Raw genomic sequence first — 93,875 nt, 5'->3', positions numbered from 1 at the left:
CGCGCTCGAGGGAACCGCCGGGCTTCGCCCGGCGGCCCTGGGTCCGCTGCGCTCCAGGGGCAACCTCCGCTTCGCTGCGGTTGCCTGACGGAGTGTTGGTGGGGGAGCCGGCCTTCGCTCGGCTCCCCACCAACCAGGCTGCTGCGCAGCCTGGTTGGGCAGGTCCGCTGCGCTCCCCTGCCTTGGCTTTCCGGCTTCGCCTCCAAGCCCGCCCGCTTCGCGGGCGGCTGGCTAAAGGGCGGCGTGGGAAGCGAGTTGGGCATTGTCCCCTCACGCCGAATCGGTGGGGTGGTCTCTTACTCGAGCTCGCCCGATGACGGTGATCCACCTGCCATAGTGGGTTGGAGTCCGCGCTCCGGCTCCCTGCAATCAAAACTGAACGCGGATAAAGTCTACGCTTAGCGGGTAGTGGCTCTGCTGGGTGCCCCGAGGGTGACAGGTGGTGTGCTGTGTCGAGTCGGTGGACGCTTCGTCCTCATCAGGTTGAGGCCGTTGACGCAGTGGTGCGGGCCTTGGAGCACGTTGCTGATGGAGAGGCATCAGGCGGCGCACGGGCCCAGGTTGTCGCTGCTACTGGGACGGGCAAAAGTCTGATCGCTGTGCACGCGGCGCGGCTCTGCGAGCCCGGCGGGTTCTGGTGCTGGTTCCCACGCTTGGGCTGTTGGCGCAGACGGTGTCGGTGTGGCGTGAGGCGGGGCGCCGGGGTCCGATGTTCGGTGCATGCTCGCTGTCGGGCGAGGATGCACAGGTTCTCCAATGCACCACCGATGAGGCGGAGTTGGTGGGTTGGGTTTCGGGTCTGGAGTCTGTGACGGTCTTCGCGACCTATGCCTCGTTGGGGCTGGGGGTTGTGGAGCGGAGTCATCGCGCGGGGTTGGGTGCGTGGGATCTGGTGGTGGTGGATGAGGCGCATCGGACGTCGGGGGCGTTGGGCAAGGCGTGGGCGGGGGTTCACGACGATGCGCGGGCGCTTGGCTGCTGCGTCGGTTGTATATGACGGCTACGCCGCGGTTGTGGGAGGTGGCGGATCGGGAGGGTCCGGGAGGTGGTGAGCTGGTTGCGTCGATGGATGACGAGGCTGTGTTCGGTCCGGTGGTGTACCGGCTGTCGCTGTCGGAGGCGATTGAGCGGGGGTTGATCGCTCGGTACCAGGTGGTGTGTGTCGATATCGCTGATCCTGGGGTGTCCGTGGTCGAGTTGGTGGGGGGTGCGGGCAGGACGGCGGAGGTTCGGGGGGTGCGGCTGGCGGCTTTGCAGACGGCAGTGATGAAAGCTGCTGCGGAGCGGCGGTTGAGGAGGCTGCTGACGTTCCATTACCGGACCAGTGAGGCTGAGGCGTTCTCCAGTGGTCTTGGTTCGGTGGCGAAGGAGTTGTGGGAGAGCGATCCGGGTCTGTATCCGGAGGCTGATGGGGTGTGGGCTGACTGGCTGTGTGGGGCGCACAAGCCGGCGCACCGGGGCCGTGTGCTGGAGGGGTTCGCGTCGGAGCCGGAGGTTGATCCGGGGGCGGCGTGGGTGCGGGTGCTGTCCTCGGTGCGGGTGCTGGGTGAGGGGGTGGATACCAAGGAGTGCGATGCGGTCGTCTTCGCGGATGTGCGGGGGTCGGCAGTCGACATCGTCCAGGCGGTGGGGCGGGCGCTTCGGATGCAGCCCGGGGAGGGCAAGGTCGCCTCTTTGGTAGTGCCTGTGTTCCTCGGGCCTGGTGAGCAGCCTGACGAGATGCTGGTCTCGCGCGCCTATGGGGAGCTGGTGAAGGTGCTGACGGCTCTTCGGGCTCATGACGCCCAGGCCGTGGAGCAGTTGGCCGCTCCCCAGGTGGCCGGCGGCGAAGCGGCTGGCGAGGTGGTGGAGGTGGCAGGCGGCGTGAGTAAGGCTGCTGCGGAGCTTTTGTCGTTTTCCCGGCCTCGGGATCCGGCGCAGTTGGCTGCGTTCATCAGTCTTCGGGTGTTGCAGCCGGAGACGCAGTTCTGGCTGCGGGGCCTTTCGTCCGCGCTCGCCTACCGCAGTGACCGCGGGGACCTGGCTGTGCCGTATGAGTACCGGACGCCGGACGGGTTCGCTCTGGGGGTGTGGATCGCCAGGCAGCGCAGTGCGCGCACGCGTGGGGAACTGAGCCAGGAACGGGTGGGACAGCTGAACGAGCTCGGCATGATCTGGTCGCATGCGGAGGTCGCTTTCGCCGAGGGGTTGTCGGCGGCGCGGGGGTGGGCGGCCGAGCACGGGCACCTGCTGGCGCCGGATGCCATGTGGGAGGGCTATGCGGTGGGGGTGTGGCTGAAGAACCAGAGGGCCGCTGCCCGGCAGGACAAGGCCGGGCAAGGAGCTGGGCTCAGTGTGGAGCGGCGGCGGGCGTTGGAGGCCATTGACCCGTCGTGGTGCCCGTCCTGGCCGGTGGCCTGGCAGCGGTGCTTCCATCTCGCCCGCCTGCATGTACGGGGCGGGGGAGTTCTGCCGGAGGGATCGGGGTGCCTGGTGGTCCAGGGCGAGGACCTGGGGCAGTGGGCAGCCGTACAGCGGCGTCAGTGGGACACCCTGGGAGCGGCACAACATTGGCTGCTGAGGGAAGCGCTCGGGCTCGAACCCCTGCCAGACAGTGAGAAGAGCGTCACGGTGCCGCAGCGGACGCGGGCGCAGGTGTGGGCGGCGAATGTAGCTGCCGCTCGCCAGTACCAGCAGCGGGAGGGGCACTTGGAGGTTCCTCACCGGCACGTCGAAGAGGTCGACGGTACCGGGTACGCGCTGGGGGTGTTCATCGCCAACAGCCGCTCCCGCCGTGCACGCCTCGCGCCGGAGCGGGTCGGGGAGTTGTCCGAGCTCGGGATGAGGTGGGGATGATGTCCGAGCGGTCGCAGCCCAGGATCAGTCGAAGACTGCTTGTGCGAGGACGGCTTGGAGCTTCCTATTGCCGGCAGCGGCGCCGAACTCGGCTGCGGTTGGGTCTCCACTGAGACCAGTGCACAGAAGAACGCAGCCCGAACCTTGAACCATCTCCCACATCGCATCGGTGATCCGGGAGGCTTGGGCGCAGCGGATGGCGACCGACAGTTCTCCTGCGGCTGTCGATCCGTACAGTCCTTCGAAGGCCTTGGTCTTCGTGTTGAAGACGGCTGCCCATTCCTCGCTGGTCGGGGGAATGTATGGTGCCGGCCATGTCGGCCAAGAGAAGAAGTCCTTCACCTGCTGGACGTCCGTAGGGCCGTCGATGTCAGTCACAGCGATGGCAACGAAGCGCTTCGTGGCGAAGTTGAACTCTGTCAGCGGTCCCTCCTGCTTGACGCTGTCGACTTGTGAGGTCCGCAGGCCTACGTGGCTGACGGTGAAGTTCATGGCGGGGGGGCTGGGCTGTGTCCCGGGACAGGTCCGGCTGCGCGGTCATGCTTCCAGGATGGTGAGTGTGGGAGGCCCTACGGGGGCGGGTGACAGGGGGCGGCGCCGATGATGTTCGGGTACGCGGACGAAGGGCGGGCGCTGCTGGTGCTCCCGGCGTTGCTGTGGGTGCCGTTCGGGCCGTTCGCCATGATCGCCATGGGGGTGTGGTGCGCCTGCGTACCGGGCCGCCGGCCTCGACTGTGGTCGCTGCTGGTCCCGCTGGTCCCCGTGACGGCCTCGGCCGTCGTCATGGCCTTCCCGCTGAGCAGGTGGGACCGTCCGGTTCTGGAGGACGGCACGCTGGGCACGCCGGAACACCTCCACGACTTCCTCGGGTACCTGGCCGTGTACGTGGGAGGCATCACGCTCCTGCCGTGGCTGCTCGGTTACGGCATCGCACGCGTGGCGCGCTTGGCACGGGCCCGGCGCCGGGCCCCCAGGCCGCCGCGGGGGCCGGACCCGGCCCCGACGCACCCGGACGCGTCGTAGGTGCGGGCTGGGCAGCGGCAGCGGGGCGCTGCGGCGGCGCCGGTGCGGGCTGGGGGTCCGGTACGCCGGAGGGTTGCGCTGCTGCGTGCGCTGCCTGCCCGGTGGCGTGTCGCTGTCGGACACGGTCGGCGGGCCGGGACGCGCAACGGCCCGCCCGCTGGCCGGCCGAGGGTGGCGATGAGGTGGGCATGTGTGCGGTTCCCGGTTGTGGCGAACCGTGCGGCGGAGCTGCACGGGGCGGGGGTCAGCGGGACGACTACCGGGATGCGCCCGATGACGGCGAGGGCCGAGCCCCTGCAGGCAGGTGCGACGGCACCGGCCTTCTCGTCCCGCACCACGGGCCGCGCGGCGGGGACCTGACCGAGCGGCAGGCCGGCCGAGCGTACCCGCGCGAGCACAGGCAGACCGGGAGATCGGCTCGGGGGCGCCCTCGTCCGGCCCGTACGCCGAGTGTTTTCCGGCTGCAGACCGCCGCAGGCCAGTCAGGTCGCCCGCGCGGAAGCCGGGGGTGAGCCGGGCAGCTATGGCTTTCTTCAGAAGCGACGGGCAGGCCGCGGCCCGCCCTGCTCGGCGGGGGCGGGGCGGGTCAGGTGCGGGTCGAGGCGGCCCGGTAGCGGGACGGGGAGATGCCGTACCGGGCGACGAACGCCTGGCGCAGTGTCTCGGCGGTGCCGAAGCCGCAGCGGGCCGCGACGGCGGCGAGCGGCAGCGTGCCACCGGCGAGGAGATGGGCGGCGGCCTCGGTGCGGACGCGGCGCACGTACCGGCCGGGGGTGGCGCCGAGGTGTTCACGGAACAGGCGGGTGAGGTGGCGTTCGCTGACGCCGGCGAGGGCGGCCAGGGCAGGTGCCGACAGATCGCCGCCCAGGTGCCCCGCGATGTGCGTCGCGATCCGCCGGACGACGTCGTTGCCGACAGGCGGTGCGGTGGTGAAGATACTCATCTGGGCCTGGTTGCCGGGCCGTTGCAGGTAGATCACCAGCTCCCGGGCGATCCGGCGGGCAGGTTCCGGGCCGTGGTCCTCCTCGACGATGGCGAGGGCGAGATCGAGCGCACTGGTGACGCCGGCGGCTGTGAGGACGTTCCCGTCGCGGATGTAGAGCGGGGTCGCGTCGACCTCGACGGCGGGATGCCGCTGCGCGAGCCGGTCGGCGAATCTCCAGTGCGTGGTGGCACGTCGACCGTCGAGGAGCCCGGCCGCGGCGAGGATGCCCGCCCCGGTGCACACCGAGGCGACACGGCGGCTCTCGGCCGCGAGCCGGCGGACATGGGCGACGATCCGGGCGTCGGCCGTGGCCGCCTCGAAACCGAATCCGCCGGCGACGATCAGCGTGTCCAGGGGGCCCTTGAGCCGCTCCAGGCTCTCGTGGCCCTGCATGACGAGCCCGGTCGGACAGGCGATGGGACGCCCGCCGGGCGTGGCGAGCAGGACCCGGTACGGCGGCCGCACCTGCCCGGTCACGTTCGCCATGGCCAGGCTGGTGTTCAGGGAGGCGATCTCCAGCAGCTCTGCGCCGTCGTATCCGACGACCACGATGCGGCGTTCCATGCCGCCACGGTAGGCCGAAAGGACAGGCACCCCAAGGTTTCGGACCTGCCGGACCGGCACACTTCCGCCCGCCGCAGAGCGGCCCGGAAGGTGGGGCGCATGGAGAACACACCACGACAGGAAGTCCCCGTACACGCCGTCGCCCATCTCGCGCATCGCTGGCCCACGTTCATGGCCCTCGCCTGCGTCGCCGTCGTCTTCTGGGACGGCGCGGTGAACTGGCAGCCCTTCGCCGTACTCATGATCACCCTGCCCGGCGTGTATCTCGTCGTCGGGGCACTGCGCGGCGAGCTGCGCACACGGCGGGCCTTCGGGATCCAGCTGTGCGGTCTCGTCCTGTGGTCGCTGCCCGCGCTGCTCGCCTTCGCGGTCGGCGGGCGGGCGGCGGTGTACATCGTCGCCGCCGCATGGTTCGCGCACTCTGCCTGGGACTTCGCGCACCACCGGGCGCGCGCGGTGGTGCCGCGGGCGTACGCGGAATGGTGCATGGTCGTCGACGCGCTGGTGGCGGTCGGACTCCTGGCATGGGCCTGAAACCCCTCAGCCCTCAGCCCTGGGCCGAGCGACAGCCGCGCCCCTACAGCCTACAGCCGGCATTCGGCATTCGGCAGCCCGCGTCGCGGACTGGACCGGCAACGCCGGCGACGGGGACGCGGCGCCGCGCGAGTCGGCGGCGTACGGCAACCCGCAGCCCGCAGCCACCGGCGGGGAGCGGGGGATGCGGCCGGTCGTATAGACCGCCATGGCCGGCAGCGCGCAGCACATCTTCTGACGGCGGACCGATACCCACCCCATCCTCGCCGCCCTGCCGGGCGAGCCGGGCCGTCCGGCCGTTCATCTGTCCGGGGTCAGCTTCCGACCGGTTCCGGATCGGCCGATGTCCAGAGCGAGGAGCGCGGCCAGTGGCGTGCCGCAGCTCCAGAAGCCGAACATGTCAACGTCGACGAGGACCAGGTCGTGGCGGGCGGTCCCGGGCTGCTGGGTGAACGCGTGCACGAGGCGACGACGAGTGGGAAGTCCGCTCCGTGTTCGCTGCGGGCGGTGCCGTTGACCATCTGAAGGTCCGGACTGTTCGGGCCCGGCCGTTCATGAACTGAACGGAACGCCCCGCAGGAAAGGAACCTGACAGGCCTGTCACCCGCCTGGCGGCGTGCGTACGGCGAAGTCTTCGAGGTGATCGAGACCAGCGGGGACGTTGCGAGGAAGGCGCTCGCCCGTGAGGCGATGCATCGTCCGCCAGCAAAACGAGCCAAGGACCACTCCGAGGTCCCCCGCGACTGATCACAAGTGACTCCTCGGCTCCTCGTCCCGGGCGTCGTCGTTCTGGTCAGCGCTCGTGGCATCCCCTGTCGGACGTCCGCCCGCAACCGGACGGTCCGCGCGTCGCGCTCGCGGCGGGCCGAGTCGCCGGCGCGGTCCCGTTCACTCGGACCCGTGGAGCACCTGGTCGGGCGGGCCGATCGAGTCGAGCAAGTTGAGCACGGTGGCCTCCATGGCGTGCCGCGCTTGGTCGGGGCTGAGCCCGGTGGAGCGCCAGTGGTACCAGGCGCCCCACGTGGTCACCGCGTCGAGCCCGTCGACCAGATCCGTACGCCGTCGACCCGACACACGGCCGAGCTCCTCGCCCAGCACTGCCTCCAGGCGTCGGCGGGCGTCGGCGAAGGCCTCATCGGTGACTTCACGGATGCGGTCCGAAGGGTGCTCCATGCGCATGATCGCCAGGCGTGCCGGGGTGATCCATTCGAGGATTCGGGCGCGCTGTTCGACCAAGGCCGCCACGCGTGCGGCGCGCGGACCGCTGGTGGGCAAGGGCCTTATCTGCTCGGCGAGTTGTCCCAGGCGGCGGGTGATGGCGGTGTCCACGAGTTGGGCCATGTCGTCGAAATGGTGGAACACCGATCGTCGTGAGACCCCCGCGTACTGGGCCACCCGGTCGGCGGGAAAGTCCGTCTCCCCCTCATCGAGAAGCGCGAGCAGCGCGTCGGCGATCTTCTCGCGGGTCTGCCGGCCGCGCGCGGTCCGGCCGTCCGCAGCAACGGCGGCGGTGGCAACGTCAGCCGCGCTACCGGGGGCTGCCGGGGCGCCGCGGGCTGTTCTGCTCGGGATGCCGTCCCACGGGGGCTCCTTTCTTCCCGTTGACATTATTGCACTCCGAGTGCAACGGTGAATCTGCACTCGGAGTGCAACTTCATTGCGGAGGGAAGCGCGGCACGATGTTCCTTGCCCTGGGCCGCTGGTGTGCCCGCAGACCGAGACGGATCCTCGCCCTCTGGGCTGCCGTGACCATCGCCGTGGCCTGCGCGGTGATGCTTCAGGGGCGGGTCACCAGCGAAGCGGTCGTCATCCCCGGCAGCGACAGCCAAGCCGCCCGGGATGTGGCCGACGCGTTCCCCGGCCCCGCCTCCGGCAACCAGCCCCTCGTACTCCACACGGCCCCGGACGGCCCGGCTCTGACGTCCGCCATCGCCCGGAAGGCGGTCGAGGCGGCGGCCGCGGACGTGGCCCGGGTGGACCACGTCATGAGCGTCGGCACGCCGTACGGGACACCGGGCCGGGCGGCCATGAGCGCGGACGGCCACACCGCCTACCTCTCAATCGGTCTGAACGTGACGGGCCGCGACATCACCCCGGAGATCAGCGAGGCCGTCATGTCAGCCGCCGAGCCCGCCCGGCAGGCGGGCATCACGGTCACCCCCGGCGGCGAGCTCGCGGCAGCCGCCGACAAGGAGTCCACCACCCACAGCGAGCTGATCGGGCTTGCCGCAGCGGCAATCGTCCTGTTCCTCGGGCTGCGCAGGATCCTCGCGGCCTCCCCCCTGGCAGTGGGAGTCGTGGGACTGGTGATCTCACTGTCGGCGATCGGCCTGGTCGGGCACGTCCTCGACATGCCCTCGGCGGGCGCCACGATCGCGGCGATGATCGGCCTCGGCGTCGGCATCGACTACACCCTCTTCTGCCTGACGCGCTTTCGTGAACTCCTGGCCCAGGGACACCCGGCGGTGGACGCCGCCGGACACACCACGGCGAGCGCCGGCAAGGCCGCCGCCTTCGCCGGCTGCGCGGTCGCGGCCGCACTGGCGGGTCTCGCGCTCGGCGGGCTCCCGCTCCTGCACGCCCTGGCCCTCGCGCCCGCGATCGCCGTACTCGTAGCGGTCCTCGCAGCTCTGACCCTGCTCCCGGCCCTGCTCACGCTGCTCGGCCACCGACTGAGCCACAGGCCGAGCTACGCACGCACCGCAGCAACACCCCCCGAAACTCCCTGCCCGACCCACCCTGCCGCCAAGCGCTGGCGACGGCTCGCCACACATGTCACAGACCGACCCCACCACTACCTACTCGCAAGCCTGGTCCTGGTGAGCGTGCTTGCCGCTCCGGCCGCCTCGTTGACGTTCGGCCAACTCGACGGCGGCGACAAGGCCATCGGCACGGCGAGCCGTACCGCGTACGACCGGCTGGCCAAGGCCTTCGGTCCAGGCACGAACGGCCCCCTCAACGTGACCCAGACTCTCCCCACCGCGGCCGACGGACCCTCCGACCACCGCGTCTCGGCGGTCACCGAGGCCCTCGAACAGACCGCCGGGGTGGCCGCGGTGAGCCCGGCCCGGCTCGACGCCGGCGGACACCACGTCCTGTGGCACGTCACCCCGACCACCGGCCCGGCCGATCCGGACACCGTCGCGCTGGTGAACCGGCTGCGTGACACCACTCTGCCCCAGGCCACCGCAGGCACCGGGGCCACCACCCATGTCGGCGGGCCGACGGCCGCCCAGGCCGACATGAACACGCGGCTCGCCGCCCGCATGCCGGCGATCATCACCACCGTAGTCCTCGTCGCCGGGCTGCTCCTGCTCCTGGCCTTCCGCGCACCCGTGGTCGCCGTCAAGGCGGCCGCGCTGAACCTGATCTCGGTCGCAGCCTCGTACGGCGCACTGACCGCGGTGTTCCAGTGGGGGTGGGGGGCGAGCATGCTCGGCCTGGACGGCCCGATGCCGATTCCGGGCTACGTCCCGCTGCTGATGTTCGCCGTACTGTTCGGGCTCTCCATGGACTACGAGGTGTTCCTCCTGACCGCCGTACGCGAGTCCTACCTCCGCCACCGAGACAACACCCGAGCGGTCGTCGACGGACTAACCGGCACGGCCCGGATCATCACCTCAGCAGCGATGATCATGGTCTGCGTGTTTCTCAGTTACCTGCAGTCCGACGACCCCGTGGTGAAAATGTTCGGAATCGGACTGGCCACGGCCGTGGCCCTGGACGCCACCGTCGTCCGCGGACTGCTCGTACCGACCAGCATGGTGCTGCTCGGCGAAAGCAACTGGTGGCTGCCGGCCAGGCTCGCCCGGATCCTCCCCCGAGTGGACATCGAAGGCACACCGCCGACTCCCGCCGGCGACCCGCCCCAGGCCGCCGCCTCGGCTTCGGCCTCCCTGTCCGCATCCACGGCCGCAACCGGCTCCGGCCGGCGCCCCCCTCGCTGAGGTACCCACCCATGGCTTCGAAGACCGCACAGACCCCGACGGCCCCCCACACCACTACGTCACCGAAGAAGCAGACCGGACGCGTGGCTCCGGCACGGCGGCCGGCCCGAGGCGTCATCGCCCTGACCCTGCTGGCGGGTGCCGCACTGCTCACGGTCGACACCCTTGCCCGCCACACGGCGGAGGAAAGGTTCGCGAACCGAATCACCGAGCGAATCGCCGACCGCCACGGCAGCGGGCCGGCCGCGCCGGAGGTCACCATCGAGGGCTACCCCTTCCTGCTCAACACCGCCCGGGGCGCACACCCAGAGGTGCGGCTCACGGCAGACGCCCTCACGCCCGACGGCATCCCGGTCAAGGCCGCGGTCGACCTCCGCGAGGTGTCCGAGACCGCCGACGGCTACACGGCAGAATCGGTCGATGCCGCATTCACCGCCCCGTTCGACTCGCTCGCCACCCAGGGCAGCCGGCAGATCCGGCTCTCCGACGCCGGCAACGGCCGACTGCGGATCGTGTCCTCCATCCTGGGGATGCCGCTGACCATCATCGCCGAACTCCGCCTCGACGCAGGCGCCGTCACGCTGCAGGCCGACAGCGCCGCCTTGGCCGGCCGCCTGATCGACCCGGCCGCTCCCGCCATCGACAAGGCCCTGTCAGAGCGACGCCGACAACTGCCGCCCCTCCCCCTGGGCCTGAAGGCCACCACAGTAACGGTGGGCCCCGACGGGATAACGGCACACGCCCGCGCCCGACGCGTGGACCTCACCTGACGGGCCGTCCGCGTTGGACGTGGGCGTGGACGTGTTCGACAGTGCGCCCTCCGCCCCGGCGCAGTGGGGGCGTCGGAGTCTCCGAGGCCCCTCCGCAGTCTGTTCAGGGGGTGTGCAGGGTCCTTGCACCCGTGGTACTCGCTCCATGCAGACCCCGCGCAAACGCAACCTGGGGCGGCCGGCCCGATGCGCGGCACGTACGTCTGCCCTGAACAGCAGGCTGCGACCAGCTGCCCAGCCCTGCCCATCCCACTCGAGCAGGGCACGGGCGAGGTCGTACTGGTTGGTGGCGACGGCGGCCTGGGCGCCGTCCTCACGGGGAAGGACAACCGTGCAGTAGCGACGCCGCCCTTCGTCCAGTCCTTGCCGCAGGTACCGGAGCTGTTCACCACTTCGTGTGACTGAGTGGTCTAGTCGGCCACTGAGCGTTCTACTTGGCCAGTTGAGCGCACGGAATCGGATGACGTGACTGGACGAGAGGGTGGGCAGTTGATCGAGACGACCGAGCCGACCACTAGCGTATCAACGTGCACATCCTCGATGACCCCTGCTTGTCGCCCCGCGTCGCGACCCTCCTGGCGCGGGCACGGCGCGGCCATGAAATGCCCGCTGACCGCATACGTGCACTGGCCCGCGCGGAGACGCCGGATGGGGACGAGGCAGCAGTGCCGCCTGAGGCCATCGAGGCGATGATTCGTTTCGAAGAACGCTACGGCGGCCTGTGGTACCCGCTCCTCGGCCCCAACGGCATGGAACACGGCCTGCACGGCGAGGCCACCATCTATCTCGACACCGACGGCTGGACCTTCCCAGGCATCCACGATGGTGACCAGACCTGGTCGGTCGACGTCCTCCCGGACGAGCGCACCGCCATGACGCTCGCGGGACGTCCCCGGATCATCAACAGCAGCATCCTCCAGCGCCTGGAGACACACGCTCAGTTGTCGCAGGTCCGAGACTGGCCCCATGTGACCTTCTCCGTTGCCACCGAACCCAGCCAGGACCCGACGGTCGCCGAAGCCGGCCTCCCTGCCCTCGACGCTGAGGCAACTGGGCCCGCCGACAGGTGGTGGGTCGGCAGCGAGACGGCGATTCATCTGAAGCTTCACAAGTGGTGGGGTACAGAGGACATTTGGGTCGCGCGCTGCTTTGCGAAGCGGGCCGAGAACCTGGCGACCACGGTCGATGCGCTACGGCACGCAGTGACGGGTGGCGTGTGGAGAAACGAGGACTGGTGCGGGCTGTGTACCCACGTCAGGCAGCCAGCGCAAGCCTGCCTTCCCAACGCAGGGAAGCAGAGCAGCTGACCCCGGAGAAGCAACCCTCATCGATGACCATCTGCGTACGAGACCTGGGCATGGCGCTCGGGTCTCTGCACGCCACATCGCTAGCCTGCGCCTGTCCTTTAACCTCTGCTGCTGTTACGAGCGGCTGCGGTCACGCGATGTCCGCGGGTACTGGTATCTGGCCATTTGGTGACCAGCGAAGACAGCACCCAGCTCCCCCGTTGTCCAACATCGTTCTCGGCCCGGAGAACGGTCCCTACGCATATCCCTGCTGCGGCTGCCTCACTCTGGAGGCCCGTGGCGCCACGAGATATATGCACGGTGTGCTACTGGGAGGACGCCGGCCAGGACGAGCACGATGATGATGTCGTCCGAGTAGGCCCAAACGGATCGCCCAGCCTCGTTCAAGCACCACGCAACTTCGAAGAGATGAGTGCGTGCGATCCGAGGTGGGTCAATAAGCGTCCGGGCTCCGTCTTCCGAGGAGCAGTAACACGGCTGCTCAGCCCACGACTCGTGTGGGCTCGGTGCCGACGTTGTGGTGCGCGGGCCGGGTGCAGGACCCGCCGGTGACGAGGACGCCTCCGACGCCGTAGCGGGGAGTGGGCCGCTGATTCTTCGCTCCGAGCGGACGGCCGGGCCCGGGCCGTACGGGTTTCGGTGCCCCGGCCGGCGTGCCGGTCTTCACGTGCAGGTTCCTCAACCCCCGACGGACTCGGGGCAGGGGTGAGTCTGTTCGGTTCCGCCTGTCGTTCCCACGGCCGGCGGAGATCCCGCGCGAACGGAGCCGGACCGGCGTCGAGCTGACCGGGCGCCTGCGGCGACAGTTGAGTTCGACACCGACACCGCGTGGCGCCGCTCACGGGCCCCATGGGAGAAGAGTCGCATGGCGCCGGCTGGGGATCCAGAGCCGGCCGGGCATTTCACTGCCGCACGTGGCATTTTCATGTGAAAGCCGCCAGGGCCCTCAGTTGCGGAGGAACGGACCGGTTTTGCGCCAGGCGGCTCCCATGAGGTGTTGGCGGTGGTCCGGGCGACTGTCAGTCTCTGTCGTTCTCGCAGGATGCCGCGTGGCCTCGTCGCTTAAGCACCAAGCCCACGGTGGAGTGGCTTCCGGGCGAGGATCTCCGGTCGTTCGTCAACCCACGCATGGGGCTGGACTGGCCGTGCGCCATCTGCAGCCAGGAACGCCACTCCAACCCCAGCGGCCATGTGCCGAACTGAGGTGCCGATGTGGATACCTACGGGACGGCCTGCCGCCCTGGGCGAGAGAGCCCGACTGGACCGGCTGAGCGGTCGCCTGCCGGCAGCGGCCACTGCGCTCGATCGTGGCGGCTCAGTGAAATCGTTCGGTGATCGCAGCCGCGATCTGATCGGGCGCATCCTCCTGGATGAAGTGCTTCGCCTGGCCAAGTTCGACGACGTCGAGTTCAGTGAATGAGGAGCGAATCCGTGGGATGCATACTTTCGGCCGGAACACCATGTCCCGCATGCCCCATACCGCCAGAGCCGGTTTGTCACCGAGGCAGGCAGGGACGTCTCGCGCGAGTTTCTCCAACAGCGGGCGTGCGGCGCGAATCTCCCTGGGCGCGACGATGAGGGCACGTCGGGCCTCCTTCGTGGGTTGCACCATGCGGTAGTGGTCGGCCTCGGCTGCGGTCAGGGTGGGACCGGTTCTGCCGAGCAGGAACTGTTCCACGAGAAGGTTCTGCTCAAGAATGCGCCGTTGCATGGGACGGCTGCTCATGATGACGCTGAACGCCCGATTCGCCAGCCGCTCGATCGGCCAGTACGCCGTGTTGCCCAGCACGATCCCCTTGACGCGGGATGCGCGCGTGGTCGCCGCGCCGAGCCCGATGGGGCCACCCCAGTCCTGCCCCATCACGACGAAACCGTCCAGCTGCAGATGGTCGATCAGCTCTCCGACGACGGCCGTATGCTCCGAAATCGTGTAGTCGAAGCCCGCCGGGCGCTCGGACAGGCCGAAGCCCAAGTAGTCGACAGCGATGCAACGATACCGATCGCGAAGGCTCTTCACGATGTTCCGGTAGAGGAAACTCCAGGTGGGAGAGCCATGGCAGAACACAATCGGCGGCCCGGTGCCCTCATCGATGTAATGCACCCGACCGGCGGACGAGTCGAACCAACGTGATGTGAAGGGGTACAGGCTCGGGTCGGGAACGAAGTCGATCATCGCACTCTCCTCCTGGTCTGCGTCGCGTCCAGTCGGCCTGCCCCCTGATTGCCACTACAGGTGTAGAGCCGCCGCGATGGAGACTCTACACCTGTAGCATCGGGCCGTGTCTTCATCTGTGACAAATGGCAGTGAGCGGCGGAAGGCCATCGCCGACAGCGGGATTCGCATCATCGCCCGCGACGGAGTCCGCGCTCTGACGCATCGCGCCGTCGACCGCGAGGCGGGCATTCCGCAGGGATCGACCTCCTACCACGCGAAGACGCGGCTCGCGCTCGTGGAACTCATCATCGACGCGCTCGCCGCCCGTTCACAGGCCGACGCCGAGAAACTCGCCGACTCCCTGAACACCACGTTCGAGCCCAAACGCCGGCTCGACGTCGACGCGCTCGCCGCACTGGTCGCAGGACTCGTCGAGACTCTCGCGCTCCGTCGCGACGACATGAGAGCCCGATACGCACTCCTGCTTGAACTCGACGACGCGCCACACCTTCGAGCCAAGCTGACGGCAGAGTCCGCGGTCCACACCCTCGCCCGACAGGTGACCGCGTCCGCCCTCGACGCAACAGGACTACCCAGCTCGGACGCACACGTTGACGAACTGATCGCCCTCACGGACTCACTGGTGTTCTACCGGACCGCCATCGACGAGACCGCCTCGCCGCAGTCCATCCTTGCCGCCTACCTCCACGGCATCGCCTCGACCTAGGAGACGTCCTTCCGAACGTCGGATCGAAGTCGAAGAACGCCTTCCTGCTCCGGCAATCCCCGCACAGCATCCTGGGCGAGTGCCACCGAACGGTACCTGGCGACGAACCGACACGACCCGGCCCCGAAGGTCACCGGGTGAGCGTCCTTGTACCGAAGGCCAGGGACGAGGATCGGCCTTCGCGGACGCAAGGCCGCCGGTGCCCGGACCCCCACTGCGAGCAGCACGAGTCGCCGTTGGTCCTCTGCGCTCCCGAGCCGGGAGCGCCGGGCATCGGCGGATGCGGAGGCGGCGGTGGTACCGGTGGGCCGAACTGCCCGCCGGGGAAGGGCGGTCGGCCTGCCTGCTCCGAGCCTCCCGGCCACGGAGCGGCCGGTAACGATCCGTACGCCCCTGCGCGTGGGGAGTGCTGCCCGGCTGGTCGCCCCACCGCCGCCCTGCCCGTTGACCTGCCACGGCGCCGTCATGCACTCCCCCGAAGTCGGCAGTCGCGCGGGGCGCGACGGCGCGAACCCCTGAGACCGGTACGCCGACGGCTCCGCTCTCTCGCCGCGACTTGGATAGCTCAACTATCTTGTCGCAATTCGCAAGGATCAACTCCCATTCAAGGCACGCACGTTCAGATGTCTCTCCTCGACACTCCCCGGGAGCCACCCAGTCGCAGTCAGCCGGATCCCGACAGCCGAGCGGGGAGGTCGCAGGCGCCGGCGGCACGCACGGCAGCAGGCCGGCGACCCTCACTGCGGTCCGGGGCGCTGCGCGAACGGCACCTGCTGAACAGAACGAGGAGCGACCGGGCGAGCGTCAGTGCACTGTTCGCTCGCGAAGGCCGAAGCGTCGACGCCAGGACCGACGCGATCGCCCTTCTCGGCGGAGCTGATACGTCGGGCATGCCCGGGACGGTCTGGCGGAGGCCGCTCGACAGGCTTGGCTACGTCGAGGGGGCACGCACCGTCCCGTCAGCCGGTCCCTCTGCGAGCGAGATCCAGAATCGTCTGGGCCGTTGCGCGCAGCCTGTCGTCGTCGCGGACGGCGTGCCAGGTGCAGTGGTCGACGGGGCGTTCGTCCGTGTCGACGAGGGCAAGCAGGGCGGGGATCGCCGGCGTGACGGCCTGCGGGGCCGTGGCGGCGACCTCGGCGAGGAGGGCCAGAGGGTCGAGGATCGTCGGCGAGGCCTTGCCGGGCGGGGGGCAGGTTCGGAGCAGTTCCTCCAGGAGGTCGGTGACCTGACGTGGGTCCGAGGTGAGTGTCCACAGGCCCTGGGCGAGTGCCATGGCCTCGAAGCGGTTGTTCTTGGCGAGTCGGGCCCGGGCGGTGGCGCGCAGCCGGCGCGCGGCCCGTTCCGTCGCAGGCGGGTGGGTGGCGGCGATCTCGGCGAGGAGGAGGAGCCGCTCGACGCCGCCCGGCGTCTTGTAGCCCTGCTGCGCGCTGCCTTCGGTCGACTTCATCAGGGCGGGGAGGACTTCCCCGGCATCTCCCGTGACCCGCCAGAGCGCGCGTGCGTATCGCGTGACGGCCTTCGGTACGTCGCGCCAGGGCGCCGGTTCCTCGCGCAACGCTTCCCGGAACATCTCGCGCAACCACTCCGCGGACGCGGCGGCGAGCGGACCCAGCGCGATACAGGCACGAATCCGCGCGTTCTCCCGGGCCTCGTCGCCCAGTTCAGGGAACCCGCTCTCCTCAGGGGACCGAAGCAGGGCGAGTACGGGCTCGTCGTCTCCGGTGAGGTGACGGAACGCGAAGGGGTCGATCTTTGCGGGATCCGGCCAGAACGCCGGCGGTCCGAGTACCTGCTGCAGCCGCTCACGACGGCTCGCGGCCACCCCGCGGGGACCGATCCGGTGCAGGGCATGGGCGGCGGTCACCAGGTGGACGTCGGTGCCGAGGAGTTCGAGCAGTCGTGGGACGAGGGGGGTACCGGCCTGGTGCCAGCGGCTGATGACCATGTAAAGCGTTTCCCGCTCGACGGCCGGCGTCCTCTCGATCCGGGTCAGCAGGGGGGCCAGGAGTGTCCCGGCGTGTGTGGTCAAGGGAGCGAGCACGTCGAGGAAGTCGGCGTGGTCGGCCTTTCCGTCGCGCCCGGACCAAGGGTTCGGCTGGTTCAGGAACCCGGGGGACGGGGTGGTGAGGAGCTCGGCGAGCGGTGCCACGCAGCGTGCGTCGTCCATGCGGCTCAGCGCGCGGACGGCGTGTCTCCTCACGGGCTCGTGGGGTTCGCCTTCCGCGGTGAGGTGGGCCGCGACACGGTCGGCCCACGGGTGTGCGGCGGTGCCGCACATGGCGAGGACGCGCAGGGCGTCGGTCCGGTTGTCGGGCAGCGGATCGTCGACCAACTCGGCGACCACAGGGAGGAGTTCCGGGACCGCGGAACGCCATCGGCGCATCAGGGACGCCGCGACGAGAAGGCCGCCCCGGCGCTGCTCGGCACTGTCGTGTCGGAGCAGGGCGTGCGCGAGGGCGAGACGTCCGGGCAGGTCGTCGTCGAGCCGGGCGTCGGCTTCGGTGATGACCGACACGCTCCAGGACCTCCGCACCCCCGAAGGAGAGTTCAGCAGCACGTCGGCGGTGGCGACGGCGTAGGCGGGGTCGGGGTGACCGGGCAGAACGTGACGCAGGGCCTCGACGGCGGACAGGCGCACGTCATGACAGGGCGCATCCAGCCATGCCAACCACACCTCGATATCCTCGTCGACGCCGGGCTCCTCATCCTTGTCGTCGGGGGTCAGGCGCTGCCGGAGCCAGGCGATCGCCTCCTCCCGGCGTCCTACGGCGTGAGACGCCAGCTCTCCGATGCCCAGGACGAGTCGTTCCGCCACGTGCTCGAAGGGCTCCCGCCCGTACCGCTCCTGGAAGAGGACGACGAATTCGTCCGCCCGGTGGGCGGCCTGCGCCAGCGCCGCGGGGACGGCGGCCCGGATATCGTCGTCCTCGTCGCAGAGCAGCGGCAGCAGCGACTCCACCGCCCGCTCCCAGACAGGCGGCCAGGCGGGATCGACGGCGGGGTGGGACGTGCTGTCCCGGCGCGCGGTGGCAGCCCGGCCGGCATGGGTGTTGGCCGTGACGGCGATGGCTGTGATCGTCTCCAGGAGCTCCCTGCGTACCGTCACGACCGGGTCCAGGGCCGCTTCGACGAAGAACGGCAGCACTTCGGCTGCGGCCGTCAGCAGCGTTGTCCCATCCCCTCGGGACGCGTACTGCAGATTCATCCGGGCGTCGTCGGCCGTGGCCCACTCCGACGCCCAGAGCTGTTCCAGCGCCTCAGGTCCGTACCGTCCGCCACTGTAGGGGTCGAACACCTTCGACCAGTCGACCTCTGCGGCAAACCGCGCCAACCGCTCCTCCCGGGCGTCGCCGCCCGCGCACTCCTCGCCAGAAGCCGCCGCGCCCACGCCACTCCCCCTCGCGATCAGTGCCCCGAGGCAGGACGCCCCCGGCTGTCCGGCGGTTCCGGAGAAAGGTCCGTACACCGACAGGAGCCGCCGGCTCGGTCGGTGCGGCGGGAGAGTGCTCGGGCGTCGAAGCCGCCGGTCTGCGCGGAGCCGTAGGAGCGTTCTTCGGTGTGGTCGGCGCGTTGGACGACGTCGCGGCGGATGCCGGGTGAGTCGGTTCGGCCGGCGTGCCGGCGCTGCTGAGCCGCTGGCGGAGCTGCAGGAGCCAGCGGGCAGGTCCAGAGCCAGCAGGTCGCTCGGCCGGTACTCCTTCCAACTCCCCGACCGGCCCGGTGGCCTGCGTCCCCTGCGCGACAAGAACGCCGCCGCCGACGAGGAGTAGGCCCCGGACTCCTGTCTCCGCCCCGGGGTGCAACGTAGTCCCTGCGTCTGCCGGGCCTACGCTTCCTGTCAACTGGACGTTTCGTCGGCCCAGCTCTGGTAGAGCTACGGCGAACGGACCTGTAGCACTGCGAGACGCTCGGTTTGGTCCTCCTTTTCCAGCAGGACGCGGTCGGCCGCGTGCTGCGGGCAACGAAGCAGGTGCGAGGAGAACGCCCGGTCCGGCTCACACGTCGCGGCGGTGCGCGACGGCCACGGCGACGGCCGCCGCGACGAGCGACCATGTCCCGAAGACGATCCACCCCTCGGTGACCGACACCGGGTACTTGTCCACGCTGTAGCCCCGTCCAGGGTTCTGGACGAGAGCTCGCCATGCGGTGAGCGGCATCGCGTTGCCGATCTCCTTGACCCACCGATAGGTCTCGCCCATGAACAGCGTGGGCAGCAGCAGGAGCACGCCGACGACAGCGACGACGGTGCCCGCGGCGTGGCGGATGAGTGCGCCGAGCGCCATGCCGACCAAGGCGCACAGCGGCGCGAGCAGCGCGGAGGCGGCGACGGCCCGCAGCGCGCCGGGGTCGCCGATGGACATGCCGTGGTGATCCTGCAGGATCACCTGGGTGGCGCCGAACGAGGTCCCGGCCGTGACCGTGCCGAGGACGAGCATGACAGCCGCCATGACGGTCAGCTTGGCTGTCGTCACCGCACGGCGTGCGGGTACGGCCGCGAAGGTGGTGCGGATCAGTCCGCTGGTGTACTCGCCGAAGACAGCGAGGGCGCCGACACTGCCGGCGATGACCATGAGGAGCTGCCAGGCCGGATCGACGAAGGCGGACGCCAGGGGATCGAACAGCAACTGCGGCCGCTCGGGAAGCCCTGGCGGTGGGGCAGGCGGCAGTTCGGGCTGATGCGCCAGCCGGTCGGCATTCGACAGAGCGGAGTTCACGTTGATCCCGATGACGGCCAGGGGGCCGATTCCGAGGACCCAGTAGGTGGAACGCAGCGACCACAGTTTGATCCACTCGGCGATGAGGAGGTGGTGGAACCGGTCGGGTGAGGCGAGGGCGGTCACGTACGTCCTGGGCTCGGCGACTGTCCGTGCGGTCATCGTGCATCTCCTGCGCTGTATTCGACGCTGTCGGCGGTGAGTCCCATGAACGCCTCTTCCAGGGAGGCGGAGCGAGGGGCGAGTTCGTGCAGCAGGACACGGCTGTGGAACGCGAGCTCGCCGATACGATCCGCGCCCATGCCGGTCACCGTGCACGACCCGTCGGCCTCGCCGTGGACGGCCGCCCCCTCGTCGGTGAGGACGGACGTCAGCCGGGCGACCTCGGGCGTTCGGACGGTCACGCTCAGCCGGCTGCCGCGGGCCGCGAACTCCGCCAGGCTCTCCGCGGCGATCAGCTCGCCCCGGCCGATGACGATCAGCTGCTGGGCGGTGTGCTCCATCTCGCGCATGAGATGGCTGGAGACCAGCACGGTACGGCCCTCGGCGGCCAGCCGATGGAACAGGCCGCGAACCCACAGCACGCCCTCCGGGTCCAGCCCGTTGAGCGGCTCGTCGAACAGCAGGACGGGCGGGTCACCGAGCAGCGCGGCGGCGATGCCGAGCCGTTGCTTCATCCCCAGCGAGAACCCCCCGATGCGGCGCCGGGCAGCGGTAGTCAGTCCCACCTCCTCCAGGACCTCGTCCACCCGGCGCCGAGGCAGCCCGTTGCTGTGCGCCAGTGCCGACAGATGCGCCCGTGCGCTGCGTCCCCCGTGCACGTCATGGGCGTCGAGCAGGGCCCCGACGTGCCGCAGACCTCGTGGGCGTCTCCGGAACGGCTGCCCGTCGACGGTGACGGTGCCGCTGCTGGGGTCGTTCAGGCCGAGGATCATCCGCAGCGTGGTGGACTTGCCGGCGCCGTTGGGGCCGAGGAACCCGGTGACGTGGCCGGGCCGGACGGTGAAGGTCAGGCGGTCGACGGCGGTGGTGGCGCCGTATCGCTTCGTCAGTTCGTGGGCTTCGATCACCCGGCCCACGGTGCCGTGGGCCGGGCCCGCACGGCATCGGCCCGCGGGCCACACTCCCAGGATCCGCTTGTAGCCTCGGGGCGTACGCCCCGAGGCCGATGCCCCGGCCCCGGTCCGTACCTATGATCGCGGCATGAGCGTCTCACCCCCCGCCTCCCTCTCCTGGCGCTTGCGGCCTGCTGGGGCACGGGCCCTGGCCTGGTGCGGGGGCCTCGCCTATCCGATCCTGCTGTACGTCGCGGTGCTCAACGAGCGTGAACCCACGGGTGTGCGGCTCCTCCTGCCGGCCGTACTCTCGGTTCTGGCCGTTCCTCTGCTTCTGCGTCGACCTTTTGCGGCCCTGACGCTGATGCTCGCCGGCTCGTTCGCAGCAACTCTGACAGCGGCGTCGAAGCTGGCCTCGGCGTTCCCCTTCATGGCGCCAGGGCAGGCATGGCAGATCGGCTCCCTGCAGGCTCTGCTGACCGATCTCGCCGTCGCCTGGATCGCTGCCACCCGGACGCGCCGGACCGCGCTCGCCGCTGCAGCGCTGACGCTCGCCGAGCAGACCGCCGCCGCCGGCCACTACCGGAACGGGCGAGACGCCTTCGTCTCATCCATCGTGTTCCTCGTTCTGATGCTCGCCCTTGCCTGGTTGACCGGCTATCTCGTCCAAGAGCGCCGCGCGCACGCCGAAACGGTGCGGGTCCAGGCCGCAGAGCAAGCAGTCGCCGTCGAGCGGCTGCGGATCGCCCGCGAGTTGCACGACATGGTCGCCCACAGCATCGGCATCATCGCCATCCAGGCCGGCACGGGTCGCCGGGTCATCGAGACCCAGCCGGCCGAGGCCCGCAACGCGCTGGCCGTCATCGAGACCACCAGCCGGGACACGCTGGCCGGGCTGCGGCGCATGCTGGGATCTCTCCGCAAGGCCGAGCCGGAAGAGGCGCCGTTGGCCCCCGCGCCGGGCATGACGGACGTCGACCGGCTGGTCGCGACCACACGGAACGGCGGCGTGGTGGTCGACGTGGAGTGGCGAGGAGAACGGCGCCCGCTCCCCATGGACATCGAACTGTCCGCCTTCCGCATCATCCAGGAGGGCCTTACCAACGTGGTTCGCCACGCGGACACACACGAGTGCCGGGTGGTCATCGACTATCAGGAGGACGAACTCTCCATCGAGATCACCGACGACGGTCAGGGACCCGCATCTGCGGGCATCGGTTACGGCCTCACCGGCATGCGCGAGCGGGCCTTCCTGCTGCACGGTCAATTCACGGCCGGACCTCGTCCCGAGGGCGGCTTCCGCGTGGCGGCGCGACTGCCCGTGCAGGCGGAGACGCGATGACTCCTGACCGCGTCCGCGTCGTGCTCGTCGATGACCAGCCGCTGGTGCGTGCCGGGCTGCGCGTGCTCATCGCGGACAGCCCGGATCTCGAGATCCTGGGAGAAGCCGGCACGGGCGCCGAAGCGGTCCGGCTCGTCCAGGACGTCCGGCCCGATGTGGTCGTGATGGACATCCGCATGCCCGGCATGGACGGCATCGAGGCGACCCGGCTGATCACCGCCGGCCCGAACACGGCACGGGTCCTCGTCCTCACCACCTTCGACGACGACGAGTACGTCTACGGCGCGCTGCGCGCCGGCGCGAGCGGATTCCTCGTCAAGGACATGGACCTGGACGACATCCTCACCGCGATCCGCGTGGTCGCCGTCGGCGAGGCCCTGATCGCGCCGCGCGTGACCCGCCGCCTCATCGAGGAGTTCGCCGCACGCCCCGAACCCACGGCCGCGCCCCGGCGCGGGGCGATCGAAGGCATCACCGACCGGGAACGCGAGGTACTCACCCTCGTCGGACGCGGCCTGTCCAACGACGAGATCGCCGGCCGGCTCTTCATCAGTCCGGCCACGGCCAAAGCCCACGTGGGGCGGCTGTTCACCAAGCTGGCCGCCCGTGACCGGGTCCAACTGGTCATCATCGCCTATGAACTGGGCCTGGTATCGCCATCGCGCTGAGCAAGCGCACGTGCTGCCGGCTTCGTTCACTGCAGTGCCGGGGCGGCCCGGTGATGCTGTTCGGGCGCAGGCCTCGAGGGCCTTTGACGCCGGTGTCCGGCAGATCGGTGATCCAGTCGAGGGCGGTGTCGGAAAGACGGTCGGGTATCTGAAGGTCAGTCAGAAAGGCTTCTGGAACCCGACTTGGTCGCCGGCGGCGCACGAGCCGCGCTCGCCCAGGGCGAGCGCGGCTCGTGAACCGTGCGGCCAGGTGGACCGGGCAGGCCTGCGGGACGACATCGCCGGACGCGTCACCCCCGGCGCCCTGACGGTGCTCCCGGATCCGACCGATTCGAGGTCACCCTGCCCCCCGAGGGACAGTCCCCGTCACTTCACCGAGCCGGCCATCACCCCCTGCACGAAGTGGCGCTGAAAGGCGAAGAAGACCACCACCGGGACGACCAGGGAGAGAAAGGCACCCGGCGCGAGCACGTCGATGTTGCTGCCGAACTGCCTTATCTGCGACTGCAGTTCCACCGTGAGGGGATGCGAGGAGCTGTCGGCGAAGAGCAGTGCCACCAGCATGTCGTTCCACACCCACAGGAACTGGAAGATCGCCAGGCTGGCGATCGCCGGGCGGCCCACCGGCAGTACCAGCCTCGTGAAGATCCGCCATTCGCCGCCCCCGTCCATCCGCGCCGCCTCCAGCATCTCGCGCGGGATGTCGGCGAAGTAGTTACGCAGCAGGAACACGGCGAACGGCAGTCCGTAGGCGACGTGGAAGAGCACCACACCCGGGACGGTGCCGAACAGCCCCAGCTGCCCGAACAGCTTCGCCACCGGCAGCAGACCCACCTGCACCGGCACCACGAGGAGCGCCACCACGCCCAGGAAGATCCAGTCCCGGCCCGGGAACTCCAGCCAGGCAAAAGCGTATCCGGCGAGCGCCGCGACGACCACGACCAGGACCGTCGTCGGCACCGAGATCAGTACCGTGTTCCAGAAGGCCCGGGTGATGCCCGCGTTGCCCAGCAAGGCGGTGTAGTTGTCCAGGGACAGCTGTCCGGGGGCGGTCAACGCCGTCCACCAGCCGCTCGCCGCGTTGTCGCTCGCCGAGCGCAGCGAGGACAGCAGCAGCCCGGCGACCGGGGTCACCCAGATCAGGCCGACCACGGCCAGGAACGCCTGGACCAGGCCGTTGCCCAGCCAGCGGCGCAGCCGGCCGCCCGGCATCGTCGCGGTCGCACTCATGACTGACTCCTGCGGAAGCGGCGGACGTTGAACACCATCGCGGGAATCACCAGCAACAGGAGCAGCACGCCGAGCGCACTGCCGAGCCCCTGGTCGTTGCCGCCGCCGAAGGACACCAGCCACATCTGGGTGGCCAGCACGGTGGCGTCCTCCTGCACGGGTCCCGGCGCGATGATGTAGATCAGGTCGAAGACCTTCATCACATTGATCACCAGCGTCACGAAGACGACGGTCAGCACGGGCGCGAGGAGCGGGACGGTGATCCGGCGGAACACCTGCCACTCGTTCGCCCCGTCCATCCGAGCCGCCTCGAGCGTGTCGCGCGGCAGGGAGGCCAGCCCGGCGCCGATGAGCACCATCGCGAAGCCCGTCCAGATCCACAGGTACGCGCCGATGATCGCGGGCGTGACCAGGGCGCGGCCGAGCCAGGAGACGCCCTCGTACGGGGGTGCGAAGTTCTCCGCGGGCAGCCGGAGCGTGTAGGCGCCGGCCTGGAGGCCGGTGAAGCGGAACGATCCGTCGGCCGCCGTGGTCGCGGTGGCGACCGTCTTACCGTCGCGTACCGCCTCCACCGTCATTCCGGGGAGTCCCTGCTCCGCGGCGTCGATCACGCCCGGCCGGCCCCCACCTCCGGGCGTGAAGTCCAGGTGGACGGCGCCTGACACGTCCTTCGGGCCTGCCTTCTCGGCGACGGCCGGCCGCGCGTCGGCGGGCAGTTCCTTGGGGGGTACGCCGACGAGGCCGAGGGCGACGCTCTGTCCTGGGGAGACCGCGGCGGCCGTCTCGTACGAGCCGTCCGGCCGTTTGTCGAGCCCCTGTCCCTCGCGGGCCCGGGCCGTCGGGTACGACGAGGAGTCCTGGAAGACCTCGTGCGCGCCGACCACCGCAGCGTTCAGCACGCCCTTGTCCGGGTCCTCCTCGTAGGCGAGGCGGAAGATGATGCCCGCCGCGAGGAACGAGACGGCCATCGGCATGAACAGCAGGAGCTTGAAGGCGGTGGCCCAGCGGACCTTCTCCACCAGTACCGCGAGGATCAGCCCCAGCCCGGTGAGCAGCGTCGGTGCGACGACGACCCAGACGGCGCTGTTGCGGAGGGCGGTCAGGGTGGTCGGGTCGCGGAACATCTCCGCGTAGTTGTCCGCGCCGACGAACCGGGAGCCGGAGGCGTCGAAGAAGCTGCGGCCCACGGAGAACAGCACCGGGTAGACGACCAGTGCGCCGAGCAGCACGAGCGCCGGCAGTACGAAGGCGAGGGCTGTGATCCGCCGGCGGCGACGGGCACGGTCGCGCGGGCCGCCGTCCCGCCGGCCGTTCCTCGTGACGTCGGCCCGGGGTGGCGGATGAGCGAGGGATGTGGTCATGTCGGCCGCCTCAGTTCCCGTACGCCTTGGCCGCCGCGCCCTCCAGCGCCGCGGCTGTGGCGGTCGGGTTCGACGGGTCGCGCAGGAAGTCCTGGAGGATCTTCCACTCGCCCGCGCCCTTGGTGCCGCCGAACGCCGCCGGAGCCTGGTCGGACATGTCGAAGCGCACCGAATCCCCGGCGTCGATCAGCGACTTGGCGGTTTCGCGCAGGGTGTCGTCGCCGTACGACGCGAGGTCGAGCTTCTTGTTGGGCGACAGGAAGCCGCCCGCCCCGGCCCACACGGCCGCGGCCTCAGGCGTCGCGAGGTACTCGAGGAACGCCGTCGCGGCCTTCTGGTTCCTGCCGTCCTTCAGGACGACGGCCGCGTCACCGCCGCTGACGACCGGTGCCTTGCCGCCCGTGACCGCCGGGAAGGGGAAGAAGGTGGCGTCCTCGCCGATGGTCTTGCCGAACTGGTCCTTCGCGATGCCGGCGACGAAGTCGCCCTCGTACACCATCCCGGCCTCGGGCTTCGGGCCGAAGACCTTCTCCACGGAGCCGGGGAAGTCGGTGCCCAGTGCGCCCTTCTGGCCGCCCGCGATCAGCTTCTTGTCGGAGAAGAGGGTGCCGAGGGTGGTCAACGCCTTCACCACGGTCGGGTCGGTCCACTTGATCCGGTGCTTGGCGAGCTGATCGTACTTCTCGGGGCCGGCCTGGGAGAGGTAGACGTTCTCGAACCAGTCGGTGAGCGTCCAGCCGTCCTCGCCGGCCACCGCGAAGGCCGGGAGGCCCGAGTCCGATATCGCCTGCCCGCTCTTGAGCATCTCCTCGTAGGTCTTGGGCGGCTTCACACCTGCCTGGTCCAGCGCCTCGGGGCTGTACCAGACGGTCGACTTGTGGGCGGCCTTGAAGTACAGGCCGTACAGGGTGCCGTCGACGGAGCCGTAGTTCTTCCACACCGGTGCGTAGTTGGCGTCGACGGACTTCTTCGCGGTCTCCGACAGCGGCTTGAGCCAGTTCTGCCGGGCGAACTGCTGGAGGACTCCGACCTGGGGGACCATCACCACGTCGGGGGCGTTGCCGCCCTCGATCTTGCTGCCCACGACGGTGGAGACGTTGTCGCCGGTGGACAGGAACCGGGTCTTGGCACCGGTCTTCTCGGTGAAGGCGTCCAGCACCTTCTGGAAGTTCTTCTGTTCGGCGCCCGACCAGACGCCCGCAACATCGAGGGTCTGGCCGGACAGCTCCTTGCCGCCGCCGGTGCTCACCGGGCCGCCGCCGCAGGCGGTGGCGCCGATGGCCAGGGTGAGCACGGAGCAGCAGGCCATCGTCATCCGTCGCATGGTCATCGCAGTCCCTCCAGGGTGGTGTCGTCACTGATCCACCAGGCGGCGGTGGACCCGGGCAGTACGCCGGCCGGGCACGGTCCGCTGGACAGCAGCGGGGCGCCGGAGACCGGGGCGGGCACCGGAGCGGTGCCGAAATTGACGGCGCAGACGAGTCCGTCGCCGCGCAGGAAGGCCAGCACGCCGGGCGGCGCGTCGAGCCAGCGCAAGGTGCCTTCGCCCAGCTGCGGCAGTCCGTGCCGCAGCTGCAGGCCCTCGCGGTACAGGTGCCAGAACGAGCGGGTGTCGGCCAGCGCCCGGTCGGTGGCGTGTGCGGCGAACCAGCCGGGCTGCGGCAGCCAGGGCTTGGCGCTCTCCGCCCCGGTGCTGAAGCCGAACGGGGAGGCGTGTCCCGACCACGGCAGCGGCACGCGGCAGCCGTCGCGGATCCGGGCCCGGCTGCCGGTGCGCCGGAAGATCGGGTCGGTGAGCACCTCGTCCGGCAGGTCCACGACCTCCGGCAGGCCCAGCTCCTCGCCCTGGTAGATGTACGCGGCGCCGGGCAGGGCCAGCATCAGCAGGGCGGCGGCACGTGCCCGTGCGGCCCCGAGCCCGCTGCCCTCGGTGCCGGACTCGCCGTACCGGGTCACCGTGCGCACCTGGTCGTGGTTGTTGAGTACCCAGGTCACGGAGGAGCCGGTGCCGGCGATGTCGCGCATCGCCTCGTCGATCGCCTTCCGGAAGGCGTCGGCGTCCCAGGGCGCGCCCAGCAGGTCGAAGAAGAACGCCTGGTGCAGCTCGTCCGGGCGGACGTACTCGGCGTGCTCGCGGGCGGTCGGCACCGACACCTCGCCGACCAGCAGCCGCTCCCGGCCGTCCCGGGCCGTGTACTCCTCGCACACCGACCGCCAGTGGCGCCACACGTCGTGCACCTCGGGCTGGTTCCAGGCGAGCGGGTTGACCGAGTCGCGGGTGCGGGCGTCCGCCTCCGGGTCGGGGGAGTCCGGCAGGTCGGGGTGCTTGAACAGCCCGGCCGCGACGTCGATGCGGAAGCCGTCGACGCCGCGGTCCAGCCAGAAGCGCAGGACGTGGTCGAAGTGGGTGCCGACTTCGGGGTTGCGCCAGTTCAGGTCCGGCTGGTCGGGGGTGAACATGTGCAGGTACCACTGGCCGGGGGTGCCGCTGCGCTGCGCTTCGCCCGCGGGCTCCCCGTCCTCGGACGGTGAGCCCGGGTCGGTGACCCGGCTCCAGGCCGGGCCGCCGAACATGGCGTGCCAGTTGTTGGGCGGCAGGTCGCCGTGGGGGCCGCGGCCCTCGGCGAAGTGGAAGCGGGCGCGGGCCGCGCTGCCGGGGCCGGCCGCCAGGGCTTCGCGGAACCAGGCGTGCTCGCTGGAGCAGTGGTTGGGGACGATGTCCAGCAGCACCTTGATGCCCAGCCGGTGGGCGTCGGCGACCAGTAGGCCGAACTCGGCGAGGTCGCCGTAGACGGGGTCCACGTCGCAGTAGTCGGCGACGTCGTAGCCGTGGTCGTGCTGCGGTGACGGGTAGAAGGGGCTCAGCCAGATGCCGTCGATCCCGAGCTTTTTGAGGTAGGGCAGGCCGGCCCGGACACCGGCGAGGTCGCCGATCCCGTCGCCGGTGCTGTCCAGGAAGCTGCGGACGTACACCTGGTAGATCACCGCGTTGCGCCACCAGAGGCGGCGGCTTGGGGCTGTGGGCGTCACCCGTTGACCTGTTTTCTGCGTGAAGGGGTGCGTGCCACCCAGAGCGGGTAGCCGTTATGCATGCATGTTAGGTAGGAGTGTCGAGATGATGTCAACGAAGCTGCCGAAAATCGGAGCGACTTAGGGGCTAATGTCCCGTTTTGTGCAGCTCAAAGACTGCACGGCTTCGCCTGGATGGATACCTAACAGGTAAGTAGGATGCTCGTGAAGGAGCGGAGACGAAGCAGTCAGCGGCGACGGGCGATGGCCGCGAGTTCCGCCGCGAGGCGGCGCACCGCCGCCTCGGGCGTCTGGTGCTGCGCCATCGCGTCGTGCGCCACGGCCTGCACGGCGAGGCTCACCTGCTCGTAGTGGGGGCTCTTGGGGCGCGGCGCGGCCGCGAGCACGCTGGTCCGCAGCGCGGGCAGATACGGGAAACGCGCCACCAGCGCCGGATCTTCGTACAGCGCGGCGCGCACCGGCGGAAGGGCGCCCTCGCTCAGGACGCGGCGCTGCACCCCCTCGCTCGTGAGGTACGCGATCAGGTCGCGCGCCGACTCGGGGTGCCGGGCGTGGCTGCTCACGGCCAGGTTGGAACCGCCCAGCACACTGGCCCCCGGCCCGTCGGGGCCCGGCAGCGGCACCGCGCCGAACTTCCCCGCGACCTTTGACCGGGCCCCGGACGCCCCGGCGTACGCGTACGGCCAGTTGCGCAGGAAGAGCAGCCGACCGTCCTGGAACGCCCGCCGGGACTCCTCCTCCTTGTACGTGAGCGCTTCCTCCGGTATCCAGCCGTCCCGCACACCGCGGGCGAGGAAGGCCAGCCCCTCGCGGGCCGCCGTCGAGTCGACCGTGACCCGCTGGCCCTCGTCGCCGAGGATCGTCCCGCCGGCCGAGTACACCGCCTCGGCGGCGTTGACGGTCAGCCCCTCGTACGGCAGGAACTGGCCTGCGTACCCGTCCAGGCCGTACCGCGGGGCGACGGTGCGGGACTGCCGCTCCAGCTCCGCCCAGGTCCGCGGCGGGCGCAGCCCCTCGCGGTCGAGCACGTCCCTGCGGTAGAAGAGCATCCCGGCGTTCGTCACGTACGGGACGGCGTACAGCCGTCCGTCGTACGTCGCGGTGTTCACCACCGGCTGCAGGAAGCTCTCCAACGGGAACCGGCCGCGCTCCAGCGGCGCGATCCACCCCGCCGCAGCGAACTCCGACGTCCACGCCACATCGATGTTGAGCAGATCGAATCTGCCCCCGCCCGACCTCAGATCCGTGATCATCTGGGCCCGGGTCTCGTCGGCCGAATCCGGCAGCTCGACGAGGGTGACCTGCTCCGCCGGGTGCGCGCGGTTCCAGCCGTCCAGGACCGGGCCGAGATAGCCGGTGAGATCACCGGCCGTGGCCAGCGTCATGGGGCCGCGCCCGCCCGCGCCCTCCACACCCGGTGACGGGACGCCCGAGGCCATGTAACCCGTCAGTACGACGGCAACGGCCAGGAGACCCCTACCCGCGGCCCGCATCCACCGCATAGGTTCCTCCCGGAGCACCGCGCCGTACACCTTCGTCCGACGACAGGGCATGTATACCCGTTAGGCATGGGCGATACTAGAGCCCACATCACACCGGGAGCATGCCGAGGGAGGACAGCAAGGGTGCGCCTTCCTCTTCTCGCTCTCCTGGCCAGAGGCCCCGCCCACGGGTACGAGCTCAAGCAGGACCTTGAGCAACTGCTGGGGGCCGCGTACCCTCCCACCAACGTCGGCCAGATCTACGTCACGCTCGGCCGGCTGGAGAAGTCCGGGCTGATCGAGGGTGAGGAGATCGCCCAGGAGAGCCGCCCCAACAAGAAGATCTACCGCCTCACCGACGCCGGGCAGGAAGCACTGCGCGCCTGGTTCGACGAGACGGCGGACGAACCGAGGGTCCGGGACGAGTTCTTCATGAAGCTCGCTCTCGCCCCGCGCACCGGTCTCGCCGACCAGATCGCCCTCATCAACAAGCAGCGACGCGAGTACCTCACCACCATGCGCAACCTGTCCAAGCTGGCCGCCACCGAGAACCGGGACAATCGCATCGCCCACCTGCTGATCGAGGGCGCCATGCTGCACCTCCAGGCCGACCTCGACTGGTTGGAGCGCTGCCAGGAGGAGCTGGAGGAGCTGCAATGACGGACTCCGCCATACCCGTGCCGCTGCTGCACGCCGAGGGCATCGTCAAGACCCACCACGGCGAGGGCGCACCGGCCCACGCCGTACGCGGCGTCGACCTGACCGTGCAGCGTGGCGAGTTCGTCGCCGTCACCGGGCCCTCAGGCGCCGGCAAGTCCACTCTGCTGCACCTGCTCGGCGGCCTCCAGCGACCCGACAGCGGCTCGCTACGGCTCGACGGCGAGACAACCGACGGCTGGACCGAGGCGCGCTGGGCGCTTGAGCGGCGCCGCCGTATCGGCATCGTCTTCCAGTTCTTCAACCTCGTCTCCAACCTCACGGTCGCCGACAACGTCGAACTGCCTGCCCTGCTGGCCGGCGCTGCGGCCAAGCAGGCCCGCGCCGAACGCGAGAAGCTCCTCACCGAGCTGGGCCTCGAGAGCAAGGCCCGCAGCATGCCCGGCGAACTCTCCGGCGGCGAACAGCAGCGCGTCGCACTCGCCCGCGCCCTGGTCAACCAGCCACGACTGCTCCTCGCCGACGAACCCGCCGGCAGCCTCGACAGCAAGGGCACCCGCGAGGTGATGCGGCAGCTCGCCGGCTTCCACCAGCGCGGCCAGACCATCGTGCTCGTCACCCACGACGCACGGCTCGCCAGCGCCGCGGACCGGGTGATCAGCTTCTTCGACGGCCGGATAGCCGACGACGCCGAACTGGCCGGCACTCCGCCGCGCGGCAACGGCCTCACCGGCGTACTGGAACTGAAGGACTGACCCGTGCGGGCCATGCTGCGCTGGGCGCACGCCGATCTGCGCACCCACCGGGGCGAGGCGCTCTTCATGGTCGCCGCCACCGCCGGAATCGTCGCCTCGCTGCTGCTGGCCACGGCGCTCTTCGGCTACGCCACCAACCCCTGGCAGCGTGTCTTCACGCAGTCGCGCGGCGCTCACGTGTGGATCCACACCGGCCCCGGCGCCGACGCCGGCTCCCTCGCCGCCCTGGACGGCGTCGAGCAGCTCTCCGGCCCCTACCGCACCGCGGCCGGCACCGTGGCCTCCCGCGGCGCCCGAGCGGGAGTGGAACTGCGCGCCACCGGCGCCGAGCCCCCGGCCACCGGCCGGCCTCTGCTCACCTCGGGCCGATGGCTCGACGACACCGTCCCCGACGGCGTCGTCCTGGAATCAGGCCTCGCCCGCGCCCTGTGGGCCGAGCCAGGCGACCGCCTGACCCTGCCGGCCGGCCGTACCCTGACCGTCCTCGGCGTCGCCGACAGCGCAGAGCCCCGCTACCGCCCCGGTGAACGGCCCGGCATCGTCTGGGCCCTGCCGCGCGCGGTGCCGGACACCCGCGGCGGAGGCAAGGTCGTCGGACTGCGCCTGACCGACCCCGACGACACCGACTACACCGTCCAGCGCGCCGTCACCGCGCTCGGCGCCGGCGCCGTGACCGACGTCTCCACCTGGCAGCAGTCCCGCGCCGAGGCGCAGAGCGACACCAAGCTGCTCGGCCAGGTCCTCGGCCTCTTCGGAATCGGCGCGCTGCTCGCCGCCGCCCTCGCGGTGTTCGGTGCCATCAGCACCCGGGTGCGCGGCCATCTGCGGGACATCTCCGTACTCAAGGCCATCGGCTTCACACCCGGCCAGGTCGTGTGTGTCTTCCTCGTCCAGCACGTCGCCTTCGCCGTGCTCGGGGCGACCCTCGCCACGGCGGTCGTCCAGACGCTCGGCAGGCGTCTGCCCGGCCGGCTCGGCGACGCCGTCGGCGTCTGGCAGGGGCTTCCGGGGCACATGGCGGAGCTCCTCGCGGTGCCGGTCGCCGCGGTGCTGTTCATCGGTGCGGCAACCTGCCTCGCCGCGTGGCGGGCCGGACGCGTGGACCCGGTGCCCGTCGTCCCCGCCACCACGGCCCCCGGCTCGGGGCCCCGCCGGACGTCGCCGCGCGCAGGACTGTCCAGGGCCGCCCTCGGCGCGCTCGCGCTGCGCGTACCGGCCGCCCTGGTCCTCGGTTGGCACCAGGCCTTCGGCCGAGGCCGACGCGCCCCGGCCACCATTTTCCGCCTCGCACTGCCCCTGCTGCTGGTCACCGTGGCGCTCAGCGCCTGGACCACCATCGAACGCTTCGACAGCCGCCCCGAGCAGCTCGGCCACGCCGCCGCGCTCACCGCCCGCCCCGACGTGACACTCACCGACCGCCGGGCCTCCGCGCTGCTCGAGGCGAACGACAAGGTCACTGCCGCGCACCCCGGCCTGGAGGTCGCCGCCCTGGTCCCCGGTCAGACCGGCACCATCGCGCTGCGCGGCCTCGGCACCCGCGACGAGCCCTACCCGTACACGATCGCCGAGGGCCGCGCCCTGGCCGGCCCCGATGAGGCCGTGGCCGGCCAGGGCCTGCTCGACCTGCTGGACGTACGCGTCGGAGACTGGATCCGCGTCACCGTCGGCGGCCACCCGCAGGTTCTTCACCTCGTCGGCCGCAGCATCGAACCGGAGAACGGCGGCCGGGTCGTCTCCACCTCGCTCGACACCCTGCGCGAGAACGACCCCGCCCTGAGCCCCACCCTCTACCAGCTCCGTCTCGAGCCCGGCGCCGACCCCAGCACCGTCCGTGCCGAACTCACCCACGCCTCCAAGGGCCACCTCGACATCCACGAGGTCACCACCCCCGCCGACAGGCTCTCCGCCCTGCGGGGCGTCGTGGTCGGCCTGATCACCGTGCTCGCCCTGATCGGCCTGACCGAACTGTCCACGGCGATCGGCGGCAGTATCCGCGACGGCGAACGCGACCTGCTGGCCCTGAAGGCCATCGGCTTCTCACCGCGCCAGATCACCGCCGTCACGGTGACGGCCATCGGTTGCACCGCGCTCGCCGCGGCCCTCGCCGCGACGGCCCTGGGCGTTCCCTTCGCCCACTGGCTGATCGACCACGAGGCCCGCACGACCGGCATCGGGTCCGGCATCGCCCAGGCCCCTCCGGTCGGGTACATCGCGGCCATGAGCGCCGCCGCCGTCCTCGGCGCGATCGCCCTGGCAGTCCTCCCCGCGGCCCGGGCGGCGCGCCGCCGCCTCGCGGACACCCTGAGCTCGGTCGCCTGACCTTCTGCGGTGGCCGGCGGCCGGGGCCGCCGCGCCGCCGCGCGAACGGGCTCCGCTGCGGGGCCTGTTCCGCTCACCGGCGGCGAACGAACCACGTCGGACTCCAGCGGCGGACAATCGTCGTGGACCGTGTCACGATGCCCGCTGCAGGCCCCACGTCTGAAGTGCAAAGGGCCGTCCCTTCTCCTCCCCTTCGATCAGGGGCACGTCGAGCAGGCGGAATCCCGCCTTCGTGGCCACGGCAACGCTGGCGACGTTCTCGGCCTCCAGCTCCAGGATCACTTGTTCCGCGCCCAGTTGATCGAAGGCGTACGCAGCCATCACCCGTACCGCCCGGGCAGCCAGCCCCTGGCCGCGGTGCGCCGGGCCGACCGCATAGCCGATCTCTGTACCTTCGTGCGTGTGCCGCAGCATCACCTCGCCGAGCGGCGAGGCGCCGTCACTGGTGATGGCGAGCAGAATGGTCGTACCCTCGGCCCGCAACTGCCGGGCCCGGGCGAGCCGTGCGCGCGCGGCCGCCTCGTCGAAGGGTGAGACGATCGGCGTCCAGTACGCGATGTCGGGATGGTCGAACAGACTCGGCATCGCGGCCAGGTCTGCTTCTGTCCAGTCACGCAGGACGAGACCTTCGCCGCTGAGCTCGATCCGCTCGGGAAGGGGCAATGTGGTGCTGCTCATGGTCCGGATCCTCCCTGGTCTGTAGGACGAGGCAGCTTAACCGGGCTGCTGACGGCCCTGGACAACCGGCCAACGCAGCAGTGGGCTCAAGTCGTTGGGGTGGTACGCACGAGGGCCGGGCTTGAGGGCGGCGACCAGCTTCCAGGCGGCGCGCCTGTTCAGCCGCCTACTCGGCCCTCGTCGGGGGGGCGGTCTGCGGGGTGTTCGCAGCGATACCCACCGCGCCTCGGGTACCTTCACCGGCCCGGCCTCTCGCCCACAGCGCGTCTGCACCAGGGGCGAGAGCGCCGTGGAGGGACTGCTCGTTCTCGTGCAGTCGAACGGGTCATCGCCCGGCCGGAAGCCGATCGGCTCGTGCGGGCGTTTCGCTGCTGACAGCGGGTTCAGCGCTCCTCGCGCAGCCCCCACGGAGCCCCGTACTCGACGAGCAGGTCGAGAAACGGCCGAGGGGGGAACGCCTCGGGCCCGAGGACGCCGATGCCCTTCCACGTACCGCTCGCGATCAGTTCGAGGGCGACCACGGGGTTGACGGCCGTCTGCCAGACCACGGCCTGAGAGCCGTACTCGCGCATCGACCACTCGTTGTCGACGACGTGGTACAGGTACACCTCACGCGCGGCACCGTCCTTGGTCCCCTGCACCCACGTGCCCGCGCAGGTCTTGCCCTTCATCCGCTCGCCGAGCGTCGCCGGGTCGGGCAGACACGCGGCCACCACGTCACGCGGGGAGACCTCGACCGGCCCGTCCGCACCGGGGACGGAGACCTTCGTCGTGGAGTCGAGGCCCAGCGCGTGGAGGGTCTTGAGCTTGGCGATGAAGTCGTCACCGAGCCCGTACTTGAACGTGACGCGGCGCGCGTCCACCCAGCGGGGCATCAGCAGCACCTCCTCGTGCTCGACGTTCACGCACTCCACCGGGCCGATTCCCTCGGGGAAGTCGAAGACCTCCGGCTCGCTGAACGGCTCCGTGGTGAACCAGCCCCGGCCCTTCTCGAAGACCACCGGCGGGTTGAGACACTCCTCGATCGTGGTCCAGATGCTGAAGGACGGCGCGAAGCCGTGGCCCTCGACGGTGAGGTTCGCGCCGTCGCGGACGCCGAGCTCCTCGATCTCGTCGAAGAGCTCGTCGGCCGCGTACCGGGCGAAGACGTCCGACAGACCCGGCTCCACCCCCATCCCGACCAGCGCGAGGCGGCCGGATCGCTCCCACTCCGCGGCCCGCGCGAACTGCTCGTCGCCGAGCTTCACCCCGCACTGCTCGTAGGGGGCGGTCGCGTGCGGCACCGACAGCGACATCGCCATGTCCAGGTAGTGCGAGCCCGCGGCGAGCGCGGCGTTGAACAGCGGCATCACGAAGCGGGGGTCGGTCGCGTTGAGCAGCATGTCGCAGCCCTCCGCGACGAGGACGCGGCGTACTGCTTCCTCGTCGGAGGCGTCCAGGCGGCACGCGCTGAAACGGTTCCCCGGGTCGTCGAGCGCGGCCACGACCGCCCGGGCCCGGGCGAGGTCGTAGTCGGCGACGACCATGTGGGTCAGGAACCCACGCCGGGCAGCGATACGGGTGACGGCGGTTCCGACGCCGCCCGCACCTACGAGAAGTACGCGCATGTCCACACCTCTTCGTCGAGACGGTCCCCCGGCGAACGCCGGGAGTGGCTCGATGCAACACGAAGCCGTCCGTTAAGGTCTACATCGTTGGCATAAGGAGCGGGAAGGCGGCGGGCGCGATGCCGAAGAAGGTGGTTCCGGAGGCTGCACGACGCAGGCGGCGGCCGACCCGGCAGGGCACCGTGCTCTCGGAGCAACTGATCGTGCAGACGGCCCTGCGGATGCTCCACGAGCACGGCAGTGCCGGCCTGACCGCCCGCCGCCTGGGCACTGCCCTCGGCGCCGACCCGAGCACTTTGTACCGCTACTTCGCCGGTCTGGACGGCCTGACCCGGGCCATCGGCGAGGAGCTGATGGGACGGGCCCTGGACAGCTGGAAGCCCACCGGGAGGTGGCGCGCCGACCTGCGCGCCCTGGGCTTGGCCATCCACGCCTCCTACCTCGCCCACCCCCACGCAGCCCTGCTCACGGCCAGCCGCGTCACCGGACGGCCGCGCGAGATCGACGTCGACGAGACCATCCTCGGCATCCTTCGTGGGGCGGGCTTCGCAGACGCGGACGCCGTCGGCGTGTATCACGCCTTCATCGACCTGGCACTTGCCTTCGCCGCGTTGGACGCGGGCGCACTCGCCGTCAAGGACGAGGTCAGGGAGGCCGACGAGGACATGTGGACCTCGACGTACGCCCGACTGCCGGCACAGACCCATCCGCATATCGCAGCCACCGCGCACCTGCTGGCGGACCAGATGAACCGCAGCGCCTATCCGGCCGTGCTGGACACGCTCCTGGACCGGGCGCAGGCGCGTCTGGCCGACGGTTCGAACGGCCGGTAGATCGGTCCTTCGGCGTGTGTCCTGGCCGTCGGTGGATCTGCCGCGGTGGCTGTGGGCGATGCGGGGCGGGGCTGCGGGATGTTCGCGGGCGGACAGGTGGTAGCCGCCGGCATCGACGTGCAGGGGGCGGTGCCGGCGGAGTCGACGAACGCCACGTTCTCGATCGCCCGCGCACCACGATCTGCAGGTTGCCGAGAGGAAGCACTACTAATTGGGTTTGGCAGTCCGAAATGATGTGACAGGGTCACGTGATGAGTTCTGAGCGTCGTGACCTGCTGCGCCGACAGTTCGACCTGACCTGGTCCCTCTTCGAGTACCACCTTGAGCGTCTGCAGCCTGACGACTTCCTGTGGGAGCCACCGGCCACGCGGTGCTGGACCGTGCGTCAAGCACCTGACGGCACCTGGGTCCCGGACTGGGCGGAGACGGAGCCTGATCCCGTGCCGGTTCCGACCATCGGTTGGCTCAGCTGGCACATCGGGTGGTGGTGGGACGCCGCGGTCGAGCACGCCAACGGCCGCGTTCCACGGCCTCGGCCCGACGTGACGTGGAGCGGTGACGCTCACAGCGTCGTCACGTGGCTGCGGGAGCTGCGGGGCGAGTGGCTGGCTGTGCTGGGTGGCTTCACAGACACGGATCTTGAAGCCACCGCTCGGTTTCCGTGGCAGGACGATCCCGCGCGCACCGTGGCCGACATGGCAGCTTGGGTCAACGCCGAACTGATGAAGAACGCAGCCGAGATCGGCCAGCTGCGGCTCCTGCGCGCTGCTCGGTCCGAGGCATAGCTGCTCGGTCTCGGCCCCAGGCCCATCGAGCGAGCCGTCGGGCACGCCTCCGGTGAACACAGCGGGGCGGGAGCAGCCAGGCAACCGACATCGGTGAGCTGCCAGAACTTCTTCGATACCAATGGCTTCGAAGGCGAGAACGGGATTCGTTCGTCCAGGGCTTCGGGAGTCACCACGCGGCCCTGTTCCATGATCAGTGTCGATGGGCCGGGAGTCACTCACGGCCCGGCGAGCGGCCTCTGGACTCGAATTGAACCGAAATCAAATTGATGGGTGAGTGAGTGAAATGGCCTTTTCGGAAGCGATGAAGGACTGGGTCGACTGGGACCAGGCCGCATATGAGCTGGGATTGAGCCTCGGAGCGCTCACGGCCGACGTCCCCTTCTCGAAGAGCAAGAGGATCTTCTGGGAGGACAACCCGGCCGGGCGAGCTTTCCACGCCACCCTCCTGGCGCTCGTGGAAGCCGGCTTGCTGGAGTCTCGCCACGACGACGAGCAGTTCCGGTGGGCATCCACCAAGCCCCTGAACGTGTTCGACGACTGAACCACTGACCGGGCGCCGCGGGGTGCCACCGGGCGCCACCTGATTTCCGAATGATTCAACCGGCGATATCGGCGGCGCAGGCCACGATGCTCGGTCACTGAAGTCCGGGCACACCGCTTAGCCGACCGCACCCGCGACAAGGCACACGACCGTTCACGAATTCCTGGCAGCCGGGCTCGGCCGGAGGGCATTCGGCCGCCAACTCCGCATGACCTCCCGCACCGTCGAACTCTTCGCCGACGCCGCCGCCCCGGGGGACCGGCCTCACCCTGCTCCGGAACTCAGGAGTCGTCGAAGACCACGTCAACCGGATCGAGATGCTCGAACGCCAGATGTTCGGCCGAGCCGGATTCCCCCTCCTGCGTGTACGTGTGCTTCGGGCATGACCGGCGACGCACAGACGATCTGGTCGGTCTCACAGCCCCTGCGCGGCCCGAAGTCGCTCAATCTGCCGGAGGACGGGATCCTCGGAGACGCGCGGGTACGGCTCCGACCCCATTGCCACCATGTCGACGACACACACACCGACCCGGGCCACGATGCGATCGAGGACGTCGGCGGGCTTGTCGGAGCCTTCTTCGACGAAGGTCATCCGGATGTGGATCGTGTCCTCGGGGAACCCCGCTCTGTCGAGGTCCTCGTACCGCACCGTCGCCTTGCGGCCTTCAGAGCCATCGTAGGAGCAGCCGGCGACAGCCGAGCGCAGCCTGGCGAAGGTCGTCGCGGCCCCCGACGCCGAATAGGACGAAAGGAGGGTCAACCGCGGGCTCCCGGGTGCGCCGGAGTCGAGGGTCTGGGCGATGGCGGCCTGGGCGCCCCTCTGGTTGAGCAGCGCCCACATGGTGGGGCACGCGGCCGACGCTTCAGCCTGCGTCAGGGGCCTCCGCTCGGACGGGAGCAGGTCCCGGATCCCGCTCTGGGGGTCTGGGACCCCGGCGGCCTCGCCCGGCTGCAGCACGAGCTCCCGCAGACGCGCGTTGTCCGGTATTTCGCCGACCGCCCCGCGCTTCGGCAAGGCAACGGAAGGGGACGGTGCCGGATCCGTCTGCTGCCTCGAGGGGGCATCTTGCGTCCTTGCAGGTGCGTGGCCGGCAGTCACGGGTGCCGGACCGCCGGAGCAGGCGGAGAGCACAAGGCAGCCGGCGGCCGCCACCAGGACAGAGACATGGCGCTTGAACATGAGAGAAGCCCTCGGTAACAAGTCGAGCAGGATGATCCGCACCGAACAGTAGCGGTGCCCAATACCGTTCTCCGACTCCCCTCCGGCACCGGGTCCCTGAACGGCCGGCCACACATCCTCCGTCTCGGCTCAAGCCCTATTCCAGCCGTGCCGCCGACACGGTCCGTCCGGGGCTCCAAGGGCCGTGTGGAGGTGTCCGAGCCACTGCGGAGATCAGAGCTACGGAATGTCGTCGCGCCGCAGACGCTTCCAGACCGCCTGCGGCCGGCGGTGGGTCAACGGACCACCACATGGATCAGCCGCACAGGCGGCCGCGGCACGGCCCCTCCCGGGTCTGGCCACGCCCGCGTCAACACCCGCGTCAACGGCTTCCAGGCCGGAGGCGGGGGTCGGGGGCGTTGTCGGTGCTCTGCGCTACGGTCGTCTTCCCCGGTGAGGGGGTGCCCCGTTCCTGCCTGGCCTCTACCTCAGGCCAGGCAGGAACGGGCTGGCACGTCCCCCTTCTTCGGCACGGGGGCCGGGCCTCTTCCGGATGGAAGGGCGACACCGAGGTGTCCTGCCTCCATATGAGGGGGTCCCCGGTGGGAATGCAAGGAAAACCGGGAACTTCGCCCGCACGGCTGACCCGATGTGCTTTTACGTGCACGGGAACGGTCGTTCCGGCCGCTCGGCTGACCGTCCACGACAGTTAATGTTCCGTGATTCCTTGATCACGTCGCGTGACAGGCCCGTGCCGGTCCATGCTGATGCTCCCTCAACTGCGGATCGGCACCCGCCTGTTGAAGGGGCCTTCTCGGCGTGGCCTTCCGGATGGCTGCGGCACGACACCTAGGAATGGTGATGAACAGGAAACGGATGGCGGCAGCAACGGCGCTGGCGCTGGTGACGTTGGTGGTGTTCGGCTGGAGCGTGGTGATGGCGGTGATGGGTCACGCGGCCCTGATCGCCGTGGCGGCCCCGGTCCTGGGCCTGACGGTGACCCAGGTCCTGCACGGCGCCCGCTCGCAGACGGCGCCGGTCTTCGGGCACCGCGTCGAGACGGTTCCCGACAAGGAGGACGACGCCCCGTGACGACGTCGTTCACCGCACCGGGACCAGACCGCGATTCGGTCCCTCTCCGCCCCGGTCGCAAGCTGGGCCCCATCGCGGCCACGGTCGGCAGCGCCCACCGGGCCTGGCTGGATCCGACTCGCGAGCGCTATCTCACCAGCGGACGCACTCTCAGCGACCTGAGCCGCGGGATCCCGCTGGCCAAGTCCAAGCTGTCCGAACTGCTGCGCGGCATCGGTCACTACCCGCGCTGGGAAGTGATCCATCGCCTGGCCGAGGAGCTGGGCATCCCGGGCTGGCCGTTGCACCGCCTGTGGAAGCAGGCGGCTCTGGATGCCGGCAAGACCCGGGAGTGGATCGACCGGTCCACCGGGAACACTGTCACCATCGCCCCGTCCGGACCGCCGCTGGAGCACGGTGCGCTGAGGTCGATGGTCACGGAGGGGTACCTCCGCTACGCCGGGGCCTTCCTGCCCGACCTGGCGACCCGAAACGCCGCGATCGAGGACACCTTCGCCATCCTGTGGCTGTCCTTCGGCGATGCTCTCGCCAGCCCCGACACCCGCCGCTACGCCTGGGACATCCTGCGGGCCACCGTCCAGGCCAAGGCCGACCACCGAGACCACCGGCCTCAACTGACCGGGGCCGCCTTCGACACCGTCGCCCTTCGCGGACAGGCCTCCCCCGAAGGCGAGCTGGCGCAGCTGGCCGAGACCCTGGAGCTGTTCGCGGCGATCAGCCGCCTGCCCGACGCCCAGCTCGACGTCATGGTGCTGCGGCGCCTGTGCGGGTTCACCTCCGAGAAGGTCTCCGACCTCCTCGGCATCCCCCTGGCTGTTGTCTGGTCCAACGAGCGCCACGCCGAACGATTCCTGGAAGACACCATCGAGCTGCCCGAAACCGGAGGAACCACCCCATGACCACGCTCGACGACATCCTCTCCAGGGCATTGCTCGTCCACGACCGCGCCGTACCCCACGACGCCGTCGCACCTCGCGAGACCGAGCCCGCGGGCAGGCTCCCTGTCGCCCCGGGCCGGAGGCCGGCCTCCTCGACAACCGCTGCCGAGGACCTGCGCGTCCTGTGCGAGACCCTGGTCCGCCACACCCCCGCCACCGCCGTCTCCGCCTTCGTCACCGACCAGATTCCCGAACCCCACAGCGCCCTGGTCCTGGCATGCGTCCTGCAACTGACGGACACCGACGACGCGGCCCGGTTCTGGTGGCAGTACGCTGCCGGAGCCGGCCAGCCCGGCGCCGCGTACTGCCTCTACCTGCACCACCTCGCCCTCGGCGAGACACACACCGCTCGGTGGTGGCACACCCAGACCGACGAGGACAAGCCACCGACCCGTCACGTGTGCACCACGGTCCAATGGGACAACGATCCGGTCGTCCTGTGCCACGAGGACAATGCCCCCACTTCCACGATCGTGCGTGTGCTGCGCAATCTGGCGCAACAGGTCAGCCGACCGCGTTCCGCTGTGGTCACCGAACTGATGGAATACATGCCCACCGCCGTCGCAGTCGGCTATCTTCGCGAGCCCGAGAGCGAGCTGCCCCTGCCGGGCCCCACCTTCGCCCGCAAGATCCGGGCGGTGCTGGACGCGGCTGCCGATCGGCCGGACCGTCCCGGCGATCGCTCAGCGCAGCAGCGCGAAAACGGCCATCCCGCGTTGGTCTCCCGGGAGATCGACGAGGCTGCGACTCGCTGAACGGACTGGCCGGCAACGGTCGAGGTTCTGCACCCTGCAGGGTGCAGAACCTCGGGGGTTCGGACGGGGGCTACACGGAGCACCATGAGGGTGCCCACGCCGGCAGAAGCACCGCGCAACAGCGTCACCGGACCGGGATCGGCTGGGTGAGGTTCACCGGGTTGCCGTCGGGGTCCTGGATGTGGGCGACGCGCTGTCCCCACGGCATGTCGTTGGGGCCACTGCGGACGGAGCCGCCCAGCGCCTCCACCCGGCCGAGCGTCTCGTCGACGTCGTCGACACCGATGCTGAGCAGGATCCGCGGTGCCGCCCCGGTCCCCGGGTTCGCCTTGGCCACCAGCCCGAGGTCGGTGTCGCCGATGCGCAAGCCGAGGTAGAAGGCCGGGCCTTCCGCCGGCACCCGGAAGATCTCCTCGGCGCCGAACAACTTCGTGTAGAAGCAGAGCAGAACGTCCTGGTCGGCCGTCAGGATCACTGGCTGGATGGTGGACATGGCACTCCTGTCGACAACGGTCGCGTCACCGGACAGACCGTTCCAGGACGGTGAACTCATCGGCAAAACCGCCCGGCCAGACGATCTGCGACGCAGACCGCAGCCCACGACCAGCACGAACCCCCCGAAACTAGGTCACGCCACCCTGCTGACCAGCTACTTCAAGGTGGCGGAGCGAGGAGGCTGGATCACGCGGAGATCATCCATGGGCTCACGAGACCGGCCACGTCGCGCCGTTCACCCACCTCAAGCGCATCCGTCTCACAGCGCGAAGCCCACGAGACAGGCTCTAGATCAGTTCGGTGACGAGGATGACGACGCCCGGGACCGCCTGGCTCAGCGCGCCTTGCCACAACTTGGGGTCGGAGACGAAGAGCATGATCCCGCCGCCGGTCATGAAGGCGGCGACGTAGAGGATCAGTGACCGGGCCACGGTCTCGTGTCCCAGATGGAGCGCCACGAACCCGGCGATCATGCCGCCGGCCAGGAAGAGGTTGTAGAACCCGACGTTGAACCGCCACAGACGGACCTCCGGGGCGTCCGCCGTGCTCCCGGTGAGAAACTCCCGGACCCACGCCCGCCGGCTGTAGAGGAAACTCTCCAACGGCCATACGAAGATGTGAACGGCGGCAGCGACCAGCGCGAACACCTGACTGACGATGTGCATGTCCGCATGGTGCTACGGGCCGGGGAGTCCGGGAAGTCGTCCCACGCCGCCGTTCACCCGTCCGAGGACCGGCAGAGTGGTGCCGCCCGGTCCGGGTGCACCCCCGTCCGGGTGCAGACGCAGCCCGCCGTGCACGCCCCGCCCCCGGGACGACTCGGGGCGACTACCGGGTCCGTCCAGGGCTGATCTGGAGCAGCTTCGGCTGGCGCGGCATGTCGGCATAGGGGCAGTTGACCGCCGACCGGTCTCGGCTTTTCCAGCCACGCAGCCAGGGGCGCAGGCGTTCGTTGTCGATGCTGAGGGTGCCGTCAGGCGTGAGCCGTCCAATGGAGTTGGACGGGTCCGAGAGTGCGACGGTGCACTTTCCCACGTCCCCAGTGGCTCGGATCACCAAGGAGTTCGCCCTGGCCGCGTAGCAGGCCTCCGTGCCGGAGGAGGAGGACTGGAGCGTGGACGACGTCCTCAGGACCGCTTCGAGTTCTGCCTGGATCTCGTTCCGGGCCGAGCCGGGGAGGATCTCCATGGACGCGTCGTTCGCGCCCCCGAGACGTTCGATCGGCTTGAGGCCCACCGAGAATCTGGGATCGTCCAGGAACGTGTCCCGGACTTCCGCGAGGAAGCCGGCCATGAAGGGCGCGTTTCCCGGCGTCAGATGAATACGCAGAAGCACCCGAAGGGGCAGGGCGCTGTTCCTGAGCGCCAGCAGATTCCCCCAGATCCGCCGGAACGAGTCCTTCCCGTCGGCTCGGACGCGTGTTGTGTCGTGGAGGGCCTGCGGGCCGTCCAGGGAGATCTGGTACGAGGTGACGGCGAGTTCCGTGAGCCGCTCGGCCGTCGGGACGTCGAGGAGGTAGCCGTTCGTCGTCATGTCGCCCTGGAAGCGGAGCTCTGGGCGGCGGTGGAGCGACTCGACGACATGCGAGGAGACCTCCTCCACCACCGACCGCGCAAGGAGGGGTTCGCCCCCGAACCAGGACACATTCAGCTGCCGCAGGCCGTCGATTCTGCGGTCGAGCAGCCGCTTGACTCCCTGGACGGTCTCAGGCCCCATCCGCCCGACGGAGAAGTCCTCGTAGCAGTACGTGCAGCGGAAGTTGCACTGCTCCGTCGGGAGGATGATCAGGTGGAGTGCCTCGTCCGTGAGCGCGGCGAGGAGCTCGTCCTCGAACGCCGCCTCGTCACGGACGGGAGCGTCGGCGGTCTGGTCCATGAACACATCCAGGGCTGGGAACGGACGGAGGATTGCGTGCGCCCGCGCTCACATGATGGGGCCGCCGCCTCCGCCGAGGCCGCCTCCGCAGCCGGCGACGCAATTGATGTTGATGACCAGTCCGCTCGCCTCGCGGAATTCGGCGGCCTCACCGGCCCTCAGCTTCGCCGACAGCTCCGGCGCGTTGAGGACGATGCGGCCGGCGTCGTCCAGCTCGACGTCGGCGGACACCTTGGGAGAGTTCTTCGGGGCCATGGAAGCTCCTCGTGGCCAGGGGGGAATGCAGGGAACGCACTCCAATCTCGGGCCGCCGGCGCGCCGCCGCCACTTCGCGCAGCCGAACGGAGGAGGGACAGCCTGTGTGGCCGGCGGCCCGGCTCTGCGCCGCCCGAACCTGACACGTCGCGGCTGACGCAGGTTCCCCGCAGCGGCTGGGCCGTCGCAGGTGGACCATCAGGCACCATGCCCAGCTCGCCGACTGACCCCACCACCACCGCCGCCGCGACGAGCGCAAAGCCGGCCACTCCCCCGCCTCATCAGCAGCGCCCGCGCCCTCACCCGCTATCGGAGACTCGCTGCATGAAGCGACGTCCGAAGGAGCGCCTGGGCAGTGGCGGCGGCCTGCGCGGCCAGGCCGGGGATGCTGGCGGTGATCGCCGGGCCGCCGGCCGACAGGTCTCCGACCACGTGCACGCGCGGGTCCAAGGGGGTCAGGCCGCCGGACGGGTGGTGGGCGGACAGGCCGGTGGCCGTCAGGGAGCTGAGCAGGTCACGGGCCGCCCCCGGGACCGCGTGCGGCGGCGGGTTCACCCCGTTGACGACGAACTCCGCGCTGCGGTCGCCGCCGTCGTGCCATATCCGGAAGCGCCCCTTTGACGGCTCGATCGCGCGCACGCCCGGAACGAGAGTGAGCCGGCCGGTGTCCAGCAGGCGCATCAGGACGGTCGCATTGCGCGGGATCATGGGCGAGGCCACGCTGACGGCTGTGCGCAGGTGACGTCCCAGCCTCGCGCGGTCGGACTCCGACAGCAGCCGCCACGCGTACGGGCCGACGGTGTGCACCGTCTCCTGCAGCACACGGCGACCGATCCGGGGATCCGCGACGACGGCCAGCTGCCGCCGGAGCCTTGCGACCGGGTCGTCTGTGTCGGTGGCAAGCAGTTCCCTCGCGAACGCGTCGAAGTCCTCGCCCGCTTCGACGAGTTCCGCGCGCAGCAGGCTGATGAGGTCGTCCAGAGCGACGGTGCCTCGATCCTTGTGCAGCCGCGCCACTCGATCTACGGTCACCTGCTGCGGGGGTCGGGCGATCGGGCGCTGCCAGACGTGCGGCAGCACACCGCTGCGCGACAGCAGCGCGATCCCCCCGGTGTGCCCGCGCGCGGCGAGCGAGACGACGACGTCCACGGCGGTCAGACCACTGCCGATGACCGCGACGTCGCCTCCGGGCGGAACGCTGGCGAGCGTGTCGGCCAGCGGGTACGGGTCGGCCGTGTAGCCGGGACGGCCGGTGAGGGAGTACAGGTCCGGGGGTGTACCCCCGCCCACGCAGAGCACGACGTGGGTGGCCTCGTGCTCGTGGGTGCCCTGGTGTGCGTCGTCGTGTGCGTCGTCGTGTGCGTCGCGCGTGCGCAGTACGAGACCGGGCCCGGAACGCACGACCTCCGTGACACGTGCTGTCACGACACGTACCCGCCAGCCCTGTTCGCCGAGCGCCGCCACGGCCTTCTCGGCGCACTGCACGAGATATTCGCCGTACAGGGCCCGCGGGACCAGCGGCTGGCCGAGGAGCTCGTCCGTGTGGTCGGCGCCCCGCTCCCCCAGCCAGGCCGCGTAGTGGTCGAAGTCGCCGTTGCGGATCGACATGATGGCGGGTGGCGCGTTCACCAGCACCGAGTCGAGATCCGGGCCGTACGCCCGCCCCCGCCACAACCGCGGCGACGGCTCGAAGACCGTGATCGTGCCCGTCCCGCCCATATCCGTCCCGCCGGCGGTGGCCAGCGCGTCGAGCAGACCGACCGCCGCTGCACCGCCCCCGATGATCGCGATGTCCATGCGTTCCCCTTCTCCGTAGTGGCGCGTGACAACGACCTTCGGCGACCGCGCGGGAGTGACATATCCCCCGCTCACGGGCGATCGGGCGGGATCGTCCCCCTCACGTGAGGGGTTGTCGCCACGCGGTCCAACGGACAGGCTGATCACGCACGAAGGAGGACGTCTGTGACCGACCCACACCGCCCGGTACTCACCGCCGCCGAACGGGCCGCTGACGCACTGGAGTTGTTCAGTCGCGCCTCGGCGAGGCTGCGGCGGGTGGTGCCGTTCCACTCGGCGGTGTGGACGGCAGCCGACCCGGAGACCGGCCTGATCACGGCGCCGATGCTGGTGGAGGACCTCGGCACCGGGGAGAGTTGCGCCGCGTACTGGGAGAGCGAGCTCCTGGAGGAGAACGTCCTGCCGTTCCACGAGCTGGCCCGGGCGACCGTACCGGCTGCCGGGCTGCGCGCGGCCACCGGCGACCTGCCCGCCCGCAGCACTCGCTTCCGGCGCCTCCTGCGCGATCAGGGCGTGTACGACGAACTCCGCGCCGTACTGCGGATCGACGGCCGGCCATGGGGCCTGGTCAGCCTGTTCCGCACCACTACCGCGTTCCGCCCCGACGAGGTCGCACTCCTTGCCGACCTCTCCCGTCCGCTGGCCGGACGGTTACGCGGCCTGGTCCGCCCGCCCCGGTCCACGCCGCGCACCGAGGCACCCGCGCCCGGGCTGATCCTCTTCGACGAGACCGGCCGGGCCACGTCGATCAACGACGAGGCACGGCATCACCTGGCGCTGCTGCCCGAGGGCCCCGCGTCCCCCTCGCCTCTGGGAGTAGAGCTGCCCATCTGGGTGATCGGCGTGGTCCTCCAGGCCCGGGCCGTCGCCGACGGCCGCGACCACGGCAACGCCCGGGTACGCATCCGGACCGCCGAAGGCCGCTGGCTGGTCTGCCACGCCTCCTGCCTCAACGGCCCGGCCGGCACAGCCGGACCGGTCGCCCTCGTCATCGAACCGGCGACACCCGCCGACCTCGCGGTCCTCATCGCCGACGCCTACGCCCTCACGCCACGCGAACTGCAGATCACCCAACTCCTCGCCCGCGGCATGACCACCACCGACATCGCCGCCACCCTGGTCATCTCACCGCACACCGTGCGCGACCACCTCAAGACCGTGTTCGCCAAGGCAGGTGTGTCCAGCCGGGGCGAACTGGTCGCCCGCCTGTTCACCGACCACTACTGGCCCGCCCTGCCCGACCCCACACCCCTGCCGCGCCCCGGCCGGCCCCCCGCCCGCGCGCGGATCCCCCGCGGGTGACATGCCGGCGGGAGCCGCCGTGCTGCCGGGCGGCTCAGGTCGTGGTTCGGTTCTCGACAGCGACACCCAGATGCCGGGCGACGGCCTCGAGGGCGGAGCCGAGAGGGAGGGCGATGCGCGTCCGGGCGTACTTGTCGCCTCGGGTGGGGTCCCGGTTGATGATCAGGACGGGTGTGCCGGCCTCGGCGGCCTGACGGACGAAGCGGAGCCCGGACATCACCGTCAACGAGGATCCGAGGACAAGCAGTGCGGACGCCTCCCGGACGAGCGCGCGGCAGTGCTCGACGCGTGTCGGCGGTACGGCCTCGCCGAAGAAGACCACATCGGGTTTGAGGATGCCGCCGCATACCGTGCAGGGCAGGACGTGGAAGTCGGCTGCCTGGTCGTCGGTGAGATCGGCGTCGCCGTCGGGGTTGATCGCGGCGGCGACAGGGGCGAAGCCCTGGTTGGCGTGTTCCAGGCGTTGCGCGAGTTCGCGGCGTGAGGTGGAGGCTCCGCAGGTGAGGCAGACGACGCGGCCCAGGCTCCCGTGGAGTTCGACGACCTCGGTGCTGCCGGCGGCCTGGTGCAGGTTGTCGACGTTCTGAGTGATCACTCCGGCGAGCAGCCCGTGCCTCTCGAACGCGGCGACGGCCCGGTGGCCGGTGTTCGGACGGGCACGGGAGAAGGTGCGCCAGCCGAGGTGGGAGCGGGCCCAGTACCGGCGGCGGGCCCCGGCGCTGCCGACGAACTCCTGGTACGCCATCGGGGTGTGCCGGCTCAGGCTGCCGCCCTCACCCCGGTAGTCGGGGATCCCGGACTCCGTGGAGATGCCCGCCCCGCTGAGCACCACGACACCACCGGCGCGCAGCAGGGCGGCCGCTGGTCCCAGGTCGGTGGTGCCCGGCGGCAGGTCGGGCGGTGGGGTCCAGCTCAAGGTCGGACGCATGCGCATGACGCCAGGGTACGAAAGCAGGATCCTGGACCCCCCAGGCCGACACCATCAGCCGCAGGGCGATCACCCAGCGTCATGTGGCTGGTCACGGTATCGTGCCGCCGGCGGGCTGCCCCTCGCCGACGGGCTTCCGCGACGGTCCGACGCCGCGCCCAAGGGCGGCGAGCCCGTCGCGGGCGTCTGCCTCGCAGAACCTCTTGTAGGTTCTCGAAGCTCGTGACACAGGCCCTAGTCGATGACCAGGAGCTCGGCCGCTGTCTCATGCCGATGGCATGGCCGGCCAGTCTCACTTCCGTGGCATTTCCTCAGGGGTGCGGGCGAGATGACTCGGCTGCCCGCCTGACTCGTTCGGCAAGGATCTTCCACGGCTCGGGGTCCGGCGAGAAAAACGTCCTCCGTGTGCCAGCGGGGGAGCGCATTCTTGGAAGCATCTTCGGGGCGAAACCGCCTAGCGTTGCTTGGTGAATCCGGGGACTCCGTCAGGGAGCCTCGAGAAGCACGTCCGGAGGACTTCCATGAGCGACCAGCCCGCCCCGTACGGGGGCAGCACAGCCGCCGCCACCGCCCCGGCTCCGAAGCGGGTCCGGATCCCGCACCTGCGCGAGATGAAGGAGCGCGGTGAGAGGTGGGCGATGTTGACGGCGTACGACATGTACACCGCGGCGACCTTCGACGAGGCCGGCATCCCGGTGCTGCTGATCGGGGACTCGGCGTCCAACAACGTCTTCGGGAACAAGACGTCGTTGCTGGTGACGGTGGACGAGTTGCTTCCGCTCGTGCGTGCGGTGTCCGGGGCCGCCCGGCGAGCGCTGGTGCTCGCGGACCTGCCGTTCGGCTCGTACGAGGCGTCTCCGGAGCAGTGTTTCCACACGGCGGTGCGGTTCATGAAGGAGGCGGGCGCGCACGCGGTGAAGCTGGAGGGCGGTGAGGAGATGGTGCCGCAGGTGGAGTTGCTGACGCGGTCCGGGATCCCGGTGATGGCGCACATCGGGTTCACACCGCAGTCCGAGCACAGCCTTGGCGGCTACCGGGTACAGGGGCGCGGTGAGGACGCGCAGCGGCTGGTGTCCGAGGCGAAGGCGCTGGAGGCGGCGGGAGCGTTCGCCGTGCTGGTCGAGATGGTGCCCGAGGACGTGGGTGCGGAGATCACGCGGAGCATCTCGGTTCCGACGGTCGGCATCGGAGCGGGGAACGGGTGTGACGCGCAGGTGCTGGTGTGGCAGGACATGGCTGGCCTGCGCACGGGGCGGCTGCCGAGGTTCGTGAAGCAGTACGCCGACGTGCACGGCGTACTGCGCGACGCGGCCCGGGACTTCGCGGCCGAGGTGGCGGCAGGAACGTTCCCGGCACCGCAGCACTCCTTCTAGGCCCGCGAGTTCCTCCCCGGTACCGCCAGGCCCGCTCATGGGCCGGGCTGTACCGGAGAGCCTGCGGGCCGAGGCCGACTGTCTGAGGTCAGGCGCCGGTGACGACCCGCGTGATGCCGGGGATCTCGGCCATGACGATCACGGCCGGTCCGGTACCGGACCGCAGGACGTCGTGCGTGCGGCCTTCGTGCGTGAACCGTTCCCTGGCGAAATCCGCCAGCGCGTCGTCGCTCATGTACCCCCCTTGGGCTCCAGCCCGGTACTGAATCTTGAGAACGAGCCAAGACTACCGACGAGTAGGGGTGCCGGAGGCGGTTCGTGCCCGCCCATGCCGGCATCGGCCGCGATTGGCCGAGGTCCGTGCGACACCACCCGCCCCGGTCATCAGACCCGATCACCCGAGCCGTCGCCCGAGTGTCTCGATCGCCGAACTTCTCCGAGGCCGGCCACCCTGCCGGTCTCCCCCTCCGGAGGGAAGGTCAGCGCTTGACGGCCAGTCGCTCGCGCCACCAGTCCACTGTCGCCGCGATCTGCTCGTCGAGGGAGGTGGCTCGTGTCGCGAACTCGGTTTCGTAGGCGGTCGAATCGACTACGAACGGAGCGTCGAACTGGTACCGGATCTCCTTCAGGGAACGGAGCAAGGGGAGAATGCCGACGCGATGCCCAGCACGGCGGGCGAGATCCTGCGCACGGGTACGGTCCCGGTTCCTGACTGAGCGGCAAGGCGGCCGATCATGTCCCTGGCGGACAGAGGAGGTTGCGTCGGAACGTGCCAGGGGCGTCCCCAGGCCCGCTCCTCGCCGGCGACCTCGACCAGGGCCCTGGCCACGTCGGGGAGATAGGTCCAGCTGTGCGGTGCATCCGGGTCCCCGAGCGTGGACACCGGCTTACCGCTCAGGAGCCGGGGCATGACGCGTGCGGCCAGATGACCGCCGTCGGTCACTCCGGGCCCGAAGAAGTCGGAGGCCCGCACCTCGACCGCCTTGATGCGTCCTTGGGCATGCAGGTTCTGCGCCTGCTCCCACAGCGCGGCGCGCAGCCGTCCCTTGGGGCCGGTCGCGGCGAGGGGCAGGTCCTCGGTCACGGGGCCGTCCACCGGACCGTAGCCGTAGAGGTTGCCCAGCATGACCAGCGGGGCCCCGGACGCCTCGGCCGCCGCGAAGAGCGACGAGGCCAGCGGTGGCCACTCAGTCGTCCAGCGCGGGTAGGGCGGTGCGGCGCAGCTGTAGATCGCGACCGCGCCCTGCGACGCTTCGATCAGCTGCTCGCTGTCTGTCGCGTCCAACGCCACGTGCTCGATGCCGGGCTCCGGGTCGCGGCCCGACTTGGTGACGACTCGTACCGAGTGACCCTGCTCGGCCAGCAGCCGAGCAGTGGCCGCCCCGGCAGGCCCGAATCCCACAACGACGGAAAGACTCACACGCGAACACTAGCGCGAGTGCGTGGTCGGATCGCACAGCGCGCCGCCTGCCGCGTCCGGAGCTCTGGCGGCGGCAGCGCGGCGTTGCGCCGGCCGAATCAGTGCCCTCACAGCGCAACGAACTCACCGCTCATGAACGCGCGTTCGCTCAGAACCGTCCATTCCTCTGGACCGCCCCTCGCGCCGCTGCCACCATGCTGCGATGTGGAAACGCCCCTTACGGATCGCAGTACTGGCCCTGCTGCCGCTCACGGCGGCCGCCTGCGGCGCGAACACGGACGGTGGCAGCGCCGACGGAGAGAAGTCCCGGAAGCCTTCGGCGACGCGGCCGGCGCCGGCGAAGGAGACGCCACGCCCGGGCGATCAGACGGTCACCATGGCCTGGAAGGGCGAGCAACGCGTCTACACGGTCCACGCGCCGCCCGGCTACTCGTCGGCCCAGCGACTCCCCCTGGTCGTCGTCATGCACCCTTACCCGGCCGACGGCGCGTACGCGGCTCAGCTGACCGGCTTCAACGCCAAGGCCGACAACGAAGGCTTCCTCGTCGCCTATCCGGACGGAGTGAATCAGGGGTACAACGCCCTCGTCTGCTGCGGAAGCGAGGACGACGTCGGCTTCATCGGCGCGTTGACGAAGCGTCTCGTCGACACGTGGAAGGCCGACCCTCGGCGCATCTACGCCACCGGTATCTCCAACGGCGGGGACATGTCCTTCAAGCTCGCCGTCGAACTCCCCGGCACGCTGGCCGCGATCGCGCCCGTGAGCGGCGGCTTCATCGGAGCTCCCTCGCAGGACCCGGCCTACATGCCGAAGGCCCCGGTGTCCGTGATCACCTTCGTCGGCGGCGCCGACAAGTACCGGACCGACTTCGAGCAGGGGATCAAGTCCTGGTCGGAACGCCTGAATTGCAGGGCGAAGCAGCCCGAGAAGGTCACGGGCAAGAGCACTCGGACGCGGGCTACGTGCCGAGACAAGTCCGAGTTCACGACCTACCGCCTCCCTGACATGGGCCACAACTGGCCGGGCAGCCAGGACCTGACGATGGGTGAGACGGAGACGGGGCTCAACGCGACCGACGTCATCTGGGAGTTCTTCGAGGCGCACCCGAAGGCGTCGTCCTGAGCGCAGGAGCGCTTCACCGCTGGTCCATCGTCCGCGTCGCACATGGCACCCCACCGCCTCGTCGAGTCGTGAACTTCCTTGAGCGAGACGGACTTTGACTCCGGACACCGGTGCATTCCGGAGCGGTTGCCCCCTCTGTGCCGGTGTGTTCGCGAAGGCACCTCCCCCTCTTGCAGTTCTTTGCGGAGGCGATGAACGGAGCCCGGGCCTCCATCCGTATGAAAGGCCGGACACGTGCCCAGCGGTCGCTCCCTCGGCGATCGCAGTCCGTAGGCAGGCCCACAGCAGGAGGCGAAGCGTTGAGTCACAGGCGAATACCCAAGCGGAATGCCGTTCTCGCGGGGGCCGGGGCGGTGGGCATCGCCGCGGCGGCGATCCTGCTGCCACAGGCCAATGCCTCGCAGGAAGGAGCGGGGAAGCAGGCGGGCTCGCCGCGACAGATGAGTGCCGCTTCGGCCGCGGGACTTCTTCAGCAGCTCGGCGAGCAGCTCGGCGACTCCTACGGCGGCGCGTACTACGACGCGGACAGGCAACAGCTCGTCGTCAACGTCGCAGGCAACAGCGACGCGGCGGAGGCCGATGTCGAGAAGGCCGGCGCCGTTGCGCGCAGCGTGCAGAACAGCCTCTCCGCTCTCACCTCCGCGATGGACTCTCTCCGCGGCGAGGCGTCGGTCCCGGGCACCGCCTGGGCCGTCGACCCCAGGACGAACCAGGTCCTGGTCACCGCCGACCGTACAGTCACCGGTGAGCGCTGGGACACGGTGGAGAACGCGGTCCGTGGGCTGGGCGACGGGGTCGCCCGCATCCAGAAGTCGAAGGGTGAGTTCAAGCCCTTCATCGAGGGCGGGGACGCCATCTTCGGCGGCGGCTCGCGCTGCTCGCTCGGGTTCAACGTCACGGCCCAGGACGGCCGGCCCGGCTTCCTGACGGCGGGACACTGCGGCGTCGCCGTCGAGCAGTGGTCCGAGCAGCAGAACGGCCGGCCGATCGCCACCGTGCAGGAAGCCGTCTTCCCGGGTGAGGGCGACTTCGCACTCGTGACGTACGACGACCCGAACGTCCAGGCCCCGAGCGCTGTGGACACCGGAGACGGCCAGATCGTGGAGATCAAGCAGGCGGCCGAGGCCGCGGTCGGCCTGCAGGTGTTCCGCATGGGAAGCACGACCGGTCTGCGGGACGGCCAGGTGACCGGCCTCGACGCCACCGTGAACTACCCCGAGGGCACGGTCTCGGGGCTGATCCAGACCGATGTCTGCGCGGAGCCCGGCGACAGCGGCGGAGCCCTGTTCACCCGGGACGGGAACGCCATCGGCCTCACGTCGGGTGGCAGCGGCGACTGCACCTCGGGCGGCGAGACGTTCTTCCAGCCGGTGACGACCGCGCTGGACGCGGTCGGTGCCCAGATCGGCTCGGGCGGTACCGGCAACGGTGGCGCCGACAACGGCGGTACCGGTGAGGGCGGTGCCGACAACGGCGGCACCGGTGACAGCGGTGGCGACAACGGCGGCACCGGTGACAGCGGCGGCGACAACGACGGCACCGGTGACAGCGGCGGCGACAACGACGGTGCCGGTGACGGCGGCGCTCAGGACGGTGCCGTCGGCGGCGGTGCGGACGACGGCTCCGACGCCACCGGTGGGGCCGTGGACGAAGGCGGCTACGGAAACGGCACCGGCTGACGGTCACGGAGCCACGCAGCCCTGGACATCGGTGTCCGTCCAGGGCTGCAGCCGCGTCCACGGCATCGATCCGCACGGGCGCCCTCGTGCTTCGACGGTGCAGAGAGGGCCGGCGGTCACGTTGCCGGATCGGCGGCAACTGCATCCGTCAGCTGATCTGTTCGGCCAGGGCGAGGATGATGCCCGAGGGGCCGCGGAGATAGCAGAGGCGGTAGATGTCCTTGTACCGCGCTACCTCGCCGATCAGTTCGGCGCCATGGGGGCGCAGGCGGGCGAGGGTGTCGTCGAGGTCGTCGACGGCGAACATGACCCGGTGCAGGCCCACCGTGTTCGGCGGCGGGTTGTGCGATCCGTCGCTGACCGCCGCGGGAGCGTGGTACTGCGCGAGCTCCAGCTTGCCGTGACCGTCCGGGGTCCGCATCATCGCCATGTCGCTGCGGACTCCGTCGAGTCCGACGGCCTGATCCGCGAAGAGGCCCTCGATCTGCGCCTTGCCTTCGACCTCCATGCCCAGTTCGGTGAAGAAGGCGACGGCGGCGTCCAGGTCTTCGACGATGATGCCGACGTTGTCCATCCGCTGAAGCGTCATGACGGTTCTCCCTCTGCATTGCGCGGCCCTTTGAGACCACCGGTATACCGAGGCCGAAGCCGGGGCCCGCCCTCGACACCCGCAGACGGGATGATTCCCGGACGCCTCTTGTGAAGGGCCGGGGGTGTGGCACTCCGCTTGCGTCGTCGGTGGCGGCGGAGTCGGTGTTCCGGTTCAGCTCGGGTCGGTACAGGTCGAGGCGGTGACGGAGGCTTCACGCCTGCCTCCGCGCAGCCGGTGTACGCGTCTTCGGTCGACTCGGGCCCCCTGTTCCACCCGCGTCATGCGCGTCATCCGCGCCACCCAGGCCAGCTCGACGATCGACTCCTTGGCGCGGCCGATGAAGCGGGCGACCACCTCGTCGGCGGTGAGCGGCCAGCCCAGCTCCGCCCCGAGCGCTATCTGGAGGCGCACGGCAAGGCGTTCACTGTCGACCAGGACGCCGTCGCAGTCGAATATCACGAGCTCTATCGGTTTGATCATTCCCGCAGGGTAGGTGCTGCGGCGACACAACCGGCCGGGCGTGTGGGAACAAGGCTGTCGGGGTCATCCAGTACGGCGCTGCCTTGCGTGCGACCCGCTGTTCCGAGCCAAAGTAGGGCCGTTCGCGGGGGGATTGTTGGCCGGGGGCTGCCCTGTCCTCGCGGGCCCGGGCCTCTAGCATTCGAGCACCCCCGCCCGTACCGGCGGGGCACCCGAGGCGCACGTCTGTCAGGTACATGATAGTTCAACCGTTCCAGGCTGCACCACCCTTGCGGCACGACCCGCGCCTCGACGCACCGCAGCAGGACCAGGACGGCCGCCCACCCCCGTGGCGCGCCGCACCCCCCAGCCCCGCGACCGGGCGCCGCCGCGCGCCCGCGCTCGCCGGGCATGCACGCACTGGATGGGAGAACCATGAGAGGCTCCTTGCTGGTGAGCGGAGCGACCCTCGCCCTGTTCGCCTCCGCCCTGCCCGCGCAGGCAGGCTCCTCGTCGATCGCAGATCCGCCCCCGGACAGGATCGTCATCGACATCGCCACGGTGAACGGCTCCGGCTGCCCCCTGGGGACCGCCGCCATCGCCGTGTCCGAGGACAACACCGCCTTCACCGTCACCTACAGCGAGTACCTGGCGCAGGCGGGCGGTAACTCCTCCCCCACGGCAGCCCGCAGGAACTGCCAGCTCAACCTTGTGGTGCACGTACCCCAGGGCTTCACCTACGCGATTGCCAGCGCGGACTACCGCGGCTACGCGTCGCTCCAGCCCGGCGCGACCAGCACCGAGAAGGCTTCGTACTACTTCCAGGGCTCGCCGAGCACCGCGTCCCGGACGCACGCCTTCCGCGGTCCGTACGAGGACAACTGGCAGGCCACCGACGACACCGACTGGGCGCAGTTGGTGTGGGCGCCCTGCGGTGTGCAGCGGAACTTCAACATCAACACCGAGCTACGGGTGGACGCCGGCACGTCGAACCCGGCCACCACCAGCTACATGACCATGGACTCCACCGACGGTGACATCAGCACCGTCTACCACCTCGCGTGGAAGCAGTGCCCCAGGAAGTGACGCCGTGACACCCCGGCCGGGTACCCCTCGCCCGGCCGGGGCCCCTCTTCCCGCCGGGCCTCTGCTCGTCGCCCGGCTTCGTCGCTTCCGTTTCAGGTGAGGACGTTGACCGCCCGGGCGACGACCAGGCCCAGGATGAGCAGGGAGACGAGGGACTGGACCGCCATGGTGATCTTGGCCCAGGGCGCCAGCGGCATCACGTCCGTGGGGCTGAAGGCGGTGGCGTTGGTCAGCGCGAGATAGAGGTAGTCGACGTACCGGGGCCGCCAGCCGGCGGGGGCGAGTTCGGGGCTGAGCTGCTGGGGGAAGGCGAGGGCCGGGTGGGCGGGCATCCGGTGGAGACGGGCGGCGGGGCCGCCGCCGTCGAGGTCGAAGTACAGCAGGGAGAACGCGAGGACGGTTCCGACCCAGACGTTGGCTCCGGTCTGGAGGAGGCTGGTGGGGGACGCCGTCTCCTTCCCGTTGTGCACGATGTCGTCGATGAGCTGGACGGTCGACCAGACGGCGCCGAGCGCGAGGACGCCGATCAGGGCGATCGACACCACGCGAAGCGCGACGGAGCGGCGGTCGATCCGGCCGGGGTCGCCCGCGATCAGTGTGAGCAGGAGCAGCCCCTCCACCGAGGGCAGCACCCAGGCGGGCGCCAGCCGCAGGTCGTCGGGGAGCAGCAGCGTCAGCGTCATGGCGGCCAGCACGGCCATGGCCATCGGCCACCGGGACTCCCCGAGCGACGCCTCGTCCGGCGTCGTCCCGGGAGGCCGGGGAGCCTGAGGTGGGCTCACGTGGTCTGCTCCTCGTCCTCGTGCGCCGGTCGGCGTGCGTGTCCGGACGCCTCCACTCCACTACGGCTCGCGGGGGCGCGCACCGCCCGGGACCCGGGCGGGTCAACCAGGCGGCCGACGGCCTCGTATGACGGGACCGGGCGCTGTGCCCGCCGACAGGTCCTGGCCCTGCTCGCCGAAACGGGTCAGGTGACGGTGAGGACGATCTTGCCCGTCGTGCGGCCCTGCTCGCCGATCGTGTGGGCCTTCGACGCCTCCGCGAGCGGGAGCACGGTGTCCACGACCGGCCTCAGCTCACCGCGTTCCACGAGGGCCGCGATCTCGCGCAGGCCGAGGTGGTCGGGCTCGACCAGGACCCACGCCGCCCGTACGCCGTCCTGGGCGACCGGTACGTCGTCCGGGCCCGGCAGGGTGATGAGCCGGCCGCCGTCGCGGAGTACCTGCAGCGAGCGCCGGGCCGTCTCTCCTCCGAGGCCGTCCAGCACGACGTCCACCTCGTCGATGGCGTCCTCGAAGCGGACCGTGCGGTAGTCGATCACCTCGTCCGCGCCCAGTCCCCGCACCAGCTCGTGCTTGGCCGCGCTCGCCGTGCCGATGACGTACGCGCCACGGGCCTTGGCGATCTGTACGGCCAGGTGGCCCACACCTCCGGCCGCGGCGTGCACCAGCACGCGCTCGCCGGGGCGGACGCCCGCGGAGTCGACCAGGGCCTGCCAGGCGGTCAGCGCGGCGAGCGGGAGCGCCGCGGCCTCGACGTGCGTCAGCGACGCAGGCTTCGGCGCGAGGTGGCGGGCCGGCGCCACGACGTACTCGGCGTACGCGCCCGCCTGGCGCGGGAACAGGGGCATGCCGTAGACCTCGTCGCCGGGGCGGAAGACCCCCACGCCGGGGCCGACCGCCTCGACCGTGCCGGACACGTCCCAGCCGACGACGGGCGTCTCGCCCCAGGTGATCAGGGCTCCGCTCGCGCGGGTCTTCCAGTCCACCGGGTTCACCCCCGCCGCGTGCACCCGGACCAGGACCTCGTTCAGGCCCGGTACGGGGCGCTCCACCTCGCGCTCGACCAGCTTCTCGGGTCCGCCCCACTGCTCCACGACCACCGCGCGCATCGTCCGCCTCGTCTTTCGTCTCTCATCGGGATGCCGCCGGGTTCCTCCGGCGGCGACACGTCCACCTTCGGGCAGTCCGCCCCTGAGCGGTGTTGGCCGCCTGGCCACTATGTGACAGGATTTGGCCATGAGGTGTGGCCATGAGAAGTGACGTGCCCGGAACCGACACGCCGGCGGCGGACAGGCGGGCCGGGAAGCCGGCCAGGGCGGTGAGGCCCCACCGCGTGGCCGTGCTCGCTCTCCCCGGAGTGCCGCCGTTCGAGCTCGGCATCCCCTCCCGGGTCTTCGGCAGTGTCGAGAACGCCGCAGGCCGCCCCCTGTACGAGGTCACCGTCTGCACCGCCGACGGCGCGTCCGTACCCAGCGACGCCGGATTCACCGTGCAGCCCGCCGCCGGCCCCGAGGCGCTCGCCGAAGCCGACACCGTGATCGTCCCGCCCACGCACGCCATGCCGGAACTGGCGCGGGGAGGGCCGCTGCCGCCCGAGGTCCGCGCCGCCATCGCCGGGATCCGGCCGGGCACCCGGCTCGTGTCGATCTGCACCGGGTCGTACGTGCTCGCCGCCGCCGGACTGCTCGACGGGCGGCCTGCCACCACCCACTGGAACCTGGCCCCGGAATTCCGCCGCGCCTTCCCCCGGGTGAAGCTCGACGAAGACGTCCTCTTCGTCGACGACGGTGACGTGCTGACCTCGGCCGGCGTGGCGGCGGGGGTGGACCTGTGCCTGCACATGATCCGCCGCGACCACGGCGCGGCAGCGGCCAACCACGCCGCCCGCATGTGCGTCGTACCGCCGTGGAGAGACGGCGGGCAGGCCCAGTTCATCGACCGCCCCGTCCCCGAACCCACCCAGGCCAGCACCACGGCCGCCCGCGCCTGGGCCCTCGAGCACCTCGCCGAACCGCTCACCCTGGCGCAGCTCGCCGAACAGGCCCGGATGAGCCTGCGGTCCTTCACCCGCCGCTTCCGCGACGAGGTCGGCATGACACCGGTCCAGTGGCTCACCGCGCAGCGGCTCGAACACGCGAAACAGCTGCTGGAGACGACCGACCTCCCGATCGACCTCGTGGCACTCCGCGCCGGACTCGGTTCGGGAAACTCCCTGCGCGCCCACATGAGGTCGGCGTTCGGGACGTCACCCGCCGCCTACCGCCGCACCTTCGGCGCCGGGCCCGCCGCGCTGCGGTGAGCACCGATCTTGGCGAAACTGATGCCATGACGCACAAGGCATTCCTGGAAGGCGGACCGGACGACCTGCACGAGCGGATCGTCCCGGTCGAAACCCCCGGCGAGGACCTGAAGATCCCGCACCGTGGCGGATACGAACACTTCAAGGAAACCCCACGCCGCCAGGACACTGAAGAAGGAACGCTCCGGGTCTACGAATGGTGGGAGCGCACAGAGATCGCCGAATAGCGACCCGCGGAGAAGAAGCGCCGGGTCGTCATGCCCCGGCGCCCGGGTGCATCGCCATGCCCCGGCGACCGCACCGACGACCGCATCGGCGCTCAGGCGCCCTCGCGGGCGTGTCGGAAGCGGGCCAGGCCGTCCGCCAGGTCGACGACCGGCTCCGGGTAGTCGTAGAGGGCGCGGTCGAATCCCGCGAGGTTCCACGGTTCGTGGACGGCGGGGGCCTTCAGTCCGGCCAGCTCGGGAACCCAGCGGTGGACGTAGCGGCCCTCCGGGTCGTAGCGCAGTGCCTGCCGGACCGGATTGAGCACGCGGTTCGGCCGGGTGTCCGTGCCGGTGCCGGCCACCCACTGCCAGTTGAGCTGGTTGTTGGCGATGTCGCCGTCCACCAGAAGGCCGAGGAAGTGGCGGGCGCCCTCGCGCCAGTCGATGTAGAGCGTCTTGGTCAGGAAGGACGCGGCGATCATGCGGCCTCGGTTGTGCATCCAGCCTTCATGGGCGAGCTGGCGCATGGCCGCGTCGACGATCGGGTAACCCGTCCTTCCCTCGCGCCAGGCCTGGAGATCCGCCCGCGCGTCCGCTCCACGCCGCCAGTGGTCGTGGCGGGACCGGTAGTCCTGCGCCGCCGTCTCGGGCCGGGCGGCCAGCACCTGGCCGTGGAAGTCCCGCCAGCACAACTGGCGGACGAAGGCCTCGGCGCCCGGTCCCCCGCGGACGCGGGCCCGGTGCACGGCCTCGACGGGTGACAGCGCGCCGAAGTGCAGGTAGGGCGACAGCCTGGAGGTGGCGTCGCCCGCGAGGTCGTCATGCCCCTCCTGATAGGCGTCGGCGTGCCGGGACAGCCAGGAGGTGAGCCGCTTGCGCGCCGCGCTCTCGCCTCCCGCGGCGAGGCCTTCGGACACCGCCCGGACCGATGCCCGGACGGGGATCTCCTCGGAACGCACCGCAGGGGGCACCCGTACGGCGCGGGGCGCCGGGTACGGGGCGCGCAGGGGCTGTGCCGCCCAGCGCCGGTAGTAGGGCGTGAAGACGGCGTAGTGGTCGGAGCCCTGGGGCGTGACATCGCCGGGCGGGACCGCCGTCGTCACGGCGTCGTGCACATAGAGGCGGCAGCCGTCGGCCTCCAGGACCTGCCGCAGCCTTTCCTCGCGCCGTTGCGCGAAGGTCGTGTAGCCGGCGGCGACGTGCACCTCGTCCGCTTGCGCCTGCCGTACGACGGCGATCGTCTCGGCCACGGTGTCGCCGGTGCGTACCACGAGGCGGCCTCCTCTCTCCCGCAGCGATCGATCGAGGTCGACGAGGCAGTCGGCGAGGAAGGCCAGCCTGTTGGGCGCGGCGAAGCCGGCCCGGTCCACGGCGGGGTCCCGGACGAAGAGCGGAACGACCTCCTCGGTCTCCTCCAGTGCGCCCTTGAGCGGCGGATGGTCGTGCAGGCGCAGGTCGGAGGTGAACAGGACCACGGAGACTGTCATGGCGGCACTCCAGGATGTGTCGGTCGCCGGTCGCGGGCGGGGAGCTGTGAGCGGCGGACGGCTGAGCAGAGCCGAGCCGTCACGCGCCCATTTCCGCACCGACCCCGCCGGCGGATGCACCAAGATCGGCCGTCGGTCGGGACGTGTGTGGCCGGAAGGCGTCGTCGCCGCGCCGTCCGCCCTGCCCCAGCGTGCCCGTGCGGCGCGCACAAGTGGTGCACCTGAGAGGCGCGCCCCGTCGCCGCTCCGGTAGCCCGGCGCCCTGCGCTCTCCCGTACGCCTTCGGTTAGGGTTACCTTGCCTGGCCTGGCAGGCATACGGGTATGGGGTTCCTGTGTCGCAGGACGGCAACCCATCGGACGGAACGGGCAGGGGCAGGGTGCAGGTGAGAGACGGTGACCCGGGCTTGTGCGAGTCGTACGCCCGCTGGAGCGGCACGCGGATGCGGGTGACGGGCGTCCCGGGTGCCGGACCCGAGCTCGGGGCGAGGCGTCGTGGGTAGCATCGCGCTCACGGCCGGGGCCCTTTACGTCATCGTCCTGCTCCGCGCCGGAGGGACGTTCGCCGTCGGGTGGCTCGCCGGCGCCGGTGCCCGGCGCAGCAGGTTCGCCGAGCGGATCTCCTCGGCGAAGTTCCGGCGCGTCGAGCGGGCGATCCAGCGATGGGGTGCGCCGGTGGTGGCCGCCTCGTTCCTGACCGTCGGTTTCCAGACGGCCGCCAACTTCCTCGCGGGCAGCATGCGCATGCCGTTGCCGCGCTACCTCCCCGCCCTGTTCGTGGGCGGAGCAGCCTGGGCGCTGATCTACGCGACCGCGGGGCTCGGCGTGCTCGAAGTACTGGGAAGGCTCTTCGCCGAGCAGCCGGCCCTCGGGGTGTCCGCCGTGGCCGCGCTCCTCCTCGCGGTGTGCGGGGCGGTGGTGTACCGACGGAGAAGGGCGGCCCCGGCCTCCGGTGACACCGTGGCCGAGGAGTCGTGAGCTCGCCCCTCCACCGAGTCGTACACGCGACCGAGTCTGAGCGTCGCCGAGCCTCTGGTGCCGTACAGAGGTGTGCGAAACTCGACTGATCGAACGAGGAGGCATCAGGTGGCCTACGTCAGGGCAGCGGAGCGCGAGGAGCAGATCGTCGCGGCGGCCATGCGCGTGCTCAGTTCCGCGGGCGTGCCTTCCACGACGCTGCGTGCCGTGGCGGCCGAGGCCGGCATCCCCCTCGGCACGCTGCACTACGTCTTCCCCGCCAAGGACCAACTGCTGCGCGCGGTCACGAGCAAGGTCATCGCAGACATCTCGGACGCGCTGCGCGCCGAAGTGGAGCTCGACCGCGGCGTGGAGCAGGCGTTCAGGCAGGCCATCACCAGCTTCTGGCACAGGCTGGTGGAGACCGGCATCGGTCTCCAGGTCATGCAGTACGAACTGACCGCGTACTCCGTGCGGACGGAGGGGGCCGGAGGTCTGGCCCAGTCGCAGTACGAGCGTTACAGCTCCCTGGTGACCGACCTCTGCGAGCAGGCGGCCCAGGCCGCCGGAGAGCGTTGCGCGATCGGATTCGACGCGCTGGGGCGCCTGACGCTGGCCCTGGTCGACGGCCTCATCCTGCAGTACGTGGCGAGTCCTGACAGCGACCGCGCGCGCCGTGACCTCAGGCACGCGGTGGACATGATCATCCTGCTCGCCGACCCCCGGCCGGTCGCACCGAGGCAGAAGGTCCGCTCCGACTGAGCGGATCCCGTCGACGGGCGTCTGTTTCGAGTCGGATGTCCGACACGGTTGTCGCCGGCCGCCCTGCGGAGGACCGCAGGACGGCCGGCATCTTCATGTCCCGAGGCTGACAAGACCGTTGAGGCGCCCGGCGTCGTCCGGCTGTCCCAGCCCGAGCGCGCGCCGACGACGGCACGTGCCGGAGGCGAGAGGGGCGATCCCCGCGCGCGTCAGCGCAGTTCGCGCTTGAGGATCTTGCCGGTGGCGGTCATCGGCAGAGCGTCGACGGTCTCGACGATCCGCGGGTACTTGTAGGCCGCCATCTGCTCGCGCGACCAGGCGACGAGTTCCTCGCCCGTGGCGGCGGCCCCGTTCTTGAGGACGACCATCGCCTTCACCTCCTCGCCGTGGGTGCTGTGCGGGACGCCGATGACGGCGGCGAGCGAGACCGCCGGATGGGTGAGGAGAACCTCTTCGATCTCCCGCGGATACACGTTGAAGCCACCGCGGATGATCATGTCCTTGGCGCGGTCGACGATGTAGTACCAGCCGTCCTCGTCGCGTCTGGCGAGGTCGCCGGTGCGGAACCAGCCGTCCTCGCTGAGCACTTCCGCGGTCGCCTCGGGCCGGTTGTGGTAGCCCTTGAAGACGTTGTGGCCCTTGATGGCGATCTCCCCGATGGCGTCAGGGGTCCCTTCCACCTCATTCCAGGACTCCCGCTCGACGAGCTTGAGCTCGCCCCCCGGCAGTTGGGTGCCGATCGATCCCGGTCGGGCCGGTGCCCCGAGCGGCTTGAACGCGGCGACGGGTGAGGTCTCGGACAGGCCGTAGCCCTCGGCGATGACGACGCCGAACCGCCTCTCGAACTCCTTGTGGACCTCGACCGGCAGGGCCGAGCCGCCGGAGACGGCCATGCGCAGATTGCGGGCGAGCGTGGCGACGTCGACGGTTTCGTCGAGGATCCCGAGCAGCCCCCAGTACATCGTGGGCACGCCGGCGAAGAACGTCACGGACTCCTTGAGCATGGCGGTGATGGCGGCCTGGGCTCCGAACCGGGGCAGCATCACGACGGTGCCCGCGTAGGCGGCGGCGCCGTTCTGGATCACCGTCTGGCCGAAGGAGTGGAACAGCGGCAGCACGCACAGATAGGTGTCCGGGCGGTGCTCGTCCGCGCCGAACAGCTCCTTGCTGACGAGGGCGTTGTCCCGCATGTTGCGGTGCCGCAGCTCGGCTCCCTTCGGCTGACCGGTCGTCCCGGACGTGTACAGGATGACCGCGGTGTCGTCCTCGTCGGTCCGGACCGTGGCGAAGTCCGGCGCGTGGTCCGCCACCGCGGCACCGAAGGTCTCGGCACCCGCGAGGGGGCTCGCCGCGGCCGGATCGACGGTCACCACGAAGAACTCCCTGGTCCCGGGCGAAGCTTGGAACCCGGCGTGCGCCTCCTGCCCGATGGGCAGATCGGCCGCACCCTCGAAGGCGAAGAGCGCGACGGCTTCCGAATCGTCGAGGTGGTAGGCGACTTCGCGGCTCTTGAGGAGCACGTTCAGGGGGACGACGGTGGCGCCGGCCTTCAGGATGCCGTTGTAGATGATCGTGAAGTGCGGCAGGTTCGGCATCATCAGGGCGACCTTGTCCCCGGGCCGCACGCCGCGGGAGACCAGGAGATTGGCGACCTGGTTGGCGGCGCGGTCGACCTGCGCGTAGCTCAGACGGGTGTCGCCGAGCACGATCGCGGTCCGCTCGGGGTGCTTCACGGCGCTGTCTTCGAGGAGGCGCGCGAGGTTGTAGGACGGCATGGCGGGTCCTTCTGGTTCTGAGGGGTTTCGGCTGTCTCGTCGCCTAGGGCGTGTGTCGGAAGTGCTTTAGGTTGGCTGCTGTGAGTGCGCTGGGGCGGAGTTATCGATACGTCGGGCCGGTGGGGCTGAAGGCTGCGGTCCGGCCTGGCAGCGGCGGGTGCCCGATCCGCTCGGCGGCTGACTTCGACGGTTGGATCACTGAGCGATCGGCAGCAGAGCTGACCGAACCGTTCACCTTCGTGGTCGGCACGGACGGTGTGCTTCGGCTGGCGCCGCGGCGAAGCGAGCACGTGGCCTGCGCTGGTGGGGACATGGTTCTCAGTGCCGGCGAAATCAGCTTCAAGCGTGAGGCAGGCCGGTGGACCGTGGGCGAGGTCAGCAACCAGTCCACCGGATACTGCCCGGACGTGACCTCCTGGCCGGCAGTCGCTCATGCTCTGGACGACGTAGAACTTGGGCGGCCCTCCGGCTTCACCCACGAGGTAGTGTTCCGGCGGTGTCCCGACTGCCAGGAGCACAACATCGTGCGCGAGGACGACTTCGTCTGTGTCTTCTGCGGCAGCGATCTGCCGGAGATGTGGAACGTGGTTCCCACCGCGTGATGGCTAAGGTCACAGCCACTCGTTGATGGCCGCGACGAGGACGGTCGCCTCGTAGCGGACCGCGAGCTTGTCGTATCGCGTGGCGACGGCGCGGTTCCTCTTGAGGCGGTTGATCCCGCACTCGACCGCGTGACGTTCGCGGTAGTCGACGGGGTCGAAGTGAGGCGGCCGGCCGCCCTGGGAGCCGAGCTTTCGGCGGTTGCGTGCTTGGTCGGCCTTGTCCGGGATGGTGCAGCGGATCCCGCGGCGCCGCAGGTAGACGCGGTTCTTGCGGGAGGCGTACGCCTTGTCAGCCCGCACGCGATCGGGCCGGACGCGCGGCCGACCCGGCCCAATGCGGGGCACTCGGACCTTGTTGAGCACGGGTTCGAACTGCGGCGAGTCCCCGCGCTGCCCGGCCGTGACCACGATCGTCATGGGCTTCTGGCCCTGCTCGACGGCCAGGTGCAACTTGGTGGTGAACCCGCCGCGCGAGCGGCCCACTCCGTGATCATCGGGCTCGGTGAAGACACCGCCCGGCGGTTCCTTCTGCAGGCCCCCATGCTTGCGGGCCCCAGCCGCGTGCTGATGAGCACGACAGACCGTGGAGTCGACGCTCAGGTCCCACGTGATCGCACCCTTCGCGTCGGCCAAGGACTGCAGCCGGGTCATGATCCGGTGCCAGGTTCCGGTCCGCTGCCACCGGCGGAACAAGTCGTAGACCCGGCCCCACGGCCCGTACTCGACGGGCACGTCCCGCCACGGAACACCGGTCCGGACCCGAAACCGTATGCCGTCGATCAACCGCCGCCGAGACCAGACGGGTGGCCGGCCCGCCTTCGTGCCCTTCGGCAACAACGGTTCCAGCGCGGCCCACTGCTCGTCCGTGAGATCTCCCCGACCCATGAACCGTGATCATTCACAGCCCAAGATCCACTTTCGATACACGGCCTAGCCGCGCAGTGCGGAGGCGAAGATGCCGGGGAGCTTGGCCCATCCGGGGCGGCCGGCGAAGGCGGCGAGTCGACGCCCGGTCGTGGCCGCGGTGCGGTTGGTGACGAACCACGGCGGTCGCGGGGACAGGGTGAACTGGCCGGTGAGCACCGACCGCGGGAAGGGACGGAACGGTCCGTGCACGACAGTCCGCTCGGTACCGTCCAGGAGGAGCCCGTTGTGGACGATGCCGATGCCGCTCTGCGCGTCCTGGAGCGTGTGGCCGGGGAACGCGCCCCAGGTGGCGCGGGCGGTCAGGTAGCCGACACCGTTCCACGCGTTGACCGCGACCGTGCCGTAGCGCAGATCGGCGATGAACCGGGTGAAGTCGGCGCCCAGCGCACGGATGGTGCGGGGGTGCGCCACGACGTTCGCGCCGAGGGTTCCCGACAGCCGGTCGTTGGCGAAGGCGGCGGCGCGGTCGAGGAAGGCGCGCCCCTGCCCGGGAAGGCTGGTGACGGCCAGGACGGGGGCGAAGTACTCCTGGGTGAAGGCGATGTCGTCGCCGGCGGGGATTTCCTCGAGCAGCACACGGGAGCCGTCCGCGACCTGCTGGGCGATGCCGGGGTGGTCCTTCACCGCGGCCGCGCATCGGTCGTCGCTGCCCGGGTAATAGGCGGGCCGCGCGACCGCCTCGGCGAAGGCCCTGCGCAAAGCCTTGAGGAAGTCGTCCTTCTGCGCCCAGTCGCTGCTGAGCACGAGGACCTGGGAGGCGATGCAGTTGTACCCGTTGTTGTGGAGCTTCTGGGTCACGATGTGCTCGGCCTGGAAGGCGAGATCGCGCTTCGACCAGTTACCCGGAACCACGATCGTCGGTGACACACCGCCCAGTTCGCTGCTGATCGGCTTGTCGAGCAGCACCTCGCCGCGGGCCTGCCGGGCCCTGCCTTCCTCGCCGGGGCCGAACACGATGACGTCATGGGACGTGACGCTGCCGGTGATGTGCACATGGCCGATCCCCGGGTGCGCCACCGCCGCCGAACCGAATTCGACGCCGCCGGTCACGATCCGTACGAGGCCCAGCTCGATGAACCGGGCGAACACCTTGTTCAGCACCGGGAACAGCGGATCCGTGATCGGGTTGAGCTTGAGGAGCACGACCCGGTTGTGGGCGAACAGCTCGTAGAGCGTGTCGAGCGGCGCGATCGAGAAGATGTTGCCCGCCCCCAGGACGAGCCCGACGCCTCCGGTCTTCTTCGGAGTGCGCTGGCCGAGTCCCGCGGCCTTCCGCAGCCGGTCGGCCGTCATGCCCGGCTCGGACCACACTTCGGCGGTGAAGCCGTTGAGCAGGAGCCGGTCGAACAGGTTGTGAGGAAGTACCCGGACCGCGACCCTGTCGCCGGGGGCTCGGGAGAGGCCGAAGCCGTCGAGCGGACTGCGTCCGGCCTCGAGGGCCGCGAGCGTCGCGGACAAGGCCCCCACACCGCTGAGTACGGCATAGGGCCCGCTGATCCACTCCTCACCGGCGAGCTGGGACCCGGCGGGCAGCCGCTTGATGGAGCAGGCGACGTCGACCCATTCCCGGGCATGCCGCTGGAGGGATTCCGACAGGGCCGCGAGCAGGTCCCGGCGGGCGGAGAGGGGCATCGAGCCCCAGGTCTCCTCACCGCAACGGAGTTCTTCGACCAGGGTGTCGAGAGAGGTGGACGGGTCGTCAGAGGGGTACATGTCGGTCCTCACGCTTCCATTTCCGCGAGGACTTCGGCCGCCGCTCGTCGGCCGGAACGGATGGCACCGTCCATGTAGCCGTTCCACACGTCGGCGGTCTCGGCCCCCGCCCAGTGGACGCGTCCGACGGGCTCGGCGAGCGCGGCACCGTACTGCGTCCACACACCGGCCCCCAGCCGGCCGCCGTAACAGCCCCGGGTGTACTCCTCCTCCATCCAGTCCTGCTCGACGTACTCGGCCGGGCTCCCGGCCTCGGGTCCGAACATCTTCACCAGCGTCGCCACCGCGGCGGCGCGGCGCTCCTCCGGCGACCTGCGAGCGGCGCTGCGGGCGTGGGCGCCCTCGAAGAACCCGACGATGACACCGCACGAGCCGTCCGGCGGCGAGTTGTCCATGGTGACGCTCAGCTCGTCGTCCAGGCTGAAGCCGAAGCCGCTGAGTCCGGCGTCGCGCCAGAACGGGGTCGGGTAGGCGACCTGCACCTTGATGACCGAGCCCATCGGCATCTGCTGGGTGAGACCGTCACGGGACGCGGGCAGCGCGGGCTTGTACGTGAGCCGCCCGGCCAGCGTGGGCGGGATCGCGACGATGACCCGCTGCGCGGTGATCCGGCCGCCGTCGAAGTCGACCCGTACCCCGGTGTCGTCGTGGGAGATCTGCCTGACCGGGGCGTTCAACCGCACGGCGTCGCCCAGCTTGTCGGCCAGACGCACGGAGATCTGGTGGGTACCGCCGACAACGCGCAGTTCCTGCGCTCCGCCGGTGGTGGAGACCATGTTGTCGATCATGCCGCCGGACTTGATGTAGAAGAGGAAGTGCAGCAGCGACATCTCCGCGGGCTCGGCGGAGAACACCGCCGGGACGATCGCACCCCAGAACGCCAGGGCCTCGGCGTTGCCGGTGTGGGCGCGCAGCCATCCGTCCACGGTCTGCCGGTCGAGCTCGGCGGCGGCCGGCGAGGCCCAGGGGGACGACAGCGAGACCCGGTCGGCCAGCTCCTCCAACGCCTGCTGCAGGCGGCCGACCTCCACCGCGCCCTCGTGGGAGAGCCCGAAGGTTGCGTCGGCGTACCGGGTGAGCACGCCGTTGTACAGCGTCACGGCCGCCCCGTCGTCGTACGTCGGGAAGGTCTCGAGTCCGAGCTCGGCGACGAGCTCGAGGGCTGCGGTCTGGGTCCGGCCGATCCACTGACCGCCCAGCTCGACAGGGGTCCCGTTGGACAGGTGGTGGCCGAGGTTGCGCCCCGCGACCCGGTCCCGTGCCTCCAGCACCATCACGCTGCGCCCCGCTGCGCGGACGGCCCGGGCGGCGGTGAGTCCGGCAAGACCGGCCCCCACCACGACGACGTCGACGTTCATCACTACACATCCTCAAACTTGGTCGGTTGTACGACTGCGATTTGGATTGCTGCAGAGTAGCGGGCGACGGTGTCGCCAACAAGGGTCGCGATCGAGAGGGCGACGACGCGGGGTTTTCAGGCGCTGCACAGGCCGCGCGTACGGTGTTGCGCCCCAGCTCGACGGGGCTGTGAGCCGTGCGCCTGAGATTCGGCCCGGCCTATTGCCCCAGGCTGCCGCCACCCCTACCTTAACTCGGACGACCGACCGAGTTAAGGTCCGATCGACAGGAGGCTGGCAGTGGGCACGAGCACTGGGCGGGCAGGGACCCCTGGTCGAGAAGAACGACGTGGCGACACCACGGTGGCCGTGGTCGGCGCCGGCATGTCCGGGTTGATCGCGGCCCGGGAGCTGGGTCGTCAGGGCATCGACGTGCTCGTGCTGGAATCGGCCGACCGCCCCGGGGGACGGATGATGGCCGAGACGTCTCCCCTGGGCTCGCGCCTGGACCTGGGCGGCCAGTGGCTGGGCCACGGCCATCACCGGTTCGCGGCGCTGGCGGCCGAACTGGGCGCCGAGGTGTTCCCCATGCGTACGCCCAAGGCACCCGGCGTCATCGAAGGTTCCGGCAGGACCGCGGCCGTCAGCCCGACGACGCTGGCCGCGGTCGGGGTTCTTCTGGCGTGGCAGCTGCGGGCGGAGCGCGGAGCGCCCGAGAAGTGGGCCTCGCAGACGGTCGACGAGTGGCTGCGCAGAGTGCCGGGCCGGACATCCCGCAGGCTGCTCGAGGTGATCGCGTCGGTGTCCCTGACGGCCGACCTCGACCGCTTCTCGATGCACGCCCTCGCCGAGGCGGTCCGCTACCAGGGCGGCCTCATGGCGATGCTGTCCACGAAAGGCGGCGCCCAGGAGAGCCTGCTCGTCGAGGGCGCGGGAACGCTGCCGGAACGGCTGGCGACCGGCCTGGGGGCACGGGTGCTGACCGGCCACCGGGTGACCTCGATCCACCACGACGACGGCGGCGTCACCCTCCACACCACTTCCGGCACCATCCGGGCCGACAAGGCGGTCGTGTCCGTGCCGCCGCCCGTGTCCGCCCGGATCGACTACGATCCCCCGCTGCCCGCGAGCAGGACCGCTCTCGAGAAGAACACGTACATGGGCTCGGTCTACAAGGCGATCGCGGTCTACGAACGGCCCTTCTGGAGGGATCGGAAGAAGAGCTATGCGGAGTTCCTGCTTCTGGACCACCCCGGCGGCGCCGTGTTCGACACCACGTCACCCGACGGCCCGGGCCATCTGTGCTTCCTCGTGGCAGGCGCGGAGGCCCGGGAACTCGACCGACTGGACTCCGCGGGCCGAAGTCAGGCACTGCTGCGCCGACTTGTCCCGCACCTCGGTCCCGCGGTTCTCACCCCCGCGAGCTGGCACGAGAAGTCGTGGCACCTCGACGAGCACGTCGGCGGCGGTTACACGGCCCTGGCGGTCCCAGGGACCACGGACGGATACCTCCCCATGCCGTCCCGTCCGGTCGGCCCCCTCCACTGGGCCGGCACGGAGACCGCGCGCGAGCACGCGGGGTACATCGAAGGCGCCATCGAATCCGGCGAACGCGCTGCTCGCGAAGTGATCGAGAGCCTGTCCCGGACGGCACGGTGAGGGCACGAGGTTCGGAACGTGACAGGATGCCTGCATGTTGACCCGAAAGGCCGATGCCGCGTAGGCGTCCGAAGGCCCTGCGCGCGAAGCGTCGGCGGCCCGGACGAGGTATTCCGGTTCGCCGGGTCCGAGGGGTGTCCGCGGCGACTCGGGCGGCGATCCGGAAGGTGGAGGAGGAGCGGCTGTGGCCAGGGGCCGTGGCTGCTGCCCTGGCCGAGTGCCGGCGGCATCTGAGACAGCCGGGGCGTTGGCTGCCGGATCCGGAGACGGCCTGCGAGTGCTGTGATCCTCTCGTGGCGCGAGACCGCCTGGAAGACGTACTGCTGTGGCTTCCCCGTGGCGCTCGGGCGGACCTCGGCAGGATCGTCTCCAGGCTCGATGCCGAGTTCACCCGTCGCGCTGTTCCGCTCAGCCCTCACCTCACGATGGCGAGCCCTTGGGGTGCGTGCGGGTGGTGGCGTCGGCACCTCTTGGACAGTTGAGAGGCCGTGTCAGGTTTCTGTGTACACGACGATCGCGGGGTGCCGAGGTCCGGGGCCACAGCCTCTCCCACCGCGTGGAGCGGAGATCCCTTCGGTCTGCCGACGTGTCAGAAGTAGCGACTGAGGATCGCGGCGAGGCCGGCGGTCAGCTGTTCCTCCCCGCCTCGGACGGCCAGGGCCGGGCCGAGCGAGCGAAGGCGGGGGAACTCCTTGACCGGGAGGCGGTGCAGGCCGAGGCGGAAGGCGGGGTCTGACTCGTCGGGGTTGTCCACGACTTCGCGCAGTTCGATCACGATGTAGCCGAGTACCCACGAGATGAACGCCCGGTAGATCTTCAGCGTGGTGTCCTCGTCCAGGCCGGCCGTGCCCAGGAGGGCGAGCAGACGTTCATGGGCGCGGAGCACCGCCGGGGGCCGGCGGGTCAGGGGCACCGTGAAGGGGCGCGTGGCCACCAGCGGGACGACGTGGGGGTGGGCGAGGGCGACCCGGTACATCGCCTGCGCTATGCACAGGAGCGCGTCCCGCCAGAGCCGCGCGGCGTCGCCTCGGGGGCCGGGCGGCGCGTGCGGGGCGGGCGGCGTGGCGCCCTCCAGCATCTCCTCCAGCTCGATGAACAGGTGCTCGACCAGGCCGTCGAGAAGATCGTCCTTGCTGGGCGTGTACCGGTAGATGGCCATGGTCTCCACGCCCAGCTCGTCGGCCACGCGGCGCATGCTCAGGGCCTCGAGGCCCTCGTGATCCACCACGCGGAGCGCCGCTTCCAGCACGCGCTCGCGGCTGAGCCGACTACGGGCGGCCATGGCCCACCTCCCTGGGTCCCGGCGCGAGCCGGCCTGCGCTTGACGGCGGTTTCGGACGGGTGGAGCCTGTACGTGTACAGCATAAACGGATGACGTACGTGTACGTCCTCAGCGTCGTCGTTTCACACGACGCCCGTGATCATCCGAGAAGAGATCCGTGAAAAAGAGTGGTCGCGATGCGGCACACGCATGCACTCCCCCGGCGACATGATCCGACCTGCACCGGGCCCTGCCCGGTCCCGCTGTCCCCCGAGGCTCTGGCCCAGCTCTACACCGACTACCTCGACCTGATGGCCTCGCGACGGCTGCCGGCCGACACCACGTTCGAGGAGTACTACTTCACATGGCGCGCCGGCCGGCGGGGCGAACGGCTGGTCGGCCTCGACGACGGCGCCGTCCGAGCCGAGACGGTCGCGGGACGGCGCCTGATCACACGGCCCGACAAGCAGCTGAAGGGTGTCATCCGCACCCTCGTGCTGCTGGTCGACTTCCCCGACGAGGAGCACGATCCGGACCACCGCCCGGGCCACTACGAGCAGTTGCTGTTCAGCACGGACTCCCTGCCGACCGGCAGCATGCGCGAGTTCTACCGCAGGGTGAGCGGCTTCCAGTCGCTGGGCGACGGCGGCGGCATCGACATCCAGGGCGAGGTGCACGGCTGGTTCCGGCTGCCGCGGCCGCTCTCGTTCTACGCCGACGGCAACTCCGGCATGAACCGGTTCCCCCGCAACGCGCAGGGCATGGCACGCGACGCGGTGAACCTGGCCAAGGAAGAGGGTGTGGACTTCGCTCCCTTCGACGCTCTGGAGGAGAACATGGTCACCGCCCTGTTCATCGTCCACGCGGGGCCCGGAGCCGAGAAGACCAAGAGCGGCGACGACATCTGGAGCCTCAAGTGGGGCGTGCCGGGCGGTGTCCCGGTCGGCCGGAACCTGACCGTGGAGACGTTCCTGACCGTGCCCGAGGACTGCGCCATGGGCGTCTGCGCGCACGAGTGGGGGCATCTGGCGGCGCGCTGGGCCGACTACTACGACACCGGCGAGCTGCAGGCGACCAAGTCCAACGGCCTCGGCAACTACTGCCTGATGGCGTCCGGCTCGTGGGGCAACAGCGGGCTCACGCCGGTGTTCCCCAACGGCATGCTGCGGATGTTCCACGGCTGGGCCAGCCCGAAGCGGATCCGGAGGACCACGAAGGACGTGGTGCTGGCTCCGGCCGCGGAGGGCGGCGACCTGCTCTTCATCCAGAACGAGGACAGGATGTCGGAGATGCAGTACATCCTGGTCGAGTACCGGCGACGCCGGGGGCAGGACGCCTTCCTGCCGGACGAGGGGATCTCGGTCTACTCGGTCGACGAAGCGATCCCCGACGTGAACGACGAGGACCGTCTCGCGATCCAGCTGCTGCAGGCCGACGGCAGGCGCGACCTGGGCGCGATCTTCGGGCTGGGCAACCGGGGAGACTCCACCGACCTGTACCCCGCCCTGGGGAACAGGATCATCGGGGAGGCGACGGACCCGGCGCTCGATCTGCCCGACGGGACCTGGTCCGGCGTCACCCTCGAGGTCGAGGGCAACCCGTCCGACGACGAGATGGCCGTCGACATCCACATGGTGTGAGGCCGCCGGGCCGGCGGTTCCCCCGCCGGCCGACGGTTCACACCGACGTCCCGCGCGAAGGGAGGAGCGTGGTGAGCAGCCCCGTCGTCCGCATCGCCGACCTGCTGGAGGACGCGCCGACGGACTCCGCTCCTCCCCCGGTCCCCTCGGCCGCGGCCTCCGGCGCGTCGCAGGCGTCCGGCCGTCCTCCGCTCACCGTGACCGTGGTCTGGGGCGACCTGCCGGAGGTGCCGGCCGACCTGCACGTCACCGGGCACTACCATGCGGTCCTGCCCGCCGCAGCGGAGCTGGCCCTGGACCGCGCCATCTCCGGCGGGCCGCGACGGCTCATCGCCGAGCACACCCAACGCGGCCGCATCGACGCCCAGTTGGGCTTGGTCACGTACTTCCCCTGCAAGGGCGGCACGGTCCGCTCCGCGGCCGTCGTCGGCATGGGCCCGCTGGGCACCCTGACGGAACGCCGCGCCACCCAGTTGCACACGTCCCTGCTCGGTGAGGTCATGGGGCTCGGCCATGTGCGGACCCTCGCGACGGTGCTGATCGGCTCGGGTACCGGCAATCTCACCGTCACCCAGGCGGCGCGGGCCCTCGTGCACGGCTTCGGCGGCGCGCTTCGCTCGCAGGCGTCCTCGGCGGCGGCGTCCCGGCTCACCGAGGTGCTCGTGGTGGAGATCGACCGCCTGCGAGCGGAGCAGCTCGTCCGGGCGCTGGACGAGTCCGCCGGACAGCAGGCGTACCTGCGGATCGCGCCGAGGCTGCGCGAGGAGCGCAGCGGCAGGCTGTCGCCCGAGTCCGCGGCGGTGTACGCGCTCACGGCGCTGACACGGCTCACCGGACCGGCGGGCACGACGACCGGCGAAGCCGGGCGCCCGGACGGCGCGGGATCACCGGCCGGTGACGGGCTCCTCGGCGAGCTGCTGGCCGGACTGGACCCCGCGATCCGTCACCGAGTCCGGAAACAGCTCGGCCCCCTCGCCGAAGTCGACCGGACCCACCTGTCCTTGAAGGTGCACCGGACGATGGACCCCACGGAGAGCACCGTGCCGGTGAGGGTGTCCGCCCTGTCGGGCGCCGGCGGACTGCGCTGGGCGGCTCTGACGGAGCGGGCCACCGTGCCGGAACGGCTCGTACCGGTGGACATGGACCTGTTGCGACAGCTCGTGGACCGGCTCACCGAACCGAGCGCCGAGGACGCGAGGGACCTGCCGGACCTGTTGTCCCGGTTCGTGGTCCCGCCGGACTTCCAGCAGCTCCTCACGGACGAGGCGACCGTGCTGCTCGAGCTGGACCAGGAGACCGCGCTCGTCCCCTGGGAGTTCCTGGCCGACGTGAAGCAGCGCAGCGGCGAGCGGGACGCGCCCTTGGCCGTCCGCACCCCGCTCTCCCGGCAGTTGCGCACCCGCTATTCGCGGGTGCTCGCCGAGGAGACATCGGCGGGCCCGTTGAAGGCCCTGGTGATCGGCGATCCGGGCGATCCGGAGAAGGGTTTCCAGCTGCCGGGGGCGCGCGCCGAGGCCGTGGCGGTGGCGGCGCAGCTGAGGCGCCTGGGAGTCGAGGTCACGCTGTTCGTCGGCGCGGCCGGTTCCGGACGGCCTGCGGACCCCGGACCGCCTGCGGACTCCGGACGCCGTGCGGGCTCCGAGCGGCCGGTGGACGTAGCGCCCGCGACCCGCTTGGACGTCCTGCGCGTCCTGCTGGCGGGCGGCCATCACATCGTCCACTACTGCGGCCACAGTTCCTTCGACACCTCGGCCTCCGGAGTGCGGTCGGGGTGGGTCTTCGCGGACGGACTGCTCACCGCCCAGGAGCTGGTACAGCTCGAACGCCCTCCGAGGATCGTCGTCGCCAACGCCTGCTACTCGTCCCGCCTCGCGGACACCGGCAGAGCCGAGCCGCTGCCCGGGACGCCCTGGGGGAGTCCGCAGGCCCGGCTCGTACCGAGTCTCGCCGACGAATTCCTGCGGGTCGGGGTCGCGCACTACGTCGGAGCGGGCTGGCGCATCCCCGACGACCAGGCGACCGCGTTCTCCACGACGTTCTACACGCACCTGCTGGAGTCCGGGCCGGGCGGGCCCGAGCACACCGTCGGCGCCGCGGTCCACGCCGCGCGCAGAGCTCTGTACCAGGAGCGGGACGGCTCCCCGGGCGCCGTTGCCGGAGGGCCGCGGCAGGATCCGCCGGGCGCCGCGCCGGAACGGCGGCGGAACAGTACCTGGGCCGCCTACCAGCACTACGGCGACCCCACCGACCCGTTCGTCCGAGCGAGCGACGACTAGGAAGGTCCCTCATGGCCAGGATCCCGATGACCGACGTCGTCGTACTCCTCCCCGGCATCACCGGAAGCGTGCTCACCAAGGACGGCAAGGACCTGTGGGCCCCCTCGCTGGGCGCCGTGCTCGGGGCGCTCACCAGCCTGGGCCGCTCCCTCGACGCGCTCGCGCTGGAGGACGACGACTGGCGCACCGACGACCTCGGTGACGGCGTCGTCGCCGAACGGCTGGTGCCCGACCTGCACACCCTGCCAGGCCTGTGGAAGATCGACGGCTACAGCCGGATCGAGCGCTTCCTGACCTCGCAGTTCGACCTCGAGGAAGGCGAGAACTACTTCCCGTTCCCCTACGACTGGCGGCGTGACAACCGGGCCGCCGCGCGCCGGCTGCGGGACCGGAGCCACGCATGGCTGCGGGACTGGCGCCTGGCCAGCGGCAACGACGACGCCCAGCTCATCCTGATCGGCCATTCGATGGGCGGTCTCGTCGCGCGCTACTTCGTCGAGGCGATGGGCGGCTGGAAGGACACCAGGGCCGTCGTGACCTTCGGCACGCCGTACTACGGGTCGCTCAACGCCGTCGAGTTCCTGGTCAACGGGTTCTCCAAACGCATCGGCCCCTTCGAGCACGACCTCACCGGGTTGCTCCGCTCCCTCACGTCCCTGCATCAGCTGGTCCCGGTCTACAAGTGCGTGTACGGGCCGGGCGACGAGCCCGTCACCCCGGCGAAGGCCGGGCTGCCCGGCTGGCAGCCGGGCTGGACCGCCCATTTGACCGAATTCTTCGGTGAGATGGAGACAGCCGCGGCCGCCAACCGGGCGGACCCGGCCTGGGACTCACGGAAGGCCGTGTACCACCCGATCGTCGGCATGGACCAGCCCACCCTGCAGTCCGCCCGGCTGACGGACGGGAAGGTGGAGACCCTGCGGACCCGCGGGGATCACGACGAAAGCGGTGACGGGACGGTGCCCAAGCTGTCCGCCGCCCTCTCCGGGACCGAGAACGCCCGCACCTTCGTCCCGCAGCGGCACGCGAGCCTGCAGAACCAGGATGCGATGCTCGACCACGTCAAGGGCATCCTGCAGTCCCTGGACGATGTGCGGATCGACGACCTGCGGGCCGCGGTGACCTCCTGGTTCAGCTACCTCGGCGACGACCTCTATCTGACCGTCGAGCCCGTGGTCTGCGAGATCGGCGCCGAAAGCGCCCTCGGTGAGGGTCAGTTGCCCGAGGTGCAGGCGCGCCTGACCGTCACCGACCGGCTCACCGGGCAGCCGGTCCGCGACCTCCCCGTCACGGTGACGCGGGAGCGCCGGACGTTCAGCCTCGACCCTCTGCCGCCGGGCACGTACGACCTGCTGGTCAGCGCGACGGCCGGCACCGCGCCGTTGTCCGAGGTGTTCGTGGTCGCACCCGGCGGCGCCGACGGCTGATGCCCGCAGTCCGGCCCTGCCGCCGTGCCGCCGCCTTGCGTCGTGCAGCCGCCTTCCGCCGTCGGCGTTTCGGCCACTCCGCGGTGGCACCACGACCCTCTTGCCGAAGGGGTCGATGCATACAGCACGAACGCGCATTCGCCTGTCTTCGGGGGTCGCGCTACGTCCGAAACACATGTGTTCGACTCGCCGGGCAGCATCGTTGGGCCACACGACACCCCAACCCCCCTTCATGGAGGCCGTCGTGTATCCCACCGATGACAGTGACCCGTTGGCGGCCGCAGCCGAAACTCCGTCGGAATCCGAACAGTTACTGTTCGGCGGCGAGCTCACCTACGACTACGGGTGGGGCGCCCATGACGGTGCCTGGCTGAAGCTGGGGCTCCGCGCGATGGCCGGTTCCCTGCCGCGGCAGGTCTCGATGGCCGTGCGGCTGGCGCGCGAGGCGGACCCGCGGGCGTTCGCCACGGTCGCCGTGAGCGAGGTCGCCCGCGGCATCACGCAGGCCGTCTCGCTGATCGCGGTCAACAGCCTGCTGGTCGAGCTGCTCGCCCACGGGGACATCACCGGCCGCCTGCGCGCCGCCCTGCCGTCGCTCGCGCTGGTCGCGGCCCTCGCGGTCGTCGGCTCGGCCTGCCGGTCGGCGTCGTCCGCCGCCACGGGGATCCTGGAGCCGAAGGCGCAGCGGGTGGCGACCGAGCGGTATCTGGGCCTGGTGGCGCGGGTGGAGCTGGAGGCGATCGAGGACGACGCCTTCCACAAGCTGATGGACTCCGCCCAGTGGGGCGCGGACTCGGCACGGCGGATGGTCGGGTACTGCACCGCCGTGGTCACGTCCGCGATCTCGCTGATCGCCGCCGCGGGTGTGCTCACCGTCCTGCACCCGCTCCTCCTGCCGCTCCTGGTGCTCATGGCCCTGCCGAGCGCCTGGGGTTCGCTGACGATGGCCCGGCACCGGTACATCAGCTGGCACCGCTTCGTGCAGCATGTACGGGCCGCGAAGCTGATCAGCCAGCTGCTGATCAATCAGCAGGCGGCCGCCGAGATCCGTGTCCACGACGCGGCCCCGTTCCTCCTGAAGCACTTCCGGCAGATGGCCGAGACGAGCGAGCGGGAGCAGACCCGGCTCGCCTGGACCGGCGCCCGCACGAGCCTGGTCGCGGATTCGACGCGCGGCCTCGCCACGATCGCGACCTACGGCGTTCTCGGGTTGCTGCTGTGGAACGGGCAGATGGGCCTCGCCGTCGCCGGCACGGCGGTGCTGGCGATCCGTACGGGGGCGTCGAGCATCACCGACCTCGTGCTGCGCGTCACCGACGTCCAGGAAGAGGCGTTGTTCGTGGCCGACCTTCAGAAGCTGTGCGACGAGGCCACCCGGCGTGCCATCCCCGTCGGCGGGCTCGACGTGCCCCAGGAAGCGGACGTCAGGTTCGAGAAGGTGACCTTCACCTACCCCGGCGCCGACAAGCCGTCCTTGTACGAGGTCGACCTCGTCATCCCGCGCGGCAGAACCGTCGCCCTCGTCGGCCGGAACGGCTCGGGCAAGTCGACCGTGGTCCGGCTGCTGAGCGGGGCCCGGCTCCCCGACTCCGGCCGCGTCCTGTGGGGTGGGGTGAGCACCGCGGAGGCCGAGCGGGCGCAGGTCTTCGATCGGGTCGCGATGGTCGCACAGGACTTCTTCCGCTGGCCCTTCACCGCTCGGGTGAACATCGGCATCGGCCGCAGCAGTGCCGCGATGGACGACCGGAGCATCGAGGCCGCGGCGGCCTACGCGGACGCCGACGAGGTCGTCAAGGGGCTCCCTCGGGGCCTGGACAGCCTGCTCGCCCGGGGATACAAGGGCGGGCAGGAGATCTCGGGCGGGCAGTGGCAGAAGATCGGTCTGGCTCGCGCGCGGCGCCGCGACGGGGCCGTGCTGATCGTGGACGAGCCCACGAGCGCGCTCGACCCCGCCGCCGAGCAGCGGGTCTTCGACCAGATCCACCAGTTGGCCGGCTCGGGCCAGACCACGGTCCTGATCACCCACCGCCTGCACAGCGTCCGGCACGCGGACCTCATCTATGTGCTGGACGAGGGCCGGGTCGTCGAGCACGGCACGTTCACCGCGCTCATGGATCCGGCGACCGGTGCCGGCGTGTTCCGGGAGATGTACGAACTGCAGGCCCGCCAGTTCCTGAACCCGTCGCTGCCGGGGCAGGCCGCCCCGGCGGAGGCCGTCGGCGAGGGGCAGGCACGGTCGTGAGTCGTCGTGCGGTCGGCCCGGGTCTCGGCGACGAGACCCGGGCCGGGCGCTCGTCGTTCGGGGTCGCGTGCGTTCAGGCCACGGGCTGCTGCTGGGTGAGGCAGTGGATGCCACCGTTACCCGTGCCGAGGCGGTCGATGTCGAGCTGCTCGACGCGACGGTCGGGGTAGAGGCGGGCCAGAGTCGCCCGCGCGGCCTCGTCGGCTCGCGGTCGCCGAACTGGGCCGCGGCTTCGAGGTCATCGACCTTCCACAGCCCGACCCCGACCGGTACGTAACCGAGTTCGGCGACCGGAAGGCCGACGACCGCGCGCGCGGAATCCTCCAGGAGCACTCCCCAAGCGGGACATCGTGCACGTGAAGTACGGCGACGGGGCCGGCACCACCGGCCCCGTCGTCGTCAACTCATCTGTCCCTGCCGCTACTTGACGCCGAGAAGCTGCTCGATCGGGTCGATGGCGAAGTAGATGAGGAAGAGGGCGGACACGCCCCACAGCAGCCAGTGCACCTCACGCGCCTTGCCGAGCGCGGTCTTGATGATGACGTAGGCGAGGAAGCCGGCGCCGATGCCGTTGGTGATCGAGTACGTGAACGGCATGACGGCGATGGTCAGGAACGCCGGGATCGCGATGTCGTAGCGGTCCCAGTCGATGTGCTTGACCTGCGTCATCATCAGGAAGCCCACGGCCACGAGGGCGGGGGCCGCCGCCTGCAGCGGCACGATGGTCAGGACCGGCGTGAGGAAGAGCGCGAGGGCGAACAGGCCGCCGGTGAACAGGTTGGCGAAGCCGGTACGAGCGCCTTCGCCGACGCCCGCCGCCGACTCGATGTACGTCGTCGCGGAGGACGCCGACGCGGCGCCGCCGGCCACGGCCGCCGCACCGTCGATGAGGAGCACCCTGCCGAGGTTCGGGACCTGGCCGCGTTCGTCGAGGAGCCCGGCCTCGGCCGTCACGCCGACGACCGTGCCCATGGTGTCGAAGAAGTCCGACAGGATGAGGGTGAAGACGAGCAGCACCACGGTGACGACGCTGACCTGACCGAACGCCCCGAAGATGTCGAAGTTGCCCAGCAGCCCGAAGTCGGGAGAGGCCACCACGGAGTCCGGGAGCGAGGGGGTGGTCAGACCCCAGGTCTTGATGTCGGCGGCCTGGTCGAGGACGACGGCGAGGACGGTCATCGCGACGATGCTGATCAGGATCGCGCCCTTGACCTTGCGGGCGAGCAGCACGACGGTCAGCCCGAGCCCGAGGGCGAACACGAGCATCGGCCAGCCGGTGAGGCTTCCGGTGCCGAGCTGCACCGGCACGGTGGTGTTGGCCGCGTCCGGGATGCGGGTGACGAACCCGGCGTCGACGAAGCCGATGAACGCGATGAACAGGCCGATGCCGACGCTGATGGCCTGCTTGAGCGGCTGCGGGATGGCGTGCATGACGGCCTCGCGCAGACCGGTCAGCACCAGGACGCAGATGATGAGGCCTTCGAGCACGATCAGGCCCATCGCGTCGTCCCACGTCATCAGCGGGGCGAGCTGGAAGGCGACGACGGCGTTGAGGCCGAGACCCGCGGCGAGGGCGAGCGGGAGGTTGCCGCCGACGCCCATGATGACGGTCATCACGGCGGCCACGAGCGCGGTGGCGGTGACCAACTGCGCCGGGTCGAGCTGGGCTCCGGTCTTGTCCTCGGCCGCGCTCAGGATGATCGGGTTGAGGACGAGGATGTACGCCATGGTGAAGAACGTGGCGATACCACCGCGTATCTCGCGTGCGTACGTCGATCCGCGCTCGGTGATGCGGAAGTAGCGGTCGAGCGGGCCGCCGGGGGTACGGGGGGAACCTCCGGCCTGTGGGTGCGCGTCGTACGGTGCGCCGGTCGCGCTGGGGGAATTCATCGACTCTCCAGAATCGGCACATGCCCTGGGAAGCGGCACATGGGTGGGCGTGGGGAACGCATCCGGAATCAGGGACAGTTGGGGCGATCCTCTGATGCCGCGGTCGGCCGCGTGATGCGCGAACGCACATGCGAAGTGGTGTGGATCATACGGACAGCGGCCCTGCGGTGTGGGCAGGATTGGTATCAACTGCCAATGGTTGCAAGGATGTTATGGAGATCCGGCGACCGCGCCCTCACCTGCCCCGCTTCCCCTGCGGACCGCCGTCGGAGGCATGCACGAAACGCACACTCGTGGGAACGCACAGTAGCCAGATCGCACAACGATCTCTACCATCCCGGCTGTGTCTGGACCCCCCTCCCCCCATGACCGGCCTGCACCCTTCGACGCCGCTGCCGCGCGCCGCATCCGCGAGTCACTAGGCATGGCGCCTGGCCATGTCGCGCACGGTTTGCGCACCTCGTTCGGCTTACGACACGTCACGCCTGACATCGTCATCGCCTGGGAACGCGGCACAGCCGCGCCCAGTCCCGGCGAGCTCACGGCCCTCGCGAGCGTGCTGTGGTGCGATGCGACCCAACTCATAGGTTCGCCACGTGCGTTGAGAGAGCATCGCCTGATCCGCGGCTACGCCGCCGCCGACGTCGCGCGCGCGATCGGCATGGACGTCGACGCCTACGACGACGCCGAACTCAGCGGTGTCTGGACGGGCGACGCCCGACAGACGGCCGCTCTCGCCGCCGTGCTCGGCCTCTCCTCGCGCGCCCGCATGTCCGTCACGGGTGACGACGAGCGCCTCGCCGGGCTGCTCGGCGAGGCGGTGAGCACGCGCTGGCAGGCGCACGTCCGCGCCGTCGCCAAACTCACCGGCCACGACCGCCGCACGCTCGACGGCCCGCTGCGGACGATGCACCAGGAGTACCAGAACCTGATGACGGCCACCCTGAGCCGGGCCGCCGCCGCGGCGACCTCCGGCGAGCAGGGCCGCATCTATCTGGAACAGATCGTCGACCGCTTCTGGGACCTCGTGGAGTCCTCGGCCTGAGCGGCCTCGCCGCCACGACCGTGGCGCACCCCTGAACAGCTGCACCGACCCGTCGACACGCCGACCGAGCCGGCCGACCCCGCGCGCACGGCCTTTCGGCCCCGCGGAGTCGGCCGCCGGCGGGTCGAGTCGCGTACGTCCCGCCCTTGACGACCATCCGCCGCCCTCCCATACTGGCGGCCAAATCGATTTGGCCAAATCGATTTGGCTCCCGTCCAGGGCCGGATCGCGGCTGAACCCGCAGCATGTCGCACGCCGATCGGAGCTCGCACGTGTCCCGTCCCCGCCCCGCCCTTCCCGGTCCGGACCAGCCACCCGCGCCGGACCCCGTGGCCCCCTCCCCCTCAGCCACCTCCCCCGGATCCCCCTCCGCCGTCCACCCCGTCGACGAATCCCGCCCACTGGGCCGGATCCTGCTCTTCGGCGTCCAGCACGTGCTCGTCATGGCCGCCACCCCGATCTCGGCGATCTTCCTGATGAGCGCGGCCCTGCGCCTCGACCCGGGCCTGACGGTGAACCTGCTCTCCGCGGCGTTCGTGCTCTCCGGCGTCGGCTCGCTCATCCAGTCGCTGGGTCCGTGGAAGTTCGGCCCCCGGCTGCCGTTCGTGATGCTGCCGGGCGGCGCGCCGCTCGTGCTCTTCATCGCCATCGCCGAGCAGCACGGCCTGCCCACGGCGGTCGGGGCGGTCATCCTCACCGCCGCCTTCTACTTCGTCGTCCTGCCCCTCTTCTCGCGGCTGCTCGCCTTCTTCCCGGCCCTCGTCATCGGCACGATGATCGTGATCGTCGGCGTCAACCTGGTGAAGGTCGGGGCCGTACTCGTCACCGGCCGGCCCGGCGAGCCCGGCTTCGCCGATCCGACGAACCTCGGGCTCGGCATGGCGACGATCGCCTGCACCGTCGTGTTCTACCTGCTGTTCACCGGCGTCCTGCGCCAGCTCGCCGTCATGCTGGGGCTGCTCGCCGGCACGGCGATCGCGGCCGTGCTCGGCCATATGGACCTGTCCGGGGCAGCCGACGGCGGACTGGTCAGCCTGCCGGAGCTCATGCCGTTCGGCTCGCCCCAGTTCAACCTGCTCGCCGCACTCCCCCTGATGCTCTACAGCCTCGCCTCCATGGCGGAGGCCACCGGCCAGACGGTCATCAACGCCGAGGCCGTCGGCAAGGAGATCGATCGGCGCACCGCCGTGCCTCGGACCATCCGCGGCGACGCGGTCACCTCCCTGTTCGGCGGGTTCTTCGGGCTGCCGCTGATGGTGACGAGCGGCGAGAACATCGGGATCGTCCGCGTCACCGGCGTCCGCAGCCGCTTCGTCACCGCCGCCGCCGGCGTGGTCCTCATCGTCATCGGCTTCCTCGCCCCGGTGACCCGGGCGATCAGCGTCATCCCCTCGTCGGTCATCGGCGGCACCGCCATGGTGGTCTTCGCGGTCATCACCGTCCTCGGGGTGCAGATGCTCGGCCGCTCCGACCTCGACAGGCACACCAGCACCTTCATCTGCGCCGTCGCCCTGGCGCTGGGACTGCTGCCCATCCTCGTCCCGGGCGTGTACGCCGGGTTCTCGCCGAACCTCCGCATCCTCCTCGAAAGCGGCGTCGCCGTCGGCGCGTTCGTCGCGGCCGTCCTCAACATCCTGTTCCACCACGTCCGACCGGGCGTCGTCGCCCGTCTGGCCACCGCCCGCACGGAAGGCGACCGATGAACCCGCTCAGCCGCGAACTCCTCGACGGGCCGGGCCCGCTGCTCCTGACACCGGATGCGGTCCTGCTCCCGGAAGGCCCCGCCGACGGCTTCGCGGTCGTCGTCGCCGACGGCACCTTCCAGGCCGTGGGCCCCGCGGCGGAACTCCGTCGCACCCACCCGCACCTCCACGCCGTCGAGCTGCCCGGCCACCTGCTGATGCCCGGCTTCGTCGATGCTCACCACCACCTCACGCAGAGCTTCGGGTCGGCGCTCGCGTTCGGGGAACCCTCCGAGATCTTCCGGCGGGTCTGGGTCCCGCTCGAAGGCGCACTGGACGAGGAGTCGGCGTACGTGGCCGCCAAGCTGGCGGCGCTCGAAGCGCTGCGCGGCGGGTTCACCACCGTCGCCGACGCGGGGACCCGCGCGGACGTCGACGTGGAGGTGGTCGCGGCCGCCGCGCGGGACGCCGGGATCCGCTGTGTGCTGGGGCTGGTCTGCAACGACGCCGACGGCGACGAGGACAGCTCCGCCGTCCTGGCCCGTGCCGAGAAGCACCTCGCCCGCTACGGGGGCGATCCGCTGGTGCATCCCTCCCTCGCCGTCTCCATCCCCGAGGCGGCCACCGAGGAGACCCTGCGGCGCACCGCCCGGCTCGCCGCCGAGTCCGGGGCCGTCGTGCAGATCCACCTCAACGAGCACCTGGCGGGCGTCGAGCGCTCCCTCGTCCGCCACGGTCTGCGTCCCCTGGAGCACCTGCACGCGATCGGCGCCACCGGCCCGCAGCTGCTCGCCGCGCACGCCACGCTGCTCACCCCGCGCGAGGTGACCCTGCTGGCCGACACCGGGACCGCCGTGAGCTACAACCCGGTGGCCAGCGCATGGAAGGGCAACGCCGTGGCGCCGGCCACGGCCATGGCCGAGCGCGGCGTCCGCTTCGGTCTGGGCACCGACGGGACCCGCGGCGACGGCTTCCGGCTCGCCGACGCGGCCGAGTTCGCCCAGCGGCTCGCGTACGGGCTCGCCACCGGCGACTCGTCGTGCGGCGCGGGCTGGACCTGGCTGGAACACGCCACACGCGGCGGCGCCGACGCGGTCGGCCTGGGGGCCCGAACCGGCGTCGTCGGCGAGGGCCTGGCGGCCGACTTCCTCCTCGTGGACCTCACCAACCCTGAACTGGCGCTCTCCTGGGACGTGCCGTGGGAGCTGGTACGGCGCGGCAACCGGGACCAGATCACCGCCGTGTTCGTCGCGGGCCGGCTGCGGCTGTGGCACGGTCGGCCCACGGCCTGGGACGGTCCCGCGCTCGTCCGGCGGGCGACCGAACTGGCCGCCGCAGCCGTGGGCCGCGCGACCATCGTCCGCGCGCATCCCACGTCGACGGCGGCGCGCGCGGCCGGCGGCGGCTGTGGACGGAGCACGGCACCGTGAGCACCGACACCCTGGTCGTTCTCGGCCTCGCCGTGGCGATCGCCGCGTTCGTACAGGGCACGAGCGGGCTCGGCTTCGCGTTGATCGTCGCGCCGGTGGCCGGGATCCTCGATCCCGGCCTGGTGCCGGTGTTCGTCCTGGCGTCGATGATCCCGCTCAACGCGTACGTGGCCTGGCGGGAACGCGCCTCGCTCGACCTGCGCGGGGCGGGCTGGATCACCGCCGCCCGGCTCGCCGCCACGCCCGCCGGGCTGGCGTTGCTCTGGCTGATCCCGGAGCGCAGCCTCGGCGTCTTCGTGGGCGTCGCCACGGTGCTGGCGGCGGTGGTGAGTCTCGCCGCACCCGCCTTCACCCCCGGCCGGGCCGCCTACGTCGGCGCGGGCGCGGTCACCGGACTGACCGAGACCGCCACCGGCGTCGGCGGGCCCCCGCTGGCGCTGGTCTACCAGCACCGGTCGCCGGCCGAGCTGCGCTCGACCGTCGCCGTCTGCTTCCTGGTCGGCGAAGTCGCCTCGCTGGCGCTGCTGTTCGGTACCGGGAAGGCGCAGCCGGAGGAACTGGGATGGGCGGCGGCGGCGCTGCCCGCGATCGCCGTCGGCGCGTGGGCGAGCCGTCTGGTGCACCGGCGGGTGAACGCCGACGCGATGCGCCGCTTCGTACTCGGGTTCGCCCTGGTCTCCGGAGTGGGTCTCATCCTGGGGATGTGACCCGAGGGTCTCGCCCGGAGCTGCGGTGCTCGCCGGTCCGGGCGGGACCCGTCGGCCCGCCCTGGGGCCGGCATGCGCCCCCGTCCCCCTCGGCCTCAGCTTCGGGACGGCCCCCGGAGCGAGGAGGCGCGTGGGATGACGCGGGGTTCGGGGGCGACGGTCGTCATGTCGGGGGGCAGGTCGTCGCGCAGGCGGCCGAGGAGGAGCTCGACCGCGGCCGACGCCGCCCGGTCCAGGCACAGGTCGACGGCGGTGAGGGGCGGCTCGCAGGTGCGGGCGCGCAGCCCGTCGTACCGGGTGACGACCATGACGTCGTCCGGCATGGTCCGGCCGCTGTCCCGGATCGCCCGGACCGCGCCCACGGCGAAGGCGTCCACCAGCGCGCAGACGGCGTCGATCTCCGGGTGCCGGGCGAGGAGTTCCGCGCAGCGGTCGTACCCGGCCTGTTCGCCTCCGGCTTCGGCGGCGGTCGCCACGATCGGGGTCCAGCCGTGCTCGGCGGCCACTCGTTCGTAGGCGGCGCGCGCGTCGACCGAGGAGTGCCGCTCCCCCGCCCCGATGATCAGCGCCGGCCGCTCGGCGCCCTGTTCGTGGAGATGGGCGAGCAGCAGTTCGGTGACGAGTCCGCCGCGGAGGTCGACGTACGGCGCGGCCTCCGCCGCGGACACGGGCCGGCCGAGGGCCACGTACGGCAGGCCGCGCTCCCTGAGCTGCGCCACCGCCGCGTCGTCGACGTCCGGCTCGACGACGATCGCGCCGTCGATGTCGACGGAGTGCAGGCCGGAGCCGGACTGGACGGGCGGTACGAGCACGAGTGCGTAGCCGTGCAGGAGCGCGCTCTCCGCGGCGGCCGCGGCGATCTCCATGTAGAAGCCGAGCCGCGAGGGTCCGGCGGCGACGGCGAACGGCATGGACGAGGCGAGCGCGATGGCCTTCGCCTGCCCGCGGCGCAGTCGCTGCGCCCGCAGGTTGGGCCGGTATCCGAGCTCGGCGGCGACCTGCCTGATCCGCTCCCGGGTCCGCGGGTCGACCTTCCCGATCCCGTTGAGCGCATGGGAGACGGTCGTCCGCGACACCCCGGCGGCGCTCGCGACGTCGGCGATCGTGGGCGGCCTCGAGCCGGACCCGGAAGGGGGCATCTGCAGTCGCTCCTCACATGCGCGGTACAGGTGGTGACTCCATCTTCGCCGATGCGGTCACGGGTCGCGGCGCAGTGCCCCGTGCCTGGTGGGGCGGGGGACGTCCGCCCGCCTCCGGAGGTGTCGGCCCTGCTAGATTCGGCCGCCATGCGATCACGTGACTACGACCTCGACTTCCGCGACCGGGCCCGTCGCATACGGGCCTGGGGCATCGGGCTGCTGGCCCTGGCGGCGCTGCTGTGGACGTGGTGTCTGCTGTTGCTGCTGACGCCGTACGAGGTGGACAGGAAGCCGGACGACCGGCATCCCGAGGCGTGCGAGTCACGGTTGTTCACGGAGCGCGGGACGGCCAACGACGGTCTGTACAGGCACGATTGGTGTCAGAACGAACGGGACTGGCCCGAGGCCCTGGCGGTGCTCGGGCTGTCGCTGCCGGCAACTGCCGCCGGGGTGGCGCTCTTCACGATCGGCACCGTGACCCGCGCCATGAGCGCCCACTCCGAAGCCATGCGCGAGCTGGACAAGCTCGCTGCCGCGCCGAAGGCGTAGCCCCCGGCCGACCCAGGCAGAGCCCCTTCGTCCGCCGCTTCTCTCGCTCCGGCGATTGTCAGTGGTGGGTGAGACGGTTGGAGCATCCAGTCGGAAACGAGGGGGAGCCGTCATGTCCGGAAGCCAGAACTACATCAACCACGTCGCGCTCGTGCTGGACGCCAGCTCGTCCATGTCGCACCTGAGCCGCAAGGTCGTCGAGGTCGCCGATCAGCAGATCGCCTACCTCGCCCGCCGGTCCCGTGAGTTGGACCAGGAGACGCGCGTCACCGTGTACGTGTTCGCGGACAAGGTGGAGTGCGTCATCTATGACAAGGACGTGCTGCGGATGCCGTCCCTGAAGCAGCTGTACCGGGCCGGGGGGATGACGGCACTGCTGGCCGCCGCGTTGAAGTCGCAGCACGAGCTGGCGCAGACCGCTCAGCTGTACGGCGACCACAGCTTCCTGACGTTCGTGCTGACCGACGGGCAGGAGAACGCGAGTCACCGCTGCCCCGACGCCCCGGCCCGTACTCCGCGGGAACTCGTCCGGGCCGTGGCCGAGATGATCGAGACGCAGGACGACAACTGGACGCTGGCCGTGCTCGTGCCGGACCAGATGGGCAAGCGGGAGGCCATGCAGTGCGGTTTCCCCAACGACAACATCGCCATCTGGGACGCGACCAGCACCCAGGGCCTGGAGGAGGCCGGGCAGGTCATCCAGGAGGCCACCGAGAAGTTCATGGTGGGCCGCACGAAGGGCATCCGCGGATCGAAGGCGGTGTTCTCGACCGGCGCCCAGGCCGTCAACAAGAAGACCATCAAGGCCGCTGGCCTCACCCCGGCCGACCCGTCCAAGTACCACCTGGTACCGGTCACCCGTGACGCGGCCATCCGCGACTGGGTCGTCGAGAGCGGGCACACCTACCGCACCGGCGGCGCGTACTACCAGCTGAGCAAGTCGGAGAAGATCCAGGCGCGCAAGCAGATCGCCGTACTGGAGAAGAAGACGGACCGTGTCTACACCGGGCCCGAGGCCCGCGCCCTGCTCGGCCTGCCCGACGCGGAGGTCCGCGTCAAGCCCGACCACAACGACGACTTCACGATCTTCGTGCAGAGCACGAGCGTCAACCGCAAGCTGGTCCCCCAGACCCGGCTGCTCGTCATGGCCTGACGCCGCCCCTCCCTGGGCCACCGCGCCGCCTGGCGGCGCGGTGGCCGGGGCGCGCTGCTCGCGCTACCAGCCGCCGTTCGGGTCGAGGTTCTCGTCGGGGTACATCTCGTCCTCGGCATACGGGTTCTCGAAGAGGGACGTGAGGGTGTCCTCGATCGGCGTTCCGATCTCGTCCTCGTCGACGAGGATGCGGCGCAGCATGTTCAGGGGGTACAGGTCCCCCTCCCACCCCTCGTCCTTCGGGCCGACGCAGGGGTGATCCAGTGCTCCGTCGCCGCCTGCGGGGGCGAAGAACGGCGGCAGTTCGCCGGTGTCGACGTCCGGGGTGTACTTCCACACCATCTGCCGATGGCGGCAGAACACCTCGCCGACGTACCAGACGGCGCCCTGCACGAACGGGCTCAGGCGCTGCTCCGTGAGCTGTTCCATGTCCTGCGCCGTCTCGCGGACCCGTTCGTCCAGCGCGCCCAGGGACTCCGGGGTGAAGTCGAGTCGTCCCGCGAGGCCGGCTTGCCCGACCCAGTGATCGTGCCCGCTCTGACGCTCGGCGAGCCAGGCCAGCAGGTCGGGATGACGGGTCGGGTCGTACGTGCTCTCAGGGGATCCGCTCACGACCTCAACCGTAGCCGACCCCGGCGGAACAACAGCGGTCACTTCTTTCCAAGTTGTCACAGGACATCCCCAACAACCCATTGCACAAAGGGTGTTGACTGCCCCTAGGGTGGAACGGCCGGGCGGACGGAGCCATGACAACACGGGGGCCCCACCAGACGTCCGCCCGCCGTTCGGGGATTCAACCGTCCCGTGGCCCCCACGACCAGGGACACCACACACATGAGCACACCCCTACGTACCCGCCTCCGGCGGCGCCTGGCCTCGTTCCTGGCCGTCGCCGCCTCCGCGGGGCTGTTACTCGTCGGACTCCCGGCCACGGCCCAGGCCGCGCCCGGCGACTACGCGAAGATCACCACGGGCAAGCGGTGCGACCAGATGCACCTCAAGAAGACCCTCCCCCGCACTCCGAACAACTCCGGAGCCCCCACGGGCCTGCACCACTGGGTGAAGTCCGGGCCGGACGAGGAGTTCTACTACAACAACGACTTCAAGGGCTTCGAGAACGTCCCCGTCCCCAGTCAGGCCGACCTGAAGGCGGCCGGCTCCACCCGGGCGGACATCGACGGCTGGGACGCCAAGTACGCCGCGTCCCGCAATCCCGAGGACATGAAGAACGCGATCTACGCCCGGTACCACCGGCACAGGATCGACTCCACCAACCCCAAGCCGTTCGGCTCCTGGATGACCCGCTACCTGATCAACAATCAGGCCAACGGGCAGAAGGGCGGCGCCTTCGAGGTCAAGGCCGTCCAGGACTTCAACCTCGTCGGCCCCGACTGGCTGTGTGAGGTGACGATCGAGATCTACGACAAGAACGGCAACAAGATCGCCTCGCGCCGTTACGACGCCTACAACCAGCGCACGGGCGAGCTGGGCGAGTTCAAGTCCAACGGCCACCGCAAGCCCGCCCAGTACCGGGCCGACAAGATCATCCTGCGCCACAAGGACGCCCGGTACGACTTCACCCGGGCGCGCCTGACCATGTTCACCAGCGAGAAGACGACCAACGTCACCCTCAAGGACTACGGGTCGCTGAACCGGGCGCTGCGCGCCGAGCGGGGCACCGGGAACAACCCGATCCGGATCGCCGAACGCCGGGCCACCGCCAAGGGTCTGTGGCCGCAGACCAAGTACACCAAGACCTATCCGGACTTCAGTCCCAGCCCCAACACCCGGACCCAGGGCCCGCTGAACTCCCTCGCCCGCGAATCGGGCAGGAACGCCGCCGAGGCGAAGCAGATCCAGGCCGAACACAACAAGGTCAACACCCGCAGCGCGCTCGGCCGCGGCCCGGGTGGTGTGGACTTCTCGACGCTGGAGCTCCAGTACGTCGGCAACCCGGTCAAGGGCAAGGGCCTGGACTACTCGATGAAGGCCGACTTCGTCGCCGACCCGGACAGCAACCCGGGCTGGGGCGGTGAGGCCAAGCTGACGCTCGCCTCCGACGCGCTGTTCACCTGGCTCGCGCTGACGCCGGACAAGTTCTGGGTGAACCTCAACCCGGACGAGCCCGAGCGGATCATGGACAAGGAGTTCGCGAAGACCGACGCCGGCCGTGTGCTGCTGGAGGCGGACCTCCGGCTCAAGCACGACGCGTTCGTGGTCATGGACCCCGGCACCCGCCGGGGCAAGCAGTTCTGGGACTCGCTCGCCCGCCGCGACGGCGCGCCCTGCCTGCACGGCATGCGCTCCTGGATCGAGCCCGAGCCGGCCAAGGTGCGCGAGCAGGACGGCGGCATCTACATCCTCGACGCGCCGCTGAAGGTCAGCAGCGTCCCGCAGGAGACGAACACCCCCGGCCCCGGCAAGGGCTGCGACCTGACCAAGGCCGAGATCCAGCACAACCAGCGCATGTACGACACGCTGATCGAGCCCGAGGTCATCAAGAAGATCAACGGCGACCCCGTGTACGCCGACCTGCGCCGCGTCTACTCCTCCCGGGTCGCCGCCGAGTGGATCCGGCAGCAGGACGCGAAGAAGGCGACCGACTTCCGCCCGATCATCAACAGCGACGACGTGCGCCGCTGGCCGCTGCGCGGCGAGAACAAGGACTGGAAGAAGGAGACCGTCTACAAGAAGTACGTGAAGGTGTTCAAGGAGGGCGAGTTCGAGTGGGAGATGGAGTACGGCGGCCTGACGTACACGTACATCGTGGGTGGCGTCGACTTCTCCAAGGCTCCCAAGCGCAACATCTCGCAGGTCGAGTTCCGGACGCAGCACCGCAGCCTGCCGCACACCACGAAGGACTCCGTGCGCGCACAGACCTCCGCCCGTGACGCGGAGGTCTCGTACCTCGGCGGCAACGGCGCGGCGAGGACCGACGACGGGAAGCCCACCCCGACCCCCACGCCCACCCCGAAGCCGACCCCGACGCCGGATCCGACGGACTCCGGCAAGCCCACGCCGGCACCGACCCCGACCGGTGGCGAGACGCCCCCGGCGGCCGAGGACCCGGACGGCGACCTCGCCGACACCGGCTCCGACACCCCCATCGGCCTCATCGCCGCCATCGCCGCCACCCTGGCGGCAGCCGGCGGCGTGCTGATGTGGTGGATGCGGCGACGCAGGACCACCGACGACCAGGACGGATAACCCTCCAGCCCGGTCACGAGCGCGGCCCCGCACCCGAGCTACGGGTGCGGGGCCGTGCGCGTTCACCCCCACCGGCAGCTCCTCCGACTGATCGGACCAAGTCGCGGTATGGGGTGGTTCAGGACAATATGGGCCCCGGTGGGCCCGGCCGGGGTCGCCTGACGCGTGGCTGCGGTCGTCCTGGTGAGGCCGCTCGACCGGGAGATCGGATGTGGCTGAGCTCATCATCATCGGGTACGACGACCCGGCCGTGGCCGACAGGGCGTACACCACGGTGGAGGAACTGCAGCGGGACTACGTCGTCCATCTCAACGGCCTCGCGGTCGTCTCCGTCGACGCGGAGGGCAGGACACACGTCGACACGGCCAGCCGCATCGTCGGTGTCTCCGCAGTTTCCGGGGCCCTGTGGGGTGCGATCTTCGGCGTGCTGTTCCTGATGCCCGGCCTCGGGCTGCTGACCGGGGCGGCGCTCGGCGGCCTCGTGGGCAAGCTCAGCAAGTCCGGCGTCGACGAACAGTTCCGCCGGCAGGTGGGGGATCTGCTGAAGCCCGGTTCCGCAGCGGTCGTGATCATGGCGACGAAGGTCACCGACGACAAGTTCACGGCGGCCATGCAGCAGCACGGCGGAACGGTGCTCAAGACCTCGCTCAGCGGCGAGGACGAGAAGGAACTGGCCGAGCAGCTCGCCGGCCACGTGTAGCCGCAGTCCCTCAGAGGAGACGCAGACGTGAAGCCCTCACCGGAGCGATCCGGACGCCCGGTCCGCACGCGGGCCGCCCACGCGGCCCTCGCCGTCGTCGTCGCAGCGCTCGGCGCGGCGGGCCTGGTGTCGTGCGGGTCCGACGGCGATTCGAGCAGTTCGACGAGCCCGCCCTTCAGCCCGCGCCCCACCCCGCCGGACACCGGCGCGTTCAGCGGGACCCCGCCGTCGGCCATCGCCTCCTCCGCGGCCGCGGCGATCGAGTCCGCGCGCGCCTCCAAGTCCGCCGTCGCGGCCTCGGCGTCCGCCCGGGAGGCGTCGCGCAAGGCGTCGATCGGGGCCGAGATCCAGCGCTCGCGCCAGGCGGCCGAGAACGCGCTGAAGGGTGTACAGGGCCGGGGGAACGCCCTGAGCGAGGTCGCTCTGACGGGCAAGCCCCGGGCCGACACCGCCGGGTTGCTGACCGCCCTCGTGACGATCACCAACAAGACGGACTCCACCGCCTCCTACGCCGTCCAGGTCGACTTCGTCGACGCCTCGGGCAAGGTCGTCGAGACCCAGTTCACCGGCGCCGAGGACCTGGCACCCGGCGAGCGGGAACAGCCCCTGGTCATCAGCCGGCAGCCGGGCGACGCCGCCCTCACCGCGTCGCTGGCGAAGGCGCAGCGGTACTGACACCCCCCGGCTTCCGAAGGATCTCTGGAGGAGAACCGCATGTCCGAACTCATCGTCATCGGCTACGAGGACCGGGCGGTCGCCGACAGGGCGTTCGCCGAGGTCCAGAAG

The 93,875-nt window shown here is 70.6% G+C and carries 82 protein-coding genes and 3 pseudogenes (1 of these 85 only partly in view); 46 read left to right on the top strand and 39 right to left on the bottom strand.

Annotation, left to right across the window (positions count from 1 at the left end; translation table 11 throughout):
* The first annotated feature begins 449 nt into the window (after positions 1 to 449).
* Positions 450 to 997, top strand: a pseudogene (locus ABZO31_RS33940) (DEAD/DEAH box helicase family protein).
* Between the two features lie 68 nt (positions 998 to 1,065).
* Positions 1,066 to 2,835, top strand: coding sequence for a helicase associated domain-containing protein (locus ABZO31_RS33935; protein ID WP_406865213.1), 1,770 nt, complete (start codon positions 1,066 to 1,068; stop codon positions 2,833 to 2,835).
* 24 nt (positions 2,836 to 2,859) lie between these two features.
* Here the strand turns inward: ABZO31_RS33935 and ABZO31_RS33930 are convergent, their stop codons facing one another.
* Complete coding sequence (locus ABZO31_RS33930) at positions 2,860 to 3,327, bottom strand: hypothetical protein (RefSeq protein WP_406865212.1); 468 nt, start codon at positions 3,325 to 3,327, stop codon at positions 2,860 to 2,862.
* 108 nt (positions 3,328 to 3,435) lie between these two features.
* Here ABZO31_RS33930 and ABZO31_RS33925 point away from each other — a divergent pair, with 108 nt between their 5' ends.
* Positions 3,436 to 3,858 (top strand): hypothetical protein, encoded by a 423-nt coding sequence (locus tag ABZO31_RS33925; RefSeq protein ID WP_406865211.1) that lies wholly within the window; start codon positions 3,436 to 3,438, stop codon positions 3,856 to 3,858.
* A gap of 586 nt (positions 3,859 to 4,444) precedes the next feature.
* Here ABZO31_RS33925 and ABZO31_RS33920 read toward each other — a convergent pair.
* Positions 4,445 to 5,407 (bottom strand): GlxA family transcriptional regulator, encoded by a 963-nt coding sequence (locus tag ABZO31_RS33920; RefSeq protein WP_406865209.1) that lies wholly within the window; start codon positions 5,405 to 5,407, stop codon positions 4,445 to 4,447.
* Positions 5,408 to 5,506: 99 nt separating this feature from the next.
* On the opposite strand from ABZO31_RS33920, the gene ABZO31_RS33915 reads away from it, so the two are divergent.
* Positions 5,507 to 5,941 carry a hypothetical protein gene (locus tag ABZO31_RS33915; RefSeq protein ID WP_406858733.1) on the top strand — a complete coding sequence of 145 codons (435 nt, stop codon included), beginning with the start codon at positions 5,507 to 5,509 and terminating at the stop codon, positions 5,939 to 5,941.
* A 300-nt stretch (positions 5,942 to 6,241) separates the two neighbouring features.
* Here ABZO31_RS33915 and ABZO31_RS33910 read toward each other — a convergent pair whose 3' ends face one another.
* Together ABZO31_RS33910 and ABZO31_RS33905 are read right to left on the bottom strand one after the other, a co-directional pair.
* Complete coding sequence (locus ABZO31_RS33910; RefSeq protein ID WP_406858734.1) at positions 6,242 to 6,403, bottom strand: hypothetical protein; 162 nt, start codon at positions 6,401 to 6,403, stop codon at positions 6,242 to 6,244.
* A 426-nt stretch (positions 6,404 to 6,829) separates the two neighbouring features.
* Positions 6,830 to 7,549, bottom strand: coding sequence for a TetR/AcrR family transcriptional regulator (locus tag ABZO31_RS33905; protein ID WP_406865207.1), 720 nt, complete (start codon positions 7,547 to 7,549; stop codon positions 6,830 to 6,832).
* 137 nt (positions 7,550 to 7,686) lie between these two features.
* On the opposite strand from ABZO31_RS33905, the gene ABZO31_RS33900 reads away from it, so the two are divergent.
* The 4 genes from ABZO31_RS33900 (at position 7,687) to ABZO31_RS33885 (ending at position 12,517) form a co-directional block, all read left to right on the top strand.
* Entirely contained in the window at positions 7,687 to 9,888 is a 2,202-nt protein-coding gene (locus ABZO31_RS33900) for an MMPL family transporter (protein ID WP_406865205.1), read from the top strand.
* A gap of 11 nt (positions 9,889 to 9,899) precedes the next feature.
* On the top strand, positions 9,900 to 10,658 hold the full coding sequence (locus tag ABZO31_RS33895) for a DUF2993 domain-containing protein (protein WP_406865203.1): 759 nt from the start codon (positions 9,900 to 9,902) through the stop codon (positions 10,656 to 10,658).
* 527 nt (positions 10,659 to 11,185) lie between these two features.
* The gene (locus ABZO31_RS33890) at positions 11,186 to 11,965 is read left to right on the top strand and encodes a hypothetical protein (RefSeq protein WP_406865201.1); all 780 of its coding nucleotides are present in this window, start codon (positions 11,186 to 11,188) and stop codon (positions 11,963 to 11,965) included.
* A gap of 168 nt (positions 11,966 to 12,133) precedes the next feature.
* Positions 12,134 to 12,517, top strand: a complete 384-nt coding sequence (locus tag ABZO31_RS33885; protein ID WP_406865199.1) for a CPCC family cysteine-rich protein — start codon at positions 12,134 to 12,136, stop codon at positions 12,515 to 12,517.
* Here ABZO31_RS33885 and ABZO31_RS33880 read toward each other — a convergent pair.
* Both ABZO31_RS33880 and ABZO31_RS33875 read right to left on the bottom strand, forming a co-directional pair.
* Positions 12,447 to 12,729: pseudogene (locus ABZO31_RS33880) on the bottom strand (transposase); the annotation flags it as partial. The gene ABZO31_RS33885 and the pseudogene ABZO31_RS33880 sit on opposite strands and share 71 nt — an antisense overlap.
* 551 nt (positions 12,730 to 13,280) lie before the next feature.
* Positions 13,281 to 14,138, bottom strand: coding sequence for a haloalkane dehalogenase (locus ABZO31_RS33875; protein ID WP_406865198.1), 858 nt, complete (start codon positions 14,136 to 14,138; stop codon positions 13,281 to 13,283).
* A gap of 106 nt (positions 14,139 to 14,244) precedes the next feature.
* Here ABZO31_RS33875 and ABZO31_RS33870 point away from each other — a divergent pair, with 106 nt between their 5' ends.
* Positions 14,245 to 14,847 (top strand): TetR/AcrR family transcriptional regulator, encoded by a 603-nt coding sequence (locus ABZO31_RS33870; RefSeq protein ID WP_406865197.1) that lies wholly within the window; start codon positions 14,245 to 14,247, stop codon positions 14,845 to 14,847.
* Between the two features lie 959 nt (positions 14,848 to 15,806).
* Here the strand turns inward: ABZO31_RS33870 and ABZO31_RS33865 are convergent.
* Positions 15,807 to 18,236 carry a hypothetical protein gene (locus ABZO31_RS33865; RefSeq protein ID WP_406865195.1) on the bottom strand — a complete coding sequence of 810 codons (2,430 nt, stop codon included), beginning with the start codon at positions 18,234 to 18,236 and terminating at the stop codon, positions 15,807 to 15,809.
* A gap of 208 nt (positions 18,237 to 18,444) precedes the next feature.
* On the opposite strand from ABZO31_RS33865, the gene ABZO31_RS33860 reads away from it, so the two are divergent.
* Positions 18,445 to 18,618, top strand: coding sequence for a hypothetical protein (locus ABZO31_RS33860; RefSeq protein WP_406865580.1), 174 nt, complete (start codon positions 18,445 to 18,447; stop codon positions 18,616 to 18,618).
* A gap of 225 nt (positions 18,619 to 18,843) precedes the next feature.
* On the opposite strand, the gene ABZO31_RS33855 is transcribed toward ABZO31_RS33860, so the two are convergent.
* Both ABZO31_RS33855 and ABZO31_RS33850 read right to left on the bottom strand, forming a co-directional pair.
* The gene (locus ABZO31_RS33855; RefSeq protein ID WP_406865193.1) at positions 18,844 to 19,725 is read right to left on the bottom strand and encodes an ABC transporter permease subunit; all 882 of its coding nucleotides are present in this window, start codon (positions 19,723 to 19,725) and stop codon (positions 18,844 to 18,846) included.
* Entirely contained in the window at positions 19,722 to 20,633 is a 912-nt protein-coding gene (locus ABZO31_RS33850) for an ABC transporter ATP-binding protein (protein ID WP_406865191.1), read from the bottom strand. Before ABZO31_RS33850 ends, ABZO31_RS33855 begins: the two co-directional genes overlap by 4 nt.
* A gap of 133 nt (positions 20,634 to 20,766) precedes the next feature.
* Between ABZO31_RS33850 and ABZO31_RS33845 the strand changes: the two genes are divergently transcribed.
* Together ABZO31_RS33845 and ABZO31_RS33840 are read left to right on the top strand one after the other, a co-directional pair.
* Positions 20,767 to 21,960 (top strand): sensor histidine kinase, encoded by a 1,194-nt coding sequence (locus ABZO31_RS33845; RefSeq protein WP_406865190.1) that lies wholly within the window; start codon positions 20,767 to 20,769, stop codon positions 21,958 to 21,960.
* Positions 21,957 to 22,628 carry a response regulator gene (locus ABZO31_RS33840; RefSeq protein ID WP_406865189.1) on the top strand — a complete coding sequence of 224 codons (672 nt, stop codon included), beginning with the start codon at positions 21,957 to 21,959 and terminating at the stop codon, positions 22,626 to 22,628. The genes ABZO31_RS33845 and ABZO31_RS33840 overlap by 4 nt, the downstream gene beginning before the upstream one ends.
* Positions 22,629 to 22,994: 366 nt before the next feature.
* Here ABZO31_RS33840 and ABZO31_RS33835 read toward each other — a convergent pair whose 3' ends face one another.
* From ABZO31_RS33835 to ABZO31_RS33815, 5 genes are all read right to left on the bottom strand, one after another.
* Positions 22,995 to 23,858 (bottom strand): carbohydrate ABC transporter permease, encoded by an 864-nt coding sequence (locus ABZO31_RS33835; protein WP_406865188.1) that lies wholly within the window; start codon positions 23,856 to 23,858, stop codon positions 22,995 to 22,997.
* A complete protein-coding gene (locus ABZO31_RS33830) occupies positions 23,855 to 25,219 on the bottom strand; it encodes an ABC transporter permease subunit (RefSeq protein ID WP_406865187.1) in 1,365 nt (454 codons plus the stop codon). The genes ABZO31_RS33835 and ABZO31_RS33830 overlap by 4 nt, the downstream gene beginning before the upstream one ends.
* 10 nt (positions 25,220 to 25,229) lie before the next feature.
* Complete coding sequence (locus ABZO31_RS33825) at positions 25,230 to 26,549, bottom strand: ABC transporter substrate-binding protein (RefSeq protein WP_406865186.1); 1,320 nt, start codon at positions 26,547 to 26,549, stop codon at positions 25,230 to 25,232.
* The gene (locus ABZO31_RS33820; RefSeq protein ID WP_406865185.1) at positions 26,546 to 28,249 is read right to left on the bottom strand and encodes a glycoside hydrolase family 13 protein; all 1,704 of its coding nucleotides are present in this window, start codon (positions 28,247 to 28,249) and stop codon (positions 26,546 to 26,548) included. The genes ABZO31_RS33825 and ABZO31_RS33820 overlap by 4 nt, the downstream gene beginning before the upstream one ends.
* Before the next feature lie 227 nt (positions 28,250 to 28,476).
* Positions 28,477 to 29,751 carry an ABC transporter substrate-binding protein gene (locus tag ABZO31_RS33815; protein WP_406865184.1) on the bottom strand — a complete coding sequence of 425 codons (1,275 nt, stop codon included), beginning with the start codon at positions 29,749 to 29,751 and terminating at the stop codon, positions 28,477 to 28,479.
* Positions 29,752 to 29,874: 123 nt separating this feature from the next.
* Between ABZO31_RS33815 and ABZO31_RS33810 the strand changes: the two genes are divergently transcribed.
* The 3 genes from ABZO31_RS33810 to ABZO31_RS33800 are packed head-to-tail and all read left to right on the top strand — an operon-like array spanning position 29,875 to position 33,461.
* On the top strand, positions 29,875 to 30,390 hold the full coding sequence (locus tag ABZO31_RS33810) for a PadR family transcriptional regulator (protein ID WP_361862974.1): 516 nt from the start codon (positions 29,875 to 29,877) through the stop codon (positions 30,388 to 30,390).
* Positions 30,387 to 31,142, top strand: a complete 756-nt coding sequence (locus tag ABZO31_RS33805; RefSeq protein WP_406865183.1) for an ABC transporter ATP-binding protein — start codon at positions 30,387 to 30,389, stop codon at positions 31,140 to 31,142. Before ABZO31_RS33810 ends, ABZO31_RS33805 begins: the two co-directional genes overlap by 4 nt.
* Positions 31,143 to 31,145: 3 nt before the next feature.
* Positions 31,146 to 33,461 (top strand): ABC transporter permease, encoded by a 2,316-nt coding sequence (locus tag ABZO31_RS33800; RefSeq protein ID WP_406865182.1) that lies wholly within the window; start codon positions 31,146 to 31,148, stop codon positions 33,459 to 33,461.
* A gap of 132 nt (positions 33,462 to 33,593) precedes the next feature.
* On the opposite strand, the gene ABZO31_RS33795 is transcribed toward ABZO31_RS33800, so the two are convergent.
* The gene (locus tag ABZO31_RS33795; protein WP_406865181.1) at positions 33,594 to 34,139 is read right to left on the bottom strand and encodes a GNAT family N-acetyltransferase; all 546 of its coding nucleotides are present in this window, start codon (positions 34,137 to 34,139) and stop codon (positions 33,594 to 33,596) included.
* Positions 34,140 to 34,522: 383 nt separating this feature from the next.
* Complete coding sequence (locus tag ABZO31_RS33790) at positions 34,523 to 35,746, bottom strand: saccharopine dehydrogenase family protein (RefSeq protein WP_406865180.1); 1,224 nt, start codon at positions 35,744 to 35,746, stop codon at positions 34,523 to 34,525.
* Positions 35,747 to 35,865: 119 nt separating this feature from the next.
* On the opposite strand from ABZO31_RS33790, the gene ABZO31_RS33785 reads away from it, so the two are divergent.
* The 3 genes from ABZO31_RS33785 (at position 35,866) to ABZO31_RS33775 (ending at position 37,908) form a co-directional block, all read left to right on the top strand.
* Positions 35,866 to 36,579 carry a TetR/AcrR family transcriptional regulator gene (locus ABZO31_RS33785; RefSeq protein ID WP_406865179.1) on the top strand — a complete coding sequence of 238 codons (714 nt, stop codon included), beginning with the start codon at positions 35,866 to 35,868 and terminating at the stop codon, positions 36,577 to 36,579.
* Positions 36,580 to 36,830: 251 nt separating this feature from the next.
* Entirely contained in the window at positions 36,831 to 37,364 is a 534-nt protein-coding gene (locus ABZO31_RS33780; protein ID WP_406865178.1) for a DinB family protein, read from the top strand.
* Between the two features lie 277 nt (positions 37,365 to 37,641).
* On the top strand, positions 37,642 to 37,908 hold the full coding sequence (locus tag ABZO31_RS33775; protein WP_406865177.1) for a hypothetical protein: 267 nt from the start codon (positions 37,642 to 37,644) through the stop codon (positions 37,906 to 37,908).
* Between the two features lie 415 nt (positions 37,909 to 38,323).
* On the opposite strand, the gene ABZO31_RS33770 is transcribed toward ABZO31_RS33775, so the two are convergent.
* Complete coding sequence (locus ABZO31_RS33770) at positions 38,324 to 38,923, bottom strand: hypothetical protein (protein ID WP_406865176.1); 600 nt, start codon at positions 38,921 to 38,923, stop codon at positions 38,324 to 38,326.
* A gap of 1,005 nt (positions 38,924 to 39,928) precedes the next feature.
* On the opposite strand from ABZO31_RS33770, the gene ABZO31_RS33765 reads away from it, so the two are divergent.
* Genes ABZO31_RS33765 through ABZO31_RS33755 form a run of 3 tightly spaced genes read left to right on the top strand, consistent with a single transcriptional unit; the run spans position 39,929 to position 41,852 of the window.
* The gene (locus tag ABZO31_RS33765) at positions 39,929 to 40,159 is read left to right on the top strand and encodes a hypothetical protein (protein WP_406865175.1); all 231 of its coding nucleotides are present in this window, start codon (positions 39,929 to 39,931) and stop codon (positions 40,157 to 40,159) included.
* Entirely contained in the window at positions 40,156 to 41,058 is a 903-nt protein-coding gene (locus ABZO31_RS33760) for a sigma-70 family RNA polymerase sigma factor (RefSeq protein ID WP_406865173.1), read from the top strand. The genes ABZO31_RS33765 and ABZO31_RS33760 overlap by 4 nt, the downstream gene beginning before the upstream one ends.
* On the top strand, positions 41,055 to 41,852 hold the full coding sequence (locus ABZO31_RS33755; protein WP_406865171.1) for a hypothetical protein: 798 nt from the start codon (positions 41,055 to 41,057) through the stop codon (positions 41,850 to 41,852). Before ABZO31_RS33760 ends, ABZO31_RS33755 begins: the two co-directional genes overlap by 4 nt.
* 124 nt (positions 41,853 to 41,976) lie before the next feature.
* Here the strand turns inward: ABZO31_RS33755 and ABZO31_RS33750 are convergent, their stop codons facing one another.
* The 5 genes from ABZO31_RS33750 to ABZO31_RS33730 all read right to left on the bottom strand — a co-directional run bounded on the left by ABZO31_RS33750 (position 41,977) and on the right by ABZO31_RS33730 (position 46,274).
* A complete protein-coding gene (locus tag ABZO31_RS33750) occupies positions 41,977 to 42,345 on the bottom strand; it encodes a VOC family protein (protein WP_406865169.1) in 369 nt (122 codons plus the stop codon).
* 289 nt (positions 42,346 to 42,634) lie between these two features.
* Positions 42,635 to 43,012, bottom strand: coding sequence for a DUF1304 domain-containing protein (locus tag ABZO31_RS33745; protein ID WP_406865167.1), 378 nt, complete (start codon positions 43,010 to 43,012; stop codon positions 42,635 to 42,637).
* Positions 43,013 to 43,175: 163 nt separating this feature from the next.
* Positions 43,176 to 44,222: a radical SAM protein gene (locus tag ABZO31_RS33740; protein ID WP_406865165.1), complete on the bottom strand. Its 1,047-nt coding sequence runs from the start codon at positions 44,220 to 44,222 to the stop codon at positions 43,176 to 43,178.
* A gap of 48 nt (positions 44,223 to 44,270) precedes the next feature.
* Positions 44,271 to 44,477, bottom strand: a complete 207-nt coding sequence (locus tag ABZO31_RS33735; protein WP_406865164.1) for a hypothetical protein — start codon at positions 44,475 to 44,477, stop codon at positions 44,271 to 44,273.
* Positions 44,478 to 44,783: 306 nt separating this feature from the next.
* Positions 44,784 to 46,274 (bottom strand): FAD/NAD(P)-binding protein, encoded by a 1,491-nt coding sequence (locus tag ABZO31_RS33730; RefSeq protein WP_406865162.1) that lies wholly within the window; start codon positions 46,272 to 46,274, stop codon positions 44,784 to 44,786.
* A 165-nt stretch (positions 46,275 to 46,439) separates the two neighbouring features.
* Here ABZO31_RS33730 and ABZO31_RS33725 point away from each other — a divergent pair, with 165 nt between their 5' ends.
* Positions 46,440 to 47,576 (top strand): LuxR C-terminal-related transcriptional regulator, encoded by a 1,137-nt coding sequence (locus ABZO31_RS33725; RefSeq protein ID WP_406865161.1) that lies wholly within the window; start codon positions 46,440 to 46,442, stop codon positions 47,574 to 47,576.
* Between the two features lie 34 nt (positions 47,577 to 47,610).
* Here ABZO31_RS33725 and ABZO31_RS33720 read toward each other — a convergent pair whose 3' ends face one another.
* Positions 47,611 to 48,510 (bottom strand): NAD-dependent protein deacetylase, encoded by a 900-nt coding sequence (locus ABZO31_RS33720; protein ID WP_406865160.1) that lies wholly within the window; start codon positions 48,508 to 48,510, stop codon positions 47,611 to 47,613.
* Positions 48,511 to 49,025: 515 nt separating this feature from the next.
* Here ABZO31_RS33720 and panB point away from each other — a divergent pair.
* Positions 49,026 to 49,877 carry a 3-methyl-2-oxobutanoate hydroxymethyltransferase gene (gene panB / locus ABZO31_RS33715; RefSeq protein WP_406865159.1) on the top strand — a complete coding sequence of 284 codons (852 nt, stop codon included), beginning with the start codon at positions 49,026 to 49,028 and terminating at the stop codon, positions 49,875 to 49,877.
* A gap of 88 nt (positions 49,878 to 49,965) precedes the next feature.
* Here the strand turns inward: panB and ABZO31_RS33710 are convergent, their stop codons facing one another.
* On the bottom strand, positions 49,966 to 50,112 hold the full coding sequence (locus tag ABZO31_RS33710; RefSeq protein ID WP_406865158.1) for a hypothetical protein: 147 nt from the start codon (positions 50,110 to 50,112) through the stop codon (positions 49,966 to 49,968).
* 244 nt (positions 50,113 to 50,356) lie between these two features.
* Positions 50,357 to 51,297 (bottom strand): annotated as a pseudogene (locus ABZO31_RS33705) (NAD-dependent epimerase/dehydratase family protein).
* 202 nt (positions 51,298 to 51,499) lie between these two features.
* Here ABZO31_RS33705 and ABZO31_RS33700 point away from each other — a divergent pair.
* Complete coding sequence (locus ABZO31_RS33700) at positions 51,500 to 52,420, top strand: alpha/beta hydrolase family esterase (protein WP_406865157.1); 921 nt, start codon at positions 51,500 to 51,502, stop codon at positions 52,418 to 52,420.
* A gap of 299 nt (positions 52,421 to 52,719) precedes the next feature.
* Positions 52,720 to 54,099, top strand: coding sequence for a S1 family peptidase (locus ABZO31_RS33695; RefSeq protein WP_406865156.1), 1,380 nt, complete (start codon positions 52,720 to 52,722; stop codon positions 54,097 to 54,099).
* Between the two features lie 148 nt (positions 54,100 to 54,247).
* Here ABZO31_RS33695 and ABZO31_RS33690 read toward each other — a convergent pair whose 3' ends face one another.
* Positions 54,248 to 54,688 carry a VOC family protein gene (locus ABZO31_RS33690; protein WP_406865155.1) on the bottom strand — a complete coding sequence of 147 codons (441 nt, stop codon included), beginning with the start codon at positions 54,686 to 54,688 and terminating at the stop codon, positions 54,248 to 54,250.
* 174 nt (positions 54,689 to 54,862) lie between these two features.
* The gene (locus ABZO31_RS33685; protein ID WP_406865154.1) at positions 54,863 to 55,171 is read right to left on the bottom strand and encodes a hypothetical protein; all 309 of its coding nucleotides are present in this window, start codon (positions 55,169 to 55,171) and stop codon (positions 54,863 to 54,865) included.
* Positions 55,172 to 55,585: 414 nt separating this feature from the next.
* Here ABZO31_RS33685 and ABZO31_RS33680 point away from each other — a divergent pair, with 414 nt between their 5' ends.
* The gene (locus tag ABZO31_RS33680) at positions 55,586 to 56,236 is read left to right on the top strand and encodes a DUF4360 domain-containing protein (protein ID WP_406865153.1); all 651 of its coding nucleotides are present in this window, start codon (positions 55,586 to 55,588) and stop codon (positions 56,234 to 56,236) included.
* 92 nt (positions 56,237 to 56,328) lie between these two features.
* Here ABZO31_RS33680 and ABZO31_RS33675 read toward each other — a convergent pair whose 3' ends face one another.
* The gene (locus ABZO31_RS33675; protein ID WP_406865152.1) at positions 56,329 to 57,018 is read right to left on the bottom strand and encodes a hypothetical protein; all 690 of its coding nucleotides are present in this window, start codon (positions 57,016 to 57,018) and stop codon (positions 56,329 to 56,331) included.
* A 185-nt stretch (positions 57,019 to 57,203) separates the two neighbouring features.
* A complete protein-coding gene (locus ABZO31_RS33670) occupies positions 57,204 to 58,127 on the bottom strand; it encodes an NADP-dependent oxidoreductase (RefSeq protein ID WP_406865150.1) in 924 nt (307 codons plus the stop codon).
* Positions 58,128 to 58,267: 140 nt separating this feature from the next.
* On the opposite strand from ABZO31_RS33670, the gene ABZO31_RS33665 reads away from it, so the two are divergent.
* Both ABZO31_RS33665 and ABZO31_RS33660 read left to right on the top strand, forming a co-directional pair.
* Positions 58,268 to 59,317: a GlxA family transcriptional regulator gene (locus tag ABZO31_RS33665; protein WP_406865148.1), complete on the top strand. Its 1,050-nt coding sequence runs from the start codon at positions 58,268 to 58,270 to the stop codon at positions 59,315 to 59,317.
* Between the two features lie 26 nt (positions 59,318 to 59,343).
* Positions 59,344 to 59,544: a DUF5988 family protein gene (locus tag ABZO31_RS33660; protein ID WP_406865569.1), complete on the top strand. Its 201-nt coding sequence runs from the start codon at positions 59,344 to 59,346 to the stop codon at positions 59,542 to 59,544.
* Positions 59,545 to 59,636: 92 nt separating this feature from the next.
* Here the strand turns inward: ABZO31_RS33660 and ABZO31_RS33655 are convergent, their stop codons facing one another.
* Positions 59,637 to 61,010, bottom strand: a complete 1,374-nt coding sequence (locus ABZO31_RS33655; RefSeq protein ID WP_406865147.1) for a cryptochrome/photolyase family protein — start codon at positions 61,008 to 61,010, stop codon at positions 59,637 to 59,639.
* Between the two features lie 494 nt (positions 61,011 to 61,504).
* Between ABZO31_RS33655 and ABZO31_RS33650 the strand changes: the two genes are divergently transcribed.
* Both ABZO31_RS33650 and ABZO31_RS33645 read left to right on the top strand, forming a co-directional pair.
* Positions 61,505 to 61,987, top strand: a complete 483-nt coding sequence (locus ABZO31_RS33650) for a DedA family protein (protein ID WP_406865146.1) — start codon at positions 61,505 to 61,507, stop codon at positions 61,985 to 61,987.
* Positions 61,988 to 62,095: 108 nt separating this feature from the next.
* Entirely contained in the window at positions 62,096 to 62,728 is a 633-nt protein-coding gene (locus tag ABZO31_RS33645; RefSeq protein ID WP_406865144.1) for a TetR/AcrR family transcriptional regulator, read from the top strand.
* A 209-nt stretch (positions 62,729 to 62,937) separates the two neighbouring features.
* Here ABZO31_RS33645 and ABZO31_RS33640 read toward each other — a convergent pair whose 3' ends face one another.
* The gene (locus ABZO31_RS33640) at positions 62,938 to 64,503 is read right to left on the bottom strand and encodes a long-chain-fatty-acid--CoA ligase (RefSeq protein ID WP_406865142.1); all 1,566 of its coding nucleotides are present in this window, start codon (positions 64,501 to 64,503) and stop codon (positions 62,938 to 62,940) included.
* Between the two features lie 80 nt (positions 64,504 to 64,583).
* On the opposite strand from ABZO31_RS33640, the gene ABZO31_RS33635 reads away from it, so the two are divergent.
* Positions 64,584 to 65,105, top strand: coding sequence for a hypothetical protein (locus ABZO31_RS33635; RefSeq protein ID WP_406865141.1), 522 nt, complete (start codon positions 64,584 to 64,586; stop codon positions 65,103 to 65,105).
* A 9-nt stretch (positions 65,106 to 65,114) separates the two neighbouring features.
* Here ABZO31_RS33635 and ABZO31_RS33630 read toward each other — a convergent pair whose 3' ends face one another.
* From ABZO31_RS33630 to ABZO31_RS33620, 3 genes are read right to left on the bottom strand one after another with little or no spacing between them, the layout of a single operon-like run.
* Positions 65,115 to 65,990, bottom strand: coding sequence for an IS5 family transposase (locus tag ABZO31_RS33630; RefSeq protein ID WP_406865140.1), 876 nt, complete (start codon positions 65,988 to 65,990; stop codon positions 65,115 to 65,117).
* 45 nt (positions 65,991 to 66,035) lie between these two features.
* Positions 66,036 to 67,745: an aldehyde dehydrogenase family protein gene (locus ABZO31_RS33625; protein ID WP_406865138.1), complete on the bottom strand. Its 1,710-nt coding sequence runs from the start codon at positions 67,743 to 67,745 to the stop codon at positions 66,036 to 66,038.
* Between the two features lie 8 nt (positions 67,746 to 67,753).
* Entirely contained in the window at positions 67,754 to 69,103 is a 1,350-nt protein-coding gene (locus ABZO31_RS33620) for a flavin monoamine oxidase family protein (protein WP_406865137.1), read from the bottom strand.
* 279 nt (positions 69,104 to 69,382) lie between these two features.
* Between ABZO31_RS33620 and ABZO31_RS33615 the strand changes: the two genes are divergently transcribed.
* Positions 69,383 to 70,741 (top strand): flavin monoamine oxidase family protein, encoded by a 1,359-nt coding sequence (locus ABZO31_RS33615; RefSeq protein WP_406865136.1) that lies wholly within the window; start codon positions 69,383 to 69,385, stop codon positions 70,739 to 70,741.
* Between the two features lie 589 nt (positions 70,742 to 71,330).
* Here the strand turns inward: ABZO31_RS33615 and ABZO31_RS33610 are convergent.
* Entirely contained in the window at positions 71,331 to 72,023 is a 693-nt protein-coding gene (locus ABZO31_RS33610; RefSeq protein ID WP_406865134.1) for a TetR/AcrR family transcriptional regulator, read from the bottom strand.
* 176 nt (positions 72,024 to 72,199) lie between these two features.
* Between ABZO31_RS33610 and ABZO31_RS33605 the strand changes: the two genes are divergently transcribed.
* The 4 genes from ABZO31_RS33605 (at position 72,200) to ABZO31_RS33590 (ending at position 79,587) form a co-directional block, all read left to right on the top strand.
* Positions 72,200 to 73,642, top strand: coding sequence for a M6 family metalloprotease domain-containing protein (locus ABZO31_RS33605; RefSeq protein WP_406865133.1), 1,443 nt, complete (start codon positions 72,200 to 72,202; stop codon positions 73,640 to 73,642).
* Positions 73,643 to 73,713: 71 nt separating this feature from the next.
* Positions 73,714 to 75,918 (top strand): CHAT domain-containing protein, encoded by a 2,205-nt coding sequence (locus tag ABZO31_RS33600; RefSeq protein WP_406865131.1) that lies wholly within the window; start codon positions 73,714 to 73,716, stop codon positions 75,916 to 75,918.
* Positions 75,919 to 75,929: 11 nt separating this feature from the next.
* Entirely contained in the window at positions 75,930 to 77,345 is a 1,416-nt protein-coding gene (locus ABZO31_RS33595) for a lipase/acyltransferase domain-containing protein (RefSeq protein ID WP_406865129.1), read from the top strand.
* A 391-nt stretch (positions 77,346 to 77,736) separates the two neighbouring features.
* Positions 77,737 to 79,587, top strand: coding sequence for an ATP-binding cassette domain-containing protein (locus ABZO31_RS33590; RefSeq protein WP_406865568.1), 1,851 nt, complete (start codon positions 77,737 to 77,739; stop codon positions 79,585 to 79,587).
* Positions 79,588 to 79,660: 73 nt separating this feature from the next.
* On the opposite strand, the gene ABZO31_RS33585 is transcribed toward ABZO31_RS33590, so the two are convergent.
* Together ABZO31_RS33585 and ABZO31_RS33580 are read right to left on the bottom strand one after the other, a co-directional pair.
* Positions 79,661 to 79,768, bottom strand: coding sequence for an agmatine deiminase family protein (locus ABZO31_RS33585; protein ID WP_406865567.1), 108 nt, complete (start codon positions 79,766 to 79,768; stop codon positions 79,661 to 79,663).
* A 239-nt stretch (positions 79,769 to 80,007) separates the two neighbouring features.
* Positions 80,008 to 81,477, bottom strand: coding sequence for an NCS2 family permease (locus ABZO31_RS33580; protein WP_406865128.1), 1,470 nt, complete (start codon positions 81,475 to 81,477; stop codon positions 80,008 to 80,010).
* Positions 81,478 to 82,078: 601 nt separating this feature from the next.
* On the opposite strand from ABZO31_RS33580, the gene ABZO31_RS33575 reads away from it, so the two are divergent.
* The 4 genes from ABZO31_RS33575 (at position 82,079) to ABZO31_RS33560 (ending at position 86,341) form a co-directional block, all read left to right on the top strand.
* Positions 82,079 to 82,522, top strand: coding sequence for an XRE family transcriptional regulator (locus ABZO31_RS33575; RefSeq protein WP_406865126.1), 444 nt, complete (start codon positions 82,079 to 82,081; stop codon positions 82,520 to 82,522).
* A gap of 272 nt (positions 82,523 to 82,794) precedes the next feature.
* A complete protein-coding gene (locus tag ABZO31_RS33570; RefSeq protein WP_406865125.1) occupies positions 82,795 to 84,225 on the top strand; it encodes a uracil-xanthine permease family protein in 1,431 nt (476 codons plus the stop codon).
* Positions 84,222 to 85,634, top strand: coding sequence for an amidohydrolase family protein (locus ABZO31_RS33565; protein ID WP_406865124.1), 1,413 nt, complete (start codon positions 84,222 to 84,224; stop codon positions 85,632 to 85,634). Before ABZO31_RS33570 ends, ABZO31_RS33565 begins: the two co-directional genes overlap by 4 nt.
* Positions 85,631 to 86,341, top strand: a complete 711-nt coding sequence (locus tag ABZO31_RS33560; RefSeq protein WP_406865122.1) for a TSUP family transporter — start codon at positions 85,631 to 85,633, stop codon at positions 86,339 to 86,341. Before ABZO31_RS33565 ends, ABZO31_RS33560 begins: the two co-directional genes overlap by 4 nt.
* A gap of 95 nt (positions 86,342 to 86,436) precedes the next feature.
* Here ABZO31_RS33560 and ABZO31_RS33555 read toward each other — a convergent pair whose 3' ends face one another.
* The gene (locus ABZO31_RS33555) at positions 86,437 to 87,480 is read right to left on the bottom strand and encodes a LacI family DNA-binding transcriptional regulator (protein ID WP_406865121.1); all 1,044 of its coding nucleotides are present in this window, start codon (positions 87,478 to 87,480) and stop codon (positions 86,437 to 86,439) included.
* Positions 87,481 to 87,627: 147 nt separating this feature from the next.
* On the opposite strand from ABZO31_RS33555, the gene ABZO31_RS33550 reads away from it, so the two are divergent.
* Positions 87,628 to 88,029: a hypothetical protein gene (locus ABZO31_RS33550; protein WP_406865120.1), complete on the top strand. Its 402-nt coding sequence runs from the start codon at positions 87,628 to 87,630 to the stop codon at positions 88,027 to 88,029.
* A 112-nt stretch (positions 88,030 to 88,141) separates the two neighbouring features.
* Positions 88,142 to 89,182 carry a vWA domain-containing protein gene (locus tag ABZO31_RS33545; protein ID WP_406865118.1) on the top strand — a complete coding sequence of 347 codons (1,041 nt, stop codon included), beginning with the start codon at positions 88,142 to 88,144 and terminating at the stop codon, positions 89,180 to 89,182.
* Between the two features lie 63 nt (positions 89,183 to 89,245).
* Here ABZO31_RS33545 and ABZO31_RS33540 read toward each other — a convergent pair whose 3' ends face one another.
* Positions 89,246 to 89,794: a hypothetical protein gene (locus ABZO31_RS33540; protein ID WP_406865117.1), complete on the bottom strand. Its 549-nt coding sequence runs from the start codon at positions 89,792 to 89,794 to the stop codon at positions 89,246 to 89,248.
* 222 nt (positions 89,795 to 90,016) lie between these two features.
* Here ABZO31_RS33540 and ABZO31_RS33535 point away from each other — a divergent pair, with 222 nt between their 5' ends.
* The 4 genes from ABZO31_RS33535 to ABZO31_RS33520 form a co-directional block, all read left to right on the top strand.
* Positions 90,017 to 92,389 carry a hypothetical protein gene (locus tag ABZO31_RS33535; RefSeq protein WP_406865115.1) on the top strand — a complete coding sequence of 791 codons (2,373 nt, stop codon included), beginning with the start codon at positions 90,017 to 90,019 and terminating at the stop codon, positions 92,387 to 92,389.
* Between the two features lie 211 nt (positions 92,390 to 92,600).
* The gene (locus ABZO31_RS33530; protein ID WP_406865113.1) at positions 92,601 to 93,089 is read left to right on the top strand and encodes a DUF1269 domain-containing protein; all 489 of its coding nucleotides are present in this window, start codon (positions 92,601 to 92,603) and stop codon (positions 93,087 to 93,089) included.
* A gap of 27 nt (positions 93,090 to 93,116) precedes the next feature.
* Complete coding sequence (locus ABZO31_RS33525) at positions 93,117 to 93,764, top strand: FxLYD domain-containing protein (RefSeq protein WP_406865111.1); 648 nt, start codon at positions 93,117 to 93,119, stop codon at positions 93,762 to 93,764.
* Between the two features lie 39 nt (positions 93,765 to 93,803).
* On the top strand, positions 93,804 to 93,875 hold the beginning of the coding sequence (locus tag ABZO31_RS33520) for a DUF1269 domain-containing protein (RefSeq protein ID WP_406865110.1). Its footprint extends 429 nt past the window's final position; only the first 72 of its 501 coding nucleotides appear in the window; its start codon is at positions 93,804 to 93,806; its stop codon lies beyond the right edge, outside the window.

The sequence above is a fragment of the Streptomyces solicamelliae genome (assembly GCF_045348655.1).
Classification (GTDB): Bacteria; Actinomycetota; Actinomycetes; order Streptomycetales; family Streptomycetaceae; genus Streptomyces; species Streptomyces solicamelliae.
The sequence above is the reverse complement of the archived record's forward strand: the minus strand, read 5'-3'. Positions and strand labels throughout refer to the sequence as shown.

Coding starts and splice junctions, on each gene's coding strand:
- ABZO31_RS33730 (WP_406865162.1), bottom strand. CDS start 46,274: ATGGACATCGCGATCATCGGGGGCGGTGCAGCGGCGGTCGGTCTGCTC.
- ABZO31_RS33630 (WP_406865140.1), bottom strand. CDS start 65,990: ATGGGTCGGGGAGATCTCACGGACGAGCAGTGGGCCGCGCTGGAACCG.
- ABZO31_RS33670 (WP_406865150.1), bottom strand. CDS start 58,127: ATGCGCGCGGTGGTCGTGGAGCAGTGGGGCGGACCCGAGAAGCTGGTC.
- ABZO31_RS33735 (WP_406865164.1), bottom strand. CDS start 44,477: ATGGCCCCGAAGAACTCTCCCAAGGTGTCCGCCGACGTCGAGCTGGAC.
- ABZO31_RS33790 (WP_406865180.1), bottom strand. CDS start 35,746: ATGCGCGTACTTCTCGTAGGTGCGGGCGGCGTCGGAACCGCCGTCACC.
- ABZO31_RS33580 (WP_406865128.1), bottom strand. CDS start 81,477: ATGAATTCCCCCAGCGCGACCGGCGCACCGTACGACGCGCACCCACAG.
- ABZO31_RS33720 (WP_406865160.1), bottom strand. CDS start 48,510: ATGCGCATGCGTCCGACCTTGAGCTGGACCCCACCGCCCGACCTGCCG.
- ABZO31_RS33840 (WP_406865189.1), top strand. CDS start 21,957: ATGACTCCTGACCGCGTCCGCGTCGTGCTCGTCGATGACCAGCCGCTG.
- panB (WP_406865159.1), top strand. CDS start 49,026: ATGAGCGACCAGCCCGCCCCGTACGGGGGCAGCACAGCCGCCGCCACC.
- ABZO31_RS33915 (WP_406858733.1), top strand. CDS start 5,507: ATGGAGAACACACCACGACAGGAAGTCCCCGTACACGCCGTCGCCCAT.
- ABZO31_RS33875 (WP_406865198.1), bottom strand. CDS start 14,138: ATGATCGACTTCGTTCCCGACCCGAGCCTGTACCCCTTCACATCACGT.
- ABZO31_RS33655 (WP_406865147.1), bottom strand. CDS start 61,010: ATGACAGTCTCCGTGGTCCTGTTCACCTCCGACCTGCGCCTGCACGAC.
- ABZO31_RS33740 (WP_406865165.1), bottom strand. CDS start 44,222: ATGGACCAGACCGCCGACGCTCCCGTCCGTGACGAGGCGGCGTTCGAG.
- ABZO31_RS33590 (WP_406865568.1), top strand. CDS start 77,737: ATGGCCGGTTCCCTGCCGCGGCAGGTCTCGATGGCCGTGCGGCTGGCG.
- ABZO31_RS33855 (WP_406865193.1), bottom strand. CDS start 19,725: ATGACCGCACGGACAGTCGCCGAGCCCAGGACGTACGTGACCGCCCTC.
- ABZO31_RS33750 (WP_406865169.1), bottom strand. CDS start 42,345: ATGTCCACCATCCAGCCAGTGATCCTGACGGCCGACCAGGACGTTCTG.
- ABZO31_RS33780 (WP_406865178.1), top strand. CDS start 36,831: ATGAGTTCTGAGCGTCGTGACCTGCTGCGCCGACAGTTCGACCTGACC.
- ABZO31_RS33605 (WP_406865133.1), top strand. CDS start 72,200: ATGCGGCACACGCATGCACTCCCCCGGCGACATGATCCGACCTGCACC.
- ABZO31_RS33550 (WP_406865120.1), top strand. CDS start 87,628: ATGCGATCACGTGACTACGACCTCGACTTCCGCGACCGGGCCCGTCGC.
- ABZO31_RS33895 (WP_406865203.1), top strand. CDS start 9,900: ATGGCTTCGAAGACCGCACAGACCCCGACGGCCCCCCACACCACTACG.
- ABZO31_RS33555 (WP_406865121.1), bottom strand. CDS start 87,480: ATGCCCCCTTCCGGGTCCGGCTCGAGGCCGCCCACGATCGCCGACGTC.
- ABZO31_RS33690 (WP_406865155.1), bottom strand. CDS start 54,688: ATGACGCTTCAGCGGATGGACAACGTCGGCATCATCGTCGAAGACCTG.
- ABZO31_RS33830 (WP_406865187.1), bottom strand. CDS start 25,219: ATGACCACATCCCTCGCTCATCCGCCACCCCGGGCCGACGTCACGAGG.
- ABZO31_RS33545 (WP_406865118.1), top strand. CDS start 88,142: ATGTCCGGAAGCCAGAACTACATCAACCACGTCGCGCTCGTGCTGGAC.
- ABZO31_RS33920 (WP_406865209.1), bottom strand. CDS start 5,407: ATGGAACGCCGCATCGTGGTCGTCGGATACGACGGCGCAGAGCTGCTG.
- ABZO31_RS33845 (WP_406865190.1), top strand. CDS start 20,767: ATGAGCGTCTCACCCCCCGCCTCCCTCTCCTGGCGCTTGCGGCCTGCT.
- ABZO31_RS33625 (WP_406865138.1), bottom strand. CDS start 67,745: ATGTACCCCTCTGACGACCCGTCCACCTCTCTCGACACCCTGGTCGAA.
- ABZO31_RS33535 (WP_406865115.1), top strand. CDS start 90,017: ATGAGCACACCCCTACGTACCCGCCTCCGGCGGCGCCTGGCCTCGTTC.
- ABZO31_RS33700 (WP_406865157.1), top strand. CDS start 51,500: ATGTGGAAACGCCCCTTACGGATCGCAGTACTGGCCCTGCTGCCGCTC.
- ABZO31_RS33660 (WP_406865569.1), top strand. CDS start 59,344: ATGACGCACAAGGCATTCCTGGAAGGCGGACCGGACGACCTGCACGAG.
- ABZO31_RS33755 (WP_406865171.1), top strand. CDS start 41,055: ATGACCACGCTCGACGACATCCTCTCCAGGGCATTGCTCGTCCACGAC.
- ABZO31_RS33935 (WP_406865213.1), top strand. CDS start 1,066: ATGGATGACGAGGCTGTGTTCGGTCCGGTGGTGTACCGGCTGTCGCTG.
- ABZO31_RS33745 (WP_406865167.1), bottom strand. CDS start 43,012: ATGCACATCGTCAGTCAGGTGTTCGCGCTGGTCGCTGCCGCCGTTCAC.
- ABZO31_RS33765 (WP_406865175.1), top strand. CDS start 39,929: ATGAACAGGAAACGGATGGCGGCAGCAACGGCGCTGGCGCTGGTGACG.
- ABZO31_RS33640 (WP_406865142.1), bottom strand. CDS start 64,503: ATGCCGTCCTACAACCTCGCGCGCCTCCTCGAAGACAGCGCCGTGAAG.
- ABZO31_RS33825 (WP_406865186.1), bottom strand. CDS start 26,549: ATGACCATGCGACGGATGACGATGGCCTGCTGCTCCGTGCTCACCCTG.
- ABZO31_RS33565 (WP_406865124.1), top strand. CDS start 84,222: ATGAACCCGCTCAGCCGCGAACTCCTCGACGGGCCGGGCCCGCTGCTC.
- ABZO31_RS33620 (WP_406865137.1), bottom strand. CDS start 69,103: ATGAACGTCGACGTCGTCGTGGTGGGGGCCGGTCTTGCCGGACTCACC.
- ABZO31_RS33930 (WP_406865212.1), bottom strand. CDS start 3,327: ATGAACTTCACCGTCAGCCACGTAGGCCTGCGGACCTCACAAGTCGAC.
- ABZO31_RS33710 (WP_406865158.1), bottom strand. CDS start 50,112: ATGAGCGACGACGCGCTGGCGGATTTCGCCAGGGAACGGTTCACGCAC.
- ABZO31_RS33610 (WP_406865134.1), bottom strand. CDS start 72,023: ATGGCCGCCCGTAGTCGGCTCAGCCGCGAGCGCGTGCTGGAAGCGGCG.
- ABZO31_RS33815 (WP_406865184.1), bottom strand. CDS start 29,751: ATGCGGTGGATGCGGGCCGCGGGTAGGGGTCTCCTGGCCGTTGCCGTC.
- ABZO31_RS33680 (WP_406865153.1), top strand. CDS start 55,586: ATGAGAGGCTCCTTGCTGGTGAGCGGAGCGACCCTCGCCCTGTTCGCC.
- ABZO31_RS33795 (WP_406865181.1), bottom strand. CDS start 34,139: ATGAGCAGCACCACATTGCCCCTTCCCGAGCGGATCGAGCTCAGCGGC.
- ABZO31_RS33595 (WP_406865129.1), top strand. CDS start 75,930: ATGGCCAGGATCCCGATGACCGACGTCGTCGTACTCCTCCCCGGCATC.
- ABZO31_RS33805 (WP_406865183.1), top strand. CDS start 30,387: ATGACGGACTCCGCCATACCCGTGCCGCTGCTGCACGCCGAGGGCATC.
- ABZO31_RS33785 (WP_406865179.1), top strand. CDS start 35,866: ATGCCGAAGAAGGTGGTTCCGGAGGCTGCACGACGCAGGCGGCGGCCG.
- ABZO31_RS33925 (WP_406865211.1), top strand. CDS start 3,436: ATGATGTTCGGGTACGCGGACGAAGGGCGGGCGCTGCTGGTGCTCCCG.
- ABZO31_RS33665 (WP_406865148.1), top strand. CDS start 58,268: ATGAGAAGTGACGTGCCCGGAACCGACACGCCGGCGGCGGACAGGCGG.
- ABZO31_RS33835 (WP_406865188.1), bottom strand. CDS start 23,858: ATGAGTGCGACCGCGACGATGCCGGGCGGCCGGCTGCGCCGCTGGCTG.
- ABZO31_RS33685 (WP_406865154.1), bottom strand. CDS start 55,171: ATGATCAAACCGATAGAGCTCGTGATATTCGACTGCGACGGCGTCCTG.
- ABZO31_RS33905 (WP_406865207.1), bottom strand. CDS start 7,549: ATGTCAACGGGAAGAAAGGAGCCCCCGTGGGACGGCATCCCGAGCAGA.